The 115,343-nt window shown below is 52.9% G+C and carries 102 protein-coding genes, 2 pseudogenes and 1 riboswitch (1 of these 105 running past the window's edge); of the genes and pseudogenes, 84 read left to right on the top strand and 20 right to left on the bottom strand.

The annotated features are described in order from the left end of the window. Window positions 1–985, bottom strand: the 5' portion of a protein-coding gene (gene glnD / locus Q0796_RS04110) for a [protein-PII] uridylyltransferase (protein WP_298440502.1). The gene continues 1,601 nt to the left of window position 1, outside the view; only the first 985 of its 2,586 coding nucleotides appear in the window; it begins with the start codon at window positions 983–985; the stop codon falls past the left edge of the window. 21 nt (window positions 986–1,006) lie between these two features. Beyond that, on the bottom strand, window positions 1,007–1,801 hold the full coding sequence (gene map, locus Q0796_RS04105; protein WP_298440500.1) for a type I methionyl aminopeptidase: 795 nt from the start codon (window positions 1,799–1,801) through the stop codon (window positions 1,007–1,009). 284 nt (window positions 1,802–2,085) lie between these two features. Here map and rpsB point away from each other — a divergent pair, with 284 nt between their 5' ends. The 19 genes from rpsB (at window position 2,086) to Q0796_RS04010 (ending at window position 24,525) form a co-directional block, all read left to right on the top strand. Then, window positions 2,086–2,811 carry a 30S ribosomal protein S2 gene (rpsB, locus tag Q0796_RS04100; protein WP_298440498.1) on the top strand — a complete coding sequence of 242 codons (726 nt, stop codon included), beginning with the start codon at window positions 2,086–2,088 and terminating at the stop codon, window positions 2,809–2,811. 110 nt (window positions 2,812–2,921) lie between these two features. Further along, a complete protein-coding gene (tsf, locus tag Q0796_RS04095; RefSeq protein ID WP_298440496.1) occupies window positions 2,922–3,794 on the top strand; it encodes a translation elongation factor Ts in 873 nt (290 codons plus the stop codon). Window positions 3,795–3,919: 125 nt separating this feature from the next. Continuing rightward, the gene (gene pyrH, locus Q0796_RS04090) at window positions 3,920–4,642 is read left to right on the top strand and encodes a UMP kinase (protein WP_298440495.1); all 723 of its coding nucleotides are present in this window, start codon (window positions 3,920–3,922) and stop codon (window positions 4,640–4,642) included. Between the two features lie 32 nt (window positions 4,643–4,674). Then, entirely contained in the window at window positions 4,675–5,232 is a 558-nt protein-coding gene (gene frr, locus Q0796_RS04085; protein WP_298440494.1) for a ribosome recycling factor, read from the top strand. A gap of 90 nt (window positions 5,233–5,322) precedes the next feature. Further along, a complete protein-coding gene (gene uppS / locus Q0796_RS04080; RefSeq protein WP_298440492.1) occupies window positions 5,323–6,075 on the top strand; it encodes a polyprenyl diphosphate synthase in 753 nt (250 codons plus the stop codon). 47 nt (window positions 6,076–6,122) lie between these two features. Further along, window positions 6,123–6,971, top strand: coding sequence for a phosphatidate cytidylyltransferase (locus Q0796_RS04075; protein ID WP_298440490.1), 849 nt, complete (start codon window positions 6,123–6,125; stop codon window positions 6,969–6,971). A 3-nt stretch (window positions 6,972–6,974) separates the two neighbouring features. Further along, entirely contained in the window at window positions 6,975–8,165 is a 1,191-nt protein-coding gene (ispC, locus tag Q0796_RS04070; RefSeq protein ID WP_298440488.1) for a 1-deoxy-D-xylulose-5-phosphate reductoisomerase, read from the top strand. Further along, window positions 8,165–9,511, top strand: coding sequence for a sigma E protease regulator RseP (rseP, locus tag Q0796_RS04065; RefSeq protein ID WP_298440486.1), 1,347 nt, complete (start codon window positions 8,165–8,167; stop codon window positions 9,509–9,511). Before ispC ends, rseP begins: the two co-directional genes overlap by 1 nt. A gap of 30 nt (window positions 9,512–9,541) precedes the next feature. After that, window positions 9,542–12,028: an outer membrane protein assembly factor BamA gene (gene bamA / locus Q0796_RS04060; protein WP_298440484.1), complete on the top strand. Its 2,487-nt coding sequence runs from the start codon at window positions 9,542–9,544 to the stop codon at window positions 12,026–12,028. Between the two features lie 45 nt (window positions 12,029–12,073). Next, window positions 12,074–12,577, top strand: a complete 504-nt coding sequence (locus Q0796_RS04055; RefSeq protein WP_298440482.1) for an OmpH family outer membrane protein — start codon at window positions 12,074–12,076, stop codon at window positions 12,575–12,577. Window positions 12,578–12,579: 2 nt separating this feature from the next. Continuing rightward, the gene (gene lpxD / locus Q0796_RS04050; RefSeq protein WP_298440480.1) at window positions 12,580–13,614 is read left to right on the top strand and encodes a UDP-3-O-(3-hydroxymyristoyl)glucosamine N-acyltransferase; all 1,035 of its coding nucleotides are present in this window, start codon (window positions 12,580–12,582) and stop codon (window positions 13,612–13,614) included. Between the two features lie 22 nt (window positions 13,615–13,636). After that, a complete protein-coding gene (gene fabZ, locus Q0796_RS04045) occupies window positions 13,637–14,092 on the top strand; it encodes a 3-hydroxyacyl-ACP dehydratase FabZ (protein ID WP_298440479.1) in 456 nt (151 codons plus the stop codon). Next, window positions 14,089–14,859, top strand: a complete 771-nt coding sequence (gene lpxA, locus Q0796_RS04040) for an acyl-ACP--UDP-N-acetylglucosamine O-acyltransferase (protein ID WP_298440478.1) — start codon at window positions 14,089–14,091, stop codon at window positions 14,857–14,859. Before fabZ ends, lpxA begins: the two co-directional genes overlap by 4 nt. 1 nt (window position 14,860) lies before the next feature. Continuing rightward, window positions 14,861–16,024, top strand: a complete 1,164-nt coding sequence (lpxB, locus tag Q0796_RS04035; RefSeq protein WP_298440477.1) for a lipid-A-disaccharide synthase — start codon at window positions 14,861–14,863, stop codon at window positions 16,022–16,024. After that, window positions 16,018–16,590: a ribonuclease HII gene (rnhB, locus tag Q0796_RS04030; protein ID WP_298440475.1), complete on the top strand. Its 573-nt coding sequence runs from the start codon at window positions 16,018–16,020 to the stop codon at window positions 16,588–16,590. Before lpxB ends, rnhB begins: the two co-directional genes overlap by 7 nt. Before the next feature lie 160 nt (window positions 16,591–16,750). Beyond that, a complete protein-coding gene (gene dnaE / locus Q0796_RS04025) occupies window positions 16,751–20,248 on the top strand; it encodes a DNA polymerase III subunit alpha (RefSeq protein ID WP_298440473.1) in 3,498 nt (1,165 codons plus the stop codon). A gap of 39 nt (window positions 20,249–20,287) precedes the next feature. Next, window positions 20,288–21,247 carry an acetyl-CoA carboxylase carboxyl transferase subunit alpha gene (accA, locus tag Q0796_RS04020; RefSeq protein WP_298440471.1) on the top strand — a complete coding sequence of 320 codons (960 nt, stop codon included), beginning with the start codon at window positions 20,288–20,290 and terminating at the stop codon, window positions 21,245–21,247. After that, window positions 21,238–22,551: a tRNA lysidine(34) synthetase TilS gene (gene tilS / locus Q0796_RS04015; RefSeq protein ID WP_298440469.1), complete on the top strand. Its 1,314-nt coding sequence runs from the start codon at window positions 21,238–21,240 to the stop codon at window positions 22,549–22,551. Before accA ends, tilS begins: the two co-directional genes overlap by 10 nt. 45 nt (window positions 22,552–22,596) lie before the next feature. Then, window positions 22,597–24,525 (top strand): monovalent cation:proton antiporter family protein, encoded by a 1,929-nt coding sequence (locus tag Q0796_RS04010; RefSeq protein ID WP_298440467.1) that lies wholly within the window; start codon window positions 22,597–22,599, stop codon window positions 24,523–24,525. Here the strand turns inward: Q0796_RS04010 and Q0796_RS04005 are convergent. The 8 genes from Q0796_RS04005 to Q0796_RS03970 form a co-directional block, all read right to left on the bottom strand. Further along, window positions 24,522–25,637: a patatin-like phospholipase family protein gene (locus Q0796_RS04005; protein ID WP_298440465.1), complete on the bottom strand. Its 1,116-nt coding sequence runs from the start codon at window positions 25,635–25,637 to the stop codon at window positions 24,522–24,524. The genes Q0796_RS04010 and Q0796_RS04005 overlap by 4 nt on opposite strands. A 147-nt stretch (window positions 25,638–25,784) precedes the next feature. Beyond that, window positions 25,785–25,922: a TIGR02808 family protein gene (locus Q0796_RS04000; protein ID WP_298440463.1), complete on the bottom strand. Its 138-nt coding sequence runs from the start codon at window positions 25,920–25,922 to the stop codon at window positions 25,785–25,787. 12 nt (window positions 25,923–25,934) lie between these two features. Further along, on the bottom strand, window positions 25,935–26,507 hold the full coding sequence (locus Q0796_RS03995) for a NapC/NirT family cytochrome c (protein WP_298440461.1): 573 nt from the start codon (window positions 26,505–26,507) through the stop codon (window positions 25,935–25,937). Between the two features lie 23 nt (window positions 26,508–26,530). Continuing rightward, window positions 26,531–27,001 carry a nitrate reductase cytochrome c-type subunit gene (locus Q0796_RS03990; RefSeq protein ID WP_298440460.1) on the bottom strand — a complete coding sequence of 157 codons (471 nt, stop codon included), beginning with the start codon at window positions 26,999–27,001 and terminating at the stop codon, window positions 26,531–26,533. Window positions 27,002–27,068: 67 nt separating this feature from the next. Beyond that, a complete protein-coding gene (gene napA, locus Q0796_RS03985; RefSeq protein WP_298440458.1) occupies window positions 27,069–29,555 on the bottom strand; it encodes a periplasmic nitrate reductase subunit alpha in 2,487 nt (828 codons plus the stop codon). Further along, a complete protein-coding gene (locus Q0796_RS03980; RefSeq protein ID WP_298440456.1) occupies window positions 29,552–29,824 on the bottom strand; it encodes a chaperone NapD in 273 nt (90 codons plus the stop codon). Before Q0796_RS03980 ends, napA begins: the two co-directional genes overlap by 4 nt. 2 nt (window positions 29,825–29,826) lie before the next feature. Beyond that, window positions 29,827–30,312 carry a ferredoxin-type protein NapF gene (gene napF, locus Q0796_RS03975; protein ID WP_298440455.1) on the bottom strand — a complete coding sequence of 162 codons (486 nt, stop codon included), beginning with the start codon at window positions 30,310–30,312 and terminating at the stop codon, window positions 29,827–29,829. Window positions 30,313–30,647: 335 nt separating this feature from the next. Next, complete coding sequence (locus Q0796_RS03970) at window positions 30,648–32,360, bottom strand: proline--tRNA ligase (RefSeq protein WP_298440454.1); 1,713 nt, start codon at window positions 32,358–32,360, stop codon at window positions 30,648–30,650. 217 nt (window positions 32,361–32,577) lie between these two features. Between Q0796_RS03970 and Q0796_RS03965 the strand changes: the two genes are divergently transcribed. Together Q0796_RS03965 and Q0796_RS03960 are read left to right on the top strand one after the other, a co-directional pair. Then, window positions 32,578–34,182, top strand: a complete 1,605-nt coding sequence (locus tag Q0796_RS03965; RefSeq protein WP_298440453.1) for a diguanylate cyclase — start codon at window positions 32,578–32,580, stop codon at window positions 34,180–34,182. Between the two features lie 87 nt (window positions 34,183–34,269). Continuing rightward, window positions 34,270–34,932 carry an acyltransferase gene (locus Q0796_RS03960; protein WP_298440452.1) on the top strand — a complete coding sequence of 221 codons (663 nt, stop codon included), beginning with the start codon at window positions 34,270–34,272 and terminating at the stop codon, window positions 34,930–34,932. A 46-nt stretch (window positions 34,933–34,978) separates the two neighbouring features. On the opposite strand, the gene tsaA is transcribed toward Q0796_RS03960, so the two are convergent. From tsaA to Q0796_RS03935, 5 genes are all read right to left on the bottom strand, one after another. Beyond that, window positions 34,979–35,686, bottom strand: a complete 708-nt coding sequence (gene tsaA / locus Q0796_RS03955) for a tRNA (N6-threonylcarbamoyladenosine(37)-N6)-methyltransferase TrmO (protein ID WP_298440451.1) — start codon at window positions 35,684–35,686, stop codon at window positions 34,979–34,981. Further along, window positions 35,683–36,042: an Rcs stress response system protein RcsF gene (gene rcsF / locus Q0796_RS03950; protein ID WP_298440450.1), complete on the bottom strand. Its 360-nt coding sequence runs from the start codon at window positions 36,040–36,042 to the stop codon at window positions 35,683–35,685. The genes tsaA and rcsF overlap by 4 nt, the downstream gene beginning before the upstream one ends. A 128-nt stretch (window positions 36,043–36,170) precedes the next feature. Further along, a complete protein-coding gene (locus tag Q0796_RS03945; RefSeq protein WP_298440449.1) occupies window positions 36,171–37,442 on the bottom strand; it encodes an amidohydrolase in 1,272 nt (423 codons plus the stop codon). A gap of 8 nt (window positions 37,443–37,450) precedes the next feature. Next, complete coding sequence (locus Q0796_RS03940) at window positions 37,451–40,468, bottom strand: amidohydrolase family protein (protein WP_298440448.1); 3,018 nt, start codon at window positions 40,466–40,468, stop codon at window positions 37,451–37,453. A 154-nt stretch (window positions 40,469–40,622) separates the two neighbouring features. Then, window positions 40,623–41,015: an H-NS family nucleoid-associated regulatory protein gene (locus tag Q0796_RS03935; RefSeq protein WP_298440447.1), complete on the bottom strand. Its 393-nt coding sequence runs from the start codon at window positions 41,013–41,015 to the stop codon at window positions 40,623–40,625. Window positions 41,016–41,336: 321 nt separating this feature from the next. On the opposite strand from Q0796_RS03935, the gene Q0796_RS03930 reads away from it, so the two are divergent. The 46 genes from Q0796_RS03930 to Q0796_RS03705 all read left to right on the top strand — a co-directional run bounded on the left by Q0796_RS03930 (window position 41,337) and on the right by Q0796_RS03705 (window position 86,620). Further along, complete coding sequence (locus Q0796_RS03930; RefSeq protein ID WP_298440446.1) at window positions 41,337–42,059, top strand: electron transfer flavoprotein subunit beta/FixA family protein; 723 nt, start codon at window positions 41,337–41,339, stop codon at window positions 42,057–42,059. Then, on the top strand, window positions 42,056–42,949 hold the full coding sequence (locus Q0796_RS03925) for an electron transfer flavoprotein subunit alpha/FixB family protein (protein WP_298440445.1): 894 nt from the start codon (window positions 42,056–42,058) through the stop codon (window positions 42,947–42,949). The genes Q0796_RS03930 and Q0796_RS03925 overlap by 4 nt, the downstream gene beginning before the upstream one ends. 100 nt (window positions 42,950–43,049) lie before the next feature. After that, a riboswitch (Lysine riboswitch) is annotated at window positions 43,050–43,247 on the top strand. A gap of 88 nt (window positions 43,248–43,335) precedes the next feature. Next, window positions 43,336–44,886 carry a Na+/H+ antiporter NhaC family protein gene (locus Q0796_RS03920; protein WP_298440444.1) on the top strand — a complete coding sequence of 517 codons (1,551 nt, stop codon included), beginning with the start codon at window positions 43,336–43,338 and terminating at the stop codon, window positions 44,884–44,886. 878 nt (window positions 44,887–45,764) lie between these two features. Beyond that, entirely contained in the window at window positions 45,765–46,337 is a 573-nt protein-coding gene (locus Q0796_RS03915; protein WP_298440443.1) for a thymidine kinase, read from the top strand. Window positions 46,338–46,346: 9 nt separating this feature from the next. Further along, complete coding sequence (locus tag Q0796_RS03910; protein WP_298440442.1) at window positions 46,347–46,523, top strand: hypothetical protein; 177 nt, start codon at window positions 46,347–46,349, stop codon at window positions 46,521–46,523. Window positions 46,524–46,630: 107 nt separating this feature from the next. Further along, window positions 46,631–47,827 carry a flagellin gene (locus Q0796_RS03905; RefSeq protein ID WP_298440441.1) on the top strand — a complete coding sequence of 399 codons (1,197 nt, stop codon included), beginning with the start codon at window positions 46,631–46,633 and terminating at the stop codon, window positions 47,825–47,827. Window positions 47,828–48,016: 189 nt separating this feature from the next. Beyond that, window positions 48,017–49,204 (top strand): flagellin, encoded by a 1,188-nt coding sequence (locus Q0796_RS03900; RefSeq protein ID WP_298440440.1) that lies wholly within the window; start codon window positions 48,017–48,019, stop codon window positions 49,202–49,204. Between the two features lie 244 nt (window positions 49,205–49,448). Continuing rightward, window positions 49,449–50,603, top strand: coding sequence for a flagellin (locus Q0796_RS03895; RefSeq protein ID WP_298440439.1), 1,155 nt, complete (start codon window positions 49,449–49,451; stop codon window positions 50,601–50,603). Between the two features lie 286 nt (window positions 50,604–50,889). Continuing rightward, on the top strand, window positions 50,890–52,041 hold the full coding sequence (locus Q0796_RS03890; protein ID WP_298440438.1) for a flagellin: 1,152 nt from the start codon (window positions 50,890–50,892) through the stop codon (window positions 52,039–52,041). Window positions 52,042–52,306: 265 nt separating this feature from the next. After that, window positions 52,307–52,630, top strand: coding sequence for a flagellar protein FlaG (locus tag Q0796_RS03885; protein ID WP_298440437.1), 324 nt, complete (start codon window positions 52,307–52,309; stop codon window positions 52,628–52,630). Window positions 52,631–52,639: 9 nt separating this feature from the next. Beyond that, window positions 52,640–54,034, top strand: a complete 1,395-nt coding sequence (fliD, locus tag Q0796_RS03880; protein WP_298440436.1) for a flagellar filament capping protein FliD — start codon at window positions 52,640–52,642, stop codon at window positions 54,032–54,034. 6 nt (window positions 54,035–54,040) lie between these two features. Beyond that, window positions 54,041–54,364 carry a hypothetical protein gene (locus Q0796_RS03875; RefSeq protein ID WP_298440435.1) on the top strand — a complete coding sequence of 108 codons (324 nt, stop codon included), beginning with the start codon at window positions 54,041–54,043 and terminating at the stop codon, window positions 54,362–54,364. After that, window positions 54,364–54,765, top strand: a complete 402-nt coding sequence (gene fliS, locus Q0796_RS03870; protein ID WP_298440434.1) for a flagellar export chaperone FliS — start codon at window positions 54,364–54,366, stop codon at window positions 54,763–54,765. Before Q0796_RS03875 ends, fliS begins: the two co-directional genes overlap by 1 nt. 248 nt (window positions 54,766–55,013) lie before the next feature. After that, window positions 55,014–56,456 (top strand): sigma-54 dependent transcriptional regulator, encoded by a 1,443-nt coding sequence (locus Q0796_RS03865; protein WP_298440433.1) that lies wholly within the window; start codon window positions 55,014–55,016, stop codon window positions 56,454–56,456. 133 nt (window positions 56,457–56,589) lie between these two features. Beyond that, window positions 56,590–57,621 carry a HAMP domain-containing sensor histidine kinase gene (locus tag Q0796_RS03860; protein WP_298440432.1) on the top strand — a complete coding sequence of 344 codons (1,032 nt, stop codon included), beginning with the start codon at window positions 56,590–56,592 and terminating at the stop codon, window positions 57,619–57,621. Next, window positions 57,618–59,027 (top strand): sigma-54 dependent transcriptional regulator, encoded by a 1,410-nt coding sequence (locus Q0796_RS03855; RefSeq protein WP_298440431.1) that lies wholly within the window; start codon window positions 57,618–57,620, stop codon window positions 59,025–59,027. Before Q0796_RS03860 ends, Q0796_RS03855 begins: the two co-directional genes overlap by 4 nt. Before the next feature lie 98 nt (window positions 59,028–59,125). Continuing rightward, window positions 59,126–59,446 (top strand): flagellar hook-basal body complex protein FliE, encoded by a 321-nt coding sequence (gene fliE / locus Q0796_RS03850; protein WP_298440430.1) that lies wholly within the window; start codon window positions 59,126–59,128, stop codon window positions 59,444–59,446. Between the two features lie 71 nt (window positions 59,447–59,517). Continuing rightward, window positions 59,518–61,185 (top strand): flagellar basal-body MS-ring/collar protein FliF, encoded by a 1,668-nt coding sequence (gene fliF / locus Q0796_RS03845; RefSeq protein ID WP_298440589.1) that lies wholly within the window; start codon window positions 59,518–59,520, stop codon window positions 61,183–61,185. Then, complete coding sequence (fliG, locus tag Q0796_RS03840) at window positions 61,178–62,227, top strand: flagellar motor switch protein FliG (RefSeq protein WP_298440429.1); 1,050 nt, start codon at window positions 61,178–61,180, stop codon at window positions 62,225–62,227. Before fliF ends, fliG begins: the two co-directional genes overlap by 8 nt. 3 nt (window positions 62,228–62,230) lie before the next feature. Next, window positions 62,231–63,226, top strand: coding sequence for a FliH/SctL family protein (locus Q0796_RS03835; RefSeq protein ID WP_298440428.1), 996 nt, complete (start codon window positions 62,231–62,233; stop codon window positions 63,224–63,226). After that, a complete protein-coding gene (gene fliI, locus Q0796_RS03830) occupies window positions 63,207–64,547 on the top strand; it encodes a flagellar protein export ATPase FliI (protein ID WP_298440427.1) in 1,341 nt (446 codons plus the stop codon). The genes Q0796_RS03835 and fliI overlap by 20 nt, the downstream gene beginning before the upstream one ends. Window positions 64,548–64,563: 16 nt before the next feature. Then, on the top strand, window positions 64,564–65,007 hold the full coding sequence (fliJ, locus tag Q0796_RS03825) for a flagellar export protein FliJ (protein ID WP_298440426.1): 444 nt from the start codon (window positions 64,564–64,566) through the stop codon (window positions 65,005–65,007). Window positions 65,008–65,135: 128 nt separating this feature from the next. Continuing rightward, window positions 65,136–66,677 carry a flagellar hook-length control protein FliK gene (locus Q0796_RS03820; protein ID WP_298440425.1) on the top strand — a complete coding sequence of 514 codons (1,542 nt, stop codon included), beginning with the start codon at window positions 65,136–65,138 and terminating at the stop codon, window positions 66,675–66,677. 57 nt (window positions 66,678–66,734) lie between these two features. Beyond that, complete coding sequence (fliL, locus tag Q0796_RS03815) at window positions 66,735–67,241, top strand: flagellar basal body-associated protein FliL (protein WP_298440424.1); 507 nt, start codon at window positions 66,735–66,737, stop codon at window positions 67,239–67,241. 9 nt (window positions 67,242–67,250) lie between these two features. Further along, a complete protein-coding gene (gene fliM / locus Q0796_RS03810; RefSeq protein ID WP_298440423.1) occupies window positions 67,251–68,297 on the top strand; it encodes a flagellar motor switch protein FliM in 1,047 nt (348 codons plus the stop codon). 15 nt (window positions 68,298–68,312) lie between these two features. Next, window positions 68,313–68,696, top strand: coding sequence for a flagellar motor switch protein FliN (gene fliN / locus Q0796_RS03805; RefSeq protein ID WP_298440422.1), 384 nt, complete (start codon window positions 68,313–68,315; stop codon window positions 68,694–68,696). After that, entirely contained in the window at window positions 68,693–69,064 is a 372-nt protein-coding gene (fliO, locus tag Q0796_RS03800) for a flagellar biosynthetic protein FliO (RefSeq protein ID WP_298440421.1), read from the top strand. The genes fliN and fliO overlap by 4 nt, the downstream gene beginning before the upstream one ends. A gap of 1 nt (window position 69,065) precedes the next feature. Then, window positions 69,066–69,815, top strand: a complete 750-nt coding sequence (gene fliP / locus Q0796_RS03795) for a flagellar type III secretion system pore protein FliP (protein WP_298440420.1) — start codon at window positions 69,066–69,068, stop codon at window positions 69,813–69,815. Then, window positions 69,812–70,081: a flagellar biosynthesis protein FliQ gene (gene fliQ, locus Q0796_RS03790; protein ID WP_298440419.1), complete on the top strand. Its 270-nt coding sequence runs from the start codon at window positions 69,812–69,814 to the stop codon at window positions 70,079–70,081. The genes fliP and fliQ overlap by 4 nt, the downstream gene beginning before the upstream one ends. Further along, window positions 70,081–70,866 (top strand): flagellar biosynthetic protein FliR, encoded by a 786-nt coding sequence (fliR, locus tag Q0796_RS03785; RefSeq protein WP_298440418.1) that lies wholly within the window; start codon window positions 70,081–70,083, stop codon window positions 70,864–70,866. The genes fliQ and fliR overlap by 1 nt, the downstream gene beginning before the upstream one ends. After that, window positions 70,867–72,012 carry a flagellar biosynthesis protein FlhB gene (gene flhB, locus Q0796_RS03780; RefSeq protein ID WP_298440417.1) on the top strand — a complete coding sequence of 382 codons (1,146 nt, stop codon included), beginning with the start codon at window positions 70,867–70,869 and terminating at the stop codon, window positions 72,010–72,012. 62 nt (window positions 72,013–72,074) lie between these two features. Then, window positions 72,075–74,174, top strand: a complete 2,100-nt coding sequence (gene flhA, locus Q0796_RS03775; protein WP_298440416.1) for a flagellar biosynthesis protein FlhA — start codon at window positions 72,075–72,077, stop codon at window positions 74,172–74,174. 22 nt (window positions 74,175–74,196) lie between these two features. Further along, complete coding sequence (flhF, locus tag Q0796_RS03770) at window positions 74,197–75,609, top strand: flagellar biosynthesis protein FlhF (protein WP_298440415.1); 1,413 nt, start codon at window positions 74,197–74,199, stop codon at window positions 75,607–75,609. Next, a complete protein-coding gene (locus Q0796_RS03765; RefSeq protein WP_298440414.1) occupies window positions 75,602–76,492 on the top strand; it encodes a MinD/ParA family protein in 891 nt (296 codons plus the stop codon). Before flhF ends, Q0796_RS03765 begins: the two co-directional genes overlap by 8 nt. Then, window positions 76,485–77,204, top strand: coding sequence for an RNA polymerase sigma factor FliA (locus Q0796_RS03760; RefSeq protein ID WP_298440413.1), 720 nt, complete (start codon window positions 76,485–76,487; stop codon window positions 77,202–77,204). The genes Q0796_RS03765 and Q0796_RS03760 overlap by 8 nt, the downstream gene beginning before the upstream one ends. A gap of 72 nt (window positions 77,205–77,276) precedes the next feature. Beyond that, window positions 77,277–77,660 carry a chemotaxis response regulator CheY gene (gene cheY / locus Q0796_RS03755; RefSeq protein WP_298440412.1) on the top strand — a complete coding sequence of 128 codons (384 nt, stop codon included), beginning with the start codon at window positions 77,277–77,279 and terminating at the stop codon, window positions 77,658–77,660. A gap of 17 nt (window positions 77,661–77,677) precedes the next feature. Then, window positions 77,678–78,403, top strand: a complete 726-nt coding sequence (locus Q0796_RS03750; protein WP_298440411.1) for a protein phosphatase CheZ — start codon at window positions 77,678–77,680, stop codon at window positions 78,401–78,403. 11 nt (window positions 78,404–78,414) lie between these two features. Continuing rightward, complete coding sequence (locus tag Q0796_RS03745) at window positions 78,415–80,646, top strand: chemotaxis protein CheA (RefSeq protein ID WP_298440410.1); 2,232 nt, start codon at window positions 78,415–78,417, stop codon at window positions 80,644–80,646. A gap of 29 nt (window positions 80,647–80,675) precedes the next feature. Beyond that, a complete protein-coding gene (locus Q0796_RS03740; RefSeq protein ID WP_298440409.1) occupies window positions 80,676–81,830 on the top strand; it encodes a chemotaxis response regulator protein-glutamate methylesterase in 1,155 nt (384 codons plus the stop codon). Next, the gene (locus Q0796_RS03735) at window positions 81,811–82,092 is read left to right on the top strand and encodes a hypothetical protein (protein ID WP_298440408.1); all 282 of its coding nucleotides are present in this window, start codon (window positions 81,811–81,813) and stop codon (window positions 82,090–82,092) included. The genes Q0796_RS03740 and Q0796_RS03735 overlap by 20 nt, the downstream gene beginning before the upstream one ends. 3 nt (window positions 82,093–82,095) lie before the next feature. Beyond that, on the top strand, window positions 82,096–82,902 hold the full coding sequence (locus Q0796_RS03730) for a ParA family protein (RefSeq protein ID WP_298440407.1): 807 nt from the start codon (window positions 82,096–82,098) through the stop codon (window positions 82,900–82,902). Next, window positions 82,871–83,779: a chemotaxis protein CheW gene (locus Q0796_RS03725; RefSeq protein ID WP_298440406.1), complete on the top strand. Its 909-nt coding sequence runs from the start codon at window positions 82,871–82,873 to the stop codon at window positions 83,777–83,779. The genes Q0796_RS03730 and Q0796_RS03725 overlap by 32 nt, the downstream gene beginning before the upstream one ends. A gap of 4 nt (window positions 83,780–83,783) precedes the next feature. Next, window positions 83,784–84,275, top strand: a complete 492-nt coding sequence (locus Q0796_RS03720) for a chemotaxis protein CheW (RefSeq protein ID WP_298440405.1) — start codon at window positions 83,784–83,786, stop codon at window positions 84,273–84,275. Next, window positions 84,272–84,685 (top strand): DUF2802 domain-containing protein, encoded by a 414-nt coding sequence (locus Q0796_RS03715; RefSeq protein WP_298440404.1) that lies wholly within the window; start codon window positions 84,272–84,274, stop codon window positions 84,683–84,685. The genes Q0796_RS03720 and Q0796_RS03715 overlap by 4 nt, the downstream gene beginning before the upstream one ends. A 115-nt stretch (window positions 84,686–84,800) precedes the next feature. Then, a complete protein-coding gene (locus Q0796_RS03710) occupies window positions 84,801–85,967 on the top strand; it encodes a nucleotide sugar dehydrogenase (RefSeq protein ID WP_298440403.1) in 1,167 nt (388 codons plus the stop codon). Window positions 85,968–86,173: 206 nt separating this feature from the next. Further along, complete coding sequence (locus Q0796_RS03705) at window positions 86,174–86,620, top strand: DUF3010 family protein (RefSeq protein WP_298440402.1); 447 nt, start codon at window positions 86,174–86,176, stop codon at window positions 86,618–86,620. An 868-nt stretch (window positions 86,621–87,488) separates the two neighbouring features. On the opposite strand, the gene metH is transcribed toward Q0796_RS03705, so the two are convergent. After that, window positions 87,489–91,154 carry a methionine synthase gene (gene metH, locus Q0796_RS03700; protein WP_298440401.1) on the bottom strand — a complete coding sequence of 1,222 codons (3,666 nt, stop codon included), beginning with the start codon at window positions 91,152–91,154 and terminating at the stop codon, window positions 87,489–87,491. A 265-nt stretch (window positions 91,155–91,419) separates the two neighbouring features. Here metH and cobO point away from each other — a divergent pair, with 265 nt between their 5' ends. After that, the gene (gene cobO / locus Q0796_RS03695) at window positions 91,420–92,016 is read left to right on the top strand and encodes a cob(I)yrinic acid a,c-diamide adenosyltransferase (RefSeq protein ID WP_298440400.1); all 597 of its coding nucleotides are present in this window, start codon (window positions 91,420–91,422) and stop codon (window positions 92,014–92,016) included. A gap of 68 nt (window positions 92,017–92,084) precedes the next feature. Here the strand turns inward: cobO and Q0796_RS03690 are convergent, their stop codons facing one another. From Q0796_RS03690 to Q0796_RS03680, 3 genes are all read right to left on the bottom strand, one after another. Then, window positions 92,085–92,465, bottom strand: coding sequence for a hypothetical protein (locus Q0796_RS03690; RefSeq protein ID WP_298440399.1), 381 nt, complete (start codon window positions 92,463–92,465; stop codon window positions 92,085–92,087). Window positions 92,466–92,657: 192 nt separating this feature from the next. Continuing rightward, entirely contained in the window at window positions 92,658–93,275 is a 618-nt protein-coding gene (locus Q0796_RS03685; protein ID WP_298440398.1) for a DUF480 domain-containing protein, read from the bottom strand. A 329-nt stretch (window positions 93,276–93,604) separates the two neighbouring features. Beyond that, entirely contained in the window at window positions 93,605–95,068 is a 1,464-nt protein-coding gene (locus Q0796_RS03680) for a peptide MFS transporter (protein ID WP_298440397.1), read from the bottom strand. A gap of 783 nt (window positions 95,069–95,851) precedes the next feature. Between Q0796_RS03680 and Q0796_RS03675 the strand changes: the two genes are divergently transcribed. The 15 genes from Q0796_RS03675 to Q0796_RS03605 all read left to right on the top strand — a co-directional run bounded on the left by Q0796_RS03675 (window position 95,852) and on the right by Q0796_RS03605 (window position 114,283). Continuing rightward, window positions 95,852–98,575 (top strand): SLBB domain-containing protein, encoded by a 2,724-nt coding sequence (locus Q0796_RS03675; protein WP_298440396.1) that lies wholly within the window; start codon window positions 95,852–95,854, stop codon window positions 98,573–98,575. 108 nt (window positions 98,576–98,683) lie between these two features. After that, window positions 98,684–99,625, top strand: a complete 942-nt coding sequence (locus tag Q0796_RS03670) for a Wzz/FepE/Etk N-terminal domain-containing protein (RefSeq protein WP_298440395.1) — start codon at window positions 98,684–98,686, stop codon at window positions 99,623–99,625. 103 nt (window positions 99,626–99,728) lie between these two features. Then, window positions 99,729–100,808, top strand: a complete 1,080-nt coding sequence (wecA, locus tag Q0796_RS03665; protein ID WP_298440588.1) for a UDP-N-acetylglucosamine--undecaprenyl-phosphate N-acetylglucosaminephosphotransferase — start codon at window positions 99,729–99,731, stop codon at window positions 100,806–100,808. Window positions 100,809–101,120: 312 nt separating this feature from the next. Then, complete coding sequence (wecB, locus tag Q0796_RS03660) at window positions 101,121–102,242, top strand: UDP-N-acetylglucosamine 2-epimerase (non-hydrolyzing) (RefSeq protein ID WP_298440394.1); 1,122 nt, start codon at window positions 101,121–101,123, stop codon at window positions 102,240–102,242. Between the two features lie 22 nt (window positions 102,243–102,264). Beyond that, the gene (gene wecC / locus Q0796_RS03655; protein WP_298440393.1) at window positions 102,265–103,512 is read left to right on the top strand and encodes a UDP-N-acetyl-D-mannosamine dehydrogenase; all 1,248 of its coding nucleotides are present in this window, start codon (window positions 102,265–102,267) and stop codon (window positions 103,510–103,512) included. Next, a complete protein-coding gene (gene rfbB, locus Q0796_RS03650; protein ID WP_298440392.1) occupies window positions 103,512–104,579 on the top strand; it encodes a dTDP-glucose 4,6-dehydratase in 1,068 nt (355 codons plus the stop codon). Before wecC ends, rfbB begins: the two co-directional genes overlap by 1 nt. 2 nt (window positions 104,580–104,581) lie before the next feature. Further along, window positions 104,582–105,445 (top strand): glucose-1-phosphate thymidylyltransferase RfbA, encoded by an 864-nt coding sequence (gene rfbA, locus Q0796_RS03645; protein ID WP_298440391.1) that lies wholly within the window; start codon window positions 104,582–104,584, stop codon window positions 105,443–105,445. An 8-nt stretch (window positions 105,446–105,453) separates the two neighbouring features. Further along, window positions 105,454–106,401, top strand: a complete 948-nt coding sequence (locus Q0796_RS03640) for a methionyl-tRNA formyltransferase (RefSeq protein WP_298440390.1) — start codon at window positions 105,454–105,456, stop codon at window positions 106,399–106,401. A gap of 10 nt (window positions 106,402–106,411) precedes the next feature. Beyond that, window positions 106,412–107,542 (top strand): dTDP-4-amino-4,6-dideoxygalactose transaminase, encoded by a 1,131-nt coding sequence (rffA, locus tag Q0796_RS03635; RefSeq protein WP_298440389.1) that lies wholly within the window; start codon window positions 106,412–106,414, stop codon window positions 107,540–107,542. A gap of 215 nt (window positions 107,543–107,757) precedes the next feature. Further along, window positions 107,758–107,985, top strand: coding sequence for a hypothetical protein (locus Q0796_RS03630; RefSeq protein WP_298440388.1), 228 nt, complete (start codon window positions 107,758–107,760; stop codon window positions 107,983–107,985). Between the two features lie 317 nt (window positions 107,986–108,302). Next, a complete protein-coding gene (locus Q0796_RS03625; RefSeq protein ID WP_298440387.1) occupies window positions 108,303–109,688 on the top strand; it encodes a hypothetical protein in 1,386 nt (461 codons plus the stop codon). Continuing rightward, the gene (locus tag Q0796_RS03620) at window positions 109,654–110,913 is read left to right on the top strand and encodes a glycosyltransferase (protein ID WP_298440386.1); all 1,260 of its coding nucleotides are present in this window, start codon (window positions 109,654–109,656) and stop codon (window positions 110,911–110,913) included. The genes Q0796_RS03625 and Q0796_RS03620 overlap by 35 nt, the downstream gene beginning before the upstream one ends. 658 nt (window positions 110,914–111,571) lie before the next feature. After that, a complete protein-coding gene (locus Q0796_RS03615; protein WP_298440385.1) occupies window positions 111,572–112,804 on the top strand; it encodes a hypothetical protein in 1,233 nt (410 codons plus the stop codon). Next, on the top strand, window positions 112,770–113,855 hold the full coding sequence (locus tag Q0796_RS03610) for a glycosyltransferase family 4 protein (protein WP_298440384.1): 1,086 nt from the start codon (window positions 112,770–112,772) through the stop codon (window positions 113,853–113,855). Before Q0796_RS03615 ends, Q0796_RS03610 begins: the two co-directional genes overlap by 35 nt. Next, window positions 113,852–114,283 carry a serine acetyltransferase gene (locus Q0796_RS03605; RefSeq protein WP_298440383.1) on the top strand — a complete coding sequence of 144 codons (432 nt, stop codon included), beginning with the start codon at window positions 113,852–113,854 and terminating at the stop codon, window positions 114,281–114,283. Before Q0796_RS03610 ends, Q0796_RS03605 begins: the two co-directional genes overlap by 4 nt. Before the next feature lie 207 nt (window positions 114,284–114,490). On the opposite strand, the pseudogene Q0796_RS03600 reads toward Q0796_RS03605, so the two are convergent. After that, window positions 114,491–114,874, bottom strand: a pseudogene (locus tag Q0796_RS03600) (transposase); the annotation flags it as partial. 75 nt (window positions 114,875–114,949) lie between these two features. Between Q0796_RS03600 and Q0796_RS03595 the strand changes: the two are divergent. Then, window positions 114,950–115,343 (top strand): annotated as a pseudogene (locus Q0796_RS03595) (transposase); the annotation flags it as partial.

Below are 115,343 nucleotides of genomic sequence, written 5' to 3'. Positions count from 1 at the left end.
CACGCTGATAAAACAGATCGCAAATCGGGGTCGGGCTGGGTAGGGCTTTGTCCCCCAAGGTTTGCCGGAACAGCAGCAACAGCATCTGGTTGAGCTCGCGCACCGCTCGCACGGTGCGATAGAAGCGTTTCATGAGCTGTTCTACCGCCGCCAGCTGAGCGCCGTCGCGGTAGCCCATCAGCGAGGCGACCTCTTTTTGAAAATCGAACAGCAGCCGATCTTCGGCCCGACCGGCAACGTGGTGCAGGGCAAAGCGCAGCTTCCACAAAAACACTCGGCAAGCGTTAAGCTCTTCCAGTTCTTCGGGGGTGAGGTAACGGTGGCTAACCAGTTCGGCTAAGCAGGTGGCGTTAAAGTGGCGCAGCGCAACCCAGGTGACGGTTTGCAGATCCCGTAAGCCGCCAGGGCAGGATTTTAAATTAGGCTCTAAGTCAAACGGAGTGCTTTTGCTGTGGCGCTCTTTTTGCTCGTCGAATTTGGCTTTAAAAAACGCCGACGAGGGCCAAAATTGAGGGTCTTCTAAGGCAGACGTTAACTGTTGATACAGCCCCAGCTCGCCGCACACTGGCCGAGATTCCAGTAAGTTGGTGGCGATGGTGACGTCGTCGCTGGCTTGGCACAGGGTCTCGTTGACCGAGCGCACGCTGTGGCCAATCTCTAACTTGGCGTCCCACAGGGCGGTTAAAAACTGCCCCAGCCCTTGTTCTTGTTCGGCACAGATGCTGTCTTGAGTCAGGATCAGCAGATCAATATCAGAGCGTGGGTGCAGTTCGCCGCGGCCATAACCACCCACGGCAACCAAAGTCAGCGGAAACCGTTCTAGCTGACAGTGCTGCCACAGTTGCTGCAGCTGTTGATCGATGGCAACCGCGCGTTCAGCCAGTAACAGCCCGATCGGTTGGCCTTGGTTAAACTGCAGCAGCTGCTGCTGATCCAAGGCCTCGGCGGCGGCGCGATAGCTGCTGATTAGTTCGCGGTTGTTCATCCTTAAACTCGCTTCTTACGCTTAGCTGTGGCTGATAATGCGAGGCAGCAAATCGGCTTCTTCTTCACGCCAGGTTAGCACTTCACAGCCGTTGTCGGTGACCAGCAGTGTGTGCTCGAACTGAGCGGAAGGCTGACCATCTTTGGTGGTGGCGGTCCAACCGTCTTTCTTGCTGACCTTACAGCGGTAATCACCGGCGTTGATCATCGGCTCGATGGTGAAAATCATGCCGCTTTTCAGTGCGACCCGCGCTTTGTTTTTGTAGTGCACAATTTGCGGCTCTTCGTGGAAGCCTTCGCCGATGCCGTGGCCACAAAAATCACGCACCACCGAGAACCCTTCACTTTCAGCAATCGGCTGAATGGTGGCGCCAATGTCGCTTAAACAGGCACCAGGCTTGATCTGTTTAATGGCGGCGTACAGCGACTGCTGCGTAACCTCGACCAGCTTTTTATTGCGAGGGGTGGCTTGGCCAACAATAAACATCTTGGAGGTATCGCCGTGGTAACCATCTTTGATCACGGTGATGTCGATGTTAACGATGTCGCCATCTTTCAGTTTTTTGTGGCCAGGAATGCCGTGGCAAACCACTTCATTGATGGAGATGCAGGTGGATTTTGGAAAGCCGTGGTAGTTCAGTGGCGCAGGGATCGCCTGCTGCTCTTTGGTGATGTGATCATGACAGATTTGGTTTAACGCCTCGGTCGTAACCCCTTTTTGTACGTGGGGGCCAATCATATCCAGCACCTCGGCGGCCAAACGGCCGGCTACACGCATCTTTTCGATCTGTTCAGGGGTCTTGATGACAATACTCATTGGTCTACTCTTTATTTCAGCGTTTGTTGGTCTATTTTGACGCGCACAGATTGAGCTTCGCGTTCCAGTGTGGTACTTTCCGCGCCGACTGTTTGCTCAGTTCAACCGTTGGCGTTTTCGCTAACGCTGTAGTTGGGCTTAAAGGCGGTCATTATATATTTAATTTGAAACTATAAACCACACACGTACCGACACATAGTTCGGGGTGCTTTCGGCTCGTTAATGGGTATGCGGGAGTCGGACTATGGAGTACGTGGAGGCTTAACCCCATACAGAGGTAAATCATGGCTACTGTTTCCATGCGCGACATGCTGAAAGCTGGTGTTCACTTTGGTCACCAGACCCGTTACTGGAACCCTAAGATGAAGCCTTTCATCTTCGGCGCTCGTAACAAAGTACACATCATCAACTTGGAGCACACTGTTCCAATGATGAACGAAGCTCTGGCTTTCATCCAGAACATCGCATCTAAGAACGGTAAAGTTCTGTTTGTAGGTACCAAGCGCGCTGCTGGTCCTGCTGTTAAAGAAGCTGCTCAGTCTTGTGACCAGTACTTCGTTGACAACCGCTGGTTGGGCGGCATGCTGACCAACTGGAAAACCGTTCGTCAGTCCATCAAGCGTCTGAAAGATCTGGAAGCACAGTCTCAAGACGGTACTTTCGAGAAGCTGACCAAGAAAGAAGCTCTGATGCGTACTCGCGAAATGGCTAAACTGGACAAGTCTTTGGGCGGTATCAAAGACATGGGCGGTCTGCCAGACGTTATGTTCGTAATCGGTGCTGACCACGAACACATCGCTATCAAAGAAGCAAACAACCTGGGTATCCCAGTTGTTGCTATCGTTGATACCAACACCAACCCAGATGGTGTTGATTACATCGTTCCTGCTAACGATGATGCGATCCGTGCTATCCAGCTGTACACCGGCGCTGTTGCTCAAACCGTTCGTGACGGTCGCAACCAAGACGTAGTAGTACAAGCTGAAGACGGTTTCGTAGAAGCTGAATAATTTGTTGGAAGGGTTATCCTTCCCTCAAGTGACCAAGTTTGTATTGGTTTAAACGGGGGCCTATGGCCCCTGTTTTCTAAGTTAAGACTCCTGTCTAGAGGAATATGACAATGGCAGTTACTGCTGCTCTGGTAAAAGAGCTTCGTGAGCGCACTGGCGCTGGCATGATGGATTGTAAGAAAGCGTTGGTTGCTACCGACGGTAACATCGAGCAAGCCATCGAAGATATGCGTAAGTCTGGTCTGGCAAAGGCAGCTAAAAAAGCTGGCCGTGTTGCTGCAGAAGGCACCATCATCATCAAGCAAGACAGCGGCAAAGCTGTCATGCTGGAAGTAAACTGCGAAACTGATTTCGTAGCGATGGACGCATCTTTCAACGCTATGGCGAACGGCATTGCTGATATCGCTCTGGCGAACAACATCACCGACATCGAAGTACTGAAAGCGGCTGAAATGAACGGTTCTACCGTTGATGTCGTTCGTGCTGAGCTGGTAGCTAAAATCGGCGAAAACATGACTGTACGTCGTGTTCAAATCGTTGATGGCGACAACCTGGGTGCTTACATCCACGGTCGTAAAATCGGTGTTGTTGCAGTACTGAACGGCGGCGACGCTGAGCTGGCTAAAGACATCGCAATGCACGTTGCAGCTGCTTCCCCGCAGTTTGTTAAGCCAGAAGACGTATCTGAAGACGTTGTTGCTAAAGAGCGCGAAATCCAAGTAGAAATCGCAATCAACTCTGGCAAGCCTAAAGAGATCGCTGAGAAGATGGTTGAAGGCCGTATGCGTAAGTTTACCGGTGAAGTATCACTGACCGGTCAGCCTTTCGTTAAGGATCCTTCTAAGACCGTTGGTCAACTGCTGAAAGAAAAAGGTGCTGACGTAGTAACCTTCGTTCGTTTAGAAGTTGGCGAAGGCATCGAGAAGAACGACGTAGATTTCGCTGCTGAAGTTGCTGCTCAAGTAGCTGCTGCTAAGCAATAATCTCACTCGCTTCGAGTAATTAAGACCGCGGTACTTTACTGCGGTCTTTCTATACCATTAGCCTTAAGTTATTGCCTGCGAATGCAGTGAATTATGGCCAGTGGTATCCAATCAGGAATGAATATATGAGCACCAATCCAAAACCTGCCTACCGTCGTATTTTGTTGAAACTGAGCGGCGAAGCCCTGATGGGTGAAGAGGGCTTCGGCATCGATTCCAAAGTATTGGATCGCATGGCACAAGAGATTAAAGAGCTGGTAGAACTTGGTGTCCAAGTTGGTTTAGTGATTGGCGGCGGTAACCTGTTCCGCGGTGAAGGGTTGGCCAAAGCGGGCATGAACCGCGTTGTGGGCGACCACATGGGCATGTTGGCGACCGTAATGAACGGCTTGGCGATGCGTGATGCCCTGCACCGGGCTTACGTTAACGCCCGGTTGATGTCGGCCATTCCACTGAACGGTGTGTGTGACAACTACCAATGGGCTGAAGCCATCAGCTTGCTGAAATCTGGCCGCGTAGTGATCTTCTCTGCTGGTACGGGCAACCCATTTTTCACCACCGATTCCGCTGCGTGTTTGCGTGGCGTCGAAATTGAAGCCGATATCGTGCTAAAAGCCACCAAGGTGGACGGCGTTTATACTGACGATCCAGTGAAAAACCCTGAAGCCGTGAAGTATGATAAGCTCAGCTACAACGAAGTTTTGGACAAAGAATTGAAAGTGATGGACCTGTCGGCCTTCACTTTGGCTCGTGACCATCAACTTCCAATTAAAGTCTTCAATATGAATGAAGCCGGTGCATTGCGTCGCGTGGTGATGGGTGAAGCCATCGGCACTCTGATCAACTAAGCCGATTTAGTTAGCAAATAGGAAGTAATCCCGTGATTGACGAGATCAAACAAGATGCGCAAGAGCGCATGGCGAAAAGCGTAGATGCCACTCGCAACCAGTTTTCTAAAATCCGTACCGGCCGTGCTCACCCAAGCCTGCTGAACGGCATCACCGTTTCCTACTACGGCGCGGAAACGCCGTTGAATCAGGTTGGTAACGTGACCACAGAAGACTCTCGCACTCTGGCGGTAACCGTATTTGACCGCTCGATGATTCAAGCCGTTGAAAAAGCGATCATGGCATCGGATCTGGGGTTGAACCCATCCTCTGCCGGCGCGGTACTGCGTATCCCACTGCCAGCACTGACTGAAGAGCGTCGTAAAGACCTCGTTAAAGTGGTTCGTGGCGAAGCAGAAGCGGGTCGCGTTGCTATCCGCAACATCCGTCGTGATGCTAACGGTGACATCAAAGGTCTGGAAAAAGAGAAAGAGATCTCTGAAGACGATGCGCGCCGTGGCGAAGATGAAATTCAGAAGCTGACCGACAAATTTGTTAAAGAGATCGAAGTGATCTTGGGCGACAAAGAAAAAGAGCTGATGGAAGTCTAAGCAATCGCGTGTGGTTGATTAGAAAAAACGCCGTGTAGGAGTATACTACACGGCGTTTGTGTATTTACGTTGGTTGCGGAACCCCATTTCATGTCTGAATCTTTCTCACCGCCTTATTTAGGCACTAAGCCTCGCCACATTGCTATCATCATGGATGGAAACGGCCGTTGGGCTGAAGCGCAGGGGCAGCCTCGAGTGATAGGGCATCGTGCTGGTGTTAAATCAGTGCGTGAAGTGGTGCGGATCTGCCGCGAACAAAACGTTGAAGCGTTAACCTTATTCGCTTTCTCCAGTGAGAACTGGTCACGACCAGCACGAGAGGTGCAGTTGCTGATGCGACTGTTTATGACCGTCTTGCGCCGTGAGATTAAGTTGTTGAAGCAGAGCAACGTGCGCCTGCGAATTGTGGGTGACATCAGCGCCTTTGACGACAAGCTGCAGCAGCGGATCCGCGATGCTGAACGGATGACCGCAGAATGCGATGGGTTGATGCTGAATGTTGCAGCCAACTACGGCGGTCGCTGGGATATCGCCAATGCTGCACAGCAGATGTGCAAGTTGGTGCAACAAGGGGAGCTGAGCATTGACCAAGTCAACGAACAAACCATGCACCGTTTCCTCTCTTTAGCGTCTCAGCCTGAAGTCGATCTGTTGATCCGTACCGGAGGCGAGCAACGCATCAGCAACTTCCTTTTGTGGCAATGCGCTTACGCCGAACTGTTTTTTTCTGACGTGTTATGGCCTGACTTTGCCGACACCGCCATGGCCGAGGCACTGGAATGTTTTGCCAGTCGTCAGCGCCGTTTTGGTTTAACCGGTGATCAAGTTGCGAACCCAAGCTAAGCGCTTCGGCTCGACCCTTCCATCAAATAATTACAATCGAGGTTCGTTTGCTTAAGCAACGTGTGTTAACTGCTTTGATGTTGCTGCCATTAGCCGTGGCAGCCATTTTTATGCTGCCTTTGCAGCAATTTGCCATTGTGATTGCCATTGTCATGGCCTTGGCTGGCCGCGAATGGGGCGCCTTTGTGTTGCCTGGCGTGGCACCGGCAAAATTGGTTTTTGGTGCGGCCATTGCGGCCATTTTGGCGGCACTGATGTTTTTTGTGCCGCTGGAGTCCTTGTGGCTCGACGGCCAGCTGAATTCGGTTTACCAAGGCATCACCATCGCCGGCGCCCTGTGGTGGTTAGTGGCGTTGGGGTTAGTCCTTACCTTCCCGCGCAGCAGCACGTTGTGGCAGCCTAACGCCATGTTGAAGTCGCTCTTTGGCCAACTGACCATTTTGCCGTGTTTTACCGCGATGGTGGCCTTAAAAGGCTGGGTCGGCGACTTTGATGGGGCTTGGCTTGTACTGGCGGTACTGCTGTTGGTTTGGGGGGCTGATACCGGGGCCTACTTTGTTGGTAAGGCCATAGGCAAAAACAAACTGATCCCACGGGTGAGCCCAGGCAAAACCCGCGAAGGGTTGGCCGGTGGCATGCTGGTGTGCGCGCTGTTGAGCTTGGTCGCGTGGCAAATGGTGCCAAACATCAACGCAGTTGAAGCGATTGTGCTGGGCATGGTAACCGGCTTAGCGTCGGCGCTTGGGGATCTTTCCGAAAGCATGTTTAAGCGCGCGGCCAAGATCAAAGACAGTGGTCGCTTATTGCCGGGTCATGGTGGGGTGCTGGATCGCATCGACAGCGTGACTGCGGCGATGCCGGTGTTTGTTACCTTACTGCTGTTGTTCGGAGCCTAAACCATGCAAAACCTCGCCATCTTTGGCGCTACCGGCTCTATCGGTAGCAGCACCCTAGACGTAGTGCGCCGCCATCCAGAGCAATACAACGTCTTTGCCCTGACAGCGAACAGCAATGCTGCCGCAATGGCGAAGCTGTGTTTAGAGTTTCAGCCGCAGGTGGCGGTGTTGGTGGATCCGGTTGCCGCCCAAACTCTGCAGCAGCTACTGGCGGGGAAGTCCTCGACCGAAGTGCTGGCTGGCGCACCGGCGTTGGTGGATGTCGCTGAGCGCAGTGAAGTGGATACCATCATGGCCGCCATCGTTGGTGCGGCGGGGCTAGCGTCCACCATGGCGGCGGTGAAGCAAGGCAAACGCATCTTGTTGGCTAATAAAGAAGCGCTGGTGGTGTCTGGGCGGATCTTTATGGACGAAGTGAAGCGTTCTGGCGCCACGTTGCTGCCGGTGGATAGCGAACACAACGCCATTTTCCAAAGTTTGCCGCTGGAGGTTCAGGGTAACTTAGGCCATTGCGATTTAGCCGCTGCAGGGATCTCACACTTGCTATTGACCGGCTCCGGAGGCCCATTCCGCACGCGGCCGCTGGATCAGTTTGCCGAGATTACCCCCGAGCAAGCTTGTGCCCACCCAAACTGGAGCATGGGCCGTAAAATCTCAGTGGATTCAGCCACGATGATGAACAAAGGCTTAGAGTACGTAGAGGCACGTTGGTTGTTTAACGCCAGTGCCGAGCAGATCCAAGTGGTTGTTCACCCGCAAAGCGTTATCCATTCCATGGTGCAGTACAAAGACGGTTCGGTTTTAGCGCAGCTAGGCCAGCCCGATATGCGCACTCCGATCGCGCACTCCATGGCTTACCCCGAGCGTATTGGCGCTGGGGTGGAACCTTTGGATTTCTTCAAGGTCGGACAATTAACCTTTGAGCAACCTGACTTTAAGCGCTACCCCTGCTTACAGCTAGCGATGGAAGCGTGTCAACAAGGGCAAGAAGCCACCACGGTGCTCAATGCCGCAAACGAACAAGCCGTTGATGCTTTTCTTGATGGAAATCTGGGTTTTAGTGACATTGCTCGCGTAAACCGTTACTGTCTTGAGCGCGTCGATTTGGCTGCACGCCATAGCCTAGAAGGCTTGGCACAACTGGACTGCGAGACTCGCCGCGTTGCGGCAGAATGGATCAAACGAGGACGTTAATGCTGGAGTTTTTGTGGAATGCGGGCGCGTTTATCGTTGCCATCGGACTCCTGATCACCATCCATGAATTTGGTCACTTCTATGTTGCCCGCCGGTGCGGAGTCAAAGTAGAACGCTTCTCCATCGGCTTTGGTAAACCGTTGTGGCAGAAGGTGGGTCAAGACGGCACCGAATACGTGATCGCGCTTATTCCCCTTGGGGGCTACGTGCGCATGCTGGATGGCCGCGTGACCGAGGTTGCTCCAGAACAGCAACACCAAGCGTTTGATCGCAAGCCCGTTGGCCAGCGCATGGCCATTGTGGCCGCCGGCCCCTTAGCAAACTTCGCGTTGGCGTTTGTGCTGTGGTTTGGCCAATACCTGCTGGGTGTGCCCTCAATTAAGCCGGTGCTGACCACCCCTACCGTGAATTCCATCGCCGCCCAAGCGCAGCTGCCAAACAGCGGCATTGTGACCGCTGTTGCCGGCAAAACGGTGCAGGATTGGGAATCGTTCAATATCGCTTTGGCTGCCCAAATCGGCGCGGATCAATTCAGCATCAGCATTGATAGCGATGGCCGCGAACAGCAATACCAACTGAATACCCGCCAGTGGCAAGTAAACCCAGAAACCGAGGCGTTAACAACCAGCCTTGGCATCAATCTGTGGGTACCGAAAATCATCGCCACCTTAGCCTTTGTGGATGAGCAAGGCGCCGCCTTTGCTGGCGGCATTCGCCAAGGGGATCGACTGACTCATCTCAATGGTGCCGCCATTGATGATTGGCAAGCCTTTGTGGCTGTGGTTGCCAGAAGTGCGGAACAACCACTTGAATTTGATGTCGAAAGAAACGGCGCGCGGTTGCGCGTTACCGTGGTGCCTAAAGGTACCTTGGTGGATGGCAAGGTCGTGGGCAAAATTGGGGTTGCCCCAACACGCCAACCTTGGCCAGAGTCCTACAAGATCACCCAGCAGTTTGGGGTAGGTGGGGCACTGGTTAAAGCAGCGCAGCAAACTTGGGATTTCTCAGTACTTACGCTGTCGACATTTGCAAAACTGTTCACTGGCGATCTGTCGCTGAACAATTTGGGCGGGCCTATTGCCATCGCTCAGGGGGCTGGCTCGAGTGCCGGCGTGGGGTTGGTCTATTTTCTTGGGTTCTTAGCGGTACTGTCCGTAAACCTGGGGATCATAAACCTGTTCCCACTGCCAGTGCTTGATGGGGGCCATTTACTTTATTACTTTATAGAACTTTTCTCCGGCAAGCCGGTACCTGAGAAGGTACAAGAGATAGGCTTTCGGATAGGCTCGGCGCTGCTGCTGTTGTTAATGACATTCGCCATTGTCAACGACGTTGCCCGACTATAGGGACTTAGGAATAACAAGAAAATCGCCTCTATGAGACTAAATAAAATCATGGCGTCGATGCTGCTGATCGGCGCGACCTTTAGCGGGACTAGCCAGGCAGCAAGCTTCGAGCCGTTTGTCGTTGAAGACATTAAAATTGAAGGGTTACAACGAGTTGCACTAGGTGCTGCATTGCTTAACTTACCGGTAAAGGTCGGTGACGAGCTGGATGTAGTGGCACTGCAACGGGCCATTAAAACCCTCTATCGCTCTGCCAACTTTGAAGACGTAAAAGTGATCCGCGATGGCGGCACTTTAATCTTAACCGTGCGTGAACGCCCAACCATCTCGAGCATCAATTTAGATGGCAACAGCGACATCAAAGATGAACAACTGCAAGAAAGCCTGAACGGTTCCGGCGTCAAAGTGGGCGAATCCCTTGATCGCACCGTACTGACCGAAATCGAAAAAGGGCTGCAGGACTTCTACTACAGCGTCGGCAAATACAACGCCAAAGTGAGCGCGCAGATCATCGATTTGCCCCGCAACCGAGTTGAGCTGAAACTGAAGTTTGAAGAGGGCGATGCCGCAGAAATTAAGCAGATAAACGTAGTGGGTAACCACGTTTATTCTGATGAAGAGCTGATCTCCAAACTGGAGCTGACCGACTACGTTGCCTGGTGGGATTTCTTTGGCGAGCGCCGCTACCAGAAGCAGCAGCTAGAAGGGGATCTGGAAACGATCACTTCGCACTACCAAGACCGCGGTTACATCAAGTTTAAAGTTGATTCTACCCAAGTCGCGATGACCCCAGATCAAGAGGGGCTGTACGTCACCATTAACGTGGATGAAGGCGAGCAGTACAACGTTAAAGAGGTCAAGCTGACCGGCAACTTGCTGGAAAAGCGCGAGCTGTTAGAAAGCTTGGTGCCGATCAAAGAGGGCGCACTTTATAACGCCGCTGAAATCACTTTTGTAGAAGAGCTGATCAGCAAATTCCTTGGTCGCTACGGTTACGCTTACCCAACCGTGAAAACCTTCCCGGAAATTGATGATGACACCAACGAAGTGACGTTGAACATCAATGTTGAACCGGGCAAGCGGATCTACGTACGCAACGTTAACTTCAGCGGTAACACCGTAACCAAAGATGAAGTGCTGCGTCGTGAAATGCGACAGATGGAAGGTGCGTGGCTGAACAGCCGTAACGTGGAACTGTCTAAGTCGCGCTTGAACCGCTTAGGCTTCTTTGAAACCGTTGAATCGAAGACCAATCCGGTTCCGGGCAGCGATGATCAAGTGGATGTGGATTTCGAAGTGAAAGAGCAGCCATCCGGCTCCTTTAACTTTGGTGTTGGCTATGGCACCTCGGGCGGCTTAAGTCTGCAGCTGGGGTTGTCGCAAAGTAACTTTATGGGTACCGGTAACAGCGTTGGCATCAACGTGAACACCAAGTCTTACTCAAAAAGTATCGATCTGTCTTACACCGATCCCTACTTCACCCGTTTCGGGGTCAGCGCCGGTGTGAACGTGTTCTGGTCATCGTTTGATGCCGATGAATACTACCTTGAGTCTTACCAAAACGACTCATATGGGGTGGCCTTTAATACCTCGTGGCCATTAAACGAATACAACCGTTTGGGCTTTGGCTTTGGTTACCGCCACAACGAACTGTCGCAGGTTACGCCGTACCAACAGGTACTGAAATTCCGCGATATTTTTGGCGATTTGAACGATCCAAACTCGAAACTGGCGTTTGATAACTTCGAAGTGAACGCCTCTTGGAATCGCAGCACCTTAAACCGTGGTCAGTTCCCGTCTGACGGTGAAAGCCAACGCTTAAGCACCAAAATGACGGTACCAGGCAGTGATACTGAGTACTTCAAAGTTAGCTTCGACAACACCTATTACCAACCGTTAAGCCGCAACCACCGCTGGATCTTCTTGGCCCGTGGTAAGTTAGGTTACGGTAACGGTTACGGCAAAGTGGGTGACAGCGAGCAGATCATGCCGTTTTGGGAGAACTTCTACGCCGGTGGTAGCACCATCTTGCGCGGATTTGAAACCAACTCAGTGGGACCGCGAGCGTTTTATGTTACTGCGGGTGGCCAAACGTGTCTGCCTGATGCTTCCGGCTTCAACTGCCCTGGATACAATGGCGATCCAAACGTGATTACCGTTGAAGATGGCAGCTCGATTGGTGGTAATGCCATTGCCACCTTAAGTTTCGAACTGATTGTGCCAACGCCATTTTTGGATGAAGCTTACTCAAACAGTGTGCGGAGTTCCTTCTTTGTTGATGCCGGTAACGTATGGGATACTGAATTCGAGTACGATAGCTACCGCGACAATGCCCAGTCTGAGTTTGATAAGATCCAAGATTATTCCGATCCGAGTCGCATTCGCGCCTCTTACGGTCTGTCGGTGCAATGGATTTCGCCAATGGGACCAATGGTCTTTAGCTTGGCGCAGCCAATTAAAGAGTACGAAGGGGATAAAACCGAAGTGTTCTCGTTCAATATTGGCCGCACTTTCTAAGCCAGAAATAACAACAATATAAATTGGATTTATAGGAGTTTTACCGTGAAAAAAGTAATCGCTACCGTGGCCTTGATGTTGGCAGTTATGGCTCCAGCAGCCCAAGCAGAGCAGAAGATCGCCGTGATCAACATGCAAGGTTTGGTTGCCCAGCACCCAAGTGCGGAAGGTCTGCAGCAGCGAGTTCAGGACGCGTTCGCTGAGCGCGTAACTGCAATGAAAAAGCTGCAAGAGCAAGGCGTATCGATGCAGCAGAAGCTGGAAAAAGACGGCGCGATGATGTCTGCCGATGCGCGTACCGAAATCGAACGTAAGATGCAGTCGCTGCAAGCGGACATGCAACTGAAAGGCAAAGCGTTGCAGGAAGACATGCAGAAGCGCGGCCAAGAAGAGCAGCGTGTTATTCTTATGGAGATCGGTAAAGCGATTGAATCTGTGGCAAAAGCCGAAGGTTACGACATTGTATTGGAAGCACGCAGCGTAATGTGGGCCGACGAAACCAACAACATCTCTGCTAAGGTTCTGGAAGCAGTACAACAAGGCAACTAAGCATGACCCAAATGACCCTGGCGCAGTTGGCAAGCGCCTTGGGCGCTCGCCTGCAGGGCAACGGCGACACCCTCATTGAGGGTGTCGCTACGTTAGAGCAAGCCCAAAGTGGCCAGATAGCATTTCTGGCTAACCCCAAATATCGCGCACAGCTGCAGTCTACTCAGGCTTCAGCTGTGTTGTTGTCTGAAGCTGACGCTGACACCTTTGGCGGCAACGCCTTGGTGATGAAGGATCCCTATGTGGGTTTTGCGCGCGTGGCGCAGATGTTGGATACCACCCCAGCGGCAGCAACGCAGATCCACCCCAGTGCGGTGATCGATGCCAGCGCCCAGTTGGCCGACGGCGTGGCCGTTGGTGCCAATGCGGTGATTGAAGCGGGTGCCGTAATTGGCGCCAATGTGCAGATCGGTGCAGGCTCGGTGATTGGCTTAAACAGCCGCATCGGCGCAGAAACCAAGTTGTGGGCTAATGTTACCCTGTACCATAACGTGGTGGTTGGCGCGCAGTGCATCATCCATTCCGGTTGTGTGATTGGCTCAGACGGCTTTGGTTACGCCAACGAAAAAGGCCTGTGGATTAAAATTCCACAAACTGGCCGGGTGGTGATCCACGATCACGTTGAGATCGGTGCCAACACCTGCATCGATCGCGGTGCCATTGACGATACCGTGATCGAAGAAGGTTGCATCATCGATAACTTGGTGCAGATCGCCCATAACGATATTATTGGCGCCCACAGCGCCATTGCTGGCGCCACTGTGATTGCCGGCAGTACCCGACTTGGACGTCACTGCATTGTTGGCGGCAACAGTGCCATTGCGGGCCACTTGGAAATCGCTCCGGGCACCCACATCAATGGCATGACCGGCGTCACTGGCAGCATTAAACAACCGGGCCTGTATGGTTCGTTGCCGCCGTTGCAGGAAGCGAAAACGTGGCGAAAAAACAGCGTGCGCATGCGTCAACTCGACGACATGTACCGTCGCATTCGTGCACTTGAGAAACAGTTAGCGCAAGACGCTGACGACCAGTAACAACCAGTTTGAGGAAACCGCTTTGTCCGAGTCTATTAATTCCATGGACGTAAATGCGATCTTGGAATACCTGCCGCACCGCCACCCATTCATGTTGGTGGATCGGGTTCTTGATTTTACGCCTGGCGAGCGTCTGGTTGCCCGTAAGAATGTGACTTACAACGAACCGTTCTTCCCTGGCCACTTTCCCCAGCAGCCGATCATGCCTGGGGTCTTGATCCTAGAAGCGTTAGCGCAGGCATCCGCAATCTTGGCCTTTAAAACCCACGGTAAGCAGGAAAACTGCCTGTATCTGTTTGCTGGCATTGATAACGCCCGCTTTAAACGTCAGGTAGTGCCAGGGGATACCCTAGAGCTGGAAGTGGTGTTGAAGAAAGAGCGTCGCGGCATTGGCTTCTTTGAAGCACGTGCAACCGTTGACGGCGAACTGGCCGCCAGCTGTGATTTGATGTGTGCTAAGCGAGAGATTGAACAGTGATCAGCGAACACGCAGTAGTCCACCCTGATGCCAAAATTGGCGCCAACGTTGAAATTGGCCCATTTACCTTTATTGGCGCCGACGTTGAGATTGGCGATGACTGCTGGATTGGCAGCCACGTGGTGATCAAAGGGCCGGCGAAAATTGGTAAGGGCAACAAGTTCTTCCAATTCACCTCCATCGGTGAAGAGTGCCAAGACAAGAAGTACAAGGGCGAAGCCACTTGGGTGGTTATCGGCGACAACAACATTTTCCGTGAATGTTGCACCGTACACCGTGGCACCACCCAAGATCAGAGCTTGACTCAAATCGGCTCTGACAACTTGTTTATGGCGTACACCCATGTGGCGCACGATTGCATGGTGGGTAACCACATCATCATGGCCAATAACGCGTCGATTGCGGGTCACGTAAAAGTGGACGATTGGGCAATTTTGGGCGGCATGACCGGCGTCCACCAGTTCGTGCACATCGGCGCTCATGCCTTTACTGCGGGTTGTTCGTTGGTACTGCAAGACGTACCGCCATTTGTGATGGTTTCAGGCCAAGGGGCGGCACCGCGTGCCATTAACTCTGAAGGGTTGAAGCGTCGTCACTTCTCGAAAGAAGCGATCTTAGCGATCCGCCGCGCTTACAAAATTTTGTATCGCAGTGGCTTAACCTCCGCAGAAGCGATCCCACAAATACGAGCGATGGCGGCAGAGCACCCAGAAGTGGCCGACATGGCCGATTTCGTTGAGAGCTCCAGCCGCGGTATCGTTCGTTAATATGGCCAAGCCGTTAACCTTTGCCATCGTCGCCGGAGAACTCTCCGGCGATATTTTAGGTGCCGGATTAATTAAAGCGCTGAAGCGGCACCACGCCGATGCGCGCTTTATTGGTATTGGCGGTCCGTTGATGCAAGCCGAAGGCTTAGACAGCCTGTACCCACTGGAAGATCTGGCGGTGATGGGGTTGGTGGAAGTGCTGGGGCGTTTGCCGCGGTTGCTGGCCATCAAGCGCGGTTTGATTGCCCAGCTGCTGGCTGCCCAGCCGGATTGCTACGTTGGTGTTGATGCGCCGGACTTTAATTTACGCATCGAACTGCCACTGAAGCAGGCGGGGATCCCCACGGTTCATTACGTCAGCCCATCCGTGTGGGCGTGGCGCCCGAAGCGCATTTTTAAAATCGACAAAGCCACCGATCAAGTGTTGGCGTTGTTGCCTTTTGAAAAGGCGTTTTACGATCAATACCAAGTGAACTGCTGCTTTGTAGGCCACACCTTGGCCGATGAAATTCCCGTGGCCATCGACACGCAAGCGGCACGCAATCAACTTGGCCTGACTGCCGATGGCAAGGTATTAGCGTTGTTGCCTGGCAGCCGAGGTGGCGAAATGGGCCGGATTGGCCCGACCTTTTTAGACTGCGCGGCAGCACTCAATCGTAAGTACCCGGATCTCGAAATTGTGGTGCCGTTGGCCAATCAACATCGGCGTCAGCAGCTTGAACAGTTATTGGCAAAGCGCAGCGAGGCACCGAAACTGACCTTGGTGGATGGCCAATCGCGCACGGTGATGATGGCCGCGGATGCCATCTTACTGGCCTCTGGCACCGCCACCTTAGAAGCGATGCTGTGCAAAAAGCCGATGGTGGTGGCGTATAAAGTCGCGCCGCTGAGCTATCGCATCGCCAAACGACTGATGCTGATTGATCGCTTTAGCCTGCCAAACCTGCTGAGCCAGCACTACTTTGATGACAAAGATCTGGTGCCAGAGCTGATCCAGCAAGACTGCACCAGCGACAACCTCGTGACTGCGATTGAGCAGCAGCTGTTTGCCGATCAAAGCGCCACCGTCGCCAAATTTACCCAGTTGCATCAGCAGATCCGCTGCGATGCCTCTGCCCGTGCCGCGGAAGCGGTGCTTGAACTGATAGAGAACAAACCATGTTAATTGCCGGAGTTGATGAGGTGGGCCGTGGCCCGCTGGTGGGTGATGTGGTGACCGCAGCGGTGATCCTAGATCCGAACAACCCGATTGAGGGCTTGGCGGATTCAAAGAAACTGTCGGAGAAAAAGCGCGCAGCCCTGTTTGTTGAGATTCAAAATAAAGCACTGGCTTGGAGCCTAGGTCGTGCCAATGTGGCTGAAATTGATGAGCTGAATATTCTGCACGCCACCATGCTGGCGATGCAGCGTGCGGTTGCGGGGTTGTCGGTACGGCCAGATCTGGTGCGCATTGATGGCAACCGTTGCCCCGATTTGGGTGATTTGGCCGCGGAAGCATTGATTAAAGGCGATGACAAAGAGCCCGCCATCAGCGCCGCCTCCATCTTGGCCAAAGTTACCCGCGATGCCGAGATGGTTGAGCTCGACAGTCGTCACCCGCAATACGGCTTTGCTGGCCATAAAGGCTATCCAACCAAGCAACACTTAGCGGCCTTGGAAGAACACGGTGCCCTAGCAGAGCATCGCACCAGTTTTAAGCCGGTGCGCCGTGCCTTAGGGCTGCAAGACTAGCCGCACCATTTGCGGTGCCGCCAGTGCCTGTTTATCTTAGCCAGTAGTCGCACCAGCGTCGGCGCGGTTGTTGGCTAACATTAGCCTTACGCGGCGCGCAGAACCCGACACCACCATCAGCCGCTTCATTGGGGCGCCAGTAGCGCAATAAGTAACTTCTATGACCGATCCAAAGTTCGTTCACCTGCGGGTGCACACCGATTTCTCCATGGTGGATGGCCTGCCCAAGGTTAAGCCGCTGCTTGGCCGTGCCGCCGAGCAAAATATGGCGGCCATCGCCGTTACGGACATGACCAACCTGTGTGGCTTGGTTAAGTTCTACGGCGGTGCCCACGGTGCTGGGATCAAGCCGATTATCGGCGCTGACTTTTGGGTAACCACCCCAGAGCTGGGTAACGAGCAATTCCGCATTACCGTGCTGGCGATGGATAACCAAGGTTACGCCAACGTGACCGAGCTTATCAGTGAAGCCTATCTGCGTGGCCACGTGGCCGGTCGACCGGTGCTGGATAAAGCGTGGCTGGCGACATACTCCGCCGGACTGATCGTGCTCTCCGGCGGTAAAGATGGCGATGTCGGCAAAGCCTTGGTAAAGGGTAACTTCGCCTTGGCCAGCAGCTTAGCCAGTTTTTACCAGCAGCATTTTGCTGATCGCTACTATCTGGAATTACTGCGTACTGGGCGTGCGGACGAGGAAACCTACCTGCACGCCGCGCTGGATTTTGCTGCCGACATGGATCTGCCGCTGGTGGCCACCAACGAAGTGGTGTTCCTCGATAAAGAGGATTTCTCTAATCACGAAATTCGGGTGTGCATTCACGACGGCTTTTCGGTGGACGACGCCCGTCGCCCGCGGCTTTACTCGGAGCAGCAGTACCTGCGTACCGAGCAAGAGATGCTTGAGCTCTTTGATGACATTCCCGAAGCACTGCAAAACAGCGTTGAGATCGCCAAGCGCTGTAACGTTACTGTGCGCTTGGGCGAATACTTCCTGCCAGACTTCCCCACCGGCGATCTGAAAATAGAAGAGTTCTTGGTTAAGGTTTCTGAGGATGGGCTAGAGGAGCGACTTGAGTTTCTGTTCCCTGATCCGGAAAAACGCGCGGCGATCCGCGGCGAATACGACGACCGCCTCAAGATCGAACTGGAAGTGATCAACAACATGGGTTTCCCAGGTTACTTCTTGATCGTAATGGAATTTATCCAGTGGTCAAAAGACAACAACATTCCCGTTGGTCCTGGCCGAGGTTCCGGTGCGGGATCGTTGGTGGCGTACGCCCTAAAAATTACCGATCTGGATCCACTGGAATACGATCTGCTGTTCGAGCGCTTCTTGAACCCAGAGCGGGTTTCGATGCCCGATTTCGATGTCGATTTCTGTATGGATCGCCGCGACGAGGTGATCGATCACACCGCCGAGCTGTATGGCCGTGACGCGGTGTCGCAGATCATCACCTTCGGCACCATGGCCGCCAAGGCGGTGGTGCGCGATGTTGGGCGCGTATTGGGGCACCCGTTTGGCTTTGTTAACCGCATCACCCAGCTGATCCCCGGCGATCCGGGCATGACCTTGGCCAAGGCGTTCGATGTCGAGCCCGCATTGACCGAGCTGTACGATCGCGATGAAGAGGTGCAAGGGCTGATCGACATCGCCCGCAAGCTGGAAGGCACCACCCGTAACGCCGGTAAACACGCCGGTGGCGTGGTGATCGCCCCCACCAAAATCACCGATTTTGCGCCGCTGTATTGCGATGATGAAGGCAACAACCCGGTCACCCAGTTCGATAAGAACGACGTTGAAACCGCCGGTTTGGTGAAGTTCGACTTCTTGGGGTTACGTACCCTCACCATCATCCAGTGGGCACTGGATATGCTGAATCCGGCCTTAGCCAAACAAGGCAAAGAGCCGGTACGGATTGAAAGCATCAATCTGGTGGACAAGAAGTGCTTCGATCTGCTGCAACGCAGTGAAACCACCGCGGTATTCCAGTTGGAATCCCGCGGCATGAAAGAGCTGATCAGCCGCCTGAAACCCGATTGTTTTGAAGACATGATCGCCCTAGTTGCGTTGTTCCGCCCTGGGCCATTGCAGTCGGGCATGGTTGATAACTTCATTGACCGTAAACACGGCCGAGAAGAGGTGTCCTATCCGGATGCCACTTGGCAACACGAATCGTTAAAGCCGATCCTAGAGCCCACCTACGGCATTATTCTGTATCAAGAACAGGTGATGCAGATCGCGCAGGTGCTTTCCGGTTACACCTTGGGCGGCGCCGATATGTTGCGTCGTGCCATGGGTAAGAAAAAACCGGAAGAGATGGCCAAACAGCGAGCCACCTTTGAAGAGGGCGCGGTGAATAACGGCGTTGATGGCGAGTTGGCGATGAAAATCTTCGACTTGGTGGAGAAGTTTGCCGGTTACGGCTTCAATAAATCCCACTCCGCCGCTTATGCCTTGGTGTCTTACCAAACCCTGTGGATGAAAACCCATTACCCCGCCTACTTTATGGCGGCGGTAATGTCGGCAGATATGGACAACACCGAGAAGGTGGTGACCTTGGTGGACGAATGCAGCCGCATGGGCATTCCTCTGCTGCCGCCAGACGTGAACCAAGGTTTGTACAAGTTTAACGTCAACGAAAAAGAGGAGATCGTCTACGGCATTGGTGCCATTAAAGGGGTTGGCGAAGGCCCGGTAGACGAGATCCTGCTGGCGCGGGAAAGCGGCGGCAACTTTATCGATCTGTTCGACTTCTGCGATCGCATCGATCTAAAGAAAGTGAATCGACGCACCATCGAGAAGCTGATTAACGCCGGTGCCTTGGATAACTTAGGCCCTCGCTTAGCCGACGGTAAGCCGCACCGTGCTTGCTTAATGGCAACTTTGGAAGAGGCGATCAAATCCGCGGCGCAAAACGCCCGCAACGCCGCCCAAGGGATGGACGACCTGTTTGGCTCGTTAACCCCAGAGCCAGAAAACGCCTTCCATTCGTTTGCTCAGGTGCCGCCCTTTGCCGATCAAGAGTGGCTCAAAGGCGAAAAAGAAACCCTCGGGCTGTACCTTACCGGCCACCCGATCAACCAATACCTGAAAGAGTTTAAACGGATGGGCACCATTCGCATTCGCGATGTGGCGCCAACCGGTCGGGGCCGCACCAGCCGAGTGGCCGCGTTGGTGATCGCCTCGCGGGTGATGATCACCAAAAAAGGCTCGAAAATGGCCATCGTGACCTTGGACGACGGTTCCGAGCGAATGGACATGACCCTTTTTGCCGAAGGTGTTGAAAAGTACGGTGATCTGGTTGGCGTCGACCGCATCATAGTGGTAGAAGGAGAGGTCAGCTTTGATCAATTCAGTGGTGGCAATAAACTGTCCGCCCGAGATGTGATGAGTATTGCCCAAGCGCGGGAACGTCATGCCAAGGCGGTGGTGATCACCTTATCGCAGCAACAGGCGCAACCGCCGTTGTTGGCAGAGCTGAAAACCCTGTTAAGTGAACATGGCAACGGTGCCTGTCCGGTGCAGATCCACTATCAACGTGAAGATGCCCACGGGGTGCTACAACTGGGAGACCGCTATCGCATTCTCCCTGCGGACGAATTATTGCTGTCACTGCGAAAACTGCTGGGACCACAGCAGGTCGCGGTGACCTTTTAGACATTGGCCGAAGCTTCGACTTCGCAACGAGAACAAATTATGAGCCTGGACTTTTTGGAATTTGAGCAGCCGATTGCTGAGCTGGAAGCTAAGATCGACGAGCTGCGTAAAGTATCCCAAAGCGGTAACTTGGATGTCGATCTGGCCCAAGAGATCGAACAGTTGGAGCAAAAGCGCGACACCATGACGCGCAAAGTGTTTGGTAGCTTAGAGCCGTGGCAGGTGTCACAGATGGCGCGCCATCCTCAGCGCCCGTACACCGAAGACTACATCAAGCTGCTGTTCACCGATTTTGACGAATTTTGTGGCGACCGCGCGTACGCCAACGACGAAGCCATTGTGGGTGGCACCGCCCGCTTCAATGGCCAGCCGGTCATGGTGATTGGCCACCAAAAAGGCCGTGACACCAAAGAGAAGATCCGCCGTAACTTCGGCATGCCACGCCCTGAAGGCTACCGTAAGGCATTGCGCCTGATGGAGATGGCAGAGCGCTTTAAGTTGCCAATCGTGACCTTTATTGACACCCCAGGGGCTTACCCAGGGGTGGGCGCGGAAGAGCGTGGCCAATCGGAAGCGATTGCCAAAAACCTGCAGGTAATGGCTGGTTTGAAAGTGCCAGTGATCTGTACCGTCATTGGTGAAGGCGGCTCCGGCGGCGCCTTGGCCATTGGCGTTGGCGATCGCGTGAACATGCTGCAGTACTCCACCTACTCGGTGATCTCCCCAGAAGGCTGTGCATCCATTTTGTGGAAAGACGCCGCCAAAGCGCCAGTAGCGGCAGAAGCGATGGGGATCACCGCCCCTCGCCTGCATGAACTGGGGTTGGTGGATAACGTTATCGATGAACCGATGGGCGGCGCCCACCGCGATCCAGATCTGATGGCTGGGGCGTTGAAACTGCAGTTAGAGCAAGATTTAGCAACGCTGCAAGCGCTGCAGCAGGACGAACTGCTGGATCAACGCTACGAGCGTCTGATGGGGTACGGTTATTGCCGCTAACGGATAACACAGCGCGGCTAGAGGCCGCGCTTTTTTCTGCCCTGGACACCGCCACTGCCGTCACTCTTGGCTTCAGTGGCGGTGTTGATTCCAGCTTGTTGGCACTGCTGCTGGGGCGCTGGCAACAACGCCACCCACAGGTGCCTTGTCGATTGCTGCACGTGCATCACGGCTTATCGGCCGAGGCGGATCAGTGGTTGGCCCATTGCCAAGCGCAAGCGCAAGCCTATGGGCTGACATTTGAAGCGCATAAGGTGCAGCTGCAATTGGGGCCGCGGATCAGCGTTGAAGCGGCGGCGCGGCAGGCGCGTTATCAGGTGTTTGCACAAGCGCTGGCGCCGGCAGAGCTGCTTTTAACTGGGCATCATCTGGATGACCAAGCGGAAACGCTGTTGCTGGCGTTAAAGCGGGGCAGTGGCCCAACGGGGTTAGCGGCGATGGCCACCTGCCAGCCGCTGGGCCAAGGGCAGTTGGTACGGCCTTGGCTTAACCACAGCCGCGCCAGCATTGAACAGGCGGCGGCGGCGCTGGGGTTGACTCATATTGACGATGACTCCAACAGCGATGAGCGTTTTGACCGTAACTTCTTACGGCAGCGGATCATTCCCCAGTTGGCGGAGCGTTGGCCGGGGATCAAAACCAGCCTTGCTCGCAGTGCCGCTCTGTGTGCCGAGCAGCAAGCGCTGTGTGATGAGTTAGCCCAAGCTGACTACCAACGATGCCAATTGCCAGGACAGGGGCTGAGCTTGGCGCTCAGCGCCGATTTTAGCCAAGCGCGGCAAAATAACCTGCTGCGTTATTTTTTGCGCCAGCATGGGGCGTTAATGCCCTCTCAAGCGCAACTGCAGCAGCTGGCCGCCATGTGGCAGGCGCGCGCAGACAGCCAACCCCAGCTGGATTGGGGTCGTTGGTCGCTGAAGCGTTACCTTGGTGGGATCTATCTGCTGGGGCGACAAGCGCCAGCCCCGTTATCAACTCATCCGTGGCAACAGGGGCAATTGCAAAACGGCCAACATTGGCTGTTAAAGCCTTGTTATGATGGACCCAGATTAAAGCCGTTGGCACTGTCACGATTAAGCGTACGCTACGATCTGCCTGGGGCCACCAAGTTGCACCCGCATACTCGGCAGCAGCGGCGCAGTTTGAAAAAACTGTGGCAAGAGTTTCAGGTGCCGCCATGGCAGCGCTCGCAAGTGGCGCTGCTGTGTTACGACGACACCGTGATTGCGGCGCTGGGTTACTGGCTGGAACAGGATTTTCTGCAAAGCGAAGGCGTTGGCTGGTGGCCGACGCTGGTGACGTAAACGTCCGTTACCGCGCTGAAATACACCCTAAAGCAAGGAGGCTCGATGGATATTGCGTTGGCGTTAGCCGCCATGGCTGTGATGGCCATTTGGATCTGTCGTCGCTTTGGATTACCCACCATCTTAGCGTGGTTGGGGATCGGGGTGGCGGCGGGGCAGCAAGGACTGGCATGGCTTAGCTCTGAGCAGATCCATCTGGTGGCCGAGTACGGCATCGTCTTTCTTATGTTTTCCTTGGGGCTGGAGTTTTCGCTGCCACGGTTGTGGGCGATGCGCAGCCGAGTGTTTGGTTTGGGCTCGTTACAACTGCTGATCACCGGTGGTTTAGCGGGCTCGGTGGCACTGCTGTTTGGCATCGACATCCGTGCGGCCATCGTTATTGGCGCCGCCATTGCGCTCTCTTCTACCGCCATTGTGCTCAAACAGCTTGACGAGTTGGGCTGGCTCAATCGCCGCCACGGCGAGCTGTCGGTCAGCATCTTACTGTTCCAAGATCTGGCGGTGATCCCGCTGCTTATCATCATTCCGATGCTGGGCTCTGACTCTCAGGGCAGCGCCTTGCTGTTGGAGTTGGGCTGGGCGCTGCTTAAAGGCGGGGCGGTGTTTGCGGCGCTGCTGTGGGCCGGTGGCTATTTGTTGCCACGGATTTTTGATCAGGTGGCCAGCTCTCGCTCCGATGAACTGTTTGTGCTGACTACCTTGGTGGTAGCGTTAGCGACGGCGCACTTTACCTTAACGGTGGGGTTATCAATGGCACTGGGGGCGTTCTTAGCGGGGATGCTGCTGGGAGAGAGCCAATACCGGCAGCAGCTTGAAGCCGATATTCGGCCGTTTCGCGACTTGCTGATGGGGGTGTTCTTTGTCTCGGTGGGGATGCTGCTGGACTTCAATACGGTCCTCAACCACGGCGGCTTACTGCTGCTGTTAGTGCCCACCTTGATGGTGTTCAAAGCGTTGGTGATCGCGCTGCTGGCTAAATTGACCGGCGAGAAAAGCAAAGACGCCTTAGCCACGGGGCTGTGCTTAGCGCAAATTGGCGAATTCAGTTTTATCTTAATTGGCATGGCGCTAACGTGGCAGGTGATCAGCCCCGACATCGGCAACGTTTTGGTGGTCTCTGGGGTGCTGTCGATGTGCGTGGCTCCTGCGCTGATCAACCACTGCATCGGCTTATCTAAGTGGCTGTTGGGCGGTGGCGATCTGCTGCGCAGCAGCGACGAGGATGAAGAGCCACTGGTGTTGCAGGATCATGTGTTATTGCTGGGCTACGGCCGCGTTGGCCAAACCTTGGCGCGCTTTCTACGCAAAGACAACATGCCGTTTGTGGCACTGGATCTGGATCCGGTGCGGGTACGGGAAGCCAAAGCCGGTGGTGAGCCCGTTCGCTTTGGGGATGCGCGTCGCATCGATATTTTGCGTCATGCGGGCTTGGCCCGCGCCAAGATGGTGGTGATCAGTTTTGATAACCGCCGCACGGTGTTTAATCTGCTCGACTGCATTAAGCAAGAGGCGCCAACGGTGCCGATCATTGTACGCACACGGGACGACAGCACCCTAACTGCGTTGGAAAGTGCCGGCGCCGATCAGGTGATCCCCGAATCCCTTGAAGGCAGCTTGATGCTGGTGTCGCAGGTGTTGTATCGCCTTGGGGTGCCGCTGCCAAACATCTTAAAGCGGCTGGAGCGTGTACGCCGTCGCCATTACCGTACCTTGCATGGGTTCTATGCCAGTGAAGGCGGCAACAAAGAGAGTCTGCACTGGGTGCAGCTGCCATCGAAAGCGTGGGCGGTGGGGCGTTCGCTGCATCAGGTGTCGATTGCCCATTGGCAGGTGACCATTGAAGGGGTGAAACGGGGCAAGCATCGCATTACTGCCACGCCGGATCTGGCACTCGAACCCGGCGACATGTTGCTGCTGCAGGGGGAAACCAGCAAGTTAGAACGGGCTGAACGCCGCTTGTTGGATGGTTTTTAGTGCTGCAAGTCAAAGAAAGACTTTAGCCGCTCTTGCTGCTGTAACGCATCTTGCCGCCCCAGTTCTATCAACTCTTGGCAGTAGGGCCCTTCAAACATCAAATAGCTTAATAAGCTGGAATCGCTGTCGCCGGTCACGCCAATGGTGCGCAGCAGATAGCGGATCCCTCGTGGCAGGTGGCGATAGTGGCTGCGGGCGATGGCATCCAGATCCTCACTGGGTTTGATGACCAGAGTTTCTATCGTTTTTAGCGGCGTGTGATTAAGTGCTTTTTCTGGCAGCAGCGCCAGCGAGCGATTGACCCGCTGTAATCGCTCTAAGTCGATATTGAGCGTATCGGAAAAGATGGTATCCAGCATGTGCCCCGCCAACTCGTTGGCCCGTGGTGGACGGCGGCGGTGCTTCAGTGGCTGGGTTTGATGGGGGCTGTCGAGGTTAATGGCTAAAATTTTATTGGCGCCAAGGTGGATTGGCGGGCTGAGCGGTGCCATCTGCAGTATCGAGCCATCGCCGTAATGATCGTCACCAATGCGGATAGAGGGGAACACCATCGGAATGGCCGAAGATGCCAATAAGTGTTCAATGGTGATGGTGCTGTGCTGGCCAAAACGGTGGGAACGCTGCCACGGGATGATCTCTTTTTTACCTTGGAAAAAGCTGACACTGCACGGGTGGTAATAGCGGCTGGCCGAGACCGTTACGGCGTGCAGGTGGCCGCGTTCGATGTGTTGTTCAATCCGGGACAGTGGCATGATTTGGGTCAGCAGCTGCCGCAAAGGTTGATTGTCGAACAGGCTCGGCGGGCGATGACCGCGATGCAGCAAAATCGACAGTAGGTGGCGGCTTAGCCCCCGCATGTCGCTGCGATACACCTGACTGGTGCGGAAGTTACGCCAAATGTGATCCAGCTTACGCACCCCCAGATGGAAGCAGCTGGCGTGGCAAGCGAGTGCCACTGCATTGATGGCGCCTGCGCTGGTGCCACACAAAATGGGGAAGGGCAGACCGTGGTTGCGGGGATAGAAACTTGCCACCGCTTGCAGTACGCCCACTTGATAAGCCGCACGGGCGCCACCGCCACTTAACTGCAAGCCGCATCGGCTGGAATTCACCATTGCTGTCCTATTCGAAGTAGTTGTTTTTACTCAGTATAGAAGTCGTAATGGCCGTTAGGGTTGGTGCCTGAGAAAACAAAACGCCGAAGCGGTGGCTTCGGCGTTGTCGGATTTACGGTGGCTCAGAACGGCCGCCGAGTGTTCTTAGTCAATCTGTTTGTCTTTACTGAGTGACAGTAACCACAGGGCCACCGCAGCCACGGCTAAGAAGCCGCTCAGGATGATGACTGGCATGGCGGCGTAGCCAAGAATGTGCCAGATCACCGATTCAAGTGTGCTCATGCGCGTTGCTCCTTACCAGCCTTCAACACCGGCCATGTCTGGCAGTTTGTGGGCAATGCCCTTGTGACAATCTACGCAGGTTTTGTCTCCGGTCGCCAAGGCGGTGGAGTGTTGCTTAACGCTGCGCTTACCCTGTTCTGAAAAGTCCATAAACTCAAAGTTGTGGCAGTTGCGACACTCTTTCGAGTCGTTGCCTTTGAGTCGAGCCCACTCGCGGTTGGCGAGGTGAGCGCGGCGTGCTTTGAACTTCTCTTCGGTACTGATGGTGCCCATGGCAAAGGCCACCAGCTCTTTCGATGCCTGTACTTTGCGGACGATTTTATCGGTCCAGTTGTGCGGTACGTGACAGTCGCTACAGATCGCCCGCACCCCAGACCGATTGGCGTAGTGCACGGTTTCCCGGATCTCTTTGACGATGGGTTGGTGACAACCGGAGCAGAACTCCTCGGTATTGGTTGCTTCCATGCCGGTGTTAAAGGCACCCCAAAACATCAATCCGCCCACAAAGCCCATGAACAACACCACGCCAGCGGCGGCATTACTGGGTTTTTTCAATCGGCGCCAAAACGCTTTTAACCATTTCATTGAAGATCTCCTAGCGCAGGTGACTATTGCTTCTGCAGGGCGTCAACACGCTGGAAGGCGTTTTCAACCAGTGGGTTAGCTTGCGCTTGTGGTACGTGGCACTGCAAACAGAAGTAACGACGGGGCGAGACGTCGGCCAACACCTGCCCTTCACGGGTTTGGTAGTGGGTTACGCTGATCTTGGTGGCGTCCATCTCGGTGGCGTTTTTCCAGCTGTGGCACGAGAGGCATTTGTTGACGTTCAGCGACACTTCATAGTTGCGAATGGTGTGTGGGATCAGCGGTGGCTGATACACGTATTCACTTTCAATCTTGCCTTGATCCCGTGGAAAACGCTTGAGCGGATCCGCCGCACGGGTGGTTTCCAATTCACTGGCACCCCGTAGGGATTCAACCCCCCCAATGCCGCGAACTGGTGCCGTTTCGTCGGCACTGTGAACGTAAGTTGCAAAGGTCATGAGCACTGTCACAACCGCTAACACGATGGCTTTCATATAACTCTCCGCCTAATGGCTATCGCGCCGTTGTGGCCGCATTGGCCAGCCACAACGGGCAAGGGGCTTAGATCTTGGTGATCTTGATGGGGCACTTCTTAAAGTCGGTCTGCTTTGAAAGCGGATCGGTGGCGTCCATGATCAATTTATTGACGAGGATGCGCGCATCAAAGAAGGGCACAAAGACCAAGCCGACCGGGGGGCGGTTGCGGCCACGGGTTTCCACGCGGCAACGCACTTCACCACGGCGCGATGCCAGCATCACTTCGTCGCCCCGGCGCAGGCCGCGCGCTTCGGCGTCGTCTGGGTGGATGTAACACAGGGCATCCGGCACCGCTTTGTACAGCTCTGGCACGCGGCGGGTCATGGTGCCGGTGTGCCAATGTTCGAGTACGCGCCCAGTACACAGCCACATATCGTATTCGCTGTCTGGGTTTTCCGGTGCCGGTTCAAAGGGGGCGAAGATGATGTTGGCCTTGCCATCGGGCTTGCCGTAGAACTTAAAGCCTGCGCCTTTTGGCACGTAAGGATCGTGGCCTTCGACAAAGCGCCACTTGGTTTCCTTGCCATCCACTACCGGCCAGCGTAAGCCGCGCTCTTGGTGGTAGCGATCGTATGGGGCCAAATCGTGGCCGTGGCCGCGGCCGAAGATGGCGTACTCTTCAAACAGCCCTTTTTGTACGTAGAAGCCTTGATCGTGGGATTCGTCGTTCAGCGCTTTGGCTTCTGACAGCGGGTACTTATCTACCTGACCGTTACGGAACAATACGTCGTACATGGTTTTGCCACGGTACTCCGGTTTTTGCGCCAACAGGGCTTCGTCCCACACCTCTTCAATTTTGAAGCGCTTGGAGAACTCCATCAGCTGCCACAGATCCGACTTGGCGTCGCCTTGGGCTTTCACCTGCTGATACCACACCTGGGTACGGCGCTCGGCGTTGCCGTAGCCGCCTTCTTTTTCTACCCACATCGCGGTGGGTAAGATCAGATCCGCCGCTTGTGCGGTGGCGGTTGGGTAGGGATCGGAACAAACCACGAAGTTGTCTGGATTGCGGTAGCCCGGCAGACGCTCTTCGTTGATGTTTGGCCCCGCTTGCATGTTGTTGTTGCACATCACCCAGTAAGCGTTGAGCTGACCATCGTGCAGTTTGCGATCTTGCAGTACCGCGTGGAACCCGGGCTTGGCCGGAATGGTGCCATCGGGCAACTTCCAGACCTTTTCGGCGTAGGCGCGGTGTTCCGGGTTCTTCACCACCATGTCGGCGGGCAACCGGTGGGCGAAGGTGCCCACTTCACGGGCGGTACCACAGGCCGAGGGTTGGCCGGTGAGCGAGAATGGGCTGTTGCCTGGTTGGGAGATTTTGCCGGTCAACAGGTGGATGTTGTAGACCAAGGAATTCATCCAAACACCACGGGTGTGTTGGTTCATGCCCATGGTCCACAGCGACATCACTTTGGTGTTTGGATCGGCGTATTGCTTGGCCATCTCCAGCAGCTTGTTGGCGGGGATCCCCGACATCTCAACCGTTTTCTCCAAGGTGTACTCGGCCACTGAGGCTTTGTACTGCTCGAAGGTCATCTGCTCCATCTTGCCAACATTGGGGTTCTTGGCTTTTTTCTGCAGTGGGTGTTCGTCGCGCAGGCCGTAGCCGATGTCGGTGGTCGCACGCTTAAAGTGAGTGTGCTTGTTAACGAAGTCCCAATTAACGGCGTCGTTTTCGATGATGTAGTTGGCAATGAAATTGGCGATGGCCAGATCCGATTGCGGCGTGAAGATCATGCCGTTATCTGCCAGCTCGAACGAGCGATGGTAGTAAGTGGACAGCACGTTCACTTTCACGTGAGGGTTGCTCAGGCGGCGATCACTGATGCGGGTCCACAGTACCGGGTGCATCTCGGCCATGTTCGAGCCCCACAACACGAAGGCGTCTGCGTGTTCGAAGTCGTCGTAACAGCCCATGGGTTCGTCAATGCCAAAGCTGCGCATAAAGCCACCAACGGCCGAAGCCATGCAATGGCGCGCGTTCGGATCGATGTTGTTGGAGCGGAAGCCGGCTTTCATCATTTTTGCCGCGGTGTAGCCCTCCATGATGGTCCACTGACCCGAGCCAAACATGCCCACGCTGGTTGGCCCTTTGGCTTTCAGCGCGGCTTTCCATTTGTCCGCCATGATGTCGAACGCTTGGTCCCAACTGATCGGGGCAAACTCCCCATTTTTGTCGAACTTGCCGTTGCTCATTCGCAGCAGTGGCGTTTGCAGACGATCCTTGCCGTACATGATTTTCGACAGGAAATAGCCCTTAATGCAGTTTAAACCGCGGTTAACCGGCGCTTCCGGATCCCCTTGGGTTGCCACGATTTGGCCATCTTTGGTGCCCACTAACACCGAACAACCGGTGCCGCAAAAACGACAAGGGGCCTTGTCCCAGCGGATCTTGGTTTGGTCCGAACTGACAATGAGATTGGTTGCTGCAGCGGGCAAGGTGATCCCGGCAACGGCGGCGGCCGATGCAGCGGCGTTTGCTTTAACAAACGCGCGTCTGGTCATTTTCATGCAAAGTCCTCAGTTTCTGAGTCGAATTGTTCGATTTGGTGGTACACCAAAAAGGTGGTTAACACGTTCGGAAAGGCGTTGATGACTTCAATGGTGTCGGTAACAAAGCCTTGGTTGGCGGTTTCCAGCACCACCACAATCTTGCCGTCGGGGCTGTCGCCGTGGATCTCGGTATTCTCCAGCCCCTGTATCAGTGCTTTGGTGGCTTCAAGCTGGTCGGGTTTGACGTGCACGACCAAGCTGGAGATGTGAACCTCTTGCTGCGCCATAGTTAGTTCTCTTGTGGGGAAATCATGGAGATGGCCGCGGTAGGACAGCCAGCAATGCAGGCGCCACAACCGTTGCAGCTGTCTTGCTGCAGTTGCGGCTGAGCCACGGCACCAACCGCTAGCTTGAATTGAATCGCCATCGGCTGGCATTGATCGCCGCAACTGCGACATTCGATGTTTTGTTGGGCCAAACATTGTTGGCTGATGCTGATGTGATTGGGCCACGGGGCGGTGTTGGTGTCGGCAAACAGGGCTTCGGGACAGGCTTGGGCACAAGCACCGCAAAAGGTGCATTCTCCGCGGCTGAAATCAACCTGTGGGTAGCCCCCATCGGCGTGAACAATGATGTTGGTTTCGCAAGCGTTAACACAGTGGTTGCAGCGGCTGCAGCGTTCAAGGAAGTCGGGCTCGGCCACAACCCAAGGCAAGCGTTTGCTCACCGGTGTGCGGTGTCGGGCAAATAAGCTGCGGCGGGATGGGTCAAACATACACTTACCTTTTGCTGAGCGATGTTGAGCGGTTGCGTAATAAGCAAGCCGCTGAGTGCGTCAAACAGGGTGTTACGTTATGCGAACTCTTTGTTAAAAATTGTAAAAGGATTTGTTGGCGAAAGAATACCCACTACTGGGTAATTACCGTGGCCGAGCGGACGCAAAGCGGCTTTTAACTCTTTTGTTTGATTTGGATCACGTCTGTGGCGGTGTTGGGTAAAAATAGTTCACGCCATGGGGCTATGGCGATAATCGGTGGGTATTTTGTTCTGGCGCAGAAACAACTGCGCCGCTCGAATGAGCGGCGCGAAAAGTGAAGAAGTCGGTGCGGCTTAGGCCAGAGCGGCTTTCACCTGTGCCACCATGTCGGCCACGGCCACTTCGGTTTTCTCGCCGCTGCGGCGTGACTTCAGCTCTAATACGCCCGCATCAATGCCGCGCTCGCCGATAACGATGTTGAATGGCACCCCGATCAGTTCGTGATCAGCAAACATCACCCCAGGGCGCTCTTTGCGATCGTCAAACAGCACATCGATGCCCGCTGCGGTCAGTTCGTTGTAGAACTGCTCTGCCAGCTCTTGCACGCGATGGGATTTGTGCATGTTCATCGGCACAATCGACACCTGATATGGGGCGATGGCGGTTGGCCAGATGATGCCGCGATCGTCGTGGTTCTGTTCAATGGCAGCGGCCACCAAACGGGACACACCGATGCCGTAACAGCCCATGGTCAATGGCTTCGATTTGCCGTTTTGATCCAAGACGGTGGCGCCCATCGCTTCAGAGTACTTGGTACCCAGCTGGAAGATGTGGCCCACTTCGATGCCACGGGCGATCTCTAAGGTGCCTTGCCCACAAGGGCTTGGATCACCGGCAACCACGTTACGCAGATCGGCCACTTCTGGCAGGGCAACATCGCGCTCCCAGTTGATGTTGAAGTGGTGCTTACCGTCGATGTTGGCGCCGGCACCAAAGTCGCTCAGCAGCGCAACGGAACGGTCGATAACCAGCTTCAGTTGCAGCCCAACTGGGCCTAATGAACCTGGGCCTGCACCAATGGCGGCGCGAATTTCAGCTTCTTCGGCAAACTGCAGCGGGGTGGCCACGTCGGCCAGTTTTTCTGCTTTGATTTCGTTCAAATCGTGATCGCCACGAACCATCAGTGCCACCAGCTCATGCTCGGACGCTTCGGTTGCTTTAACAATCAAAGTTTTAACGGTTTTTTCAATGGCGATGCCGTGTTGCTCAACCAGCTCGGCGATGGTTTTGGCGTTGGGGGTGTCGACTTCAGTCATGGCGGCTGTAGCGGCACCTCGTTCGCCCAGGGCGACGGCTTCGGCTTTTTCGATGTTGGCGGCGTAGTCGGATTCCGTGGAGTAAGCGATGGCGTCTTCGCCGGATTGCGCCAGCACTTGGAACTCGTGGGAGTTATCGCCACCGATGGCGCCGGTGTCAGCCAATACTGGGCGGAACACCAGCCCCATGCGCTCTAAAACACGACAGTAAGCGCCGTGCATCTCATCGTAGGTTTTGTCCATTGACGCTTGGTCAATGTGGAAGGAGTATGCGTCCTTCATCAAAAATTCACGTGAACGCATCACCCCAAAACGCGGACGACGTTCGTCACGGAACTTGGTTTGGATCTGATACAGGTTCAGTGGCAGCTGCTTGTAGGATTTCACTTCGTTACGAACGATGTCGGTGATCACCTCTTCGTGGGTTGGCCCCAAGACGAAGTCACGGTTGTGACGATCCTTCAAGCGCGCCATCTCTGCGCCCATTTCGTCCCAACGGCCAGTTTCTTGCCACAGATCGGCAGGCTGAACCACAGGCATCAGCGTTTCAACTGACCCCGCGCGGTTCATCTCTTCGCGCACAATGGCTTCAACCTTACGCAGCACCCGCAAGCCGGTTGGCAAGTAGGTGTACAGGCCCGCGGCCAATTTGCGGATCATGCCGGCACGCAGCATCAGCTGGTGGCTGACGATCTCGGCGTCAGCTGGGGTTTCCTTCAAGGTGGAAATCAGAGTTTGACTAGTACGCATTTGGCTAATTCGCTTTGGTGAACACAGAAAAATAAGTCCGCTATTTTACCAGAACAGCCGCCGCAATCCATGCTTTGCGCCACTTTAACTGCAGCGGCGTGTGGTGGCGTCATGGATAGAGCTTAACTACCCTTAATTTAAGCCAAACTCAGGCGGTTTGAATTTGGCTAATGGCAGCAAGATGGTAGCTTCAAGGATGAAGGGTAGGGATCAACGGATGCGGCGAGTAGCGCTATTGTGGCTGTCGATAATCGTAAGCTGTGGTTTGTTTTTGATGCTGGCGCAGCGGTTTTATCAGGCCGAGCGCGATCAGTTGGATCGAGCGCTAAACGCCACCGTGGCTCAGCAAGCGGACATGTTGCGCTGGCACATGCGCAGTTCCTTTGATGTGTTGCAGCAGCTGGCGGTGCTGTTTAATGCCGGAGAACAGGTGGGCATTGAACAGTTCCGTACCGTGGCGGAACCGATCCTAGCCCGGCATCGCGAAGTGCAGGCCTTGAAGTGGTTGCCCAAAGTGGGCCATCTGGCGCGCCCCGAGCGCGAATTAGCGTGGCAATCGACCTTTCCCAATTTCACTTTTACCGAACAGCAGCGCAGCCGCATTGTGCCGGCCAAGGCGCGCAAATTTTACTACCCGGTATTGTATGTGGCGCCATTGGCCACCAATGAAACCGCCTTTGGTTTTGATTGGGGCTCGGATCCCAGCCGCTTAAGCGCGTTGATGCGAGCCCGAGACAAAGCCGAGCTGGTGGTCAGTGAAGTGCGCCAGCAGCTGGAAAACAACACCCCTTACACCATGGTGTCGGTGATGCTGCCGATCTACCAAAGTTTGCCGTTAACCCTAGAGGATCGGCGCCAAAGCTTGTTGGGTTTCGTGGTCGGTGAGTTTCGGCTGCAAGAGATGGTCGGGGCCACTTTCTACAACCACGATCGCCGTTTAATCGATTTTCGCTTGGTGGACGACAGCGATAATGGCCGCACTCTGTATACCTTGGGGCAATTTGACCTCAGCACCGATCTGCCGTTGATGGATCGCTCCTTACCCAATGTTGGCGGTCGGGATTGGCGCTTACAGGCGTTGCCGCAGCCGCATTTTTACCACGAAAAAATGACTGTGGTGCCGTGGGTGATCGGGCTGGCGGGTTGTTTGGGCAGCATCTTGGTGGTGTTTACCGTGTACCAGTTACTGCGGCGTAATGAATCGATTGCGCGATTGGTGCAAGCGCGCACCGATGAACTTCACGATGCCAATCAAAAACTGGTGCAATTGTCGCTTACCGATGGCCTAACTGAGATCGGCAATCGCCGTCAGTTTGATTACTGGTTAGAGCAAGAGTGGGAAGCCGGTAAACGCAGCGGTAAGGCGATGTCGCTGATGCTGTTGGATGTGGATCAATTTAAGGCCTACAACGACAACTACGGCCATCGGGCTGGCGATAGGGTGTTGCGGCAGATAGCCAAGGCGCTGAAACGCCGATTGAATCGACCACGGGATCTGATTGCTCGGTACGGCGGCGAGGAGTTTGCGGTGATCTTGCCGGAAACCACCGATAACGCCTCGGTGTTAGCGCAGGCGCTGTGTGAAGCGGTAGCCGAAGAGCAGATCCCCCATGAATTTGGCGGTGGCATTGGGGTGGTGACGGTGAGCATTGGGGTGGTGACTCAGGTGCCCGAAGAAAACAGCGATGCCCGCCACATGGTCGAATTGTCGGATCAAGCGCTGTATCGGGCCAAGGCCGACGGGCGCAACCGCTTTGTTGCCTATGGCGGTCGGCCGAAACTGCTGGAAGGGGGCCGCGGAGACTTGGTGCACAGCGATTAACCACGGCGACGAACCACAACGATTCTTTTTTTCTGGCGAGGCTGCGACAATGGCGACCTTGCTTGTTATTAAACTCCACGGTTGTTGATGTCTGAACTCCCCGCTAACCATTGGCGTAATTACCCCGCCGCCGATCTGATCAGCCAACATAAGCAGCGGCTTAATTACATGCCGTGGCTTTACCCCAAACTGAAACCCAAACAACTGCAATGGGCATTGCCGTGGCAACAACAGCTGCAGGCGAAGCTCAGTGCCTTTGAAACGGTGCAGTTTGCTGAGCGTTGCTTTGTGGCCCAAACCGCGCAGCTGTTTGCTGAGCCTGGCCGAGACATTGTGGTGGGAGCGGGCAGCCATGTTGGGGCCGACAGTTTTTTGCACGGGCCCATTCGCATTGGTGCCAACGTGGGCATTAACCACGGCTGCAGCTTTGATGGTGGTAAGGCCGGCATCGTCATCGGCGATCACTGCCGCATCGCCGCCAACGTCAAAATTTACGCCTTTAACCATGGCTTGGGCAGTAACGCCCTGGTTGTGGAGCAGCCGGTCAGCAGCCAAGGGGTGGTGCTGGGCGAGGATGTCTGGCTTGGCACGGGGGTCGCCATTTGTGATGGCGTAACCATTGGCGACCACGCGGTGATTGGCATGGGCAGCGTGGTCACCAAGGCCGTGCCAGAGTACGAGATCTGGGCGGGCAATCCGGCGGTCAAAATTGGCGATCGGCGCGAGAAAGCGGATTACCACCCCGGTTAATCGGCCGTACCGCTGGGCGTGTTCGTTGCGGTATGGGCGAGGCGAGTTAAGGTGCTGGCGGTAATGGCACCACGGCAGTAACGCAGTTGCAGTAGTCGATCACCTGCCACCGCAAGTCGAGATCGTGCAGCTGCACCCCATATTCCCGTTCTGGCTCCCGTTGGTAAGCGGGGCGCGGATCCTGCGCCAGCACTTGCTCGGCCAATTGGGCAAATTCTGGGTAGCGCTGCTGGGCGGCCTGCCATTGTGGCTGAGCCGCTTCGAGCACTTTCATTGGCATGGGTGTGGGGGCGTCTTGGGCGTAGCCGCCAAGGGCGTCGGGCAGGGCATCCGAGTAGGGCACATAGGGCTTGATGTCGTAGATTGGGGTGCCATCGAGCAGATCCAGCCCGGACACTTCAACAATGTGCTGTTTGCCCTCTTTCAGCACGCGATGCAGTTTGACCACCGACATCGCTAAGCCGTTCGGGCGAAAGGTGGCGCGACTGGCAAACACACCAATGCGGGTGTTGCCGCCAAGGCGCGGCGGCCGCACCGTTGGTTTCCAGCCCTGTTCGCTGTTTTGGTGAAAGCCCCAGATCAGCCACAAATGGCTAAATTGCTCTAGGCCGCGCAAACATTCATCGCGGTTGCAGTCGTCTTGCATCAACAGACGACCAATGGCCGCAGGCACTAAGTTTGGCTGACGTGGGATCGCAAACTTTTGCTTGTAGGGCGATTGGCACAAGGCAACGGGGCTGAGTAACTGCTTCATTGGGGTAACTGCACCGCTTGGCCTGTGCAAAGAACGCTGCTTAGGCAGCTGGGCTGGGCACCGAGCTCAACGCATTGGCTTAGCACCACGCCATTGGCGCCAAGGTTGGCGGCCGCTTGGCGCAACTGGGTACGTGCGCGGGCCAAATCCGCTGGCGCTTGGCTGGCATCCACTTGGCAACTTTGGCCTTCGACAAACCCAACAGGGCTGGCATCGCTTGGCATCGAGTGATGCAGCGTAACCTTGGCGACGGCAAAGTACGCTTTGATGGGAGCAGGATCGAGATTGGTGCTGATGTCGTAGCTGCTGTTGCAGCCACCAAGCAGTAATAGGCCAAGTAAGATGGAGCGATGCATATAAGGCTCAATTGCAGAGGGAAAGGCCGATTATATCAACTCCGGTGGGTGCGCTGAACCGCCGTAACCGATAAAAAAGCGGAGCCCGTGGGCTCCGCTGTTGTGACGCTGATATGGTTACCAGAGGCTTACTGTTGAGCCTGCTGCTGATAACGCTGCTGGTACTTTTGGTACAAGCGTTGGTGGCGGTTATCCAGGTTGATGGCTTTGCCTGCCAACCACATCTGTTCAACCCCATGTTGGCTTGGATCAAACAGATCGCCACGGCTGAGGATCACACTGGCCGGTGCCCCGACTTCAATGCGGCCTAACCGTGGTTGGCCCAACAGCTTGGCGGGCGTTGCACTGATGGCATTCAATGCGGCGGTTTTGTCTAAGCCAAAGGCCACCGCTTGTCCGGCCACAAACGCCAGATTGCGGCTTTCCCAGCTGCCACTAAAGGCAAGGGCAAATTCCACCCCAGCGTCGGCCAGCATGGCCGGAATTTGAAAGGCCAGATCGTATGGTTGATCCGCGTGGCGCGGCAGGCCTTTGCCGTGGGTGTAGATCACGGCGACGTTAGCGGCCTTCAAGCTGTCGGTCATCAGGTAACTGTCGAAGCCACCCACAATCACCAATTGCAGCTTAAATTGCTGCGCCAAGGCGATGGCGTGCTCCATCTGTCGTTGCTGATTGGCGTGCACAAACAGGCTGGATTGGCCACGCATCAATTGCGCCATCGCTTGCCAACGGGTATCGATTTGCTGGCGGGGCACCTGCAGGTAGTGACTGGCGTCGGTAAAGGCATCAATGATGCGTTGGTGCTGGCGGGCGTAGTGCTCGGCGCCCTCTTGCCGTTGTTTGCCCTGAGCTAAGCGCGCATCCGGCCAGTACAGGTGCACGCCGGTGTCAGCGGCAACCATGGCGTCGTGTACGTTCCAACCATCCAACTGCACCAACGCCGATTGGCCGGCCAGCATGCCGCCTTTCGGGGTGAGCTGGGCGTAACCGATGCCATTGGCTCGCAGCGTTGGCAGCACTTCCGATTCAATGTTAAAGGCGCTGGCGGCGCGCAGTTGGGGGTTGATCAGCCCCACTTCTCGGCTATCTACGGTGGCGCGTACGGCGCCAATTTCGGTTAACCCAATCTGATTATCCAGGCCGATAAGGGTGGGATAGAGGTGCTTGCCACTGGCGTCTAATACCGTTGCGTTAGCAGCGGCAAGATCGGTGCCGATGGCGGCGATTTTGCCCGCTTGCAGCAACACGTCGGTGTTGGTGAGCACGCCCTCCGGGGTGTGCACGGTCGCGTTACTGATCAGCTGCGCTTGGGCCTGTTGGCCCGGCAGCAGATCGTGGCTGTGGCTGGCAGGGCTAATAGCGATCGCTACCAGCGCCAGCAGGGTGTTCAATTTAGTCATGGTGAGTCCTAGTGGCTGTGGTTGGCGTGAGCGGTTTGGCCGGCACTGTCGCAATGCCACGCGGGAACCGGTTCTGGGGTGAGCCAGATCCCTGCGCTGGCGGGGCTGCTATCGGCCATCACTTTGGCCAGCAGGGCCGCGCGTTCGTTGGCAACGGCATCGCGCTGCTGCTTATCTTGCGCTAACGAGAAGTAGCTGGCGCCTTCAATCCACGTTTGCTCTGCACGGGCGTAAACCGACAGCGGGTTGGCGCTCCATAACACCAGATCCGCTTGTTTGCCGGTTTCGATGGAACCCACTAAGTGATCGACTTTCAGCTGTTTGGCAGGGTTTAAGGTCACCATTTGCCACGCTTGCTGTTCGTCCATGCCGCAGTACATCATCGATTTCGCGGCTTCTTGGTTGAGGCGGCGGATCAAATCACGGCTGTCGGAGTTGATGCTGGTGAGCACCCCTTGTTCGTTCAGCAAGCAGGCGTTTTGCGGAATGGCGTCGTACACCTCAAACTTATAGGCCCACCAATCGGCAAAGGTGGAAGCACTGGTGCCCGCTGCCGCCATCTCGGAGGCAACCTTGTAGCCTTCAAGAATGTGGGTGAAGGTTTGCACCTTAAAGTCCATCTCTGCGGCTAGGTCGAGCATCATTAAGATCTCGGACTGCACGTACGAGTGCACGTGAATGTGACGTTCATTATTCAACACTTCTAACACCGTATTCAGGCGCAGATCCGGTTTCGGGGCCACGGTGCGTTTTTTGGCGCTGCGGCTTAAGTCGTCGTAATCCTGCTGAGCTTGCTGCTGGTTACGCGCTCGCTGGAAGCCATCACGCAGCAGCGCTTCTACGCCCATGCGGGTTTGTGGGTAGCGCTGTTTAAAGTCATCGCCCCAGTTACTTTGCTTAACGTTTTCCCCCAAGGCGAACTTGATTGATGGTGGGGCTTGGGTGAACTTCAAGCCGTCGGCATCGGCTCCCCAGCGCAGCTTGATGACTTGGGCTTGGCCACCAATCGGATTGGCACTGCCATGCAACAGCTGGGCACTGGTTACGCCACCGGCTAAGGCGCGGTAGATGTGAATGTCGCTGGGATCGAGCACATCGCCAATGTGCACTTCGGCACTGATGTTATCCGACGCTTCGTTAACGCCGCCGTGAATGGCGATGTGGGAGTGTTCGTCGATGATCCCCGCAGTCAGGTGCTTGCCGCTGGCGTCGATCACTTGGTAGCCCGATGGGGTTTTCAGGTTCTGGCCAATTTTGCTGATCTTACCTTGGCGCACGAGCACGTCGCTGTTCAGCAAATTGCCTTGCTCGGTGCTGGTCCAGATGGTGGCATTTTTGATGTGCAGCGATTGCGCCTTAACGGGCTGTGGTTGGCCAAAGGCGACGTTGGGGTAAGTCTGGCGAGAGACGAGCGGCGCCAGTGGTTCAACGTCATCGGCTTTGGCGTCGTTTTCGCCGCCCCGTTTGGCTGACACTTCGATGCGTTCGCCGCTGCTAAGCAGGGCGTAACCGCTTAAGTAATCCCGGTTGCCGTTCAGAGTGACGGTGGCCGTACCTTCGCCGCCCAGCTCGGCCGTATCCAGCTGGAATGATAACTCCGCTTGGCTGGCGTTCAGTTTGTTTAGGGTTAATACGGTTTCGCCCTGCTCAAACTGGCCTTTGAGTTTGCCCTCTTCAACAAACAGCGCCATCTCCAGCGCTTGGTTCTGCCACTCCAGTTGCCACTGGCCACGGATGGCATAACGGTGCTTCGGGGCGATCTGTTGCCATTGACCTTGGGTGACGACGGCTTCAATGCGGCCATCAACAAACAGATCGCCATCGCTGATCACCAGATCGGCACGGTAACCTGGGGCAATTTTGCCAAGCTGTTGTTCCAGCCCGAGGAATTGCGCGGGGGTGGTGGTCAGTGCGGCTAACGCTTGCTCGGCGGTTAAGCCGTGCTGCATCGCTTGGCGTAAATTGGGCAGGAATTTGTCGGCGTCTAACCCTTCTAACGTGATGGCAAAGGGTAATTTGTGTTTTGCTAACTCGGCCAGATTGCTGGGGCTTCGCTCCCAGTGGCGTAATGTTGTGAGCGAGATCTGCGCGGGATCGTAGATGGAATCAATTTGCGGCTTACGGGCGAAGTTAAGCGGCACAATTAATTGCATTGATAGCTGCTTCAGCTGCGGGATCCGTTCAAATTCCAAGCCCGTGCCAAGATAAACCGCATTGTTGTTATTCAATAATTTTGCGGCACGAAGAATATCATCTGGGTGCTTACCTTTAAAAAAGGCTGGCTGTTTATTGAATTGGGTTAACGCCTGCAGGCTCTGTTGCGGTGCTAACTGTGGTTTACCCTGCTGTGATTTATACCACTGCCCTTCGGCCAACACTTGGCGGATAAGCGCCATGGATCCCATGACCGATTGTGGGTAGGCCAGCGGAGAACTGCCTTTATCAAATGACAACCAAGCACCACTTTGAGGTTGGTATATCAGGCCATAGTCGCTTTGTTGGGCTAATGAAGCCACAAAGCCTTGGCCTTGAAAAATACCGTCTTGCCAGGCGGAATGAACGCTGGTGAAACCATTTTTTTGCCACTTTTTAGCCGCATCTTTATCGGGGCTAAAATGATCCGACCACACCATTTCACTGTGCACAGCACTGTTGGGATGTCGGCTGCCAAAACGATCGATTTGATATTGGGGCTTATCGGATTCGTCAAAACTGTACTGCCAATCTAAGCCGTATTGGCTGTAGCTATCGATAAATCCGGGGTAGAGGTATTTTCCTTCCAGATCGATTACTTTTGCGCCAGCAGGAATATTGTTATTCACACTGTGGATCTTGCCGTCTTTAATCACTACAACCGCATTGCTGTTAAATTCGCCAGGGGCAGCAACTAAGTTGACGTTGGTATAGGCGATTAAGCTCGGGGTTTGATCACTAATGGCCAGTTGGTGCTCGCCAATCGCGGCGGCCGTTGGCGCTATGGTTATTGCCAGCCACAATGCAGTGCCGACTTGGGAACAGCGGTTCATTGTTCTTGCTTCCTTGAGAACTTATTGAAGCTGCGTATGTTACAGGTAGGTATGTGTTTTGTAAGCAGTATTGATGGGTGGAGACAGCAGAATAGATGAATTTTTTGTAACAAAAACGGCCGCATAGGCGGCCGTTTTTTAAACGCAATTGGAGTTAGATTAAGAAATCGTCCAAGTTTGCGCCAGCGTCTAAACGCTCTTTAATTGCTTTAGGAGTACGGCCTTGGCCGGTCCAAGTGATCTCTTCGCCATTTACTTCAATTTTGTATTTTGGCGGACGAGGCGCGCGCTTCTTACGAACTTTAACTTCGGCCATTGCGCCTAAGTCATCAACGCTAATGCCATCTTCGGCCATCATTTTACGCAGTGCTTCAATTTTAGCGATGCGTTCTGCGTTGGCTTCGTTTTCAACCTTCAGCTCTTCTTCACGCTCAACAGCGATCGCTTGCATCTTTTCAATTACTTCTTGTAATTCTTCCAGAGACAGTGCTTTCAGTTGAGCTTTCAGGCGGCGACCGTGGGTTAGTACTTCAATAAACTCAGCCATATTGAGATGTCCTATTGTTGAATTTGAGATTGTTAGAATATGTCTTTAATTGAAGAATAAAACTTTTAAAAAAAAAAGCAACAATACAACCAAGATTAAAATATTCATTCAGGCTCTATTCAATAACATTATCCCTTGGCCTTGCCGCTATTGTATTCGCGCACTATTGCCAATAAGCGATTATTTTCGTGATCTTCATCGTTCATTTGCCCTGTTTCGCTGCCACCGGAACCTTTACGCATGTGATAATTCAAGCTCGACTGTCGTGGACTCTATTTGGGTTGCAGCAATAGTTAAGTAACTGAAATACCAAGGGTGAAGATGAAAATATTGGTTGCGGTAAAGACGATTGCACAAACCTTGCCCATTGATGCGAATGGCAACAGTGCGGAAAATAACACCAAATTGATGCTGGATCCTTTTAGCGAAGTGGCGTTAGAGCAGGGGCTGCGAATGCTTGAACAGGGGGAGGCCAGCCAATTAACGGTGGTGAGCGTAAGCCCCAGTGTGCAAGGTTTGCGTGCGGCGATGGCCATGGGCTGCGATCACGCCATTCATATTCCTTATCCGTTAGATGATTGCCAGCAGATTGCGAAAGCACTGCAACAGTGCGCGCAGTCTGTGGGGGCGGATCTGGTGTTGCTGGGCAAGCAATCCGGCGATGGCGACAACCACCAAGTGGCGCAGCGGCTGGCGGCATTATTGCAATGGCCGCTGTTCAGTGCGGTGGATCAACTGCAGTGCCACGGCACTGATCTTGTCGGCTCTGGCCTGTGTGCCGGTGGCCGTGGTCAATATGCGGCCCCCCTGCCGCTGGTGATCAGTGCCGATCTGCGTTTAGCGACCCCGCGCTTTGCGGCGCTGCCGAAGGTGATCCGCGCGCGCCGTCTGCCCATCACCGTCTTTGAGCCAGAGCTCAGCGCCGCTAAGGGCCCGGTCATGCTTAGCCAGAGCTTGTCGCAGCGCAGCCGCCGTGGCGAAACCCTTGATAACGTTACGGCTCTGGCCGAGTTGTTGCGTCCTACTGTTGGAGCGAACCCATGAGCGCCGTATTGATTTTGCACCACCATAACCAAGCCCAGTGGCCGCAGTTGTTTGGCGCGGTAGAGCAGCTGAGCCAACCCTTTGATGTGATTGTCTGTGCGCCGCAGCCGCTGGTCGTGGTGGCGAACGCCCAAGCTGTTATGCGATTGCCGGTGAGCGACCACGACGATCCCCAAGCCATTGCCCGTGCGCTGCTGCCCCATTGTCAGCGGCACCAACAGGTGCTGATGGCCGCGGATCCGTATGGGCGCGAGCTGTTGCCGCTGCTGGCGTCAATGCTGGATCGACCGATGGTGTCGGAAGTAACGGCCATTGCGGGGCAGCAATGGCAGCGTCCGGCTTGGGCTGGCGCCATTGAGCAACAGTTTGATGGCGCTGGGATCGAGTGTTGCCTCAGTGTTCGGGCCAGTGGCTTTGCTGCCACTGCATGCCGTGGCGATGGCAGCGCATTACCGGAGCAGCTGCTAGCCGCACCGGCGGCCACCGCTTTAGTGCGGCAGGTGCAGCCGCTTGCTTCGGCGCGACCGCCACTGGCCACGGCCAGCACAGTGATCGCGGTTGGCCGTGGTGTTGCCACCGCCGAGCAATGGCAACTGGTGGAAGCCCTAGCGGATAAACTGGGGGCGGCCATTGGTGGTACGCGGCCAGTGATTGATGCCGGCGCCTTACCAAGCGAGTTGCAGATTGGCCAAACGGGGCAGCTGATTGCGCCGCAGCGTTATATCGGTCTGGGGATCTCTGGGGCAACTCAACACATGGCGGGGATCAAGCAAGCGGAAACGGTCATTGCGGTTAATCAAGATGGCGCCGCGCCGCTGATGCAGCTGGCGGACTTTGCCTTAGTTGGGGATCTGCAACAGATCCTGCCTGAACTCATGGAAATTTTATAAAAACCGAGACTTGCGTCACGTAATGGCGTTATCTTCAGGGCAAACGAACCTTCCCTATGGTTAGATTGCTGCCGTTACACGCGTAAAGCCGTAACAAACCTACTTGTGTAGAGGCGCACTGCCTATCAGTAACCCAATCGAGGTTGACCGCCGTCGACGTTGGGCCAAAGGAGTCAGTGCCGAAGTGATTTGAGCGTCATCTCATCTCGCTGGGGCTGCATTTAACAGATGCAGCACTGCCATAGTTATCTCTGTCGGGAAGACAGGTTCACCGTAACTATGGAGCGCTACTGAAAGGACGGTGGAACAATTCTTCTGTTGTTTTTCCCCCGCGGCCATCATGGCCGTGTCAGTTGCCTCCATCTTAAAAATAATGATGATAAAAGATGGTTTCTTTAGAATTTAATAATACGATTTTTGCACTGCTGCCACCGCTGGTCGCCATTGTTATGGCTGTTGTCAGCCGTAAAGTCTTACTCTCTTTGGGGTTGGGGATCTTAGTTGGCGTGTTGATGCTGACGGGGTTTTCACCCATGGATACCGTGGCCGAACTTGGCCGCCGTGCGTTGGGGTTGTTTTGGGGCGAAGATGGCCTCGACAGCTGGAACGTGCCGCTGCTGGGCTTCCTGCTGGTGTTGGGCATGACCATCGCCTTAATTAATGCTTCCGGTGCCGCCCGCGCCTTCGCCATTTGGGCACGTCAGCGCATCAAAACCAAACGCCACGCCCGCCTAATGACCATGGCACTGGGAATGGTGATCTTCATTGATGATTACTTTAATACCCTTGCGGTTGGTTCTGTGGCCAAGCCAGTGGCGGACGATCATCAGGTTTCCCGCGAAGAACTGGCCTACGGGGTGGATTCCACCGCCGCCCCAGTGTGTGTGATGGCACCGATCTCCTCATGGGGCGCGTACATTGTTGGTTTGATTGGCTCGGTCTTTGCCGCCCGTGAGATCACCGACATCGGCGCACTGAACGCCTTTTTAACCATGATCCCAATGAACCTGTACGCCATCTTTGCGCTGGCGACGTTGTTTTTGGTGATTGTGTTTGATATTCAATTTGGGCCAATGCGGGCGGCGGTAAGCCGAACTCAAAACAGCGGTCAGTTATGGGACACCAGTAAAGGCAACCCACCAGGGGTGGATGACGAACTGGAAGAGGCCGACAACGGTTCCGTGTGGGGCTTATTGCTGCCAATCCTTACCCTTGTGGTGGCATCGGTTTACTTTATGCTGGCCTCTGGCGCCGCCAACTTAGGCGAGCAAGCCTTCAGTGTGATGGGCGCACTGGAAAACACCGACACCACCGTTGCGCTGTTCCAAGCTTCTTTAGCCAGCTTAGCGGTGGCGCTGCTGGTGGTGATTAAGCAGCGTTTAACGGCCGCCACCATCGGCAAAGCCCTGCGTAGCGGCGCAGCTTCAATGATGCCAGCGGTATACATTCTGCTGTTTGCTTGGACCATCGCTGGCGTGATTGGCGATTTGGAAACCGGTAAGTACTTGGCTTCCTTGGTGCAAACCAGCATGCCGATGTGGTTGCTGCCGTTGTTGATCTTTGTGTTGGCTGGAGTCACCGCGTTCTCTACCGGTTCCAGCTGGGGCACCTTTGCCATCATGCTGCCGATTGCCGCCGATGTGGCGCTGGCGGCGGACGTGGCGATGCTGCTGCCGTTGATGGCGGCGGTACTGGCCGGTGCGGTATTTGGAGATCACTGTTCGCCGATTTCTGATACCACGGTGCTGTCTGGCACCGGTGCCGGTTGCCACCACATCGACCACGTTACCACCCAGTTGCCGTATGCCTTAACCGTTGCGGCCATTGCCGCCTGTGGTTACCTCGCCATTGGCGTAACCGGTTCGGCACTGTTGGGCTTTGTGGCCAGTTCGTTGGCGTTGGTGCTGGCGTTCGTTGCCCTGCGCCGTTTCTGCTAAACGGCGGCTGAAGCCCTCAATGGCCAAACCAACGGTGCCGTTATCGTTGGTTTGGCCAAATCAGCCGCACTGCGTTGTTCCTTTTCGTGCCGGTTCTGCATTCCCCAGCTGATGTTGCTCGGCGTGTCATTGCTGGCTTTGGCCGTGGCGCAGAGCAGCTTAATTTGGCTGTGCATTCGTTAACTGTTGGCGTTGCTGCGCGGTAGCTATTGTCGCCTGCGGCGAGCTTCGATGGCACTGCTTTCAAGTGGTTATGTCGCAGTGGCGATGGCACACTAGCTCGTAGAAAAAGGGGGGGATCCTCCCTTTGGGATCCCATTGCCTTAGCACAGCTCAACTTTCGCTCCTTGCACTGCGCCATTCGGCACGGCATCGATGCGGCATCCATGGCTTAGCGATGCACTCGCAACATCCTGTTGCTCAACCTCATTTTGCAGTACACCGCTCAACGCTGTGATGCGGCAGTAAAGCCAGTGCGGCGTATCTGGCACGGCTAAGTCATCATCTGGCGGTGATAATTTTCTGCCGACTTGGTGACGCCGAGTGCAGCAGTGATGAAGTAAAGCCGAAGGCAGGATGCCGTAGAGGCCAGTTAAGCCATGGATGGCGCATCTGGCCGTTGCTGTAACGCAATGCTGCGAAAACGAGGGGCTGTCGTCACTTCGGAGGCGCTCGGGATTGCAAAGGGACGAGTCCCTTGCCCGCCGCCGAGCGGTCTCGGCAATGACCTTTATGCCGCAGCGGGTCATGCACAATAAGTTCAACAGCTAATTGGTACACAGCCCTTAATTTGGGCTCCGGATCCGGCGCAAACAATTGCTCACCTACCCAGTACGATTGGTATTATAATCTCGCCACTTTTTTAGGAGGGTTGCAGCTTGGCACAACTGTATTTTTACTATTCGGCGATGAATGCCGGCAAATCAACGTCGCTGTTGCAGTCGGCTTATAACTATCACGAGCGTGGCATGAAAGCGCTGGTGTTAACGGCGGCGCTGGACGACCGTTATGGTGTGGGTAAGGTTACCTCGCGCATCGGCTTAGAATCCGACGCGTTGATCTTCGGCAGCGACGACGATCTGCATCAGATGATTGCTGCGCAGCCAGAGCAGCCCAATTGTGTGCTGGTGGATGAGAGTCAGTTTTTGTCCAAGGCGCAGGTGCGACAACTGACTAAAGTGGTCGATCTGTTGGATATTCCGGTGCTGTGTTACGGCTTGCGTACCGACTTCTTGGGTGAGCTGTTTGAAGGTTCACATTACTTGTTGGCGTGGGCCGACAAGTTGGTTGAGCTGAAAACCATCTGCCACTGTGGCCGCAAAGCCAATATGGTGGTGCGTTTAGATGAAAGTGGTGTGGCCGTGCGCGGCGGTGCCCAAGTGCAGATTGGTGGCAACGACAGCTATGTGTCGATGTGCCGTCAGCACTACCGTGAGTTGGCGTGGGATTAACCCGCCACCGTGGATAAAAAAGCCTCCAACCTGGGAGGCTTTTTTGATCCTAGCCCTTGGCGGTTGCGCCATTTTTTCGGCGCGGCAACATGGGGGGCGCTGAAAAACAGCGCAGGATTAACTCGTGACTTTGTTTCTAAGGTGCTGATTGTTATCGGTTATTTTAATTTTTCGGAAATTTATTAAGTTTTTTCTAAAGGAAAAAAACAGCGCGCCGAAACAATGAATGTAACGGGGATGCAGCGTCGGAAAGTTGGCCCCAAAAGCTTTCACTGTTTTGAGGAATTAGCACCATGGCTATCACCGTAAATACCAACGTCACTTCCATGTCTGCCCAGCGCAGCACCAACGCGGCCAGCGCTGCCACCCAAACTTCGATGAACCGTTTGGCGTCGGGTTTACGCATTAACTCCGCCAAAGATGATGCGGCTGGCCTGCAGATCTCCAACCGTTTGACCTCTCAGGTTCGCGGCATGGATGTGGCGATGCGTAACGCCAACGACGGCATCTCGATTGCTCAAACCGCCGAAGGCGCGATGCAAGAGTCCACCAACATTCTGCAGCGTATGCGTGATCTGTCTTTGCAGTCGGCTAACGGCTCGAACTCGGCAGAAGACCGTGCCTCGGTACAAAAAGAGATGGGCGCTCTGCAAACCGAGCTGACCCGTATCGCTGAAACCACCTCGTTCGGTGGTCAAAGCTTGCTGGACGGTTCTTTCGGTACCCAAAGCTTCCAAGTGGGCGCCGAAGCCAACGAAACCATCAGCGTATCACTGTCTGACGTAAGCGCGGATGCCTTGGCACAAGGCACAGCCATTGATAACAACAACCTGATCAGCAAAGCTGGCGTTGACGAAATCATTGATGGCACCGTAACCGCTGGCACCTTGGATTTCACCTTTGACGCGGGTGACGGTACTGGCGTAACCATTCAGGCGGATCTTTCTGCGGTAACCAACGAAGAAGAGTTGCTGGACAGCATCAACAATGCTTTTAAAGCACAAGATATGAACGTGGTTGCGGCCTATGATGACAATGGCAACATCGCCATGAACGGTTCCGTGGCCAACGACATCGACACCAGCGATGCTAACGCGGTTAGCCTGACCTTGGCGGATCCCGCCGGCGGTACGGCCGGTGCCTTTGATAACACTGAGATGGCTGGCGCGACCAACTCTTCCAGCATCGCCGCACTGGATGTGACCTCCGTTGAAGGCTCCCAAGCGGCCATCGACATTATTGACGCCGCCATCAGCCAAATTGACGGTCAGCGTTCCGATTTGGGTGCGGTACAAAACCGCATGAGCCACACCATCAACAACTTGGGCAACATCCAAACCAACGTTGCCGATGCTCGCTCTCGCATCCAAGATGTGGATTTCGCGAAAGAGTCGGCGGAACTGGCGAAAAACCAAGTGTTGTCGCAGTCCTCTTCGGCGATGCTGGCGCAAGCCAACCAGCTGCCACAATCGGCGCTGTCACTGCTGTAATTCTGTCGCAGTTGCACCCCCTAACGGCAGAGCGTTTATCGCTCTGCCGTTTTTGTTGGTGGCGCCAACACGGTGGAGATTAATCCGTCAAAAGGCTAAAGGCCCGCTGAACTTGGCCGACATAACAAGAGACTGGGGATGCAGCAACCTAGCTTGGTCCCACAGGTTTACTTTTATTAGGATCAAATTATGGCTATCACCGTAAATACTAATGTGACCTCGATGTCCGCCCAGCGCAGCACCAACGCTGCCAGCGCGGCAACGCAGACGTCCATGAACCGCTTGGCTTCGGGCCTGCGGATCAACTCCGCCAAAGACGATGCGGCGGGCCTGCAGATCTCCAACCGTTTGACCTCGCAGGTGCGCGGTATGGATGTGGCAATGCGTAACGCCAACGATGGCATCTCCATCGCCCAAACCGCGGAAGGTGCGATGCAGGAATCCACCAACATCCTGCAGCGTATGCGCGATCTGTCTTTGCAGTCCTCGAACGGTTCGAACTCCAAAGAAGACCGTGATTCAATCCAGAAAGAGATTGGCGCACTGTCTACCGAGCTGACCCGTATCGCGGAAACCACCTCGTTCGGTGGCCAAAACTTGCTGGACGGCAGCTTTGGTACTCAGAGCTTCCAAGTGGGTGCTGAAGCCAACGAAACCATCAGCGTATCCCTGTCTGACGTAAGCGCAGATAAGTTGGGCGATCGCAACGCGGTTGATACTGCCGCTGCTGGCAGCACCATCGCCAAAGCCGACATCGACTCGATGGTTGCCGCAGCCACTTCGGCATCGCCTGATGCGGCGCTGTCTTACGCCTACGTTGATGGCGACGGCAACACCAGCACCTTAACCGTAGACATGAGCGACGTGACCGACGGCGAAACCTTAGCCGTGGCCATGAACCAAGCGCTGGGTGATACCGGTGCGGTTGTGGAATACGACAAAACGGCCGGTACCATGAAGTACGGCGGCTCGTTGGAAAACAACGCCACCTTAACCCCAACTGCGGCGGGTACTGGTGTGACTGCGGGTAACTTTGTGGCCCCTGGCATGCAAGGCAACAGCACCGCCAACATTGATGATTTGGACGTAAGCACCTCCGCGGGTTCCCAAGCTGCGGTGGCCATCATTGATGACGCCATTGCTCAGATTGACGGCCAACGTGCCGACTTGGGTGCGGTGCAAAACCGCATGAGCCACACCATCAACAACTTGGGTAACATCCAAACCAACGTTGCTGACGCCCGCTCTCGTATCCAAGATGTTGACTTCGCTAAAGAATCTGCCGAGCTGGCCAAAAACCAGGTGCTGTCGCAGTCCTCTTCCGCGATGCTGGCGCAAGCCAACCAGCTGCCACAATCGGCGCTGTCGCTGCTGTAATTCAGTTAGCCTGTCGCGTCCCCCCAAAAGCAGAGCTTCGGCTCTGCTTTTTTGTGCGGTTAATTTGGCGTGGCGGCCAAGGCGTTGCCGCGCCGATGTGATCTGAGCCACGAACGGCGCTGCGTTTTTTAAAATTACTCGATAAAGCCTAAAGCCCGGTTAAATGATGCCGATAGAGTAGAGGTAACAGGGATCCGACCACGGTGGTTGGTCCCATTGGTTTACACAACTTTAGGAAAACATCATGGCTATTACTGTTAATACCAATGTGACCTCCATGTCGGCCCAGCGCAGCACCAACGCTGCCAGTGCCGCCACCCAAACGTCGATGAACCGTTTGGCGTCAGGTTTACGCATTAACTCCGCCAAAGACGACGCGGCAGGTCTGCAGATCTCCAACCGCCTGACCTCTCAGGTACGTGGTATGGACGTTGCCATGCGTAACGCCAACGATGGCATCTCCATCGCCCAAACCGCGGAAGGCGCGATGCAGGAATCCACCAACATCCTGCAGCGTATGCGTGATCTGTCTTTGCAGTCCTCGAACGGTTCGAACTCCAAAGAAGACCGTGATTCAATCCAGAAAGAGATTGGCGCACTGTCTACCGAGCTGACCCGTATCGCGGAAACCACCTCGTTCGGTGGCCAAAACTTGCTGGACGGCAGCTTTGGTACTCAGAGCTTCCAAGTGGGTTCTGAAGCCAACGAAACCATCAGCGTATCCCTGTCTGACGTAAGCGCCGACAAGCTGGGCGAACGCGCTGCCGTATCCGGTGGTGTGATCGCGGCCGCTGATATCGCCGAATACGCCGACGGCACCGTGTCTGCAATGAGCATCGCGGTTGACCAAGACGGTACTGCTTCTTCAACCTTAACCGTGGATCTGGCCAACGTAACCGACGCGGGCTCTTTGGCCGCGGCGATGAACGACGCTCTGGGTGACAGCGGCGTGGTTGCTGAAGTGGACGATTCTACCGGCAACGTTGTGCTGACCGGCTCTGTTGAAAAGACCGGCGGTACCGTTGCGATGACCGCAACCGGCGCCACCAACGCCCCAACCGCCGCCACCGTGGGTGCCGATGGTTCTGCCAACATCTCGACCCTAGACGTAACCACCACCGGTGGCGCGCAAGCGGCCGTGACCCTGATCGATGACGCCATCGCTCAGATTGACGGCCAACGTGCTGACTTGGGTGCGGTACAAAACCGCATGAGCCACACCATCAACAACTTGGGTAACATCCAAACCAACGTTGCTGATGCCCGCTCTCGTATCCAAGACGTCGACTTCGCGAAAGAGTCTGCTGAACTGGCCAAAAACCAAGTGCTGTCGCAGTCCTCTTCGGCGATGCTGGCGCAAGCCAACCAGTTGCCACAATCGGCATTGTCGCTGCTGTAAGCCAACAGCGGTAGCACGGTTTTTGAGCAACACCAAAAGCAGAGCTTCGGCTCTGCTTTTTTGTGCCTGCAAGCCGATTGTGGCGGCGTTAGGCGGCCGCTGAAATTGATGGGGCAGGGGGCAAGAATGCTGCTGAATTACGCTAATGGCATAACTTTTATGCGGTTTTGTTAGGAAAGATGGGGAATTGCTAAAGGCTTAATATTTACTGCCGATAGCCTAGATGTAACAGGGATCTGACCGCATTGGTTGGTCCCATTGGTTTACATTACTTTAGGAAAACATTATGGCTATTACCGTTAATACCAATGTGACCTCCATGTCGGCCCAACGCAGCACCAACGCTGCCAGCGCCGCCACCCAAACGTCGATGAACCGTTTGGCGTCGGGCTTACGCATTAACTCTGCGAAAGACGACGCGGCAGGTCTGCAGATCTCCAACCGCTTGACCTCACAGGTGCGCGGTATGGACGTTGCTATGCGTAACGCCAACGACGGCATCTCCATCGCCCAAACCGCCGAAGGCGCGATGCAGGAATCCACCAACATCCTGCAACGCATGCGTGACTTGTCACTGCAATCTGCTAACGGCTCAAACTCGACAGAAGACCGTGACTCAATCCAGAAAGAGATTGGCGCACTGTCTACCGAATTGACCCGCATCGCGGAAACCACTTCGTTCGGTGGCCAAAACCTGCTGGACGGCAGCTTTGGTACTCAGAGCTTCCAAGTGGGTGCGGAAGCCAATGAAACCATCTCGGTATCGTTGTCTGATGTGAGTGCCGACAAACTGGCGCAAGGGAAATCTGTATCAGGTACTGCGGTTGCAGCAGCGGATTTGGCCGCGCTGATCGCAGCCGATGACATGACCTTCACCGCCACCGATGCTGCTGGTGTAGCGGCCTCTGCGGTTAGCGTGGATCTGTCCGAGGCAACCGATGCCGGTGGCGTTGCGGCAGCCTTGAACGATGCGCTGGGTGATTTTGGTGTGGCCGCTGGCGTCAACGACGCCGGTGATGTGGTGTTGTCTGGTACGATTGAAAACAACGGCAGCGGCACCTCTAACTTTGCCTTAGGCGGGACCGTCGGTGCCGGCAGTGCGGTAACCATTGGTGGCAACAATACTTCTGATGTCAGCAAGTTGGACGTATCGACTGCGGCTGGTGCCCAGGCGGCAGTGACCATGCTGGACAACGCCATCGGTCAGATCGATGGTCAGCGTGCTGACTTGGGTGCGGTGCAAAACCGCATGAGCCACACCATCAACAACTTGGGTAACATCCAAACCAACGTTGCTGATGCCCGCTCTCGTATCCAAGACGTCGACTTTGCCAAAGAGTCGGCAGAACTGGCCAAAAACCAAGTGCTGTCGCAGTCCTCTTCGGCGATGCTGGCGCAAGCCAACCAGCTGCCACAATCGGCGCTGTCGCTGCTGTAACCGTGGCCATCGCCAAGGGTAACTTGGTAAAGAAAAGGCTAAAGCTTGCAGGGCAAGCGGCCGATAAAAACGGTAGAGCGCAAGCTCTGCCGTTTTTTTATGCTGTTGTGGCTTAGGCCAAAGGAATGAGCCGACACCCGTGCTAGGGTGCAGTCCCACAGCACGACTTGCCGTACAGAGGAGAAATAGCATGGCAGCGGACGTCACATCTGTAACTGGTACAAATTTTGCTTCGACAGCCAAAGGCGCCGCAAGCGGCGGCAATATGGCTGAGCTGCAGCGCCAAGATCCAACGGCGGTGGGCGCAGAGCAGGCGCCAGCGAAAGTAAACGCCAGCACCGAAGCCAGCGGGCAGCAGCCGCTAAGCAAAGAGCAACTTACTGAAGTTGCAGCAGAATTAGAACGATTCATGAACACCAACCAGCGTTCATTGTCGTTTCACGTTGACGATGACACCGGTCGCGATGTGGTGACCGTAAAGGATCTGAACACCAATGAAGTGATCCGGCAATTTCCCTCCGAAGAGGTGCTGGATCTTGCCGCACGGTTGTCGGATCTCAGTGGCTTATTGTTTAACACCAAAGCGTAAGGGTACAGCATGGGCTTAACGTCTACCGGTATGGGTTCTGGCCTCGACATCAATGGCATTGTTGAGGCGTTAGTTAACTCGAGTTTCTCGCCACGACAAACGGCGTTGAACGCGCGCGAGGCCACGTTAGAGACAGAGATCTCGGCGCTGGGCACCTTGAAGTCAGGCATGACCGATTTTCAAGATGCGCTGGAAAAGCTGCAAGACGTTGAGACCTTTGATAAGCGTAAAACCAAGTTAAGTAACGATACCTACGTTGGCGTTGAAACCACCGCCGATGCGGTTGCGGGCACCTACAACATCAAGGTGAACCGTTTAGCGGAAAGCCAAAAGTTGGGCAGTGCCGCGGTCGCGGATGCCGACACCGCCGTTGGGGAAGGCCAGCTAACCATCAACGTGGGTTACGACAGCCTGGGCGCACCGGATCCCGATGCCCAGTTGGTGATCGACGTGAGCGCCACCGACACCTTGGCCGACATCGTTGCCAAGATTAATAAGTCCGACGACAACCCCGGCGTTACCGCCACCATCATTAACTCCGATGCTGGCCCGCAGCTGGTGATGAGCTCCGATGAAACCGGCAAAGCCAATGAGATCACCGTGGCCGCCACCGACGTGGGCGGCACTGGCTTAAGCGACACCTTTGGCACCATGACCGAGCTGGTCGCCGCCGAAGACGCCGAGTTGGTGGTGGATGGCATTACCATTACTTCCCCCAGCAATAAGGTTGAGGGCGCCGTAACCGGCATCACCTTGGATCTGAAAGAAGCGGATCCCAGCAAAACCACCAAATTGGTTTTGGATCTTGACGTCGACAACGCCAAAGATGCCGTGCAGGAGTTTGTTGACCAATTCAATGCCATGGCGCAGATCATCGAAGATCTGTCCAAGTACGACGCCACCACCGAAAAGGCCGGTCCGCTGCAGGGCGATGCCCTTGCGCGGGGGATCACCAGCCGCATGCGGAACCTGATGGGCAGCACCTACGACGTGGATGGTAAGCCCACGGTGCTGAGCCAGTTTGGGGTCACCTTTGATCGCTACGGTAAGTTAGAAGTCGACGACGACAAGCTGACCGACGCCATCGAAAACAACCTCGATGAGTTGTCGCAGCTGTTTGCCAGCGAAGACACCGGCTTGGCTTATGCCATGCACGGCGCGGTGGATAACTACGTTGGCACCGGCGGCCTGCTGGACCGACGTAATACCGCCTTGGAAGGGCAAAAAGAGGACATCAGCGATGAGCGTGAAATGCTCAATTTGCAGATGTCGGCTTATGAAGAGCGTCTGTACAAGCAATACAACGCCATGGATACCGCAGTGTACATGTTCAACAACCAAGCCGCCGATGTGGCCAGCACCCTGGCCAGCTTGCCTGGGGTGGTGCCGGATTATGGGCGTTAATCAACAATGAATGATGCCCACCAACTGCAGCAGATTGACGCCCAACTGGCGCAAGTGCTGACCGAAATTGAGCAAGCCAGCAACGACGACGAACCGCCGTATGAGGCGCTGCAACCGCTGCTGCTGGAACGACAAGGGTGTTTAGCGCAGCTGCTGCAATCTTCATTGGGGCAAGATCGGCAATGGCTGCAACACACCTTGCAACAGACCCAGCAGCTGACGGCGCGCGCCGTTGCTCAGCTGAACCAATCCAAACAACGCTTTGGTGGCTATAAAAAAGGCCGCCAACAAGTAAACCGATATCAACAAGTAGAAGCAGGAAGAGGATAATGAGAGGCTCATTAAAGGCGTACAACAAGGTCAACATCGGCAGCCAAGCGGCGGAAGCCAGCCCGCATAAGATCGTGCAGATGCTGCTCGCCGGTTCGATGGAAAAACTGCTTCGCGCCAAATTGGCGATTGAACAGCGACAAACCGCCAAAAAAGGCGAGTTGATCGGCCGCACCATCGAAATTGTTGCCCACCTGCAAGCGGCACTGGATCACGGCCAAGGTGGCGAAGTCGCGGGTAACCTAGCTTCTATCTACGATTACATTGTGCGCCGCTTAGGCGAAGCCAATGTGAACGACGACACCGAGATTTTATTGGAAGTGGTTGATCTGCTGAAGACCATCAAAGAAGGTTGGGATGCGATCCCAGCTGAGCACCACCACTTGCCGGCGGCGAGTTAACATATTCGCTAATCAAATCAGCTAAATAAGAGGCAGAACTTAACAAGTTTTAGCCTCTTTTTTTTGACATCGCGTCAATCTCTAGACGTTTTGTGCAAAAAATACTCATGGAACTGTGACTTGGTTGCTACATTCTTGGCTACCGTTACAATGACTGGTAGTTTTAGCTGACCAGCCAGTCACTCCTTCCATAAACTGGCGTGGTTACCACCAAATCTATTCACGGTTGAAAGAGTTCACCCATCGTAATGCAAACTGATCAACAAATTCTGCTTGTCGACAGCAACCCTTCACGCCAACAAAAACTTGAGTATTTGTTAGCGTTTCTTGGTGAGCAGGTTGAACAGATCGCACCCAAAGAGTTGGACCAAGCGTTAACTCGTAATCCTTATCGCGCGGTGATCGTGGCCGCCGAGATGTTGATTGGTGCGGTACCGGCGATCCTGCAGCGCCATGCTCGGCAACCGTTTTTGATTATCGGTGCAACCGACATCGAACAGGCGAACGTGCTGGGTGCCTTAGCGGAGCCCTTCACCTACCCAGAAGTCACAGAACTGCTGCACTTCTGTCAGGTGTACCGTCGCAGTCGCCGCAACAGCGTGCCAACCAGCGCCAACCAAACCAAACTGTTCCGTTCTTTGGTTGGCCGCAGTGAAGCGGTGGTGCAGGTACGGCAGCTGATCGCGCAGGTGGCCAAAGCGGAAGCCAGCGTACTGGTTACTGGCGAGTCCGGCACCGGCAAAGAAGTGGTGGCGCGTAATATCCATTACTTGTCGGATCGTCGCGACGGCCCATTCATCCCCGTTAACTGCGGTGCCATTCCACCGGATCTGCTGGAAAGTGAGCTATTTGGCCACGAAAAAGGCGCCTTCACCGGTGCCATCAGCAACCGCAAAGGCCGGTTTGAATTGGCCGACGGCGGCACCCTGTTCTTGGATGAGATTGGCGACATGCCCGCGCACATGCAGGTGAAAATTCTGCGCGTGCTGCAAGAGCGTTGCTTCGAACGTGTGGGTGGCAGCAAGCAGGTGCAAGCCAATGTCCGCATTGTGGCGGCAACCCACCGCCATCTGGAAGAGATGATTGAAGCGGGGGATTTCCGTGAAGATCTCTATTACCGCTTGAACGTCTTCCCAATCGAGATGCCCGCCCTGCGTGAACGCGCGGAAGACGTACCGCTGCTGCTGAACGAATTGGTCAGTCGGCTTGAAGGCGAAGGCAAAGGCAAGGTGCGCTTTACCCGCCGCGCCTTGGATTCGCTGGTGGAACACCGCTGGCCTGGCAACGTGCGTGAGCTGTCTAACTTGGTTGAGCGAATGGTGATCCTCTGTCCTGGCGGCTTGGTGGACGTTAACGATCTGCCAATCAAGTACCGCTACGTTGATGTGCCCGAGTTTGTGCCGGAGATCAACGACGAGTACCCCGAAGCGGAACAAGAGGGCGACATGTTGGCGGCGTTGTTCAGCGGTGAAGAAACCGTTGAAGTGAACGACAGCCGTTTCCCAAGTGAGCTGCCACAAGATGGGGTTAACCTGAAAGACATGTTGTCTGAGCTGGAGATCGACATGATCCGCCAAGCACTGGATCAAGGCGGCAATGTGGTCGCCCGGGCGGCGGAACTGCTGGGAATGCGCCGTACCACCTTGGTTGAGAAGATGCGTAAGTACGGCCTCAACAAAGACGGCAGCTAACTTCGCTAGTGTGATCAAAATCAAAAAGCAACGCCTTAGCGCGTTGCTTTTTTGTTGTTTTCTTCCAGTTGGTACGAATACTGCTTAATGTGACAGAAATTCGTGCAATCGCCGTTTATTGACAGGAAGCGCTATGCCACAGGCCGCGGCCGCCGTGCCGATTTCGTCCCAACCACAACATCAAGCCAGCAGCCGTTTGCACCACCTGATGCAGCTTTTACCCGCCGGGGTATTGGTGCTGGATGAGTCCGGCGTGGTGGTGGAAGCCAATCCACAAGCGGTTGAACTGCTTGGGGAACCGCTGTTGGGGCTGCGTTGGCGCCAGATCATTCAGCGGGCGTTTGCGCCCCAGCGTGATGATGGCCACGAGATCTCATTGCGTAATGGCCGCCGAGTCAAACTGGCCACCCGCGCCTTGGATCCTGAGCCGGGGCAACTGCTGATGCTGACCGATCTGACGGAAACCCGACAGTTGCAGCATAACATCTCGCACCTTGAGCGGTTATCGGCGCTGGGCAAAATGGCCGCCTCGTTAGCCCACCAAATTCGCACCCCACTGTCGGCAGCGCTGCTGTACGCCGCCAACCTGTCGAACCGCAATTTGGATGACCGCGGCCGCGATCGTTTTCAACACAAACTGATGGCCCGTTTGGGCGAGCTTGAGCAGCGGGTGAATGATCTGCTGCTGTTTGCCCGTGGCGGCAACGAACAGCAGCTGCAGCCAGTGGCCTTAGCCACCGTGGCAGAGCAACTGCAGCAGCATTGCGACGCCCAATTGAGCCAGCGCGGCGCCTCGTGGCTGGCGCCCAGCGCCGCTTGCGGCCAGATAAACGCCAACCTAGATACCTTAGTGAGCGCCATGGGCAACTTGGTGATCAACGCCTTAGAAGCCGGCGCCACCGCGCTGCAACTGCAGATAGAACCCCAAGGCAACTTTGTGCAGCTGCGATTACTGGATAATGGCAGCGGCATGGACGAGGCCACTCAGGCGCGCATCTTAAGCCCATTTTACACCACCAAAACCAACGGCACCGGCTTGGGCTTAGCGGTGGTGCAAAGCGTTTGCCGCAGCCACGGCGGCCGCTTAGAAGTCAGTTCCGTGGCCGGTCAAGGCAGCTGCTTTACCGTGATCATCCCCCGCTGGCAAACAGGAGCGAACCAATGAGTCACCCCCGCAGTAACGCCACCATCTTGGTGGTCGAGGACGATTTGGGCCTGCGCGAAGCGCTGGTGGATACCTTGTTGTTAGGCGGCTACCGCTGCGTGGAAGCCAGCGATGGCCAAGCAGCGTTGGTGCAGTTGAATCAACACGCCATCGATCTGGTGATCAGCGATGTGCAGATGGCGGGCATGGACGGCTTAACGCTGTTGAAAACCCTGCGCGCCAAAGACAGCGCGATCCCGATTTTGCTGATGACCGCCTACGGCAGCATCGACGCCGCGGTGGAAGCGATGCGTTTTGGTGCCAACGATTACCTCTCTAAACCGTTTGCGCCGCAGGTGCTGCTGGATCAGATCAGCCGTTATCTGCAACCGGCGGTGCCGGACAGCCACGATCCGGTGGTGGGGGATCCGAGCTCGAAACAATTGTTGGCGCTGGCTGCCCGGGTCGCTCAGTCCGATGCCTCAGTGATGGTGCTGGGCCCAAGTGGCTCCGGCAAAGAGGTGCTAGCCCGCCACATTCACCACAAGTCCAAGCGCCATAACAAGGCGTTTGTGGCACTGAACTGCGCCGCGATCCCTGACAACATGTTAGAAGCGACCCTGTTTGGCTACGAAAAGGGCGCCTTTACTGGGGCGGTGCAAGCCTGTCCGGGCAAATTTGAGCAAGCCCAAGGCGGCACCATCTTACTGGACGAGATCACCGAGATGGATCTGAACCTGCAAGCCAAGTTGCTGCGGGTGCTGCAAGAGCGTGAAGTGGAACGTTTAGGCTCACGCAAAACCATCAGCTTGGATGTGCGGGTGCTGGCCACCTCGAACCGCGATCTGCGCCAAGCGGTGGAGCAGGGCAGCTTTCGTGAAGATCTGTATTACCGCTTGAACGTGTTCCCACTGACGTGGCCGGCGTTGGCGGATCGCCGCGGCGATGTGCTGCCGCTGGCGCAACACCTGTTAGCGCGCCACGCCAGTCGCAGCGGCCTGCCGTTGCCGCAATTATCCAGCGGCGCGCAGGCGCAGCTGTTGCAGCACCAATGGCCAGGGAACGTACGCGAATTGGATAACGTGATGCAGCGGGCGCTGATCCTGTGCCAAGGCAGCGAGCTGACCGAAGCGGATCTGTTTATTGACGGCATGGCCCCGCCGCTGGCCAGTGCAGCCATTATTCCGCCACCGGTAACGCCAACGGCGCCAGTGGCCGCCGCTGAAGCCGCCCCAGTAGAGACCAGCGAGCGCGGCACGGATCTCAGCAGTGATTTGAAACATAAAGAGTTTCAAATCATTCTGGATTCGCTGCTGAGTCACGATGGCAGCCGCAAAGCGGTGGCCGAGCAATTGGGATTAAGCCCGCGCACCCTACGCTATAAATTGGCCAAAATGCGTGACGCCGGTTACGAAATTCCGGCATAGTTTGCGCCCTGAACAATTACTCCATGACACTGGTGTGTAAATTGCATACAGTGTCGAGCATCGTTTTGATGTCATTTTTTCGACTGAGATAATCACCTATGCAAATCAACAACCAATCGCTGTTGGCTGAGATGAATACCATGGCGGTTGAGGCGGGATCCCAAGCGGGAAATCTGACCCCAACGGTGCGTAATGGCAGTGATTTTGGCGATCTGTTGACCAATGCCATCAATCACGTCAATCAAATGCAATCCACCTCCAGCGAAATGGCCACCCGGTTCGAATTAGGCGACGACAGCGTTACCTTGGGTGATACCATGCTGGCGAAAGAGAAAGCTGGCGTGGCGTTTGAAGCCACAGTGCAAGTGCGCAATAAGCTGGTTGATGCCTACAAAGAAATCATGAATATGCCGGTTTAACCGGTTGAGGTGCTGTAGTGGCCGAAGTAACTCCATCAACTGATCTTGCGGTACAGGGTGGTACAGCACAATTGCCAGCAGATACTGGTGGCAATCAGATCGAAGAAAATCAGTCCAGCCCGTTAGCCAGCATGGGCAACGTGGATGTGCTGCGCCAGATCAGCCTGATCTTGGCGCTAGCGATCTCGTTAGCCTTGGCGGTATTTGTGATGCTGTGGGCGCAAGAGCCCGCCTATCGCCCTTTGGGCGAGATGGAAACCGCCGAACTGGTGGAAACCCTCGACTTCCTAGATAAGCAGCAGATCGAGTATCAGCTCAATGGCAGCATCCTCTCGTTGCCAGAAGATCAGTACGCCGACATCAAACTGAAGCTGACCCGTGCGGGGTTAGGCGCGGCGCGGCAGCAGCAAGACTTCCTCAATCAAGACAGCGGCTTTGGCGTAAGCCAACGGCTGGAGCAGGCACGCCTAAAGAAAAGCCAAGAGGAAAGCTTGGCGCGGGCGATCAGCGAACTGCGCAGCGTTAGCCGCGCTCGAGTGATTTTGGCCTTGCCGAAGCACAACGTGTTTGCCCGCCAGAAACAGCAGCCCAGCGCCACCGTGGTGGTTACGTTGGGGCGCGGGGCCGAACTGAAGCAAAGCGAAGTGGATGCCGTGGTCGACATCGTCGCTTCTGCCGTGCACGGCATGAGCACCGACAAAGTCACCGTAACCGACCAACATGGGCGGCTGCTGCACTCGGGCTCGCAAGACACCATTACCGCCCGTGGCCGCCGCGAACTGGAACTGCAGATCAAGCAGGAGCAACTGTTCCTCAGCAAAGTGGATTCGCTGTTGATCCCAGTGCTGGGAATTGGCCAGTACACCGCCCAAGTGGCCGTCAACATGGATTTCTCCGCCAAGGAGCAAACCACCCGCAAATTTAACCCCGATGCCTCGCTGCGCAGTGAGATGTTGGTGGAAGACAACCAAGGCGGCGGTGTCGCCTCGGGGATCCCCGGCGCGTTAACCAACCAGCCGCCCATTGCGGCTGATATCCCTCAAGAAGTGGGCGGCGCGGGCCAATCGGAAAAAATACGCAATGGCCGCAACCGCAGCGAAGCCACGCGCAACTACGAACTCGACAGCACCGTTAGCCACACCCGCAATCAAGTGGGCACGGTACAACGGGTCACCTTATCGGTGGCGGTCGACTTCAAGCCGGTGACCGGCGCCGATGGCCAAGTCACCATGCAGCCGCGTTCGGAGCAGGAGCTGCAATCCATCGAACGGCTGCTGGCTGGCAGCGTGGGTTATAATGCAAGCCGTGGCGATGTGCTGGAAGTGGTGTCGGTGCCGTTTGCCGAGCAACTGTTGCCGGAAGAATTGGCTGTGCCGCTGGTTGAGCAAGCGTGGTTCTGGCGCGTGCTGAAGCTGAGCTTAGGCGCCTTGGTGCTGCTGGTGCTGCTGCTGGTGGTGGTGCGCCCGATGATCAAGCGTCTGTTGTTCCCAGAGCAAGTGGAACAAGAGCAAGCCAATGCCGGCAACGAACTGGCGGATCTGGAAGATCAGTTTGGCAGCGAAGCCATCGGCCTGTTGAACAACGACACCGCCGATTACACCTACGCCGACGATGGCTCGATTTTGTTGCCAGACTTACGCAAAGACGACGACATGCTGCGCGCCATTCGCGCCTTGGTGGCCAACGAGCCTGAGCTGTCGACCCGAGTGATCCAAACCTGGTTAGAAGAAGATGCCTAAAACCCCTGCGACCGCCAATGCTGACAACGGCGCTGAATTTGATATCAGCGGTTTAACCGGCATTGAAAAGACCGCCATCTTGCTGCTGAGCTTAAGCGAGGCTGATGCCGCGCAGGTGTTGAAAAACCTAGAGCCAAAGCAGGTGCAGAAAGTGGGCATGGCGATGGCGGGGATGCAAAATTTCGCCCAGGAAAAAGTCGCCGCCGTGCATCGGGTGTTCTTAGAAGAGATCCAGCGCTTTAGCTCCATCGGCATCAACAGCCACGACTTCGTGCGTAAGGCGCTAACCCAAGCGCTGGGCGAAGACAAAGCCGGCAACCTGATTGACCAAATCGTGATGGGCAGCGGCGCCACCGGCCTCGATTCCCTCAAGTGGATGGACGCCCGACAGGTAGCCAACATCATCCTGAACGAACACCCACAGATCCAAACCATCGTGTTGTCCTATCTCGAACCCGATCAAGCGGCGCAGATCTTGTCGCAGTTCTCCGAGCGGGTGCGGTTGGATCTGACCATGCGTATTGCCAACCTCGAAGAGGTGCAACCGGCCGCCTTGCAAGAGCTGAACGACATCATGGAGAAACAGTTTGCGGGTCAAGCGGGGGCACAGGCGGCCAAGATGGGCGGCTTGAAGGCCGCTGCCGACATCATGAACTACATGGACACCGGCGTGGAATCGATGTTGATGGAGCAGATCCGCGACAACGACGAAGAGCTGGGACAGCAGATCCAAGATCTGATGTTCGTGTTCGAGAACCTGTCCGACGTCGACGACCGTGGCATTCAGGCGATCTTGCGCGAAGTGCAGCAAGAGGTCTTGATGCCGGCACTGAAGGGCGCCGACGATGGCCTACGCAACAAGTTGCTGGGCAACATGTCGAAACGTCAGGCCGACATGATCCGCGACGATCTGGAAGCGATGGGGCCGATCCGGATCTCCGATGTTGAGACCGCCCAGAAAGAGATTTTGGCGATTGCGCGTCGACTCTCCGATGCGGGCGAAATCATGCTCGGCGGTGGCGGCGGCGACGAGTTCTTATAATCGATGGACTCTACTGAAGCGCGCCGTGCCGCATACCTAAACCAACAAGATGCCCAAGATTGGCAGTTGCAGGACTTCACCGAGGTGGAGCAGGGCGACACGGCCATCGAAGGCTTAGCGGCCAAAAGCAAAGAGCCCGAGCCCGAAGCGGATCTGCCTCAGCCGCCAACCTTGGAAGAGATCGAAGCGATCCAGCAACAGGCGTGGCAAGAGGGCTTTGACCAAGGCAAACAGCAAGGGTTTGAGCAAGGCATTGCCGAAGGCCGCTTAAAGGGCGCCGAACAAGGGCTGCAACAGGGGCTTGAACAAGGCCGCAGCCAAGGCATTGAAGCGGGGCAGCACGAAATTGTGCAGCGTTGTGGCCAACTGGATGCCTTACTGAATGAACTGATCGCGCCACTGCAAGCGGTGGACGAACAGGTTGAGCGCGAGCTGGTGACCTTAGCGATGAAACTGGCGCAAGCGGTGGTGCAGGTTGAACTGACCACGTCAGACGCGGCCTTGTTGCACGCGCTGCAAACCGGCATTGCGGCGTTGCCACAGCAGCGACAACAGATCACCGTCAGCGCCAATGGCGACGACAAACAATTGATTGAACAAAGCTACGGCAGCGACGAGCTGGCCAAGCGCAATTGGGAACTGCAGCTCGAGCCTTCGCTGGCCAAGGGCTCGTTGCAAATTCACACCGAGCGCAGCCAAGTGGCGGTGCTGGGTGAGGATCGCTTGCGCAAGGTGCTGGAACAGTTCGCCAGCACCCCCCGAGCCGCCGTTACCGAGCCGGAATACCCACCGGCGCAACCGCTGCAAGCCGCGCCTGCGGTGGCCGAGGCCAACGAGCCGCCAGCCCAAGATCCACAAGCCCAAGATCCACAAGCCCAAGATCCACAAGCCCAAGATCGCGCAGCCCCAGACAGCGCCGCGCCACCCTCGGCCGAAGCGGATGCTCAGGCCGCGCAACCGCTCTCGCCAACCAGTGATAATGAAAACCCGTCGCAGTGAGCGCCTAAGCGCGCGCCTGCGCAGCTGGCAGGACAACGTGCACCCGATCCCAATGGTGGCGTCAGGCCAGTTGCTGCGGGTGGTTGGGCTGACGCTGGAAGCGGTGGGCTGTCGGGCACCTGTGGGCTCGCTGTGCTCGATCGAAACCGAAGCGGGCGAACTGACCGCCGAAGTGGTGGGCTTTGACGACCAAATTCTCTACCTGATGCCTGTTGACGAGCTGAAAGGGGTACTGCCTGGGGCGCGAGTAACGCCATTAGGGCAGCGGCAAGGGCTGCAAGCGGGCCCCGAATTGCTTGGCCGCGTGCTGGATGGCAACGGCCAGCCGCTGGATGGCTTAGGGCCCCTGCAAACGCGGCAGCGGGTCAGCACCCACGCGATCCACCTCAACCCGATGGCACGCCGTCCGGTGCAGCAACCCATCGACGTTGGCGTGCGCGCCATCAACGGCATGCTCACCGTGGGGGTTGGCCAGCGCATGGGCCTGATGGCGGGCTCTGGGGTGGGTAAATCGGTGTTACTGGGGATGATGACCCGCGGCACCAACGCCGATGTGATTGTGGTTGGCTTGGTGGGCGAACGTGGCCGCGAAGTGAAAGAGTTTATCGAAGAGATCTTAGGGCCAGAGGGGCGCGCCCGCGCGGTGGTGATTGCTGCCCCCGCCGACACCAGCCCCTTGATGCGTCTGCGCGCCTGTGAAACCGCCACCCGCATCGCCGAATACTTTCGCGACATCGGCAAAAACGTCTTGTTGCTGATGGACTCGTTAACGCGCTACGCCCAAGCCCAGCGCGAGATCGCTCTGGCCATTGGCGAACCCCCGGCCACCAAAGGCTATCCGCCATCGGTCTTTGCCAAGCTGCCAAAATTGGTGGAGCGCGCCGGTAACGGTGGCCCCGGCCAAGGCAGCATTACCGCCTTTTACACCGTATTGACCGAAGGCGACGATCAGCAAGATCCCATTGCCGATGCCGCTCGTGCCATCTTGGATGGCCACGTGGTGCTCAGCCGTGCTTTGGCGGAAAGCGGCCACTACCCCGCGATTGATGTGGAAGCCTCCATCAGCCGAGTGATGCCGCAGGTGACCGAAGCCGCGCACTTGGAGGCGGCGCAAAACATCAAACGACTGTGGTCGGCTTACCGTCAAAACCAAGATCTGATCGCCATTGGCGCGTACAGCAAAGGCGCCGATCCGACCGTCGACAAAGCCATTGCGCTGCAGCCGGTGTTAGCCAGCTTCTTGCAGCAGCCGATGCGATCACCGGTGAATTTTCAAGACAGCTTAGGGCAGATGGCGCGGATCGCTGCCCAGTGTAAATAGGAGCTAAGCAGACCTAATGGCGGATCCGAAACAGCTGCGTAAAGTGCTGGTGATGGTGGATAAAGCACTGGAGCAAGCGGGATTAGAGCTGCGCCAAGCGCGGTCGACCGAAGCCGCTTTGCAAGAGCAGATGGATGAGTTGCAGCGCTACCGTTGGGATTACGTCAAACAGGCGCAACAAAAGGCGGGTACCACTTTGCAAGCGTCAGAATACCAGCAGTTTCATTACTTTATCTCTAAGCTCGACACCACCATTAGCCAGCATGTGGTGAAGCAGCGCAGCGCCACCGAAGCGGTCACCCACAAGCAGCAGCTGTGGCAAGAAGCGCAACAGCGCCAGCAAGCGTTGCAACTGCTGATTGAAAAGGCGGAGCAGCAGCAGCTTGCGGCGCAAGCCAAGCGCGAACAAGGGGCGCTGGATGAGTTTGCTACCCAACAATACCTCCGTCGTCGCCGTTAACTTCCTCCTTGGCCTGTTTTTTGCTTAATTTTGGTTTTCTTGGTCGCGTCGCTTAACGTCATTGGTTTAAGCGAAGACTGGCCCCCCTAGCGCTTGGCGCTGTTATCTACGTTTTGATCGGATCGAATATGGCCAATATTGCTTCCCCTTTGAACATGGCTACGCCAGCAACCAGCGCTGAAGCCAGCACTGGCAGCGAGGGCAGCGACGCCGGGGCTGAATTTGAACAGCTGTTTTCGGGGCTAATGAACGGCGACAGCGACGCCGAACCCACGCCACCGTCGCAGGCGGAGGCTACGGGCAAGACCTTGCCAGATGGGCAAGCGGTTGCCGCCGAAGATCCGGGATCACTGCTGACCCAATTAGGATCTCTGTTTGCTGCCCTGACCGGCGACAGCAGCACCAAAGCGCCAAGCGGTGACGACAGCGAGGTTGCCACTGCCCCCCTTACCAATGACGCTCCCTTGTTATCCTCCAGCGGCACTTCTGCGGCAAAGGCGAGCCAAACCGATGCCGTGCCAACGGAGGCCGTGCCAACTGATGCGGCAGAGGCCGACACGGGCCTGTTCGCGGGCTTGTTTGCCGCGGCCAAGAGCGAGACTGACTCCGAGGAGCTCGGCGCCGATGAGCCTGACGCGGAAGCCTCTGCGGCAGCCGCCACGGCGGTAAGCGCAGGCGCCTTGGCGGCGTTTGGCCCCCAAGCTGTTGCCCCTGAGGGCGCTGTTGCCGACAACGCGACCGACAGCAGTGAAGATGACAGCAGCGAAGACGACAGCACCGAAGCGCTGCTTCGTGCCGCCCATACGGGGATCAGCAGCGGAGTAGCCAGCGGCAGCGATGCCCAGACCAACCTTAAGGCGGGTACCGTCGCCCCAGCCGCCATGGGCGTCAGCACGAAAGAGGCCAGCGGGCTCAGCAATACGCTGGATCCCACGGCCGCGCTCAGCGATGACGCGGACAGCGACATCCATGCCGGCGACAGCGCCGAGCTGAGCAGCGACGACGCGGTGGTGAATAAAGACAAGCTGGCCGCGCAATTGGCCAGTGCGAAGCCAGAGTTACTCGCTAAGGTGCAGCAAGAGCCCCTACAGCAAAGCGGTTTGCTGTCTGCCGCCCAAGCGGAAGCGCTGACTGGCGCTGGCAGCACCGAGTTTGGTCACGAAGCTGAACTGCAAGGGCTGCAATCGAGCCCCCGAGCCGATGGCCGCAGCCCCGCCGCCGCCGCTCAAGCCCAAGCAACCACCGCCGAAGCGCAGTTGCGTCAGCCGGTGAACGCCGACCGAATGGCACCGGAGCTGCGCGACCGACTGCAGCTGATGATCAACAGCGATAAAATGACCGCCGAGATCCGCTTAGATCCGCCAGAATTGGGCGCACTGCAGGTGCGAGTGCAGATGAATGGCGATCAAGCCAATGTGCAGATTGTGGCGCAGCAGGGGCAAGCACGAGATCTGATTGAACAAGCGTTGCCGCGCTTGCGAGAGATGCTGCAACAGCAAGGGTTACAATTGGGGCAAACCGACATTTCCCAGCAGCAGTCCCAGCAGCAACAAGAGGGCGGCAGTGGCCAGCAGCAGGGCAGTTTTGGCGATGGCTTTATCGATGCTGAACAGGAAAGCATCAGTATCGCCAACCGCAGCAGCGATGGCGGCATAGATTACTACGCCTAGGCGTTAGCTATGGTAATCTAAGCCGTTTCCAAATCCATTCAAATAGAAAGCAGTCTAATGGCGGAAGAGTCCCTAGAATTAGAAGTAAAACCACAGTCTAAGTCCCGTAAAAAGCTAATCATTATCGTTGTGGCGCTGGTGTTAGTGTTGGGGCTTGGTGGCGCGGCAGCGTGGTTCTTTATGGGCAGCGATGACAGCCCAGCCACACCAACGGGGACCACCACCACCGACGCCGCCAAACCGATGACGGCCTCGTACGTGAGTTTGCCGCGACCGTTTCTGTTCAACCTGCCTGGTGATAACCGCGGTTTTGTGGTGCAGATAAAAGTGCAGCTGCAGGTGCGCAGTGAAGAAGCCCAAGTGATTGTGCGGAAACACACGCCGTTGCTGCGCGATGCCCTGCTGACAACCTTTTCCAGCGCCGAAGGCAAAAACCTTCGCAGCCGTGAAGGCAAAGAGGAGTTGCGGGCGCGGGCACTGCTGAACGTGCAAACGGCGATGCAATCCATTACCGGCCATCCTCAAGTGGAGCGGGTGTTGTTCACCGGCTTCGTGATGCAATAAGAGAATTCGATGAGCGATCTGCTAAGCCAAGACGAAATTGACGCGCTATTGCATGGGGTTGATGACGTAGAAGAGGATGAACCGGAACAGCGATCCGGTGCTTCAACCTACGACTTTACCTCGCAGGATCGGATTGTCCGTGGGCGGATGCCGACCCTAGAGTTGGTGAACGAGCGCTTTGCGCGACATCTGCGGATCAGCTTATTCAATATGATGCGCCGCAGCCCCGAAGTGTCGATCAACGGCGTGCAGATGGTGAAGTTTGGCGAATACGTGCATTCGCTGTTTGTGCCCACCAGTTTGAACATGGTGCGGTTTCGTCCGCTTAAGGGCACCGGTTTGGTGACCATGGAAGCCCGCTTGGTGTTTATCTTGGTGGACAACTTCTTTGGTGGCGACGGCCGCTTTCAAGCCAAAATTGAAGGGCGGGAATTTACCCCCACCGAGCGCCGCATCATTCAGCTGTTGCTCAAAACCGTGTTTGAAGACTACAAAGACGCTTGGTCGCCGGTGATGGACGTGGAGTTTGAGTACCTCGACTCCGAAGTGAACCCGGCGATGGCCAACATCGTTAGCCCCACCGAAGTGGTGGTGGTGTCCAGCTTCCACATTGAACTGGATGGCGGCGGGGGCGATTTCCACATCACCATGCCGTACTCGATGATTGAGCCGATCCGAGAGTTGCTGGATGCCGGGGTGCAAAGCGATAAGCAAGACACCGACATGCGTTGGGCCAAGGCCCTGCAAGATGAAGTGATGGACGTGCCGGTGAACATCGAAGCGACCATGGTGGAGCAAGAGATCTCCCTGCGCGACATCATGGAGCTGAAGGCCGGTGACGTGATCCCGATTGAGATGCCCGAACATGTGCTGCTGAAAGTGGAAGAACTGCCCACCTTCCGCGGCAAAATGGGCCGCAGCAACGACAACGTGGCGGTGCGGATCAGCGAACGCATTCCACGCCCGAAATCCTATAAAAACGAGCTGCAAAGCATTACCCGTCGGGGTGGTTTGCAGATTGGCTTCGACGCCGACAGCGACAGCGAAGAGCAGTAATTAAGAAGGTAAGCGATGATTGACGATCCGAGTAACCAAGACGATTTAGCCGACGAGTGGGCGGCCGCGTTAGAGCAGCAAGCCGAGCCGGTGCCGCTGGAGTCGTTTGACCAAAGTAACGACATCAGCGCGGAAGAGCGCCGCAAGCTCGACACCATCTTGGACATCCCCGTCACCATTTCGATGGAAGTGGGCCGCAGCCAGTTGTCGATCCGTAACTTGCTGCAGTTGAACCAAGGCTCGGTGGTGGAACTGGACCGCGTGGCCGGTGAGCCGCTGGATGTGATGGTGAACGGCACTTTGATCGCCCACGGCGAAGTGGTGGTGGTGAACGATAAGTTTGGGATCCGCTTAACCGATGTGATCAGCCAAACCGAACGCATTAAGAAGCTGAAATGATCCGCGCCTTATCGCTCCTGCTGGTGGCCGCTCCCGTTGCGGCAGAACCGTTTTCAGCCGAGCAATCCTACTTAACCATGCTCGGCAGTCTGGGCCTGATTGTGGGGTTGATCGTGGCGTTGGCGTGGTTGAGCAAACGCTTGCAACTGCCAATGGCAGGGCAAGGGCCGATGAAAGTGGTGGCCAGCCTGCCACTGAGCCCGAAAGAGCGGTTGCTGGTGGTGCAAGTGGGCGAGCAGCAATACTTGCTGGCCAGCGGCAGTAACGGCACCCGCTTGTTGCAGCAGCTCGAGCAACCTTTGCCCGCGCAGCAGCCGGTGCAGTTTGGCTCGCTGATGGAAAAATTCAAACAAAAGCAGGAGCGCTAAGGTGCCACTAGCCCTACTCGTTGCCGTGGCAGCGTTACTGTTGCCTTCGTTGGCGTTGGCCGAAACCGGCATTCCGGCGGTGTCGGTTGTGACCGGCGCCAATGGTCAGCAGGAATACACCGTCAGCTTACAGATCCTGGCGTTGATGACCGCGCTGTCGTTCCTGCCCGCGATGGTGGTGCTGATGACCAGCTTCACCCGCATCATTGTGGTACTGGCGATTTTGCGTCAAGCGTTGGGGCTGCAACAAACCCCATCCAATCAGGTGCTGCTGGGGATCGCGCTGTTCATGAGTTTGTTTATCATGACCCCAGTGCTTGACGAGGTGTACGACAACGCGCTTGAGCCCTACATGAGCGAACAGATCGGCGCGTTGGAAGCGGTAGAACAAGCCAAGGCGCCAATGCGCGCCTTTATGTTGTCGCAAACCCGCATGACCGATCTGAACACCTTTACTGAGATCAGCGGCAACACCAGCGCCAGCAGCCCGCAAGAGCTGCCGATGACGGTGATCATCCCCGCCTTTGTCACCTCCGAACTCAAAACCGCCTTTCAGATCGGCTTCATGCTGTTTATTCCGTTTTTGGTGATCGACTTAGTGGTGGCCTCGGTACTGATGGCGATGGGGATGATGATGCTGTCGCCGATGATCGTGTCGCTGCCGTTTAAGATCATGCTGTTTGTGCTGGTGGATGGCTGGAACCTGGTGCTGGGCACCTTAGCGGTAAGCTTTGGGCTGGGCAGCACATGACCCCAGAAGCCTTCGTTGATATTTTTCGCCAAGCGCTGCAAGTGGTGGTGATGTTGGTGGCCGCCATCATCGTCCCCGGCTTGCTGGTTGGCTTAGTGGTGGCGGTGTTTCAGGCCGCTACCTCGATCAACGAACAAACCCTGTCGTTCCTGCCCCGTTTGCTGGTTACCCTGTTAACGCTGATGGCCATCGCCCACTGGATTGTGCAGGTGCTGATGGACTTCGTGTTCAACTTGGTGGACATGATCCCGCAGGTGATCGGCTGATGGAACTGCCGCTGCCGGTGATTTTTGACTGGTTGCGGGCGGTGTTATGGCCGCTGTTCCGCATCGCGGGCATGTTGATGGTGATGACCACCATCGGCGGTGGGCCGGTGCCGGCTCGCATTCGCTTATTGTTGTCGCTGGTGATCACCGCTGCCGTCGCCCCCGTTCTGCCGCCGCCACCGGCGATTGAGCTGTTCTCGCCCCACGGCATGGTGGTTACCGCCCAGCAGCTGCTGATTGGCATCACCATCGGCTTTGTCAGCCTGTTGGTGATCTCGACGTTTGTGTTGGCTGGGCAGATCATCGGCATGCAAACCTCGCTCGGCTTTGCGTCGATGGTGGATCCCACCAATGGCCAGCAAGTGCCGATTGTCGGCCAGTTTTATCTGTTGCTGACCACCTTGCTGTTTTTTGCGGTGGATGGCCACTTGGTGATGATCAAGATGATCGTGCTGAGTTTCGACACCCTGCCAATTGGCGAATCCCTGCAGCCGCAAAGCCTAGAGAAAATCGGCCAGTTTGTGGGGCTAACCTTCGCCAACGCCTTAACCATGTCGCTGTCGGCGGCTACGGCGTTGCTGCTGATCAACTTCTCCTTCGGGGTGATGACCCGTGCAGCGCCGCAGTTAAACATCTTCTCGATCGGCTTTCCCATTACCATGTTGTCGGGCATTTTGATCCTGTGGCTAACCTTGGGCGGCATTCTGCCTCACTTCAATAGCGTGTGGCAGCAAGGGCAAAACCTGATGTGCGACATTCTGCAACTGACCTGCGAGGTGCCATAAATGGCGGCCGACAGCGATCAAGAAAAAACAGAAGAAGCGACGCCCAAGCGGCGGGAGGAGGCCAAAAAGAAAGGCCAAGTCCCGCGGTCAAAAGAGTTAGGCACCGCATCGGTATTAGTGGCCGCCGCCGTCGCGATGATGGCGATGGGGGAAGACATTGCCACCGCCGCGCTGCAGGTTGCTAAAAATCAGTTTCAGATGAGCCGCGCCGAGATCTTCGGCGGGGTGGAATTTGGCCAGGTGTTTTTAGGGGTGTTGGCGGAAATGGCGTTTCCGTTGTTGGCCTTTATTGTTGCCCTGACCATCGCCGGTTTTATTGGCAACATCGGTTTGGGTGGCTTTAGTTTCAGTTGGAGTGCGGCCGCGCCCAAAGCCAATAAGATGAGCCCGATTAAAGGGTTTGGGCGCATGTTTGGGGTGCAGGCGCTGGTTGAACTGGTGAAATCCATCGCCAAATTCTTGGTGATCGCCATCAGCGCTTACTTACTGTTAAGCGCCAATTTCGAGCACATTTTGCAGCTGTCTACCGGCTCTCCCGCGGGCGCCATTCGCAACTCGGTGGAACTGCTGTTAGAGCTGTTCGTGTTGCTGTGCTGTTCGCTGCTGATCATCGTGATTATTGACGCCCCGTATCAGATCTGGAACCACAGCAAACAGCTGCGAATGAGCAAGCAAGAGATCAAAGACGAATACAAGCAAACCGAAGGCAAGCCGGAAGTGAAAGGGCGCATTCGCCAGTTGCAGCGGGAGATGGCGCAACGACGGATGATGGCGGAAGTGCCCAACGCCGATGTGGTGGTGGTTAACCCAACCCACTATTCGGTGGCATTGAAGTACGATAAGTCGGTGAATGCTGCGCCGCTGATGGTGGCCAAGGGTAACGATGAAATCGCGTTAAAAATCAGGGAAATTGCACGGGAATATGAGATCCCCGTGGTATCCTCTCCCGCCTTGGCTCGGGCGATATTCCACTCGACAGAGATCGATAAACCCATCCCTGAGGGATTGTTTACGGCCGTGGCGCAGATCTTGGCGTATGTTTTCCAGTTAAAACAGTTCCAATCTGGCCGTGGTCGCCGCCCAACGGCGTTGCCGACCGAGCTTGAGATCCCAAATGAGCTCAAAATCGATCCATCTGAGTCCTGAACGATATTATTAGTGGCCTATTTATTGCATCATAGTGCAGTACGTCAATTCGCAGTCGTTATATGAATTTAAAAGCCACCTTCGGTTCGATCTACCAGAACCGCGCCAGCCACATTCGCGGGCTCGCAACCCCGCTTGTTGTTATTGCCGCTTTGGCGATGGTGACCTTGCCGATGCCGGCAATGCTGTTGGACATGCTGTTCACCTTTAACATCGCCCTTGCGCTGGTGGTGTTGCTGGTGTCTGTCTATACCCTGCGCCCCCTCGATTTTGCTGCGTTCCCAACGGTTTTGCTGGTGGCTACCTTGCTGCGCTTGGCGCTGAACGTGGCCTCAACGCGTTTGGTGTTATTGCATGGCCACGAAGGCCCCGATGCGGCCGGTAAGGTGATTGAAGCCTTTGGCTCGGTGGTGATCGGCGGCAACTACGCCGTGGGTTTGGTGGTGTTTCTGATCTTGGTGATCATCAACTTTGTGGTGGTCACCAAAGGCGCTGGGCGCATTTCCGAAGTAAGCGCCCGCTTTACCTTGGATGCCATGCCCGGCAAGCAGATGGCGATTGACGCCGACTTAAACTCTGGCCTGATCAACCAAGAACAAGCCCGTGAACGCCGCGCCGATGTGGCCCGCGAAGCGGACTTCTATGGCTCGATGGACGGTGCCTCAAAATTTGTTAAAGGCGATGCCATCGCCGGTTTGCTGATCTTGGCGCTCAACATCTTGGGCGGTTTTGTGATTGGCATGGCTCAGCATGATTTGGGCTTTGGTCAAGCGATTGAAATTTACACCTTGCTGACCATCGGTGACGGTTTGGTGGCGCAGATCCCAGGGCTGTTGCTGTCCATCGGTGCCGCCATCATCATCACCCGTCAAAATGAATCGCAGCAGATGGGCGCGGAAGTGTCACGGCAGATGCTTTCTAACCCTAGAGTGGTGGCGATCTGTGCTGGCGTGATGATTGTGATGGGGTTGGTGCCAGGCATGCCACACCTGTCGTTTTTGTCGCTGGGCGTGGGCATTGGCGTGTTTGGCTGGTGGAGCCACAAGCAAGCCAAGCAGGCGGCAGCCGAACAAGTTGAACTGGCGGCCAAAGGCGGCAGTGAAGTGTTAAATAAAGAACCGAAAGAGCTGGTGTGGGACGACGTTAATCACGTTGATATCATCGGCTTGGAAGTGGGCTACCGATTGATCCCCTTGGTGGATAAAGGCCAAGACGGCGAGTTGCTGTCGCGCATCAAAGGGGTGCGTAAGAAACTGTCGCAAGAGTTTGGCTTTTTGATCCCGCCGGTGCACATTCGCGACAACCTCGATTTAGGCCCCAGCACGTACCGCATCAGCTTAATGGGGGTGGTGATTGGGGAAGCCGACATCCGCCACGACGGCGAACTGGCGATCAACCCCGGCCAAGTGTTCGGTCAGTTGGAAGGGCAGCCCACCACCGATCCCGCCTTTGGCTTGGAAGCGGTGTGGATCAACCCCAGCCAGCGCGATTACGCTCAAACCTTAGGTTACACCGTGGTGGATGCCTCCACCGTAGTGGCCACTCACTTGTCGCAGTTGCTAAGCAATAACGCGGCCCAGCTGTTGGGTTACGAAGAAGCGCAGCAACTGCTGGATATCTTGGCCAAGAATACCCCGAAACTGGTGGAAGGCTTGGTGCCAGAGATCCTGTCGCTGGGGGTGATCGTCAAGGTGATGCAAAACCTGTTGAACGAAGGCGTGCCCATTCGCGATACCCGCACCTTGGTGCAAACCTTGGTGGAGTATGGCCCTAAGAGCCAAGATCCTGACGTGTTAACCGCCGCCGCTCGGATCTCGATGAAACGGTTAATTATCCAAGAAATCAATGGCCCAGAGCATGAGATCCCAGTGATCACGCTGGCGCCAGAGTTGGAACAGATCCTGCACCAGTCACTGCAAGCCAGCAATGGTGAAAACGGTGGCTTAGAACCAGGATTGGCCGAGCGGTTACAAAAATCCCTGCGCGAAGCGGCGCAAAAACAGGAGATGGTGGGCGAACCTGCGGTGCTGTTAACCTCGGGCTTACTGCGTACGACCCTGTCGCGCTTTGTGAAGCACACCATTCCTGCGCTGCGGGTGCTCTCTTACCAAGAGATCCCAGACGACAAACAGATTAAGATCGTTCAGTCGGTCGGCCAATAAGCCAGAATTTCGGAGATAGAAGTTGAAGATTAAGCGTTTTTTCGCGAAAGACATGCGCACTGCTTTGGCCGAAGTGAAAGAGGTCCTTGGCGCCGATGCGGTGATCATGTCCAACAAGAAGGTCACTGGCGGGGTCGAGATTGTCGCCGCCATCGACTTTGACGCCCCAGCGGCCAGCCAAGCGGGCTCGGCAGTAACGCCAACGGCGGCAGCGGAACCCGCGCCACGGCCACTGGGTGAAGACCGAGTTAGCCTCTCTGGCCGCCAACAAGCGACAAATTCCGCTAAACCTAAGCCAGCCTTGGCCGATAATGATGGTTTACGGGCTCTGCTGGAACGACAGCAGCAGCGACGCCAGCAAAAACAAGCGCAGGCGGTGCTGACCAAACAGGAACAAGCGTTGCCGAAGTGGGCTCAGCGTGCCTTTGAGCCAGAGCAGCCCAAAGCGGCACCGGCACCAAAGCCGACCACAGCACCAACTCGGCCAGCGCGTACTGGCGGCAGCAGTGGCGCAGCCGCGGAAATTACCGCCATGCGCGAAGAGATGTCGTCGATTCGGCAGCTGTTGCAGCATCAGGTGTCCACCTTGATGGAGCAAGACATCGCCCGAGCCGAGCCGGTGCGGGCGATGGTGAAAGAGCAGTTGCGGGATCTGGGCTTCCACAAAGAGGTGGCGGATCACTTTGCGGAACTGCTGCCACAACACGGCGAGATGCATCAAGTGCTGGCGCAGTTGCCCAATTTGGTGGCCGATGAATTACTCTGTGCCAACGAATCGATGTGGGACGAGGGCGGCGTGATTGCGCTGGTCGGTCCAACTGGGGTGGGCAAAACCACCACCATCGCCAAACTGGCGGCGCGGTTTGCGGCGCGCTTTGGGGTTGATCAAGTGGCCTTGGTGACCACCGATAATTACCGCATCGGCGCGCAAGAGCAGCTGATGACCTTTGGTAAGATCATGGGCTGCCCGGTACGCAGTGCCGCCAACGTCGATGAGCTAGAGCAGGTGCTATACCAGCTGCGCAGCCGCCGCATGGTGCTGATAGACACCGCCGGCATGGGCCAACGCGATATGCGCTTGGTGCAGCAGTTAGAACAGTTAACCGGATCGTCACGATTGCCGATCCGACCGTACTTGGTGTTGTCGTCTACGGCGCAGTTCCGAGTATTGCAAGAAACCGTCGAGCGTTTCCGCCGAATTGATTTGGCCGGTTGCATCGTCACCAAATTAGATGAAGCACACAGCATTGGTGAAGTGCTAAGTGTGCTGCTTCAAAGCAAATTGCCTGTATGCTATCTCACTGATGGACAACGGGTACCAGAGGACCTTCGCGCCGCCGATCCGCACTATTTGGCACATCGTGCGTTAGCAGAAGAAGGCACCTCGCCACCGTCGACCCCCGATCAGCAAACAGCGGTGGGGATGTATGACTAAGTGGTTCTTAAAAGATCAAGCAAGTGGGCTAAGAAAAATGGTACAGAAACAAGATCGAATGACTCGAGTAATTGCTGTGACCGGTGGCAAAGGCGGCGTGGGTAAAACCAACGTATCCATTAACACCGCCACCGCAATGGCAGCACAAGGCCAACGGGTCTTGCTGTTGGATGCGGATCTCGGCTTGGCCAACGTTGATGTGTTGCTCGGAGTACGAGCGCGCAAAAACTTGTCCCACGTATTGTCCGGCGAATGCACCTTGGAAGAGGTATTGATTGAAGGCCCAAGTGGCGTCTTTATCATTCCGGCCGCATCCGGCACCCAAGGGATGGTTGAGCTGACCCCAGCGCAACACGCGGCATTGATCCAATCCTTCTCTGAGCTGGAAAGCGAGTTTGATTGCCTGATTGTGGATACCGCTGCCGGGATCTCCGACATGGTCTTAAGCTTCTCGCGCGCCGCCCAAGAAGTGTTGGTGGTGGTGTGTGATGAACCCACCTCGATCACCGATGCCTACGCTCTGATCAAGCTGCTTAGCCGCGAGCATGGCGTGTTCCGCTTCCGCATTGTTGCCAACATGGTACGCAGTCTGCGTGAAGGCATGGAGCTGTTCGCCAAGTTGTCTAAAGTGACCGATCGCTTCTTAGACGTGGCGCTGGAGCTGGTGGCCACCATTCCGTTTGATGAAAACGTACGCAAAGCGGTACGGCAGCAAAAGGTCGTGGTACAAGCCTACCCACGCAGCCCTGCCGCCATCGCCTACCAAGGTCTGGCCAACAAGGTGCAGTCTTGGCCGGTGCCGCAAGATCCAAGCGGTCATCTGGAATTCTTTGTTGAGCGTTTAGTGCGTCGCAACATGTACGGAGAAGCGGTTGGTGAATAAAGCGGCTGCCTATGGTCAGTTTGATAATAAAGCGGCCATTGTTACCCGTTATGCGCCGCTGGTTAAACGCATTGGCCATCACCTCTTAGCGCGGCTGCCAGCCAGCGTGCAGCTGGATGACTTATTGCAAGCGGGCATGCTTGGCTTGCTTGAGGCCTCCGGTAACTTTGATGCCAGCAAAGGCGCCAGTTTTGAAACCTTTGCCGGCATTCGCATTCGTGGCGCCATGCTCGACGAAATTCGTCGTGGCGACTGGACCCCGCGTTCGGTGCATCGCAATGGCCGCATGGTTAATGACGCCATCGCCGAGCTGGAGTCGATGCTTGGCCGCGATCCTAGCGATGCCGAGATTGCCGCGCACCTTGAACTGTCGCTGCCGGAGTATCACGCCATCGTGACGGATGTCTCCAGCGGTAAGATCATCGGCTTTGAAGATCTGGGCACGGCGGTGGATGCGGTTGGCCCCGTTGACGACAATGCTGATAATTTTTCGGCTGTAGCCGATTCAAAGTTCAAAAAGTCGATGGTGGCCGCAATTAAATCGATGCCGGAGCGAGAAGCTTTGGTGCTTTCCCTGTACTATGACGAGGAACTCAATTTAAAAGAGATCGGTCAGGTACTTGGGGTGAGTGAATCTCGGGTCAGTCAGATCCACAGCCAAGCGATGGTGCGGCTGAAATCGAAACTCAAGGCGTGGACCGATCCCGCCTGATGAACGACCAGTGCAGCTGCGGCTCACTGGCTAAGCATATCTACTTATTGATTGCCTCGATTGGAGGGGACTTTGGATAAGAACATGAAGATCCTAATCGTTGATGACTTTTCAACGATGCGCCGGATCATCAAAAATTTGTTGCGCGATTTGGGCTTTAACAATACTCAAGAAGCGGATGACGGTTCGACAGCGTTGCCGATGTTGCAAAATGGCGATTTCGACTTTGTGGTCACCGACTGGAACATGCCTGGCATGCAAGGGATTGATTTGCTTCGCGCTATCCGCGCTGATGACAACTTAAAACACCTGCCTGTGCTGATGGTAACCGCCGAAGCCAAACGAGAACAGATCATCATGGCAGCGCAAGCTGGCGTGAATGGTTACATCGTTAAGCCGTTCACCGCGACCACTTTGAAAGAGAAGTTGGAAAAAGTCTTCGAACGACTGAACTAAAACAAGGATCTCAGTTCATGACTGAACCACAAGCGTTGATCTCGTTAGCAGACGCGCGGGCATTGGTATTGTTACTGGAACAGAACGATGCCGAAGGTGCCAACCAACTTTTCCGTCAAGTGAGCCAACCACTGAATCAACAACTGTTTGATGAAGTCGGCAAACTGACCCGGCAGCTGCACAGCGCCATGGCGGATTTTCAGCTGGATAACCGCATTGCTGAAATGGCCACCAGTGACATTCCAGACGCCAAAGAGCGCCTGAATTATGTGATTGGCATGACCGAGCAAGCCGCCAACCGCACCATGGATGCGGTTGAAGAAAGCTTGCCGTTGGCCGAAGCGATGCAAACCAAAATTGCCCAAGTTAAGCCCCGCTTTGAACAGCTGTTGCGTCGCGAATTGGAACTGAACCAGTTCAAGACCTTATGCCACGATGTGAATGCGTTGCTGAACGACTCCAGCAACGACATTGAGCGACTGAAAGATCTGCTTAACCAAGTGTTGATGGCGCAAGATTTCCAAGACTTAACCGGTCAGGTGATCCGCAAGGTGATCGAGCTGGTGCGTGAAGTGGAACTGAGCTTAGTTGACATGCTCACCGTGTTTGGCGAACCCGCCACCGTGGAGCAAAAGCAAGATCTGGTGGTGGCTGAAGGCCCAGTAGTTTCCGCGAATAACCGCGCTGACGTGGTCAGCGGCCAAGATGAAGTGGACGACTTATTGTCCAGTTTAGGCTTTTAGGAGTTTCCCTGATGGCACTCGACTTTGATGATGACATTTTGCAAGACTTTCTGGTGGAAGCCGGAGAGATCTTAGAGCAATTGCAGGCACAGTTAGTGGAGTTGGAACAAAACCCCACTGACAAAGATCTGCTTAACGCCATTTTCCGTGGTTTTCACACCGTAAAAGGCGGTGCAGGTTTTCTGAGCCTGAACCCAATGGTGGACACCTGTCATGGTGCTGAAAACCTGTTTGATCTGTTGCGCAATGGCCAGCTAACCGTTAGCTCTGAGCTGATGGATGTGGTGCTGCAAGCGCTGGATGAAGTGAACGCCATGTTTGTGGCGATCCAATCCGGCCAAGAGCCGCAATCGGCCGATGCCGCCTTGGTTAGTTTGATGGCGCGGATTGCCGATGGTGAACCGATTGGGGCAACCGCCCCTGCGGTGGCCCCAGAGCCCGTCGCGGTTGCTGCTGTGGCGGCGCCTGTCGCGGCACCAAGCGCGAGCACGATAGCCACCGGCGGTGGCATCGACAGCATCAATAACGATGAATATCAGACCATGTTGGGTGCCCTTGATGGCACCGATGCCAGCACGGATGACATCAGCGAAGACGAGTTTGAATCCCTGCTGGATGAACTGCACGGCAAGGGCCAGTTTGGCCAAGCGGAAGCAGCCCCGGCTGTGGCCGTCGCCAACAGTGAAGCCAGCGTTGCCGCCAGTGGCGAAGACATCAGCGAAGACGAGTTTGAATCGCTGTTGGACGAATTGCATGGCAAAGGCCAGTTCAGCGCCGAGGCCGCACCGGCAGCCCCAACCAGCTCAGAACTCATCAGCGAAGATGAGTTTGAGCAGTTGCTGGATGATCTGCACGGCGCCGGTAATTCACCCACGGTGATCCCAGCGGCCCCTACTGCTCCCGTTGTGGCCGCGCCAGTGGCTCCGGCCTCTGCGCCGCAGCCACCGGCTCAACCGCAACCCGTCTCTGCTCCGCTGGCTGCCGCTGCAGCAACCGCAGAGAAGATCGCTCAAGCCTCGGCTCCGGAAGCCAAAGCCGCACCGGTGAAGAAAGCCCCAGCGGCACTGCCGCAAGGCGAAACCACCGTTCGTGTTGATACCGCCCGTTTGGACGAGATCATGAACATGGTGGGCGAGCTGGTGTTGGTGCGTAACCGCCTGCTAACCCTTGGGGTAGAGCGGGAAGATGAAGAGATGTCCAAAGCCTTGGCCAGTCTCGACATGGTGACCGCCGATCTGCAAGGCGGGGTGATGAAAACCCGCATGCAGCCGATCAAAAAAGTATTTGGCCGTTTCCCACGGGTGGTACGTGATCTAGCCCGTAGCTTGCAAAAAGACATTGCGCTTGAGCTGCAAGGCGAAGAGACCGATCTGGATAAGAACCTGGTTGAAGCGTTGGCGGATCCGCTGGTGCACTTGGTGCGGAATGCGGTGGATCACGGCATTGAAATGCCAGACGTGCGCGAAGCCAGTGGCAAGCCACGGCAAGGCACCATTTTGCTGTCGGCGGCGCAGGAAGGGGATCATATCCTGCTTTCTATCCGTGACGATGGCGGCGGCATGAATGCCGAGAAGCTGAAGCAGATCGCCATCAGTCGCGGGGTGCTTGATGCCGATGCGGCGGCTCGGATGTCGAACAAAGATGCGTATGCGCTGATCTTTGCCCCTGGGTTCTCCACCAAACAGGAGATCTCAGACATCTCTGGCCGTGGCGTGGGGATGGACGTAGTGAAAACTCGCATCGCCCAACTGAACGGTTCGGTGGATATCGATTCCGAGCCCGGCGAAGGCACCGTTATTCAGATTAAAGTACCGCTGACGTTGGCGATCATGCCGACCTTGATGGTGCGGGTTTCCGAGCAGATCTTTGCGCTGCCACTGTCGTGCGTGTCTGAGATCTTCCACATGGATTTGGCTAACACCAACGTGGTTGATGGGCAGCTCTCTATTACCGTGCGTGAACGCGCCATTCCGTTGTTCTACCTCGATAAGTGGTTGTGCAAAGGGATTGGCCGCGAAGAGCGTCATGGCGATGGTCATGTGGTGATTGTGCACATTGGTAATACCCAAGTGGCGTTTGTAGTGGATGGCCTGATTGGCCAGGAAGAAGTGGTGATCAAACCTCTGGGCGCCATGCTGCAAAACGTACCGGGTATGGCCGGCTCAACCATCACCTCCAATGGCGGCATTGCGCTGATCTTGGATGTACCTGGCATGTTGAAACACTACGCTCGTCGCCGTTAAGCGGCGGGTGAACCGGATTTGAGGAAAGGATGGCGATAAAGGTATTAGTGGTTGATGACTCAAGTTTTTTCCGCCGACGTGTGGCGGAAATCCTGGATAGTGATCCAGGCATTGAAGTGATCGCCACCGCCACCAACGGACGTGAAGCGGTAGATAAAGCCCGTACCTTACGACCGGATGTGATCACGATGGACATCGAAATGCCAATCATGGATGGGATCACTGCAGTGCGGTCGATCATGGCGCAAAGCCCAGTTCCGGTGTTGATGTTCTCATCTCTAACTTACAACGGCGCCCGCGCCACGCTTGATGCGTTGGAAGCGGGGGCGGCGGACTTCTTGCCGAAACGGTTTGAAGACATCGCCAACGACCACAAGCAAGCCGCGACCTTGTTGCAACAACGGGTTAAGGCGATCGCCAGCCGCCGCGTAACCAAAGTCAGTCGCTTCAGTGGCAATGCCGCTAAGCCGGCGTTACGCAGTGGCGTTGCTGAACGTGGCAGTACCCTCTCTGGCCTTGATGCGGGCGTAAGTAAAGTCGTTGCGACCGCTGCGGCACCCGCCAGTACTGTTGGCCAAGCCAAGTTGCCCGGTCGTGCCAGTGGTAAGCGCTATAAAGCGTTGCTGATTGGCACCTCAACCGGTGGCCCAGTCGCACTGCAAAATATCCTGACCCAGTTCCCATCGGATTACCCCCTGCCGATCATCTTGGTGCAGCACATGCCTGCCGCCTTTACCCCTGCTTTTGCTCAGCGTTTGAATGGTCTGTGCAAAATTGAGGTGAAAGAAGCGGAAAGTGGCGATCGTTTGCGCCCGGGTACCGCCTATTTAGCCCCAGGTGGCAAACAGATGCTGCTGGAAGGCACCGGCGCTGCGGCCCGTTTGGTGATCCGCGATGGCGATGAAAAGATTAACTACAAACCCTCTGTTGATATCACCTTTGGCAGCGCGTCGCGGATCTTTGGCGGCGATGCGTTAGCGGTGATCTTAACGGGCATGGGGGCGGATGGCCGCGAGGGTTGCCGTATGTTGCAGCGTCATGGCGCCACCATTTGGGCGCAAGATGCGGCCAGCTGTGTGGTTTATGGCATGCCACAGGCGGTAACGGTGGCGGGGATCTCCAGTCACTCAATTCCACTGGCAAAGATGTCAGAGAGCATTCTGCGTGAAAGTTACCTCCACTAAGTTAACCACCCAGTGGTTGCCATTGCTGACGGCTGGGTTGTGCATTATTACTCTGATCACGCTCTTTTGGGCGGTTGATAAGCAGAGCTATGCCAAAGAGTTGCAACAGCAAAATCAGCAACTGACCCAGCAGTTAGCTCAGCAGCAGCTCACGCAACAGCAATTGCAACAACAGGTGCAGTTGCTGCGCCAGCAAAAGCAAACCTTGCTACAGCGATTGCAACGCTACGGTACGCAACCGACCACCGAGACGCCGGAGTAAGCGATGCAGGTGTGGACGGTTGTTAACCAAAAAGGTGGAGTGGGAAAGACAACTACGGTCGTGACTCTGGCTGGGTTGCTGGTAAACCGTGGCAAGCGTGTGCTGATGATCGATACCGATCCGCAGGCCTCGTTAGGCTATTACCTTGGGATTGAATCCGAGGAGCTGCCACGCAGCCTTTATGATCTGTTTCACCATCATGATCAGCTCAGCACCAAACTGTGCCTGTCGGTGATTGTGCCAACATCGGTCGAACGCTTGCATTTGATGCCGGCATCAACGGCTTTAGCGACCTTAGATCGGAACTTAGGTAATAAGCCCGGTATGGGCTTTGTGTTATCTAAAGTGATTGAATTATTGGCGGATCGCTACGATGCGGTGTTGATCGATTGCCCACCGGTATTGGGGGTGTTGATGGTGAATGCCTTGGCCTGCTGTGAGCACATTATTGTGCCGGTGCAAACCGAGTACTTGGCACTGAAAGGGCTAAACCGAATGGTCAAAACCCTGGATAAGATGGGGGAAGCGGGACGACGTGTCGCGCCGTACACCATTGTGCCCACCATGTTTGATCGCCGCACTAAGGCATCGCTGCTGTCGTTGTCTGAGCTGGCACGCAGCTACCCCAACACTCTGTGGCATTCGGTGATCCCGATCGACACCCGATTTCGTGATGCGAGTCTCGCACACCTGCCTGCACCACAGTTTGCGGGTGATTGCCGTGGCGTCAATGCATACAATGAACTACTGAATGGATTATTAGAACGAGGTCAGAACGATGTCACGCATCGCGCAACAAGCGGTCGATGATTACTTCGATGTACTTCTGACCAAGCCACAAGCGGCGGCATCTGAACCGGAACCGGTATCGATGCCTGCGGTAGAGGCTGAGCCGCATCAACAGCGGGTGGCACAACTGCTGGCGAAAGCCCAACAGCAAGCGTTGATTGCTGCAGAGCCAGAGCCAGAGCCAGAGCCAGAGCCAGAGCCAGAGCCAGAGCCAGAGCCAGAGCCAGAGCCAGAGCCAGAGCCAAGCCTGCATGTGCGCCGAGCCGCAGTAACAGCAACGGTGCCCGTTGAAGATACGGCAGTGGCTTCGGTGCCAGTAGCGGTTGCCGCTAAGGTGCCGCCATTGCCGCAAGCCGCAGCAGATCAAGCCGATGAGGCTGAGTCAGTATCGAGCAGCAATTCCGTGCTGCCGCCATTGCCGCCGCAAGTGGCATGGAAGGAGGAACTCGATGAACAGTTCCCTTGCCTTTATTTTAATGTGGCGGGGCTAACGATTGCAGTGCCGCTGCAGTTGCTTGGCGGCATTAAGAAAACCGCGGAGCGGCGACAACTGCCCGGCCAGCCGGATTGGTTGCTGGGGCAGCAGTTAGAACGCGATGAACGATTGTATGTGGTTGATAGCTGTCGCTGGCTGATGCCAGAACGGCATCAACAGTTGGCCCCAACGGTGGACTACCAATATGTGGTGCAATTGGGTGCCAGCCGTTGGGGTCTGGCCTGTGAATCACTGGTTAACGCCGAGCCGTTAACCAAAACCGAAGTGAAGTGGCGGCAAGCGGACGATAAACGTCGTTACCTTGCCGGCATCGTCAAAGAAAAAATGTGTGTGGTGCTGGATGTGCCCGAGCTGATCGCCCTGCTGGATGCAGGTTTAGATAGCCAATTTAAGGAGTCCTGAGCGGATGAGCATGCAAGATAAGAATATTGAGAACATCGATAAGCAAGACGAAGTAGTGCAGTGGGTAACCTTCCAATTGGAGCATGAAACCTACGGCATTAACGTGATGCAGGTACGCGAAGTGTTGCGTTACTCTGACATCGCGCCAGTGCCAGGCGCCCCTTCTTATGTGCTGGGGATCATCAACCTGCGTGGCAACGTAGTGACGGTAATTGATACCCGTGCCCGCTTTGGCTTAATGCCGGGCGAGATCACCGACAACACTCGCATCGTCATCATCGAAGCGGAAGATCAGGTGGTGGGCATTCAGGTGGATTCAGTGGCTGAGGTGGTTTACCTCAACAGCTCTGAAATCGATACCGCCCCTAATGTGGGTAACGAAGAGAGCGCTAAGTTCATCCAAGGGGTGTCCCATCGCGATGACAAGCTGTTGATCCTAGTTGATTTGGAAAAGCTGCTGAGCAATGACGAGTGGTCGGAGCTAGCAACGCTGTGACCGAATTAATGGTCATCGCCGGGATCGCGATGGCGGTGCTGATTGTGGCAGCGGGCATGCTTGTTCGCTGGATCCGCGCCAAAGTGAATCAAGTTGAGCGCAAAGTCGAGGCGGTTAAGCTCTTGCTGAAAGCGGCAGAAGCCAATAACGAGGCACTGCAACGTGAACTGACCGAAGTACGCAGTGGTGCGCTTGGGGTGGGGAAGCGCGTTAAAGAGCTTGAACACAGCCAGCAGCACCTGCAAGCACGGCAAGACGAAGTGCTGCAGACCGATCCCGATGCGAAGCTCTACAACCGCGCCATGAAGATGGTGGAGTTGGGCGCTGATGTGGAAGAGATCATGAAAGACTGTGAATTGCCCAAGGCGGAAGCGCAGCTGTTAGTGACGCTGCATCGGCGTGGACAGTAACTGAAATTACGCTAAGCGGCTAAATTATACGAGGTGATGGATAATGATTTTTGATCATTGTCGGCACCTCTTTCTCGTTTTAGGGAACTGACCCTTAATTATTGGTTGGAATCAGATGAAAATTGCGATTGCCGGAACCGGCTATGTAGGTTTATCGAATGCGATGTTGTTGGCGCAGCATCATCAAGTGGTTGCGGTGGATATCGTGCCGGAAAAAGTGGCCTTGCTGAACAATCAACAATCGCCGATTGCTGATACAGAAATTGAAGATTTTTTAGCTAATAAGCCACTGAATTTTGTCGCCACTTTGGATAAGCAGTTGGCTTATCAGGATGCCGACTATGTCGTGATCGCCACCCCGACCGATTACGATCCGCAAACCAACTACTTCAACACCCGTTCGGTGGAAGCGGTGATCCAGGATGTTATGGCGATCAACCCAACGGCGGTAATGGTGATTAAGTCTACGGTGCCGGTGGGTTACACCGCTGAAACCAAAGCGCGCTTTGGTTGCGACAACCTGATCTTCTCGCCTGAATTTTTGCGCGAAGGCAAAGCGCTCTACGATAACCTGTACCCATCGCGGATCATCGTGGGTGAACGCAGTGAGCGCGCGCAAGTCTTTGCCAATTTGCTGCAAGAGGGCGCGATTAAACAGGACATTGAAGTGCTGTTTACCGATTCGACCGAAGCCGAAGCAGTTAAGCTGTTCTCTAACACTTACCTCGCCCTGCGCGTGGCCTATTTTAATGAGCTGGACAGCTACGCCGAGTCCCACGGCCTGAATGCGCGTCAGATCATCGAAGGCGTTGGCCTGGATCCGCGCATTGGTAGTCATTACAACAACCCAAGCTTTGGCTACGGCGGGTACTGTCTGCCAAAAGACACCAAGCAGTTGCGTGCTAACTATCAGGATGTACCAAATAACATCATTTCTGCAATTGTGGACGCCAACCGAACCCGTAAAGATTTTGTTGCCGACGCCATTATTGCGAAGCAACCGAAGGTGGTTGGGGTGCACCGTTTGATCATGAAAGCGGGATCGGACAATTTCCGCGCATCCTCGATTCAAGGGGTGATGAAGCGGATCAAAGCCAAGGGCATTGATGTGGTTGTGTACGAGCCGGTGTTGGAGCAAGAAGAGTTCTTTAATTCGCGGGTAGTGAACGACTTGGCGGAATTTAAGCAAATCTCAGATGTGATTGTGGCCAACCGGTTGACCGATGACATTCAAGATGTGGCCGATAAGGTTTACACGCGCGATCTGTTTGGCAACGACTAACGGTCGCCATAAGGTAGCCAACGCTTTGATTGTTATACTAAGCCCGCCTTATGCGGGCTTTTTTGTGTCCAAGTGATTGTGACTGATGAATACGGTTGAAAGCAGCAACGTTAAGTTTTTGCCAATAGTGCCACTTAAGCTGCGGTGTTAGCGTGAGTTTCACGCTACAATAGCGCCATTATTGTTGTTTGTTTAATGGGTAAGGCATGAGAGTTATTGGCGTTGAGATCAAAGGTGCGGAAGCGGTTTTCTGTTTGCTGGGCATGGAAGATGGCCTGTTTGCGGTGCCATCGATGCGCCAGTTGTCGATGACCATGCCGAAACTGGAAAGCACTGAATCTATCCGTAGCTTTCACTTCGCTTTTGGTAAGTTGATGGAAGATTACCATGTGGATCACATTGTAATTATCGATCGCCCACAAAAAGGTAAGTTTGCCGGCAGTGGTGGCAGCTTTAAGATGGAAGCGGCGATGCAGCTGGTAGGGGTTGATGCAACCGTGATGCACCCAACTCAAATTAAAGAGTGGGTTAAGCGAAATCCAGTACAAGCGGGCTTTGATGAACTGGGATTGAAAAAATTCCAAAAGGTTGCTTTTGATGCCGCCTACGCATATTGCCAAAGCACACTGCACACTAATGATGAAGAATATTAATCATTATTTTCGTGTTAGCTTAAATTAATAAAAAGGCACCTAATTAGGTGCCTTTTTTAGTGCTGACGAAGAATAAAAATATTATTTTTATTCGATTAAAGTAATAGCTTTTTTATTTCCTCGGCTATTGTTCTTCTCTTGTTCCTGTTCGACCTTTTTAGTCAGGCTAAGTGTGTCGGCTTCTAAGCTTATGCCCAAGCTCAGTAAGCAGCAGGAAACAAAGCCGCTTGTGCTCGCTCGTCTGGTCGGCAAAATGATGACGGGTGAACGGATTGGCAATGATCAAAGTGCAATAGGGATTAACACCGCCCTATGTTGCCGTTGCGTTATTGTGATGTTGTTTTTGTATTTATTTTGTTGACTCCAAGGCGGTGGTGTTGGTTCACATAAGTAACAGGTTGATAGTGCTTGAGTTTATTTTAGTCGTTTGCTTTTTTTTGACGATTTATTGGCGTCAAAATGATGACAGTGTCAGGATCATTTTGTATATTTTCCTCGGTAAATTTAAGCGTAAAAGGAAGCGACGTCATGAGTTACATTAAGTGCCCAACATGTGGTGAGGCGGGACATTTACCTCGGGTTAAGCGTGGGCTCCTTGAGCGCCATATCACTCGTGTTGATTGGAACAAGCACAAGTGCGAGCAATGTTCGAGCATTGTATTCCAGCACCGCTTCGCGCCGGAAAAAGTCGAATCGTCGGCATAATCAGCTGCGCTGAACGATAACCCTTTTTTAGCTCAGTAGCCTTTTAAAAAAGATTAAACTCGATTGTAGCAATGCTTAACTGCGATATTCCGCTGTTGTCAATAATGGGTTAATTCCCACATGATGTTTCCGCCATTGCTCGATTGACTCTTTATATTCATTGTTATTGAGCAATAATTGGCGCCAGCCATTTTTCGGCTTGCTCTAGGCTCATCCCTTTGCGCTTCGCGTAATCTTCAACCTGATCTTTAGCGATGTCCGTTACGCCAAAATAACGGGATTCTGGGTGAGCAAAGTACCAACCGGATACCGCAGCGGTAGGGTACATGGCGAAGTTTTCGGTGATGTTTAAACCGATCCGTTGGGTCGGTTCAAGTAACTGCCACAACAATCCTTTTTCGGTGTGATCCGGGCAAGCGGCATACCCCGGCGCTGGTCGAATGCCTTTATAGCGCTCTTTGATCAGCTGATCATTATCCAATTGCTCGTCAGCGGCATAGCCCCAAAACTCTTTGCGCACGCGCTCGTGCAGCCGCTCAGCGAAGGCTTCAGCTAAGCGATCCGCCAATGCTTTGAGCATAATGGCGCTGTAGTCATCACCGGCTTGCTCGAAGCGAGCGACATGCTCATCAATGCCTATTCCTGCGGTTACCGCAAACGCCCCCATGTAGTCGGCCACTTGGCTCGATTGGGGCGCGACAAAGTCCGCAAGGGCGAAGTTATTGTTGTCTACACGCTCGTGCTGTTGCCGAAGCATATGCAAGGTGCTGATCTGCTTAGTGCGACTGTCATCTTGATAGATGGCGATGTCGTCATGATTATCCAGAGTATTGGCGGCAAACAGGCCATAGACGGCGGCGGCAGAGAGCCACTGCTGTTCGATGATTTGCACCAACATGGTTTGGGCGTTGTCGAACAGCTCTTTGGCTTCGGCACCCACGGTGGTGTTGTTAAAGATCTGCGGGTATTTGCCGTGCAGCCCCCAGCTGCGGAAAAACGGGGTCCAATCGATGCGCTCGACCAGATCTTGCAGTGGGTAGTTGTTGAGGGTGAACACCCCTAACTGCTTAGGTTTTTGCGGCTGATGGCTGTGCCAATCGATCTGATTGCGATTGCTGCGCGCCGCCTCCAAGCTGACAAGTGTTTTGCGCTGCCCTTGGTTTTCCCGTTTTAACTTCAGCTGTTGGTATTCGCGATAGCGCTCGGCCACAAATTGCGGCCGTTCAGCGCCGCACAGCTTGGCGATCACCGGCACTGTGCGCGAGGCGTCGGCCACGTAGATGGCGCCATGGGGGTAGTGCTGCTGAATTTTCACTGCGGTGTGAATTTTCGAGGTGGTGGCACCGCCAATAATGCAGGGGATGGTGAGCCCTGCTTTTTCAAAGGCTTTGACGTTGTGGATCATCTCATCCAAGGATGGGGTGATCAGGCCAGACATGCCGATCACATCCACCTGCTGTTCAATGGCGACTTCGATGATCTTCTCTACTGGCACCATCACGCCCAGATCGATCACCTCGTAGCCGTTGCATTGCAGCACCACCGCAACGATGTTTTTACCGATGTCGTGCACATCGCCTTTGACGGTGGCCATCAACACCTTGCCATTGCTTTGCCCCTTCACTTTAGAGGCTTCAATATAGGGGTTGAGGTAAGCCACCGCGCGTTTCATCACCCGGGCAGATTTAACCACTTGCGGCAGAAACATGCGGCCATCGCCAAACAGATCACCGACCACGTTCATGCCATCCATCAATGGCCCTTCAATCACTTGCAGTGGCAGATCGGCGGCTTGCCGTGCCAGCTCGGTGTCCTCTTCAATAAAGTCGGTGATCCCCTTTACCAGCGCGTGCTCAAGCCGCTTTGATACTGGCCAACTGCGCCACTGGGCGTCGCGGGGATCCGCTTGTTGCTTGCCAGCGCCGCGATGATCCTCGGCAATGGCCAGCAACCGTTCGGTGCCATCATCACGCCGATTAAGCACCACCTCTTCCACTCGTTCGAGCAGATCTTTAGGGATGTCGTCGTAGATCGCTAACTGGCCAGCATTAACTATGCCCATGCTGAGGCCATTTTTGATGGCGTGGTAGAGGAACACCGCGTGGATCGCTTCTCGCACGGGGTTGTTGCCACGAAAGGAAAACGAGACGTTAGAAACACCGCCTGACAGCCGTGCGTGGGGCAGGGTAGCGCGGATGGTTTTACAGGCTTCGATAAAATCGACGGCGTAGTTGTTGTGTTCATCGATGCCGGTGGCGATGGCAAAGATGTTGGGATCGAAGATGATGTCCTCTGGTGGCAGGCCGACTTTTTCGGTGAGTACTTGGTAGGCGCGGCGGCAGATCGCTACTTTGCGGGCGTAGGTGTCTGCTTGGCCTTGTTCATCAAACGCCATCACGATGGCGGCGGCACCGTAGCGGCGCACCAGTTTGCCCTGCTCGATAAAGGCTTGCTCGCCCTCTTTTAACGAGATGGAATTAACCACGCCCTTGCCTTGAATGCACTTTAAGCCCGCCTCTATCACCGACCATTTGGAGGAGTCGATCATGATCGGCACCTTGGCGATGTCCGGCTCGGCAGCGACGAGTTTTAAGAAACGCACCATCGCCGCTTCAGAGTCGAGCATCCCCTCATCCATGTTGATGTCGATGATCTGGGCGCCATGCTCTACTTGCTGCTTCGCCACCTCTAGGGCGGTTTCGTAATCCTCCTCTTTGATCAGCCGCAAAAAGCGCGCCGAGCCGGTGACGTTGGTGCGCTCGCCTACGTTGATAAACAGCGATTGCTCATCAAAGTTGCAGGGCTCTAATCCCGCCAAGCGCGTTTGCACCGGCAGCGGTGGCGCTTGCCGAGGTGAACAGTCGGCCACCGCCTCGGCAATGGCTTTGATGTGTTCGGGGGTCGTGCCACAGCAGCCGCCAACGATGTTGAGCCAACCGTCCTGTGCCCACTGGCGAATAATTTGCGCCATCTGCGCTGGGGTTTCATCGTACTCGCCAAATTCGTTGGGCAAGCCAGCATTGGGGTGGGCGGAAACCGGGCATTCACTGATGCGGCTTAATTCAGCCATGTAGGGCACCAACTCTTTTGGCCCCAAGGCGCAGTTAAGGCCAATGCTGATGGGCTGAATATGGCGCAGCGAGTTGTAAAACGCTTCGGTGGTTTGGCCGGTTAGGGTACGGCCAGAGCTGTCGGTAATGGTGCCAGAGATCATCACCGGCCATCGGTTGCCCCGCTGCTCAAACACCTGATCGATGGCAAACAGCGCTGCTTTGGCGTTTAAGGTATCAAACACGGTTTCGACCATGATGATGTCGGCGCCGCCATCCAGCAGCGCGTTTACCGCTTCGCTGTAGGCATCAACCAAGGCATCAAAACTGATGTTGCGAAAGCCGGGATCATTCACATCGGGGCTGATAGAGCAGGTGCGGTTGGTGGGCCCCAAGGTGCCAGCCACAAAGCGGGCAACGCCGGTTTGCGCCGCTACTTCGTCGGCAACTTGGCGCGCCAACTTGGCCGATTCAAAATTGATCTCCGCCGCCAAGGCTTCCATCTGGTAATCGGCCATCGCCACGCTGGTGCTGTTGAAGGTGTTGGTTTCGATGATGTCGGCACCGGCTAACAGGTAGTCACGGTGAATTTGGGCGATGATCTGCGGCTGGGTTAACGACAGCAAATCGTTATTGCCTTTGAGCAAACAGGGCCAATCGATAAAGCGCTGGCCGCGAAAATCGTCTTCTTCCAGCTTGTGTTGCTGGATCATGGTGCCCATGGCGCCATCTAAGATCAAAATGCGCTGGTTAAGCCGTTGCTGCAGTGTTTGCGTCATCATCGATCCCTTCTACCTTCGATCATTTATCGCTCTTGCTAGTCGCAGTAATCACGAGTAGCCATTTATCCATTTAGACGTCCATACTAGCTTGAGCTTTCAAGCTTTGCCAAGCGGAAACTGGTTATGGATTGATGGCGACAGCCGCAGTGCCGCGACCAGAGTAATATTGTTGGGGGTGACAGCGAGGCAATTGCATCCGCGTTAAGGCTCGCTCATTATTGCGACATTCATGGCGACACCGATAACCACAGGGATGATCTGAATGGACAGAGACAACGAAAAGCACAAACAGCGCCAGCAAAAACTAAAACAAACGGTAGACAGTAAAATTGAGCAAGCCGCTATCGATAAAGGCGTATTACTGGTGCTAACCGGTAATGGTAAAGGCAAATCCACCGCAGGATTTGGCACCGTGTTGCGCGGGGTAGGCCATGGGCTAACTTGCCAAGTGGCGCAGTTTATTAAAGGGCAGTGGGAGTGCGGCGAACGTAATGTGTTAGAAAAGCTTGGGGTGCCGTTCTATGTGATGAAAACCGGTTTTACTTGGAACACCCAAGACCGCGATGCCGATACCGCCGCCGCCATTGGCGTATGGCAACAAATCAAGCTGGCGCTGGCTGATCCCAAGGTTGATATGGTGCTGCTGGATGAGATCACCTACATGCTCAGCTACCACTATTTAGATGTGGAAGAAGTGGTTGCTGCCATTGCCAATCGGCCCCGCCACCAGCACGTAATTGTGACCGGCCGCGCCTGCCATCGACAGTTGATTGAATTGGCAGATACGGTGTCTGAGATAAAACCGGAAAAACACGCCTTTGAAGCGGGAGTTAAAGCGCAGAAGGGGTTGGATTGGTAGCAAGTTGAAGCGGTGAAAATATAGCCGGAAAATGGGAGTGCCACGCAGCCCAAACGTGGCAAGCCTATTTACAGCGAGTAACTGATATCGACGTTATACGCCGTTGCCACACAGGTTATCTGTGACAGGCAGCCATCGCGGTTGGCTTGTTGCTGGCACTGTTTCAACACGATGCTGTTAGCACCAAGCTGATTTGCTTGTTGCTTCAGCGATTGTATCAAAGAGTAGGTTGAGCGCATCGGTTCGGTGATGGTGCTGCGGCAATAGTTAGCCTGAATCTCATCGATTAGAACCCCCGCTCGGCTCTCTGCCTCACCCGGTTCCATCAATTGAACAGTGTTAACCGAGCGATTGACTTGCTGCTGCGATTTGCCTAGTGGCACCGTAGTATTAACACAGCCCATCAGCATCACACTCAAGCCTATCCCCATAAGCAGAACTGGTTTCATAGAGAATATCCATTATAAGTTGTAGTGCGGACAATAATTTGCCGTCATTACAATAATGCAGCACTTCTGCGTTTAATCAAATTTAGGAATCGACGTTGAGGAATGCTGTGGATAGAGGTATTTGTTGATATTCGCCACAAAAAACAGCGCCACGATGGGCGCTGCGGTAAAAATAGAATTTATCTCTAAATATCAGTCGGTCATTAGAGATTTAAGCCGTTCAATTTCTGCTCTTAAAATTGAATTTTGTTTTTCAAGATCGATGATCCGCTGCTTATCGTCGGCAACCACGTCCGCGGTGACAACCGCATCGACCGGCCCACTGAACAGATGGGCGTAACGGCTCTCGCGTTTGCCTGCTTCTCGCGGTAGTTGAACAACCAGCTCTTTGCTGATCAGCTGCTGTAAGACCGATTCGGTTTCAGATACATCGTTAAAATCACACAGTCTATTTGTGCGGGAGCGAAGTTCTCCCGGTGTCTGTGGGCCTCGCAGCAGCAACACACAGATCACGGCGCGCTCTTGTGGGGAAAACTGCATGCCGCCAAAGGGCGTATTACAAAAGCGATGTTTGTATTTAGAGGTTCTGGCACCGCCTTCCTCTTGCAGTAGGCGCTTTTCAAGCAAGACATCTAGAGTGTGTTTTATCTCAGCATCAGACAGTGCGAGTACCGGATCTCGGTTGCTTTTTTGATTGCAGGCGCCCTTCAATGCATTAAGAGTGAGAGGGTATTGATCAGGTGTAGTCGACTCTTTTTCCAGCAAACTGCCGATGATCCGAGCCTCATGTAGGCTTAAGGTCTTATCCACAACGCACTCCTTTATGACAATTCGATGTCAGTATTTACCGCTGCTGTAGATTAGGCAAGGTAGGTTGTTTCAATAAGCAACTGACTGCACAAATCACGACCAAGCCAAGTTGATGAGCATTTACGAACCGCAGAACTGTCAATGAAGTTGTCGATTGCAATGTGGTCAATTACATCAATTCCGCTTACATTCACAGGAACGCTATTGGCTAAACACCCTTAACTGGCGCATAAAAAATCACCCCCAAACCGATTAGGCTTGAGGGTGATTTAGCGCATCTGATTCTATCGCTCTATCAAGCGAGCGCTTTTAATAGTTTGCGAATAAACTTAGTGCTTCAAACCTTCGTGATCTGCCGTTACCGCGACTTCTTCTTCCAGTGCTTCGGAATCAGTTTTTTGGTGGCCGTCTTCGGCACCGTGCATCCAATCAACCAACTTGTCAGACAAGAAGTACAGGATAACACCAGATACCACTGCGGTGATGAAGATGCCAGAGAAGATAGACATGGCGTTCGCCAGCTGCTCTTCCGCGGTACCACTGTGACCGATGAAGGAACCAACGAAACCACCAACCTTGTTGGCAATAGCAACGAAACCGAACCAGGCACCCATCATCAAGGAAGCCATGCGCAGTGGTGCCAACTTAGTCACCATCGACAGCCCGATAGGGGATAAGCACAGCTCACCCATGGTATGGAAGAAGTAGGCGCCTACTAACCACAACATAGAAGACTTAGCAGAAGCGTCGCCGCCCATTTCAACCACAGCGCCCATCATAAAGATGAAGCCGATACCGAGCAGGATCAGGCCTAATGCGAACTTAACTGGGGAGTTAGGCTCGTTAGCGCCCATACGCACCCACAAAGAAGCGATAACGGGGGCGAAGACCACAATGAAGAAGGCGTTCAAAGACTGGAAGTAAGTGGTTGGGATCTCCCAGTCACCTAGCATACGATCAGTGAAGTTGTTGGTGAACAAGTTCATCAGACCACCGGCTTGTTCGAAGCCCGCCCAGAATACGATAGTAAACAAACCCAAAACCATGATCACTTTGATGCGATCACGCTCTACGGCTGTCAGTGGCTCTTTGCGTACTTCGGTTTGTTGTTCGCGATCAAGCTTGGCGGCAGGAACGGTACCAATGTTGCCCAACAGCTTTTGTGCAAACAGGAACTGAATAACCAAAGACAGGATCATACCGATACCGGCACAAACGAAACCAGCTTGGTAGCTGCCACCGTAAGCAGCAACAACGTTACCCACCACGATACCAGATAGGAATGCACCAACGTTGATGCCCATGTAGAAGATGGTGAAGGCACCGTCACGGCGGTGATCGCCTTCTTCATACAGATCGCCAACCATGGTGGAGATGTTTGGTTTGAATAGGCCGTTACCTAAAATCAGCACGCCCAAACCAAGATAGAATACGGTTGTTTCCATACCAGGGATCCACGCGTGTGGAGTACCTAATAAGAATTGACCGGCCGCCATTAAGAAACCACCAATGTAAATGGCTTTACGCTGACCTAAAAAGTTATCAGCGAGCCAACCACCGATTAGCGGAGTGATGTACACCAATCCAGTAAAGGTACCGTACAGCGACAGAGCATCGGCTTGGGACCAACCAAGGCCGTTACCACCTTGAGAAGAAACTTGATCTACGAGATACAGCACCAGGATGGCACGCATGGCGTAGTACGAGAAGCGTTCCCACAATTCAGTGGTGAACAGGAGAAACAGGCCTTTAGGGTGGCCAAGAAACTCTCCGCGATTGATGTTTGAGCTCATCTGCGAGATTACCTTGATTATTTATAATTTTAGCGAGTTGCAGCGTTAGGAGCGAGCAGCTCCAATGTTTTCCGTTGGTTCTTTTATAGTAAACACCCCGTCCATAGGGCGGATTAGCTTACCTTAGCGGTTCTGTAGACGAATTTGAAGTCGAAAGCCGATGTCTGTTGGCGCTCTAACATCGGCGATCCCGTTGGGAATAACCGCAAGTAAACGCACCGTTGCTTAACTGTGAATTGTTGGTGCCGTCAATGTTGTTGTAATGTGCAACAAAAACGTAAGATAGGCTATGAGCTTTAATCTTAAGCAGTAGCCGGTGCTCGAATTAGGGTTGGAGCCTTTGCATGGATGTTTGCCAAGCTGTAAGAGATTGGCCATTTATGTTGCGAGCCATTTGAGCATTTTTTTCAATCTGGGGCATTTTATATGAATTTATCGCGGCAGATTGCTAGAGTGCTTGCGCTCTAAAAACGCGCTGGTAGTATCGCGCCGTGGTTAACAAGCTAGTGCAATACGGGCTTGTTTCAACCGCAGCTTAAAGGCACGGTAAGTACGATTGCCGTCAAAAATATGTCGATAAATGCCAGTGCTTTGACTCAATCAAAGTACTGGCATTTATGCGTTTGTACAAACACCATTCGCTGTTGCTGTTTAGGAGCCAAACCTAAGGGCGATAGCGTATCTGCTTGGCAAACACCTCTAGTTTTGCCTTGTAATAAAAACAACACTTTACGTGTAAGTGCCCACTTACCAAACCTGAACAAGCTGGATCTCATCAAACCCATGAAACACAAACACTCTAATTGGCTATTGCCGTTGGTTGCGCTGTTGTCACTGTTCGTTTTTGTGCCAACCTCGCAAGCGGTATCGGTATCACCGCAAATGGTCGAACAGTTCAAACGTTTGCCTGCATCGGAACAGCAGCGCTTAGCTAAGCAATATGGGATAGATCCAGCCATGTTAGGGGGGGCTGCTGGGGGCAACTCCAGTTACCAAGAGGTGGGCTCCGCAGTGGTTCAGCCACGCAGTCAAAAGTCCATCTCAAAATCAGAAATCGCATCTGTTGCGCCTAAAGCCAACAAACTGAAGCCTTATGGTTACGAGCTGTTTGCTGGTCAACCGTCCACATTTGCGCCCGCGACAGACATTCCAGTGCCTAGTGACTATGTGCTTGGCCCGGGCGATGAATTAACACTGCAGTTATATGGCAAAGAAAACGCCACCCACAATTTAACCGTTGGCCGCGATGGCAGTGTGATGATGCCGGAACTGGCGCCGATCCATATCGCTGGACTGTCGTTTGGTGAGGCTCGCAAAACAATCAATGGCGTGATTTCGGAGCAGATGGTTAACGTAAACAGCAACGTGACCATGGGGCAGCTGCGTTCTATCCGCATTTTTATTGCAGGTGAAGCGTATCAGCCGGGTTCTTATACCGTAAGCGCGCTGTCTACGGTTTCTCATGCCATTACTTTGGCAGGCGGGCTGAGTGAAATTGGTTCACTGCGTAACATCCAAGTTAAACGTAACGGTAAAGTGGTTGGCCACTTTGATGCTTATGATCTGCTGCTGCGTGGCGATGCCAGCGGTGATGTGCGTTTGCAAAGTGGCGATGTGGTGTTTATTCCGCCACTGCAAGCAACGGTGTCTGTAGATGGCGATGTCCGTCGTCCGGCGATCTATGAATTGGTAGATTCGGTGACCATGGCTGATGCACTGGCGATGGCCGGTGGTGCACTTGCTGGTGCTTATCCCGCAGCTTCTATTGTTGAACGCTACAACGGCAAGCATCAACGGTCGATCGTGAATGTGGACTTAACCACTGCTGCCGGTAAACGCATGGCAGTGGCTAACGGTGACAGCCTGATTGTCCGTAGCACCAGTAGTGACGTAGACGGCGCCATCACCTTAGTTGGTGCGGTTGCCCGTCCTGGTCACTATCAATGGCAAATGGGCATGACCATTAGTGATATTTTACGCTCGCCCTCGGCCGATTTAACCTGGAACACTGACTTCAGCTACGCCTTGGTGGTGCGTAAGCAAAACATTCGTGGTGACATTGCCGTATTGGGCTTCGATCTGGAAGACGCCTTAATTGCACCTAAGGGTGACGACGATCTGTTGCTTAAACCATCGGACAGCATTGTGGTGTTTGCAGAGCGTGATGAGGCTTTAGATCGCCGCGCACTGGGTAAACTGATGTCGGCATTGTCTAAAAAACAGCACTTGCAGAATGCGAAACTTACTAATAGTCAAGATGAAGACGTTATTTCGCAAGGGCTTGATAGCAAGCTGAAGTTTCGTTCAGAAATTGCCGGCGTTGCGGTAGTTGAGGATCGCGTCGAACAGCACGAAGACGGAATTAACGCAGAGCTAAAATCGTTGGCGCTGTTGCAGCTGTTTCAGCACGATGAATTGATCGCCATTTCTAACACTCTAACTCGTGATGAGTTACTGCAACCGGTACTGGCTAAACTTAAGTCGCAAGCTCGCCTTAATAAGGACTTAAAAATTGTTGCCGTTGACGGCGAAGTGATGCATCCCGGCGATTATCCGCTGCTGCAAGGCGCCACGGTAAAGGATTTAATCGCGATTGCCGGTGGATTAAAAGAGAGTGCCTTTGAAGCAAATGCCGAGATCACTCGCAGCCAACAAGCACTAGGCAGTGCTAAGACCGTATTCCATTTGAACCTTAGTCTGACCGAGGAGCTAAACGGTTCTCGTGCCACCGCGCTAAAAAGCCGCGATCGCCTTAACGTGCTAACAAAGCCAGAATGGACTGAAGTGGTGATGGTTGAGCTACGTGGCGAAGTTCGCTTCCCTGGTAAATATGCGATTAAAAAAGGAAATACTCTGGCGGATGTGATTGTGCGTGCCGGCGGTTTTACCGAGTACGCCTACACCTACGGTGGCGTTTTTACTCGTGAATCGGTACGCAAGCAGGAGCAATTAGAAATTCAGCGAGTGGTCACCAACCTGCGCAAAGAGATGGCTAACCGAACGCTCAGTGAGCAGGGTAATTTTGCCAGCGTTCAAGATACTCAGGTGATGCTAAGCCAATTAGAGCAAGTTAAGGCCACTGGCCGTATGGTGGTGAACTTTGACCAAGTATTGGATAACAACCCTAAGCACAATTTGATTGCTGAAAACGGCGATCTGGTTTACATCCCACCAGTACGACAGACCATCGCTGTAATGGGCGAAGTACAGCATCCAAGCTCACATCGTTACGATGATGCGTTATCGATAAGTGATTACATGAAGTTAGCTGGTGGTAGTTCAACCCGAGCTGATACTGACCGCTTGTACGTAGTTCGCGCAGATGGTTCGGTCATGCTACCAAAAAGCAACTTCTGGTTTACTAGTAATAATCAACAGCTGAAGCCAGGCGACACCATCATCATGCCGCTTAAGAGCAACTACAAAGACGGCCTCACTCTATGGAGTCAAGTGACTGGTATTATTTACAATACTGCGGTTGCCGTCGCTGCTATCTCTGGCCTCTAAGTTAGACTTCAGCCCAACAAGCGTATTGATGTAATGCGCTTGTCTTCTCGAATTAATGCGATTTAGGAAAAGAGAGAGGGAGTAATTCCTCTCTCAAATTGACGACTTATGAATCAAACAAAACAATTGGCGGCTGATGTGAATTTCGCCGCTGACGACGAGATCGATCTACGTGAACTGTTTGCCACAATCTGGGCGGGAAAATGGTTGATCACTGCGATTACTTCTGTTTTCGCCATTGGTGCCGTTTGCTTGGCGCTGTATCTGCCTAATATCTATAAGTCAGAAGCATTGCTGGCACCTGCGAGCCAAGAACAAGGCGGCTTGGGTGGTTTGGCTGGGCAATTCGGTGGATTAGCGTCACTTGCTGGCATCAGCTTAGGCGGTGGTGGCGCTGTAGATAACACCACTCTTGCGATGGAAGTGGTGCAGTCACGCACTTTTCTCAGCAACTTTATTGAACAACATCAATTGCAAGTAGCATTAATGGCGGCAAAGGGTTGGGATGAGTCCACGGATCAACTCCTTATTGATGAAGAAGTTTATAACGGTTCCTCTAAACAATGGCTGCGTGAGCCTGAAGGCCGCCGCGGCGTTGAGCCAACAGAGCAAGAGTTAGTTGAGGCGATGTTGGAACTGATCACAGTGAGCCAAGCAAAAGATTCAGGGCTTGTTTCTATTTCGGTTGAGCACTTTTCCCCATTCGTTGCCAAACAATGGGTTGATTGGTTAGTGCAAGACATTAACTTCGAGATGAAAACACGGGATCTAAAAGAAGCCAATAAAAGCATTACCTATCTTGAATCAAAACTGGCGACGACTAAGATCGCCGAATTGCAAAACGTGCTGTATCAACTGATTGAAGAACAAAGCAAGACCGTAATGTTTGCTGAGGTCCGCGATGAATACATTTTTAAAACAGTAGATGCTGCAGTAGTGCCAGAGCTGAAGGCAAAGCCAAAGCGTGCTCTTATCTGTGTGTTGGGCACATTATTGGGCGGTATGCTGGGTGTATTTGTCGTGTTAATTCGTGCTTTTGTTCGCAAGTAAACGCGTTCTTTTAGGTGAACTTCATCCTGCGAGTGAACTATGCTCAACTGCTCAATAAGAAACCGTTATGTTAATTGAATCTATTGTTGAGGGAACCATGAACATGGAACTGTTTGCTGCCCTTATCTGGGCATTTGTCGCCAGTTATGCGGCTGTGCGAATTGCTAAGCCGGTGGCATATCGTTTTGGTTTGGTTGACAAACCAAACGAGCGAAAACACCATACCGGCGCGGTGCCGTTGATTGGAGGCATCGCCATTTTCATCGGGGTGATGAGCGCTATTATGATGTTCTTGCCTCACAATCAGATTTTGAACTTATACCTGCTCTCGGCCGCAATAATTTTGATGCTGGGTGTTCTAGACGATAAGCATGATTTGAAAGTCTCGCACCGATTGGCCGTACAAGCTTTGTCGGCGGGCATCATGATTTTTGGTGCTGAACTGTACCTAGAGAGCCTTGGTTTTCTTCTTGGCTTTTTTGAGTTTAAGCTTAGTTATGTTGGGATCTTGATAACCGTAGTTGCGGTAATCGGTGCTATCAACGCCTTTAATATGGTTGATGGAATTGATGGCTTAGCGGGTATGCTCAGTATCGCAACATTCATCGGCTTAGCTATTTTGTTCTTTGTTGCTGGTAATGATGCGTGGGTGCTCCCAGTACTTTTCATAGCAGCAATTAGTGCCTATCTAACTTTCAACCTCGGCTGGCCGAATAGAAAAGCAAAAAAGATCTTTATGGGCGACGCCGGTTCTATGTTGATCGGCTTAACCGTAGTCTGGCTTTTGGTTTTTGGTAGCCAAGGTGATACTCCTGCCTTCAAACCTGTAACTGCTTTATGGGTAATCGCACTCCCTTTAATGGATATGGCAGCCATCATGTCCCGCCGTATCCGCAAAGGCCAAAGCCCATTTAAGCCTGATCGCGATCACCTGCATCATATATGCATGCGCGCAGGATTAAGCCCGAGACAATCGCTGAGTCTGATCACCGCTATTGCAGGATTTCTCATCGGCTTAGGTATTTTGGCTGAAACCGCAGAAGCACCGGAATGGTTAATGTTTATTGGCTTCATCATGATGTTTGCTGTGTACAACTACGCGATTCAACATATCTGGAAATTGGTTAAGTGGATTCGTGAATTACGTGGCAAACCAAGCTCTATCGAAGTAGAGCCAAAATAGAACCTATTAGGACCTCATTAAGGAAATAAGCCATAGAGAGGTTTCGCGGTGCTTTGGGGCAGGTGGACTGGCTCAAAATGAAGGAAAAGCGTCTCTGGCTGGGTCGAAAGTCTGAGATGAGAAGTTGAGAAAATTCAACTTTTGAAGTGAGGTCGTCCGACTATAGTCCCTATTTTAGGACATCAATTGATGCCCAAAACTAACGTGCCTTAACAGTACTGGAAACCAGTTGCTCACACATCTATTACCAAATCCTTAAGTTGCTCGTCCTTGGAAAGAGACGCAACTCTCTACCGAAGAGAATAATAATTGATGAAAGTATTAACCGTTTTTGGGACTCGACCTGAAGCAATTAAAATGGCGCCTCTCGTTCACGCCTTGGCGGTAGATGAGCGTTTTGAGGCAAAAGTTTGTGTGACTGCCCAGCACCGTGAAATGTTGGATCAGGTACTCGAACTGTTTGAGATTAAGCCTGATTATGATTTGAACATCATGAAGCCAGGTCAGGACCTGACCGATGTAACCTGCAATATCCTGCAGGGTCTTAAGCCGGTATTGGCCGAGTTCAAGCCTGACTACGTGTTGGTGCACGGTGACACCGCTACTACACTGTCTACGACGCTAGCGGCGTACTACCAGCAAATCAAAGTCGGGCATGTTGAAGCCGGCTTGCGCACCGGTAACATCTATTCTCCTTGGCCTGAGGAAGGCAACCGTAAAGTTACAGGTAGCTTGGCAAATATCCACTTTGCTCCAACCGCAACGTCTGAACAAAACCTCATTCGAGAAAACATTGGCCAAGAGAAAATTGTCGTTACTGGCAACACCGTAATTGATGCGTTGCTGTCAGTGAAGGATAAACTGGAAAACGATAGTACTCTGGTTTCCGAGATGGCTGAACGGTTCCCGATGCTTCAAGGAAACCGAAAAATGGTTCTGATCACAGGACATCGTCGTGAAAGCTTCGGCGGCGGGTTTGAGCGGATCTGTGAGGCCATTGCGCATATGGCTGAACAGTACCAGGACGTGGACTTTGTTTACCCTGTACACTTGAACCCCAATGTAAGGGAACCGGTAAATCGTCTGCTAAGTGCTCGCGAAAATGTCCATCTTATTGAGCCTCAGGACTACCTACCATTCGTCTACTTGATGAACCGTGCCCATACCATTTTGACTGATTCAGGTGGGATCCAGGAAGAGGCCCCTTCCTTGGGCAAGCCAGTGTTAGTAATGCGCGATACCACCGAACGACCTGAAGCTGTAGAAGCTGGAACGGTGAAACTGGTGGGAACTGATGTAGATAAGATTATCACTGGTTTGGCGAAGTTGCTGGACGATGAGTCTGAATACCAAATAATGAGTTTTGCGCATAACCCCTACGGAGACGGCAATGCCTGTCAACGTATTCTCGAAGCACTGATTGAAACCAATTAATATTTTAAGGACTTTTTGTAGTATGTCTTTTGAAACTGTATCTGTGATTGGGCTGGGTTATATTGGCCTACCTACTGCTGCCATGTTTGCCAGTCGGAAAAAGAAAGTGATCGGTGTTGATATCAGTCAGCACGCCGTTGACACCATCAACCGTGGTGAGATCCATATCGTTGAACCGGATTTAGATATGATCGTCCATGCGGCTGTGACTGAAGGTTATCTAAAAGCGACAATTACACCGGAGCCGGCCGATGCGTTCTTGATTGCAGTACCGACACCTTTCAAGGGTGATCATGAACCGGACTTGAGTTACATCGAATCTGCCGCTAAAGCGGTTGCACCTGTGCTTAAAAAAGGCGATCTCGTTATCCTTGAGTCCACCTCCCCAGTCGGTGCCACTGAACAAATGGCCGAGTGGATGGCGGAGGCGCGTCCTGATCTGACTTTCCCTCAGCAAGCCGGTGAACAAGCAGACGTTAACGTAGCTCACTGTCCTGAACGTGTTCTGCCTGGTCATGTGGTGCGTGAACTGGTTGAAAATGATCGCGTTATTGGTGGTATCACCAAGCGTTGTTCGGAGCTCTCCGTTGAACTTTACCAGACTTTCGTTAAGGGCGAGTGCGTCATTACAAATGCTCGTACTGCAGAAATGGCAAAATTGACTGAAAATAGCTCTCGAGATGTTCAAATTGCCTTTGCCAACGAGTTATCTATTATATGCGATAAACTCGACATCAACGTCTGGGAGTTGATTGAGTTGGCAAACCGTCACCCACGTGTAAACATCCTTCAACCCGGACCCGGTGTCGGTGGTCATTGTATCGCTGTTGACCCGTGGTTTATCGTTTCTAAGACCCCGAATGAGGCTAAGCTTATCCATACGGCTAGACTGGTAAATGATGGCAAACCTGAGTGGGTCATTGATAAGGTAAAGCTTGCGATAAGCGACTTTCTCCAAGCAAACCCTAATAAGACGGCAAAAGATATTACCGTTGCTTGCTATGGATTAGCTTTTAAACCAGATATTGATGACTTAAGAGAAAGCCCAGCTCTAGACATCGCTAATAAAATATGTGACCTGCATAGTGGAAGGGTAGTTGCAGTTGAACCAAACATCGAACAGAATGTGACCGACTTTGAATTTGAGCTGGTAGCTTTTCAACAAGCTGCGGCTGAAGCTGATATCCAAGTTATGCTGGTAGACCACAAAGTATTTAAGGCTATAAAGCCAATTTCAGGTATTATCATCGATACTAAAGGTATTTGGTAATGAAAATCCTAGTCACGGGTGGTGCTGGTTTTATAGGGTCTGCCGTCATTCGCAACATTATTCAAAACACCAATAACACGGTAGTCAATGTAGACAAATTGACATACGCGGGCAACTTGGATTCGCTGCTCGGAGTATCAAGTTGCGAGCGTTATGCTTTTGAACAGGTTGATATCTGTGATGCGTCTGCCTTACAACGCGTATTTCAAGAGCATCAGCCCGATGCAGTGATGCATCTGGCAGCGGAAAGCCACGTAGACCGATCCATTGATGGCCCTTCCGCTTTTATCGAAACCAATATCATTGGCACCTATGTACTGCTGGAAGCCGCTAGAGGCTATTGGCAGGACTTGGTAGGCGAAGCCAAGACTCGCTTTCGCTTCCACCATATCTCTACCGACGAAGTCTACGGTGACTTGGAGGGTACGGATGACTTGTTTATGGAAACCACGCCCTATGCTCCGAGCAGCCCTTACTCGGCCTCCAAAGCTTCTAGCGACCACTTAGTTCGGGCATGGCAACGTACGTACGGTTTGCCGGTGATCGTCACCAACTGTTCCAACAACTATGGGCCGTATCATTTTCCGGAAAAGCTGATCCCCCACATGATCCTGAATGCCCTAGATGGTAAGGCCTTGCCTGTTTACGGCGATGGCCAGCAGATCAGAGATTGGCTATATGTGGAAGATCACGCTCGCGCGCTGTACACGGTGTTGATTCAGGGTGAAGTGGGGGAGACCTACAACATTGGCGGCCACAACGAGAAAGCCAACCTGGACGTTGTGCATACTATCTGTGACATTTTGGAAGACTTTGCGCCCAATAAGCCTAAAGGTATTGATAGTTACCGAGATCTGATCACCTTCGTAAAAGACCGTCCAGGTCACGATAAGCGCTACGCCATTGACGCGAACAAGATAGCTGTAGAACTAGGGTGGACACCGGAAGAGTCTTTCGAATCTGGCATCCGAAAAACCATCATCTGGTACTTGGAAAATAGACAGTGGTGGCAGAAGGTGCTGGACGGCAGTTACCAGTTGGAAAGAATTGGCGTAGAGAGTAAGTAATAATGAAAGGCATTATCCTCGCCGGTGGTTCCGGTACCCGTTTGTATCCCATCACTCGTGGCCAGTCTAAGCAACTGTTGCCGGTGTACGATAAACCCATGATCTACTACCCCTTGTCTGTATTAATGTTGGCGGGGATACGGGAAATACTGATCATCACCACTCCAGAAGATCAGGACGGCTTCAAACGTTTGTTGGGTGATGGTAGCGAATTCGGCATTAATCTTGAGTATGCAGTACAACCTTCTCCCGATGGTTTGGCTCAAGCCTTCATTATTGGTGAAGACTTCATTGGTGATGACAGTGTTTGCTTGATTTTGGGCGACAATATCTTCTGGGGTCAGGGATTCTCTCCCCGATTGTTGCAAGCGGCTGCGCGTAAGGAAGGAGCGACGGTCTTCGGTTACAAGGTGAGAGATCCCGAGCGCTTTGGCGTGGTGGAATTTGACGAAAATCAGAAGGCGATATCCATTGAAGAAAAGCCCGCAGAGCCTAAATCACACTTCGCCGTAACCGGTCTGTATTTTTATGACAACAGTGTAGTGCGCCTAGCGAAGGAGGTACAACCATCCGACCGTGGTGAGTTGGAAATCACGACCCTTAACCAGATGTATCTGGAACAAGGTAATCTCCACGTAGAACTGTTGGGGCGTGGCTTCGCCTGGTTGGACACTGGGACCCACGATAGCCTTTTAGAAGCGGCTAATTTTGTGGAAACCATTGAAAAACGGCAAGGGTTCAAAATAGCTTGCTTGGAAGAGATAGCTTATTCAAAAGGGTGGTTATCTACCGAAAGGTTGCGCGTTCTAGGCCAAAAATATGCAAAAGGCGGTTATGGCGCATATTTACTGGGGTTAATTAATTGAATATTGTAATGCTAGTTGCCGCGGATCGCGGTGTAAGATGTCTTGAAAGAATGCTGGAGATAAAAGGCACTGATGATCAGCTTACGGTATTCACATTTAAGGAAACTCCGTGGGAACCAAAATTTGTTGATAAAATATTAAATTTATCTAAATTGAATGACTTTCAGGCTTTTGTGACCTCTAAAGTAGATAATGAAGATTATCAGAAAATATGGGAGCAGAAACCTGATTTGATTTTAGTTATTGGTTGGCGTTATTTAATTCCCAAGCGCATTTATGATGCTGCAAAGATAGGCTGTTTTGTATTTCATGACTCACTTTTACCAGAATACAGAGGATTCAGTCCTACAGTTTGGTCAATAAGAAATGGGGAAAAATATACTGGCGCAACCTTGTTTAAAATTGTAGAAGCAATGGATGAAGGCCCAATCTTGCTACAGAGAAAGGTTACCATCAATGATGATGAGTATATTGGTGAGGTTGTGGAAAAAGTTACTAATGCCTATTTAGATATCTTGCAACGTGCTTATATAAAGCTAAAAAGTGGAGACATTAACTTAAACGAACAGGATAACTGCACAGCAACCTACACATGCAAAGTAAAGCCCGAAGACTTTGAGATAGATTGGTCAAAATCAGCTCATGATATTAAGAATTTGATCAGATCATACTCTCATCCATATCCAGGTGCTCATACTTACTTAGGAGAACAAAAGCTTACATTGTTCAATATTGAAATAGATACATCAAATAATTATGTTGGTCTAATTCCAGGCAGGATAGTCAAAATTGAAAAAAGAGGCGTCTTTGTTGCTGCGTCAAATGCACTAATATTAATTAAAGACGTATATGTTAATGGACAAAAACACCTAGCTAAAGATGTTCTAAAAAGTATCAATTTGACCTTAGGCAAAAAAACACATTGCCACTGCGATAACAAACCTGAGTATAGTTAAGAGTAAGCTTATGATCCACTTTAACAAATCGCCGGTGACTGGTAATGAATTGTCTTACATGACCGATGTGATAAATAGTAAAAATATGATCGGTGATGGCTATTATACTAAGTGGTGCGAAGCATGGTTCGAAAAGCATCTAAATACCCACAAAGCCTTATTAACACCATCGTGTACAGCTGCTTTAGAAATGGCGGCACTTTTAGCTGACCTGCAACCTGGTGATGAGGTTATTGTCCCGAGTTATACTTTTGTCACTTCAGCTAGTGCGTTTGCTTTGCATGGGGCGAAGCTAGTATTTGTGGACATAGATCCTGCGACAATGAATATGGATGTCTCATGTGTCGAAAATGCGATAACTGAGCGAACAAAGGTGATTGTGCCAGTTCATTATGCTGGTGTTGCGTGTGATATGGATCGTCTGATGATACTATCTAAAAAGTATAATCTATTGGTGGTTGAAGATGCGGCACAAGGAGTGATGTCGACATACAAAGGTAAAGCTCTAGGGACAATTGGCCACCTTGGTTGCTTTAGCTTTCATGGAACGAAAAACTATACTTCAGGCGGAGAAGGTGGTGCACTGCTTATTAATGACGTAAAACTCATTGACCGTGCAGAGGTGATTCGTGAGAAGGGGACTAATAGAAGTCAATTTTTCCGTGGGCAAGTTGACAAATACACATGGCGTGATATTGGTTCTAGTTTTCTGATGTCTGAATTGCAAGCAGCGTACTTAAAAGCTCAACTAGAAAATGCAGGAAAGATTAACACTAAGCGCTTGGCTCTTTGGCAGCGCTATGCCGAAAATCTTACTGGCTTAGAGCAGAAAGGTCTTATTGAACTGCCTGTTATACCTTCTAGTTGCGAACATAATGCGCATATGTTTTTCGTTAAGGTTCAAGGTGTCGAGGAACGTGGAGAATTAATTGGGTACCTTAAGAGAGAAAAGATAACAGCAGTCTTTCATTATATACCGCTTCATTCTAGTCCGGCAGGTATTGAGCATGGTTGTTTTAACGGTGAAGATAAATATACAACAGCGGAATCAGAAAGGCTTTTACGATTACCGTTGTATTACGATTTGACAATAGAGGAAGTGGATCAAGTATGCTCTTCTATATGGAAGTTCTATAGTTAACTTGTAGTTACAAGTTATTCTTTATCTTCTTTCCGCGATAATCTAATTTTGCCACAGTACGATGTTTAATGAACATGCTTTAAATATATACTTGTAATAATTCTGATTAGGTCGGTGTGATGCTATGAGAAATAGCGTAAACGTTTTATTTTCAATTTAAGAGTGTGATTGATCCACAGGTCTGTCTGTTATCTTTAGTTATAATTTTGATGTCCATGGCCATGGACATCGAGACCATAAAGCAGGATTTCTTCATCATTCAGGATGAATGCCAGAGCGTAAACATTGATTATCCCCAATTTGGTATCCTCTTTGATGCGGTTTGCTTAGGTATTGCTGGTGCCCGTGATTGGATGTACATCCGTGAGTATATTCTTGGTCATCATGAGAGGTTTCTCAATCAAGAACTGTTTGAGATGCGCGGGTTTCGGTGGGCTTTGTGATGTATGGTGATTGATTAGAACGCACCAACGAGGCTGAGTTTTTTCGCGAGGACCGAGTGTTCAATGTCTCGGAATAGTTATTTAGCCGAGGTTGCATCACTGATTCAACTAATGAGCCTTCATGCTGGCGCATTTGGTTGATATGTATTAATGATAATTTTTTCATTCTGTGGATTTGCTAACATCCCTAATAACGTTTCTTGAAAGTGTAGATTTAATTATTGTTCATAACTCCGTATTGAAGAGCTAAGTGTACTTCATCGTGAGCTTTCCCTTGGCTGTTTTTTCAATCTCTTTGTAGTGGCTATGAGATTAGAATGTCGGTATTCATGGTGGTTTTAGAGAGTTATTCAACAAAACCTCCTATGCTGAAACAGAAAAATCATCTAAATTTACCTCAAGTATTTTTGAGCACCAATCTTTCAAATATGAAAAAAATAAATAGCGAATTAGTTTATTCGGTAATACTAAATGTTTGTTTTATAATAACTGGGCTGATTACTAATAAAGTGGCATCGACTCACTTATCATTGAAAGAGTTTTCTGCTTATGGTCAAACAATTTTGTTCGTAACAATATTGACATCAGTATTCATTCCCGGTGTAAATAATGCAATTGTTAAATGTTACCCCAACTTAATTCGTGTGTCCAAATTATATATATTATATATAATAGTTATCTCCTTGTTAATATATGCTTTAAGCAAGGCTTTTAATATAGAAATAGGTATATATTTTTGGGAGAACTATAGCTCAGAGTTGTTCTGGTGCGCTCCACTTATTGCTTTAGCATATCTAGTTTCCCAAGTTATTTTATCAAATGCAATAGCTAGCAATAGGAAACGGGAGTATTTCCAATTATCTCTTGTTCAAACTGTTCTGGGTGCATTTCTTATTTTATTCGCAGTGGTTATTGGACGCATAGAATTTATATTTGCAGCCATTATCTTACGTCCAGCTCTTGTTGCACTAATTTCAATTTTTCTTTGGATAAGAAAAATTGCAAGAAGAGGAGAGTATAATATCAAGTTTATACTTAGTACATGGCTCGAGGGAGCGGGTGGAACTGAAGGTACAAATCTCACAGCGTTGTCATTTTTATTTTATGGGCTCATTTCTCTTGCAAGTACCCATTTGGGTGTGATGCTACTAAGAGATGTAATGGTGAGTGAGTTAGGTTACGAACAAGCTGGATTGATGTACACTGCGCAACGAGTGTTTGAAATAACAATTAGTTTTGCCACTTTATATTATTCAACCTTTTACTTTAAAAACATAGCGCATAGCAAAAATCCAGAAAAGGATGTTTTAAATACAATTTTAAAGGTTATAGTGTGTTTTCTGCCAATAATAATAGTGATTGTATCTTTTTCTGAGCAAATAATTTTGATGTTATTTAGTTCGAGGCAATTAGAGGCAAGCATATATTTTCCAATGTTTGGAATAAATGCTCTGCTGTTAGTCGTCTCGTACCCGATAGGCTTCTATTTGCTCTCACATTATTCAAAAGTGAAATTGGCAGCGATTGATATATTTGCATTTATTGGCTTGTGTGTTCTATTGAAAGTCCACAACCTTTCAGACGAGAATATTGTTTGGATTTTAGTGATGATTACATTTAGCAAGCTATTGGTTAATGTTGTTCTATTTGTTCCTAGGTACTTTTCAAATGAAAACTCATCTTCTGGTCTACAGCGATCTTAATATTGGTGGAATTCAAACACAACTTGTAAAAATCGCGGAGGGTCTATTTGAACTTGGAGATGAAGTAAAAGTATTACTGTGTACAAGGTCAGCGAATCCTCAACTGTTAAGCAGATTACAGAAGGTTGCTGACGTTTCATACTGGCCTGAGTTAATATATGGTCAAAATCAATCATCATACTCTGACCGAAAGTATCTATTATCTTTATTCCAAAGATGGGATAATGCTAAATTGAGTGAGTATTTATCTCGCGTGGATACCGTTCACGCATTTAGCGTGCTGGCTGGAATACATATGACTTTGCTTTATAGTCGGATAAAAATGAACTTTAAACCCGCATTTACAATTGGTGTTTATCATGCAAATGAAGTAAATGTGCTAAGCAAAGACAGTGTGTTTCAAAAAGGGCTTTTGCGTCTCATATCAAAATATAATTACGATAACTTCATTCTTACTTCTATTCGCGCCAAAGAAAATTTAGAGTCAACCTGTCATTTGAACGTTTGTAAGTCGCAGTTATTAGCGCTAGGTGTAAAGATTCCGCCAGCTATGAAGAGTAAGAGTAAATGTAAAACATTTCAGATCTTGTCTATTGGTAGGCTGGCAGCTTTTAAAACATACAATATAAATTTATTGACTGTTATACGAAACTTGCTTAACCGTGGATATAAAGTTGCTTACACTATCATTGGCAATGGACAATTAATGAGTGATATAAAGCAAAAAATAGAGGAACTAGATTTACAAGCACATGTAAATTTAATGGATGAGGTGGACTTTTCAGAAATTGATTCATATATTGATAATTGCGATTGCTTCGTAGGTAGCGGTACCGTATTATTGCAAGCTGCTGGTAGATCCTGTCCAAGTATTATCGGTATTGAAGGTCGTACAGATCATAAAACGTATGGTTTTCTTCATAATACATCATCGGTTTCGATTCATGAAGATAACTTGCCATATGAACTTATTGATTACGAGCGGATGATAATAAAGCTTATTGAATGCTCTGACTATGAATATAACATCATAAGGGAAAAAGAATTTAATAGAGCTAATGAGTTTTCGCATAAAGAATTCATGCTAAAGTTTCAAAAACTTGTAAGTACTGCAAGTGAAGTGAAAACATTTAGTACTATAGAGCGACTGAGTTTATTTGCTACATTGGCTTATTCGATATTTATAAAACTTATATTAGGTGGCTCTATCCGTAAACATTATTAACATAGAATGCTTAATAGACTTTAGTTATCTCTCTCGAACATATCGAATCAGGACTGGTAATTATAGTTATTTAATCTAAAAGTTTTGACCGGAAGCACTAGGATCCTGTCTAGCAATATAAATAAGCGTTCCGAAATGTAGATCACTCGGCTCTTGCAGGAAGAAGGGAACTTGATTTCGTTGGTGCGATTTGAACAATCGCAATGCATAACAAAGTCCTCAAAGAAACGGAGTTTCCTGATACTAATACCTACCGACTGCGTAGAGCGACACCGCATTAAGAAAAAGTTGCACTAGACCAAAAACAAAGAATATTACGTGAGGCCATGGAATACTCAAAGTTGAGTATAATTAGGAGCCGCTATTTAGCTCAGATGGTTGTTTAACTGTGTTGGCATGGTAGATTATAAATTTCAATACATCAAGGTATCGAGGTGTTGAAGAGATAGCCGGCGCTGATAATTAATTCCGCCAATTTCATTTTAGATGGGTGGATAGTAAATCAGTTGTAGAAAACTTAGCTCTTTACCAGGCTCACACAGTAGCGCACTTTATTTACTATATATATTCATTTGCATTTATGGCCTTTGTTTGAGTCCGTTTCGAAGTTTTTGTTAGTATTTTTGCGTTTGGCTTTTTTCATGATTAAAGGTATCTGGTGAAAAATTTAAATATTTATTCAGACGCAGCAATTCGAAAGCTATTAATCCTGTTTCTTGTTTCTTTAGCTGTAGTCCCGCCTATGGGAAGTGTACGTATGGATTTTGCACTTTCTGTATTGGTAATGGGTGGGATTCTATTGATTAAATCTACAGTAAGGATCCAAAAGCTAATTATAGCAGGAATTTTATTTTTTATCGTGCTGCCAATTACAAGCACTATATACACCGCTGCTCTGCAAGGGGTGGATATTAATTCGGTTGGCATGGTGTCTTTGTTTGGTAATGTTAGGTTGCTGGCTGTTTTTGGCTTTGCCTTATTAATTGGCAAGGATAAGCCATATTTATATGACGATCTAATGAGATACGTTTTATTATATTGTGTTTTGATTATCCTTGTTGGGTATGTTGAGTTTTTTATTCCTGAGTTAAGGGAGAATATATCATCATTGTACTCGACAAAATATACGGAAGAGCTGGCGAATGAGATTTTAATATTTTTTAGAATAAAGAGTAGTGTTAACCATCCGGCAAACTTCTCGTTAGTTTGTTTAATTGCATTGATAATCGTCTTTAACCTTAGATGCAGTAAAATGTTTGCTGTTGCAATAGCGATATTAGCGTTTGTAGCAGGAGTGCTTTCTGCCTCAAAAACATTTTTGTTTGGTATCGTTGTTCTAATTCTACAATTTGTGATTACTGGACGAGCGAAAGGGGTTTTGGGAGCAGTTATTGTTTGTGCAACAGTCTTTGGCTTTGTTATCCTCTTTGCTTCCGACTTTGATTTTAAAGTTATTCAATTGATTACAAATTTGATGGATAAAGGCGTAATGTCTTCGCTGCAGACTAGGTTCGGATCTGATGGGTTTCTTAATTCCAGTATTGATTTTTTGACTGGTAATAATGGAATCGGAGTAGGATTTAACTATGTGGAAAATGTCTTTCAAGGGGATAGCTTGTACTTGACTATATCGATGCAATCAAGTGTATATATTGCATTGATATTGACCGCGATTATGTTGGTGCATTATTTTATCCAAATACTTAATAAGAACACTCTACAATCTGACCTCTTAATAGTGCTGTTGGCTTGCGGTGTGGGTTATCCTTCCTTCTTTGGTACTAGAACCGGAGAGGTGGTAATGCTACTTTTGGGTTTTTTGATTAGCTACAGGGCTGCTAGATGCAGTATGACAAATGAAAAAAATGAAGAAAGTTATATTCGTAACTAATAATATAAGAGCTGGCGGTGCTGAGCGTGTATGTGTCAATCTTGCTAACGAATTATCGCAATTATATGACCTCACCATAGTAAGTGGTGAAAGTCAAATTCATGATTTCTATGAACTAAAGCCTGAGGTGGAGAGAAAGTCTTTGGCTTTTGACTATATGTCAAAGTCTATATTAGGGAAGGTTGTTGAACTCTATAATAGAATTGGTAGGTTATCTCGATTCATAAAGTCAGAGCGTCCAGATGTAGTAGTGTCCTTTGGCTTGGATATGAACGTTCTTTCGCGTTTGGCAACCCTTGTAAATAATAATGTTAAAGTGATTTGCTGCGAGCACAATAATCACAATGCTTTGGCTAATGGAATAAAAGTTAAAATAAGAAATTTTGTTTACCGAAAAGCTGACTTACTAACTGCACTAACTGAATATGATAAGCGCTATTACTTGTCTAAAAATGTAAATTGTATCGTTGTAAACAATCCAGTAGTGTCTTTGGGTGTTTCATGTAGCTTGCCAAGAAATAAATTTCTATTTGTAGGACGATTGGAAGAACAAAAAAACATTCCTGGTTTGCTGGATGTGATTGAAAAAATAATAGAAGTTGAGAAAGAGTCTAAGTTTTCTATTGTTGGTGATGGCAGTAAACGTCAATTCCTGTTAGAGCAAATAGAGCTTAGAGGGCTATCTAATAGTGTGAACTATTTGGGTAATCAAAAGGAGATCGGAAAGCTGTATGCTTCACATCGGTGTTTGATGTTGGTGTCCCACTACGAGGGGTTGCCAATGGTACTGATTGAAGCTCAAGATGCCGGTCTACCTCAGGTAAGTTATGATTGCCCTACAGGGCCGGCTGAGATCATTTCCGATGAGTCTACTGGCTATCTTATAGAACACTACGATATTGATGGCTTTGTAAAAAAGGTCATTAAGTTGAATAATGATGATAATCTTGCTAAGAAATATTCTAAAGAATCAAAGATTGCTGCCGAAGAATACTCAATAGATAGAGTGGTTAAGAAATGGGTCGAAATTATTGACGGTGTCACAGAATGAGTCGGATTATTCCATTAATACATGCTTTCGCTTACGCATTGTATCGAATTAAGGTGCCGGTTATACCTTATCTGATTCAATTGTTTATCTACTTGGCTTTTAATTGCCATGTACCTTATAAGTTAAGGATGGGAAAGAAAGTAAAGTTTGCTTATGGGGGGATTGGAGTTGTAATACATGAGCGAGCTGTGATTGGTGACCGTGTTATTATCGGTCAAGGTGTAACTATAGGTGGTAGAGGTGGTGCTTCTTTGCCTGTGATTAGTGATGGTGTATTTTTGGGCGCAGGTAGTCGAATACTTGGAGGTGTCGCCATTGGTGAAAATACGATTGTTGCTCCCAACGCCGTTGTGATAAATGATGTGGCATCTGACTCGGTTGTCGGAGGTATCCCGGCCAGGTACTTGCGTAAAGACTCCAATTCTTGAAAATAATTAGCTAGACTAGACGCGAGTTGACACTTTTGCCAAACTAAAAACGGATGGTTACCAACATTGATTGAAAGCGCCATTGTTTACTACGCCATTGAACAGGATGAGCATTGCAAGTTCCTCGTTGTCAATAAATTCGTAAACGGAGTTTGGACGATTCAACTAGGGGCTTTTATGTAACCGTTCACCCGCTTGGGCTTGATTTTAATTTTCGAGCAAATTGAATACGTCGGGATAGGGTTGTTTCGCCACAACTGCCGTCGTGATTTGGCTCACGACGGTTAGCGGTGATAGGCCATGTTTTTTGCAGGTTTCAACTATCGATAGTAGTCTCGAACGAAACTTATCGCCTCGGTCTGAGCTGGTGCCATAGCAGATTTTTCTCATGATAACGCTGCCTCGTATGCACCGCTCTGCCTCGTTATTCGTTAACGGCACGTTCTGTTGCGACACAAATGCCCATAAGCTTCTTTCGTGTTTCAAAATGAATTTACAGCGCCCTGCATAACGAGTTGCAGGGACAGTTTGCCCTTTATGAAGCAAATCGATAAACGTTTGTCGTAGGCGATGCATTCGACGTTTCCAGATGGTGTAGTGGCACACTAAAACTGGCCACCTGATTAGAGGTGTTATCATGCGCCTCATGCACAAACAGGTGTGACAATGACCAAACGAACAAGAAGAACTTTTAGCGCCGATTTTAAGCTTGAAGCAGCCCAGTTAGTCGTAGACCAAAATTACTCAGTCATTGAAGCCGCGAAGGCAATGAATGTCAGCAAATCGGCAATGGATAAATGGGTTCGTCAGTTGAAGCAAGAGCGAGATGGCACATCTCCCAAGGCATCACCGCTGACTCCTGAGCAAATCGAGATCCGAGAGTTAAAGAAGAAAGTATCAAATCTCGAAGAGCACAATGAAATTCTAAAAAAGGCTACGGCTCTCTTGATGTCTGACTCACTGAACAGTTCTCGTTGATCGAGAAGCTCAGGAAGAGCTATAGCGAAGTCCGGTTGTGCGAAGTGTTCGGTATTCAGCGCAGCAGTTATAGATACTGGCG

The sequence above is a fragment of the uncultured Ferrimonas sp. genome (assembly GCF_947489035.1).
In the GTDB taxonomy this organism is placed as follows: Bacteria; Pseudomonadota; Gammaproteobacteria; order Enterobacterales; family Shewanellaceae; genus Ferrimonas.
This window is presented reverse-complemented; position numbering and strand designations above follow the sequence as displayed.

What these genes read in the sequence shown, in the direction of transcription:
- map (WP_298440500.1), bottom strand. Translation starts at nt 1,801, where the DNA reads ATGAGTATTGTCATCAAGACCCCTGAACAGATCGAAAAGATGCGTGTA.
- rpsB (WP_298440498.1), top strand. Translation starts at nt 2,086, where the DNA reads ATGGCTACTGTTTCCATGCGCGACATGCTGAAAGCTGGTGTTCACTTT.
- tsf (WP_298440496.1), top strand. Translation starts at nt 2,922, where the DNA reads ATGGCAGTTACTGCTGCTCTGGTAAAAGAGCTTCGTGAGCGCACTGGC.
- pyrH (WP_298440495.1), top strand. Translation starts at nt 3,920, where the DNA reads ATGAGCACCAATCCAAAACCTGCCTACCGTCGTATTTTGTTGAAACTG.
- uppS (WP_298440492.1), top strand. Translation starts at nt 5,323, where the DNA reads ATGTCTGAATCTTTCTCACCGCCTTATTTAGGCACTAAGCCTCGCCAC.
- ispC (WP_298440488.1), top strand. Translation starts at nt 6,975, where the DNA reads ATGCAAAACCTCGCCATCTTTGGCGCTACCGGCTCTATCGGTAGCAGC.
- rseP (WP_298440486.1), top strand. Translation starts at nt 8,165, where the DNA reads ATGCTGGAGTTTTTGTGGAATGCGGGCGCGTTTATCGTTGCCATCGGA.
- bamA (WP_298440484.1), top strand. Translation starts at nt 9,542, where the DNA reads ATGAGACTAAATAAAATCATGGCGTCGATGCTGCTGATCGGCGCGACC.
- lpxD (WP_298440480.1), top strand. Translation starts at nt 12,580, where the DNA reads ATGACCCAAATGACCCTGGCGCAGTTGGCAAGCGCCTTGGGCGCTCGC.
- lpxB (WP_298440477.1), top strand. Translation starts at nt 14,861, where the DNA reads ATGGCCAAGCCGTTAACCTTTGCCATCGTCGCCGGAGAACTCTCCGGC.
- rnhB (WP_298440475.1), top strand. Translation starts at nt 16,018, where the DNA reads ATGTTAATTGCCGGAGTTGATGAGGTGGGCCGTGGCCCGCTGGTGGGT.
- dnaE (WP_298440473.1), top strand. Translation starts at nt 16,751, where the DNA reads ATGACCGATCCAAAGTTCGTTCACCTGCGGGTGCACACCGATTTCTCC.
- accA (WP_298440471.1), top strand. Translation starts at nt 20,288, where the DNA reads ATGAGCCTGGACTTTTTGGAATTTGAGCAGCCGATTGCTGAGCTGGAA.
- Q0796_RS04010 (WP_298440467.1), top strand. Translation starts at nt 22,597, where the DNA reads ATGGATATTGCGTTGGCGTTAGCCGCCATGGCTGTGATGGCCATTTGG.
- Q0796_RS04000 (WP_298440463.1), bottom strand. Translation starts at nt 25,922, where the DNA reads ATGAGCACACTTGAATCGGTGATCTGGCACATTCTTGGCTACGCCGCC.
- Q0796_RS03995 (WP_298440461.1), bottom strand. Translation starts at nt 26,507, where the DNA reads ATGAAATGGTTAAAAGCGTTTTGGCGCCGATTGAAAAAACCCAGTAAT.
- Q0796_RS03990 (WP_298440460.1), bottom strand. Translation starts at nt 27,001, where the DNA reads ATGAAAGCCATCGTGTTAGCGGTTGTGACAGTGCTCATGACCTTTGCA.
- napA (WP_298440458.1), bottom strand. Translation starts at nt 29,555, where the DNA reads ATGAAAATGACCAGACGCGCGTTTGTTAAAGCAAACGCCGCTGCATCG.
- Q0796_RS03980 (WP_298440456.1), bottom strand. Translation starts at nt 29,824, where the DNA reads ATGGCGCAGCAAGAGGTTCACATCTCCAGCTTGGTCGTGCACGTCAAA.
- napF (WP_298440455.1), bottom strand. Translation starts at nt 30,312, where the DNA reads ATGTTTGACCCATCCCGCCGCAGCTTATTTGCCCGACACCGCACACCG.
- Q0796_RS03970 (WP_298440454.1), bottom strand. Translation starts at nt 32,360, where the DNA reads ATGCGTACTAGTCAAACTCTGATTTCCACCTTGAAGGAAACCCCAGCT.
- Q0796_RS03965 (WP_298440453.1), top strand. Translation starts at nt 32,578, where the DNA reads ATGCGGCGAGTAGCGCTATTGTGGCTGTCGATAATCGTAAGCTGTGGT.
- Q0796_RS03960 (WP_298440452.1), top strand. Translation starts at nt 34,270, where the DNA reads ATGTCTGAACTCCCCGCTAACCATTGGCGTAATTACCCCGCCGCCGAT.
- tsaA (WP_298440451.1), bottom strand. Translation starts at nt 35,686, where the DNA reads ATGAAGCAGTTACTCAGCCCCGTTGCCTTGTGCCAATCGCCCTACAAG.
- rcsF (WP_298440450.1), bottom strand. Translation starts at nt 36,042, where the DNA reads ATGCATCGCTCCATCTTACTTGGCCTATTACTGCTTGGTGGCTGCAAC.
- Q0796_RS03945 (WP_298440449.1), bottom strand. Translation starts at nt 37,442, where the DNA reads ATGACTAAATTGAACACCCTGCTGGCGCTGGTAGCGATCGCTATTAGC.
- Q0796_RS03940 (WP_298440448.1), bottom strand. Translation starts at nt 40,468, where the DNA reads ATGAACCGCTGTTCCCAAGTCGGCACTGCATTGTGGCTGGCAATAACC.
- Q0796_RS03935 (WP_298440447.1), bottom strand. Translation starts at nt 41,015, where the DNA reads ATGGCTGAGTTTATTGAAGTACTAACCCACGGTCGCCGCCTGAAAGCT.
- Q0796_RS03930 (WP_298440446.1), top strand. Translation starts at nt 41,337, where the DNA reads ATGAAAATATTGGTTGCGGTAAAGACGATTGCACAAACCTTGCCCATT.
- Q0796_RS03925 (WP_298440445.1), top strand. Translation starts at nt 42,056, where the DNA reads ATGAGCGCCGTATTGATTTTGCACCACCATAACCAAGCCCAGTGGCCG.
- Q0796_RS03920 (WP_298440444.1), top strand. Translation starts at nt 43,336, where the DNA reads ATGGTTTCTTTAGAATTTAATAATACGATTTTTGCACTGCTGCCACCG.
- Q0796_RS03905 (WP_298440441.1), top strand. Translation starts at nt 46,631, where the DNA reads ATGGCTATCACCGTAAATACCAACGTCACTTCCATGTCTGCCCAGCGC.
- Q0796_RS03900 (WP_298440440.1), top strand. Translation starts at nt 48,017, where the DNA reads ATGGCTATCACCGTAAATACTAATGTGACCTCGATGTCCGCCCAGCGC.
- Q0796_RS03895 (WP_298440439.1), top strand. Translation starts at nt 49,449, where the DNA reads ATGGCTATTACTGTTAATACCAATGTGACCTCCATGTCGGCCCAGCGC.
- Q0796_RS03890 (WP_298440438.1), top strand. Translation starts at nt 50,890, where the DNA reads ATGGCTATTACCGTTAATACCAATGTGACCTCCATGTCGGCCCAACGC.
- Q0796_RS03885 (WP_298440437.1), top strand. Translation starts at nt 52,307, where the DNA reads ATGGCTGAGCTGCAGCGCCAAGATCCAACGGCGGTGGGCGCAGAGCAG.
- fliD (WP_298440436.1), top strand. Translation starts at nt 52,640, where the DNA reads ATGGGCTTAACGTCTACCGGTATGGGTTCTGGCCTCGACATCAATGGC.
- Q0796_RS03875 (WP_298440435.1), top strand. Translation starts at nt 54,041, where the DNA reads ATGAATGATGCCCACCAACTGCAGCAGATTGACGCCCAACTGGCGCAA.
- fliS (WP_298440434.1), top strand. Translation starts at nt 54,364, where the DNA reads ATGAGAGGCTCATTAAAGGCGTACAACAAGGTCAACATCGGCAGCCAA.
- Q0796_RS03865 (WP_298440433.1), top strand. Translation starts at nt 55,014, where the DNA reads ATGCAAACTGATCAACAAATTCTGCTTGTCGACAGCAACCCTTCACGC.
- Q0796_RS03860 (WP_298440432.1), top strand. Translation starts at nt 56,590, where the DNA reads ATGCCACAGGCCGCGGCCGCCGTGCCGATTTCGTCCCAACCACAACAT.
- Q0796_RS03855 (WP_298440431.1), top strand. Translation starts at nt 57,618, where the DNA reads ATGAGTCACCCCCGCAGTAACGCCACCATCTTGGTGGTCGAGGACGAT.
- fliE (WP_298440430.1), top strand. Translation starts at nt 59,126, where the DNA reads ATGCAAATCAACAACCAATCGCTGTTGGCTGAGATGAATACCATGGCG.
- fliG (WP_298440429.1), top strand. Translation starts at nt 61,178, where the DNA reads ATGCCTAAAACCCCTGCGACCGCCAATGCTGACAACGGCGCTGAATTT.
- Q0796_RS03835 (WP_298440428.1), top strand. Translation starts at nt 62,231, where the DNA reads ATGGACTCTACTGAAGCGCGCCGTGCCGCATACCTAAACCAACAAGAT.
- fliI (WP_298440427.1), top strand. Translation starts at nt 63,207, where the DNA reads ATGAAAACCCGTCGCAGTGAGCGCCTAAGCGCGCGCCTGCGCAGCTGG.
- fliJ (WP_298440426.1), top strand. Translation starts at nt 64,564, where the DNA reads ATGGCGGATCCGAAACAGCTGCGTAAAGTGCTGGTGATGGTGGATAAA.
- Q0796_RS03820 (WP_298440425.1), top strand. Translation starts at nt 65,136, where the DNA reads ATGGCCAATATTGCTTCCCCTTTGAACATGGCTACGCCAGCAACCAGC.
- fliL (WP_298440424.1), top strand. Translation starts at nt 66,735, where the DNA reads ATGGCGGAAGAGTCCCTAGAATTAGAAGTAAAACCACAGTCTAAGTCC.
- fliM (WP_298440423.1), top strand. Translation starts at nt 67,251, where the DNA reads ATGAGCGATCTGCTAAGCCAAGACGAAATTGACGCGCTATTGCATGGG.
- fliN (WP_298440422.1), top strand. Translation starts at nt 68,313, where the DNA reads ATGATTGACGATCCGAGTAACCAAGACGATTTAGCCGACGAGTGGGCG.
- fliO (WP_298440421.1), top strand. Translation starts at nt 68,693, where the DNA reads ATGATCCGCGCCTTATCGCTCCTGCTGGTGGCCGCTCCCGTTGCGGCA.
- fliQ (WP_298440419.1), top strand. Translation starts at nt 69,812, where the DNA reads ATGACCCCAGAAGCCTTCGTTGATATTTTTCGCCAAGCGCTGCAAGTG.
- fliR (WP_298440418.1), top strand. Translation starts at nt 70,081, where the DNA reads ATGGAACTGCCGCTGCCGGTGATTTTTGACTGGTTGCGGGCGGTGTTA.
- flhB (WP_298440417.1), top strand. Translation starts at nt 70,867, where the DNA reads ATGGCGGCCGACAGCGATCAAGAAAAAACAGAAGAAGCGACGCCCAAG.
- flhA (WP_298440416.1), top strand. Translation starts at nt 72,075, where the DNA reads ATGAATTTAAAAGCCACCTTCGGTTCGATCTACCAGAACCGCGCCAGC.
- Q0796_RS03765 (WP_298440414.1), top strand. Translation starts at nt 75,602, where the DNA reads ATGACTAAGTGGTTCTTAAAAGATCAAGCAAGTGGGCTAAGAAAAATG.
- Q0796_RS03750 (WP_298440411.1), top strand. Translation starts at nt 77,678, where the DNA reads ATGACTGAACCACAAGCGTTGATCTCGTTAGCAGACGCGCGGGCATTG.
- Q0796_RS03745 (WP_298440410.1), top strand. Translation starts at nt 78,415, where the DNA reads ATGGCACTCGACTTTGATGATGACATTTTGCAAGACTTTCTGGTGGAA.
- Q0796_RS03740 (WP_298440409.1), top strand. Translation starts at nt 80,676, where the DNA reads ATGGCGATAAAGGTATTAGTGGTTGATGACTCAAGTTTTTTCCGCCGA.
- Q0796_RS03730 (WP_298440407.1), top strand. Translation starts at nt 82,096, where the DNA reads ATGCAGGTGTGGACGGTTGTTAACCAAAAAGGTGGAGTGGGAAAGACA.
- Q0796_RS03725 (WP_298440406.1), top strand. Translation starts at nt 82,871, where the DNA reads ATGTCACGCATCGCGCAACAAGCGGTCGATGATTACTTCGATGTACTT.
- Q0796_RS03720 (WP_298440405.1), top strand. Translation starts at nt 83,784, where the DNA reads ATGAGCATGCAAGATAAGAATATTGAGAACATCGATAAGCAAGACGAA.
- Q0796_RS03710 (WP_298440403.1), top strand. Translation starts at nt 84,801, where the DNA reads ATGAAAATTGCGATTGCCGGAACCGGCTATGTAGGTTTATCGAATGCG.
- Q0796_RS03705 (WP_298440402.1), top strand. Translation starts at nt 86,174, where the DNA reads ATGAGAGTTATTGGCGTTGAGATCAAAGGTGCGGAAGCGGTTTTCTGT.
- metH (WP_298440401.1), bottom strand. Translation starts at nt 91,154, where the DNA reads ATGACGCAAACACTGCAGCAACGGCTTAACCAGCGCATTTTGATCTTA.
- cobO (WP_298440400.1), top strand. Translation starts at nt 91,420, where the DNA reads ATGGACAGAGACAACGAAAAGCACAAACAGCGCCAGCAAAAACTAAAA.
- Q0796_RS03690 (WP_298440399.1), bottom strand. Translation starts at nt 92,465, where the DNA reads ATGAAACCAGTTCTGCTTATGGGGATAGGCTTGAGTGTGATGCTGATG.
- Q0796_RS03680 (WP_298440397.1), bottom strand. Translation starts at nt 95,068, where the DNA reads ATGAGCTCAAACATCAATCGCGGAGAGTTTCTTGGCCACCCTAAAGGC.
- Q0796_RS03675 (WP_298440396.1), top strand. Translation starts at nt 95,852, where the DNA reads ATGAAACACAAACACTCTAATTGGCTATTGCCGTTGGTTGCGCTGTTG.
- Q0796_RS03670 (WP_298440395.1), top strand. Translation starts at nt 98,684, where the DNA reads ATGAATCAAACAAAACAATTGGCGGCTGATGTGAATTTCGCCGCTGAC.
- wecA (WP_298440588.1), top strand. Translation starts at nt 99,729, where the DNA reads ATGGAACTGTTTGCTGCCCTTATCTGGGCATTTGTCGCCAGTTATGCG.
- wecB (WP_298440394.1), top strand. Translation starts at nt 101,121, where the DNA reads ATGAAAGTATTAACCGTTTTTGGGACTCGACCTGAAGCAATTAAAATG.
- wecC (WP_298440393.1), top strand. Translation starts at nt 102,265, where the DNA reads ATGTCTTTTGAAACTGTATCTGTGATTGGGCTGGGTTATATTGGCCTA.
- rfbB (WP_298440392.1), top strand. Translation starts at nt 103,512, where the DNA reads ATGAAAATCCTAGTCACGGGTGGTGCTGGTTTTATAGGGTCTGCCGTC.
- rfbA (WP_298440391.1), top strand. Translation starts at nt 104,582, where the DNA reads ATGAAAGGCATTATCCTCGCCGGTGGTTCCGGTACCCGTTTGTATCCC.
- Q0796_RS03640 (WP_298440390.1), top strand. Translation starts at nt 105,454, where the DNA reads ATGCTAGTTGCCGCGGATCGCGGTGTAAGATGTCTTGAAAGAATGCTG.
- rffA (WP_298440389.1), top strand. Translation starts at nt 106,412, where the DNA reads ATGATCCACTTTAACAAATCGCCGGTGACTGGTAATGAATTGTCTTAC.
- Q0796_RS03630 (WP_298440388.1), top strand. Translation starts at nt 107,758, where the DNA reads ATGGCCATGGACATCGAGACCATAAAGCAGGATTTCTTCATCATTCAG.
- Q0796_RS03625 (WP_298440387.1), top strand. Translation starts at nt 108,303, where the DNA reads ATGTCGGTATTCATGGTGGTTTTAGAGAGTTATTCAACAAAACCTCCT.
- Q0796_RS03620 (WP_298440386.1), top strand. Translation starts at nt 109,654, where the DNA reads ATGAAAACTCATCTTCTGGTCTACAGCGATCTTAATATTGGTGGAATT.
- Q0796_RS03610 (WP_298440384.1), top strand. Translation starts at nt 112,770, where the DNA reads ATGAAAAAAATGAAGAAAGTTATATTCGTAACTAATAATATAAGAGCT.
- Q0796_RS03605 (WP_298440383.1), top strand. Translation starts at nt 113,852, where the DNA reads ATGAGTCGGATTATTCCATTAATACATGCTTTCGCTTACGCATTGTAT.